This is a genomic window from Microbacterium sp. NPDC090281 (assembly GCF_044769635.1).
GTDB lineage: Bacteria > Actinomycetota > Actinomycetes > Actinomycetales > Microbacteriaceae > Microbacterium.
The window spans coordinates 614093-729435 of record NZ_JBIVYH010000001.1 but is presented as its reverse complement, the minus strand read 5'-3'; the positions used below and the strand labels follow the sequence as shown (position 1 = coordinate 729435).

The 115343-nt window shown below is 68.4% G+C and carries 97 protein-coding genes and 1 tRNA gene (1 of these 98 cut by a window edge); 39 read left to right on the top strand and 59 right to left on the bottom strand.

What is annotated here, in order from left to right:
• Window positions 1–45: 45 nt before the first annotated feature.
• The gene (locus tag ACIQTX_RS03475) at window positions 46–1557 is read right to left on the bottom strand and encodes a family 20 glycosylhydrolase (RefSeq protein ID WP_402968912.1); all 1512 of its coding nucleotides are present in this window, start codon (window positions 1555–1557) and stop codon (window positions 46–48) included.
• Between the two features lie 159 nt (window positions 1558–1716).
• Between ACIQTX_RS03475 and ACIQTX_RS03470 the strand changes: the two genes are divergently transcribed.
• Window positions 1717–2748, top strand: a complete 1032-nt coding sequence (locus ACIQTX_RS03470) for a LacI family DNA-binding transcriptional regulator (protein WP_028500908.1) — start codon at window positions 1717–1719, stop codon at window positions 2746–2748.
• A gap of 53 nt (window positions 2749–2801) precedes the next feature.
• On the opposite strand, the gene ACIQTX_RS03465 is transcribed toward ACIQTX_RS03470, so the two are convergent.
• A complete protein-coding gene (locus ACIQTX_RS03465; RefSeq protein WP_402968909.1) occupies window positions 2802–4112 on the bottom strand; it encodes a glycosyl hydrolase in 1311 nt (436 codons plus the stop codon).
• Window positions 4113–4326: 214 nt separating this feature from the next.
• Between ACIQTX_RS03465 and ACIQTX_RS03460 the strand changes: the two genes are divergently transcribed.
• The 4 genes from ACIQTX_RS03460 to ACIQTX_RS03445 are packed head-to-tail and all read left to right on the top strand — an operon-like array spanning window position 4327 to window position 10768.
• Window positions 4327–5628, top strand: a complete 1302-nt coding sequence (locus ACIQTX_RS03460) for an ABC transporter substrate-binding protein (RefSeq protein ID WP_402968906.1) — start codon at window positions 4327–4329, stop codon at window positions 5626–5628.
• Between the two features lie 3 nt (window positions 5629–5631).
• The gene (locus tag ACIQTX_RS03455; RefSeq protein WP_105528368.1) at window positions 5632–6558 is read left to right on the top strand and encodes a carbohydrate ABC transporter permease; all 927 of its coding nucleotides are present in this window, start codon (window positions 5632–5634) and stop codon (window positions 6556–6558) included.
• Complete coding sequence (locus ACIQTX_RS03450) at window positions 6555–7493, top strand: carbohydrate ABC transporter permease (RefSeq protein WP_105528369.1); 939 nt, start codon at window positions 6555–6557, stop codon at window positions 7491–7493. Before ACIQTX_RS03455 ends, ACIQTX_RS03450 begins: the two co-directional genes overlap by 4 nt.
• A complete protein-coding gene (locus tag ACIQTX_RS03445; protein WP_402968901.1) occupies window positions 7490–10768 on the top strand; it encodes a glycoside hydrolase domain-containing protein in 3279 nt (1092 codons plus the stop codon). The genes ACIQTX_RS03450 and ACIQTX_RS03445 overlap by 4 nt, the downstream gene beginning before the upstream one ends.
• Before the next feature lie 34 nt (window positions 10769–10802).
• Here ACIQTX_RS03445 and ACIQTX_RS03440 read toward each other — a convergent pair whose 3' ends face one another.
• Window positions 10803–11729 carry an endo-beta-N-acetylglucosaminidase H gene (locus ACIQTX_RS03440; protein WP_402968898.1) on the bottom strand — a complete coding sequence of 309 codons (927 nt, stop codon included), beginning with the start codon at window positions 11727–11729 and terminating at the stop codon, window positions 10803–10805.
• Window positions 11730–11953: 224 nt separating this feature from the next.
• Between ACIQTX_RS03440 and ACIQTX_RS03435 the strand changes: the two genes are divergently transcribed.
• Window positions 11954–12232, top strand: a complete 279-nt coding sequence (locus tag ACIQTX_RS03435) for a hypothetical protein (RefSeq protein WP_402968895.1) — start codon at window positions 11954–11956, stop codon at window positions 12230–12232.
• 14 nt (window positions 12233–12246) lie between these two features.
• Here ACIQTX_RS03435 and ACIQTX_RS03430 read toward each other — a convergent pair whose 3' ends face one another.
• Together ACIQTX_RS03430 and ACIQTX_RS03425 are read right to left on the bottom strand one after the other, a co-directional pair.
• The gene (locus ACIQTX_RS03430; RefSeq protein ID WP_402968892.1) at window positions 12247–13881 is read right to left on the bottom strand and encodes a fucose isomerase; all 1635 of its coding nucleotides are present in this window, start codon (window positions 13879–13881) and stop codon (window positions 12247–12249) included.
• Window positions 13878–15458 carry an FGGY-family carbohydrate kinase gene (locus ACIQTX_RS03425; protein ID WP_402968889.1) on the bottom strand — a complete coding sequence of 527 codons (1581 nt, stop codon included), beginning with the start codon at window positions 15456–15458 and terminating at the stop codon, window positions 13878–13880. Before ACIQTX_RS03425 ends, ACIQTX_RS03430 begins: the two co-directional genes overlap by 4 nt.
• A gap of 194 nt (window positions 15459–15652) precedes the next feature.
• On the opposite strand from ACIQTX_RS03425, the gene ACIQTX_RS03420 reads away from it, so the two are divergent.
• Window positions 15653–15943 carry a hypothetical protein gene (locus ACIQTX_RS03420; protein WP_402968886.1) on the top strand — a complete coding sequence of 97 codons (291 nt, stop codon included), beginning with the start codon at window positions 15653–15655 and terminating at the stop codon, window positions 15941–15943.
• 17 nt (window positions 15944–15960) lie between these two features.
• On the opposite strand, the gene ACIQTX_RS03415 is transcribed toward ACIQTX_RS03420, so the two are convergent.
• A complete protein-coding gene (locus tag ACIQTX_RS03415; protein ID WP_402968883.1) occupies window positions 15961–16947 on the bottom strand; it encodes a LacI family DNA-binding transcriptional regulator in 987 nt (328 codons plus the stop codon).
• A gap of 188 nt (window positions 16948–17135) precedes the next feature.
• Between ACIQTX_RS03415 and ACIQTX_RS03410 the strand changes: the two genes are divergently transcribed.
• Window positions 17136–17933, top strand: a complete 798-nt coding sequence (locus ACIQTX_RS03410; protein ID WP_105525934.1) for a DeoR/GlpR family DNA-binding transcription regulator — start codon at window positions 17136–17138, stop codon at window positions 17931–17933.
• Window positions 17934–18007: 74 nt separating this feature from the next.
• Here the strand turns inward: ACIQTX_RS03410 and ACIQTX_RS03405 are convergent, their stop codons facing one another.
• The 16 genes from ACIQTX_RS03405 to dnaK all read right to left on the bottom strand — a co-directional run bounded on the left by ACIQTX_RS03405 (window position 18008) and on the right by dnaK (window position 34272).
• A complete protein-coding gene (locus tag ACIQTX_RS03405; protein ID WP_402968880.1) occupies window positions 18008–18967 on the bottom strand; it encodes a ketose-bisphosphate aldolase in 960 nt (319 codons plus the stop codon).
• A 9-nt stretch (window positions 18968–18976) separates the two neighbouring features.
• Window positions 18977–19633 (bottom strand): class II aldolase/adducin family protein, encoded by a 657-nt coding sequence (locus ACIQTX_RS03400; protein ID WP_105525936.1) that lies wholly within the window; start codon window positions 19631–19633, stop codon window positions 18977–18979.
• A 55-nt stretch (window positions 19634–19688) separates the two neighbouring features.
• Window positions 19689–21161: an L-fuculokinase gene (locus ACIQTX_RS03395; RefSeq protein WP_402968876.1), complete on the bottom strand. Its 1473-nt coding sequence runs from the start codon at window positions 21159–21161 to the stop codon at window positions 19689–19691.
• Window positions 21158–22045, bottom strand: a complete 888-nt coding sequence (locus tag ACIQTX_RS03390; protein WP_402968873.1) for a carbohydrate ABC transporter permease — start codon at window positions 22043–22045, stop codon at window positions 21158–21160. Before ACIQTX_RS03390 ends, ACIQTX_RS03395 begins: the two co-directional genes overlap by 4 nt.
• A complete protein-coding gene (locus ACIQTX_RS03385) occupies window positions 22042–22932 on the bottom strand; it encodes a carbohydrate ABC transporter permease (protein WP_105525939.1) in 891 nt (296 codons plus the stop codon). The genes ACIQTX_RS03390 and ACIQTX_RS03385 overlap by 4 nt, the downstream gene beginning before the upstream one ends.
• Window positions 22933–23039: 107 nt before the next feature.
• Entirely contained in the window at window positions 23040–24356 is a 1317-nt protein-coding gene (locus tag ACIQTX_RS03380; RefSeq protein WP_402968870.1) for an ABC transporter substrate-binding protein, read from the bottom strand.
• Window positions 24357–24634: 278 nt separating this feature from the next.
• Window positions 24635–25075, bottom strand: coding sequence for a DoxX family protein (locus ACIQTX_RS03375; RefSeq protein ID WP_105525941.1), 441 nt, complete (start codon window positions 25073–25075; stop codon window positions 24635–24637).
• A 119-nt stretch (window positions 25076–25194) separates the two neighbouring features.
• On the bottom strand, window positions 25195–26064 hold the full coding sequence (locus ACIQTX_RS03370) for a dihydrodipicolinate synthase family protein (RefSeq protein WP_402968867.1): 870 nt from the start codon (window positions 26062–26064) through the stop codon (window positions 25195–25197).
• Window positions 26061–27716 carry a tripartite tricarboxylate transporter permease gene (locus ACIQTX_RS03365; RefSeq protein WP_402968865.1) on the bottom strand — a complete coding sequence of 552 codons (1656 nt, stop codon included), beginning with the start codon at window positions 27714–27716 and terminating at the stop codon, window positions 26061–26063. Before ACIQTX_RS03365 ends, ACIQTX_RS03370 begins: the two co-directional genes overlap by 4 nt.
• Window positions 27713–28267, bottom strand: a complete 555-nt coding sequence (locus tag ACIQTX_RS03360; RefSeq protein WP_402968863.1) for a tripartite tricarboxylate transporter TctB family protein — start codon at window positions 28265–28267, stop codon at window positions 27713–27715. Before ACIQTX_RS03360 ends, ACIQTX_RS03365 begins: the two co-directional genes overlap by 4 nt.
• 62 nt (window positions 28268–28329) lie before the next feature.
• Window positions 28330–29298, bottom strand: a complete 969-nt coding sequence (locus ACIQTX_RS03355) for a tripartite tricarboxylate transporter substrate binding protein (RefSeq protein WP_105525945.1) — start codon at window positions 29296–29298, stop codon at window positions 28330–28332.
• 323 nt (window positions 29299–29621) lie between these two features.
• On the bottom strand, window positions 29622–30284 hold the full coding sequence (locus ACIQTX_RS03350; protein ID WP_402968859.1) for a GntR family transcriptional regulator: 663 nt from the start codon (window positions 30282–30284) through the stop codon (window positions 29622–29624).
• A gap of 52 nt (window positions 30285–30336) precedes the next feature.
• A complete protein-coding gene (locus ACIQTX_RS03345; RefSeq protein WP_402968856.1) occupies window positions 30337–30750 on the bottom strand; it encodes a heat shock protein transcriptional repressor HspR in 414 nt (137 codons plus the stop codon).
• 39 nt (window positions 30751–30789) lie between these two features.
• Complete coding sequence (locus tag ACIQTX_RS03340) at window positions 30790–31773, bottom strand: DnaJ C-terminal domain-containing protein (RefSeq protein ID WP_402968853.1); 984 nt, start codon at window positions 31771–31773, stop codon at window positions 30790–30792.
• 7 nt (window positions 31774–31780) lie between these two features.
• Window positions 31781–32404: a nucleotide exchange factor GrpE gene (locus tag ACIQTX_RS03335; RefSeq protein WP_402968850.1), complete on the bottom strand. Its 624-nt coding sequence runs from the start codon at window positions 32402–32404 to the stop codon at window positions 31781–31783.
• Window positions 32405–32406: 2 nt separating this feature from the next.
• Window positions 32407–34272 carry a molecular chaperone DnaK gene (gene dnaK / locus ACIQTX_RS03330; protein ID WP_402968847.1) on the bottom strand — a complete coding sequence of 622 codons (1866 nt, stop codon included), beginning with the start codon at window positions 34270–34272 and terminating at the stop codon, window positions 32407–32409.
• Window positions 34273–34469: 197 nt separating this feature from the next.
• Here dnaK and ACIQTX_RS03325 point away from each other — a divergent pair, with 197 nt between their 5' ends.
• A complete protein-coding gene (locus ACIQTX_RS03325; protein ID WP_402968845.1) occupies window positions 34470–35294 on the top strand; it encodes a hypothetical protein in 825 nt (274 codons plus the stop codon).
• 81 nt (window positions 35295–35375) lie between these two features.
• On the opposite strand, the gene ACIQTX_RS03320 is transcribed toward ACIQTX_RS03325, so the two are convergent.
• Both ACIQTX_RS03320 and ACIQTX_RS03315 read right to left on the bottom strand, forming a co-directional pair.
• Window positions 35376–36695 carry a DUF222 domain-containing protein gene (locus tag ACIQTX_RS03320; protein ID WP_402968842.1) on the bottom strand — a complete coding sequence of 440 codons (1320 nt, stop codon included), beginning with the start codon at window positions 36693–36695 and terminating at the stop codon, window positions 35376–35378.
• 125 nt (window positions 36696–36820) lie between these two features.
• Window positions 36821–37570, bottom strand: coding sequence for a phosphotransferase (locus ACIQTX_RS03315; RefSeq protein ID WP_402968839.1), 750 nt, complete (start codon window positions 37568–37570; stop codon window positions 36821–36823).
• 98 nt (window positions 37571–37668) lie between these two features.
• On the opposite strand from ACIQTX_RS03315, the gene ACIQTX_RS03310 reads away from it, so the two are divergent.
• From ACIQTX_RS03310 to ACIQTX_RS03300, 3 genes are all read left to right on the top strand, one after another.
• Window positions 37669–38469, top strand: a complete 801-nt coding sequence (locus ACIQTX_RS03310) for a MerR family transcriptional regulator (RefSeq protein ID WP_028500935.1) — start codon at window positions 37669–37671, stop codon at window positions 38467–38469.
• A gap of 163 nt (window positions 38470–38632) precedes the next feature.
• Complete coding sequence (locus tag ACIQTX_RS03305) at window positions 38633–39583, top strand: NAD(P)/FAD-dependent oxidoreductase (protein ID WP_402968837.1); 951 nt, start codon at window positions 38633–38635, stop codon at window positions 39581–39583.
• 54 nt (window positions 39584–39637) lie between these two features.
• The gene (locus tag ACIQTX_RS03300; protein WP_402968834.1) at window positions 39638–40297 is read left to right on the top strand and encodes a hypothetical protein; all 660 of its coding nucleotides are present in this window, start codon (window positions 39638–39640) and stop codon (window positions 40295–40297) included.
• 51 nt (window positions 40298–40348) lie between these two features.
• Here ACIQTX_RS03300 and ACIQTX_RS03295 read toward each other — a convergent pair whose 3' ends face one another.
• Window positions 40349–40810: a DUF3817 domain-containing protein gene (locus tag ACIQTX_RS03295; RefSeq protein ID WP_402968831.1), complete on the bottom strand. Its 462-nt coding sequence runs from the start codon at window positions 40808–40810 to the stop codon at window positions 40349–40351.
• Window positions 40811–40981: 171 nt separating this feature from the next.
• Here ACIQTX_RS03295 and ACIQTX_RS03290 point away from each other — a divergent pair, with 171 nt between their 5' ends.
• Window positions 40982–41896: a helix-turn-helix domain-containing protein gene (locus ACIQTX_RS03290; protein ID WP_402968828.1), complete on the top strand. Its 915-nt coding sequence runs from the start codon at window positions 40982–40984 to the stop codon at window positions 41894–41896.
• A 51-nt stretch (window positions 41897–41947) separates the two neighbouring features.
• Here the strand turns inward: ACIQTX_RS03290 and ACIQTX_RS03285 are convergent, their stop codons facing one another.
• A complete protein-coding gene (locus tag ACIQTX_RS03285; RefSeq protein ID WP_402968825.1) occupies window positions 41948–43144 on the bottom strand; it encodes an MFS transporter in 1197 nt (398 codons plus the stop codon).
• Between the two features lie 113 nt (window positions 43145–43257).
• On the opposite strand from ACIQTX_RS03285, the gene ACIQTX_RS03280 reads away from it, so the two are divergent.
• The gene (locus ACIQTX_RS03280; protein ID WP_402968822.1) at window positions 43258–44373 is read left to right on the top strand and encodes a hypothetical protein; all 1116 of its coding nucleotides are present in this window, start codon (window positions 43258–43260) and stop codon (window positions 44371–44373) included.
• Between the two features lie 234 nt (window positions 44374–44607).
• Complete coding sequence (locus ACIQTX_RS03275; RefSeq protein ID WP_402968819.1) at window positions 44608–45546, top strand: serine protein kinase RIO; 939 nt, start codon at window positions 44608–44610, stop codon at window positions 45544–45546.
• A gap of 132 nt (window positions 45547–45678) precedes the next feature.
• Here the strand turns inward: ACIQTX_RS03275 and speB are convergent, their stop codons facing one another.
• From speB to ACIQTX_RS03255, 4 genes are all read right to left on the bottom strand, one after another.
• Window positions 45679–46626: an agmatinase gene (gene speB / locus ACIQTX_RS03270; RefSeq protein WP_402968816.1), complete on the bottom strand. Its 948-nt coding sequence runs from the start codon at window positions 46624–46626 to the stop codon at window positions 45679–45681.
• A 74-nt stretch (window positions 46627–46700) separates the two neighbouring features.
• On the bottom strand, window positions 46701–48317 hold the full coding sequence (locus tag ACIQTX_RS03265; protein ID WP_402968813.1) for a thiamine pyrophosphate-binding protein: 1617 nt from the start codon (window positions 48315–48317) through the stop codon (window positions 46701–46703).
• A 10-nt stretch (window positions 48318–48327) separates the two neighbouring features.
• On the bottom strand, window positions 48328–49995 hold the full coding sequence (locus tag ACIQTX_RS03260) for an amidohydrolase (protein WP_402968810.1): 1668 nt from the start codon (window positions 49993–49995) through the stop codon (window positions 48328–48330).
• Entirely contained in the window at window positions 49992–51329 is a 1338-nt protein-coding gene (locus ACIQTX_RS03255; protein ID WP_105525963.1) for an MFS transporter, read from the bottom strand. The genes ACIQTX_RS03260 and ACIQTX_RS03255 overlap by 4 nt, the downstream gene beginning before the upstream one ends.
• Before the next feature lie 221 nt (window positions 51330–51550).
• Here ACIQTX_RS03255 and ACIQTX_RS03250 point away from each other — a divergent pair, with 221 nt between their 5' ends.
• The 3 genes from ACIQTX_RS03250 to ACIQTX_RS03240 all read left to right on the top strand — a co-directional run bounded on the left by ACIQTX_RS03250 (window position 51551) and on the right by ACIQTX_RS03240 (window position 54957).
• Entirely contained in the window at window positions 51551–52447 is an 897-nt protein-coding gene (locus ACIQTX_RS03250) for an Lrp/AsnC family transcriptional regulator (RefSeq protein ID WP_105525964.1), read from the top strand.
• Between the two features lie 150 nt (window positions 52448–52597).
• Window positions 52598–54004, top strand: coding sequence for an MFS transporter (locus ACIQTX_RS03245; RefSeq protein ID WP_105525965.1), 1407 nt, complete (start codon window positions 52598–52600; stop codon window positions 54002–54004).
• A gap of 35 nt (window positions 54005–54039) precedes the next feature.
• Complete coding sequence (locus ACIQTX_RS03240) at window positions 54040–54957, top strand: cation diffusion facilitator family transporter (RefSeq protein WP_402968805.1); 918 nt, start codon at window positions 54040–54042, stop codon at window positions 54955–54957.
• A gap of 19 nt (window positions 54958–54976) precedes the next feature.
• On the opposite strand, the gene ACIQTX_RS03235 is transcribed toward ACIQTX_RS03240, so the two are convergent.
• Window positions 54977–55630, bottom strand: coding sequence for a MarR family winged helix-turn-helix transcriptional regulator (locus ACIQTX_RS03235; RefSeq protein WP_402968802.1), 654 nt, complete (start codon window positions 55628–55630; stop codon window positions 54977–54979).
• Between the two features lie 119 nt (window positions 55631–55749).
• On the opposite strand from ACIQTX_RS03235, the gene ACIQTX_RS03230 reads away from it, so the two are divergent.
• Window positions 55750–56532 carry a hypothetical protein gene (locus ACIQTX_RS03230; protein ID WP_402968799.1) on the top strand — a complete coding sequence of 261 codons (783 nt, stop codon included), beginning with the start codon at window positions 55750–55752 and terminating at the stop codon, window positions 56530–56532.
• Between the two features lie 71 nt (window positions 56533–56603).
• On the opposite strand, the gene ACIQTX_RS03225 is transcribed toward ACIQTX_RS03230, so the two are convergent.
• A complete protein-coding gene (locus ACIQTX_RS03225) occupies window positions 56604–57248 on the bottom strand; it encodes a TetR/AcrR family transcriptional regulator (RefSeq protein ID WP_402968796.1) in 645 nt (214 codons plus the stop codon).
• A gap of 73 nt (window positions 57249–57321) precedes the next feature.
• Between ACIQTX_RS03225 and ACIQTX_RS03220 the strand changes: the two genes are divergently transcribed.
• Window positions 57322–58284, top strand: coding sequence for an alpha/beta fold hydrolase (locus tag ACIQTX_RS03220; RefSeq protein ID WP_402968793.1), 963 nt, complete (start codon window positions 57322–57324; stop codon window positions 58282–58284).
• Window positions 58285–58316: 32 nt separating this feature from the next.
• On the opposite strand, the gene soxR is transcribed toward ACIQTX_RS03220, so the two are convergent.
• Window positions 58317–58757 (bottom strand): redox-sensitive transcriptional activator SoxR, encoded by a 441-nt coding sequence (gene soxR, locus ACIQTX_RS03215; protein ID WP_402968790.1) that lies wholly within the window; start codon window positions 58755–58757, stop codon window positions 58317–58319.
• Window positions 58758–58871: 114 nt separating this feature from the next.
• Between soxR and ACIQTX_RS03210 the strand changes: the two genes are divergently transcribed.
• The 3 genes from ACIQTX_RS03210 to ACIQTX_RS03200 are packed head-to-tail and all read left to right on the top strand — an operon-like array spanning window position 58872 to window position 62720.
• Window positions 58872–60314, top strand: a complete 1443-nt coding sequence (locus ACIQTX_RS03210; RefSeq protein ID WP_402968787.1) for an MFS transporter — start codon at window positions 58872–58874, stop codon at window positions 60312–60314.
• A gap of 18 nt (window positions 60315–60332) precedes the next feature.
• On the top strand, window positions 60333–61643 hold the full coding sequence (locus ACIQTX_RS03205) for an NAD(P)-binding domain-containing protein (RefSeq protein ID WP_402968784.1): 1311 nt from the start codon (window positions 60333–60335) through the stop codon (window positions 61641–61643).
• Between the two features lie 45 nt (window positions 61644–61688).
• Window positions 61689–62720, top strand: a complete 1032-nt coding sequence (locus tag ACIQTX_RS03200; protein WP_402968781.1) for an FUSC family protein — start codon at window positions 61689–61691, stop codon at window positions 62718–62720.
• 15 nt (window positions 62721–62735) lie between these two features.
• Here ACIQTX_RS03200 and ACIQTX_RS03195 read toward each other — a convergent pair whose 3' ends face one another.
• Window positions 62736–63248, bottom strand: a complete 513-nt coding sequence (locus tag ACIQTX_RS03195) for a hypothetical protein (RefSeq protein ID WP_402968778.1) — start codon at window positions 63246–63248, stop codon at window positions 62736–62738.
• Window position 63249: 1 nt separating this feature from the next.
• Window positions 63250–63855 (bottom strand): dCTP deaminase, encoded by a 606-nt coding sequence (gene dcd, locus ACIQTX_RS03190; protein ID WP_028500957.1) that lies wholly within the window; start codon window positions 63853–63855, stop codon window positions 63250–63252.
• Between the two features lie 102 nt (window positions 63856–63957).
• On the opposite strand from dcd, the gene ACIQTX_RS03185 reads away from it, so the two are divergent.
• The 3 genes from ACIQTX_RS03185 to ACIQTX_RS03175 all read left to right on the top strand — a co-directional run bounded on the left by ACIQTX_RS03185 (window position 63958) and on the right by ACIQTX_RS03175 (window position 66986).
• A tRNA-Gly gene (locus ACIQTX_RS03185) sits at window positions 63958–64031 on the top strand.
• Between the two features lie 156 nt (window positions 64032–64187).
• Window positions 64188–66029, top strand: a complete 1842-nt coding sequence (locus ACIQTX_RS03180; RefSeq protein WP_402968775.1) for an AMP-dependent synthetase/ligase — start codon at window positions 64188–64190, stop codon at window positions 66027–66029.
• A gap of 18 nt (window positions 66030–66047) precedes the next feature.
• A complete protein-coding gene (locus tag ACIQTX_RS03175; protein ID WP_402968773.1) occupies window positions 66048–66986 on the top strand; it encodes a DUF1295 domain-containing protein in 939 nt (312 codons plus the stop codon).
• Window positions 66987–67062: 76 nt separating this feature from the next.
• Here the strand turns inward: ACIQTX_RS03175 and ACIQTX_RS03170 are convergent, their stop codons facing one another.
• Window positions 67063–67656 (bottom strand): TetR/AcrR family transcriptional regulator, encoded by a 594-nt coding sequence (locus tag ACIQTX_RS03170; protein WP_402968770.1) that lies wholly within the window; start codon window positions 67654–67656, stop codon window positions 67063–67065.
• Between the two features lie 90 nt (window positions 67657–67746).
• Here ACIQTX_RS03170 and ACIQTX_RS03165 point away from each other — a divergent pair, with 90 nt between their 5' ends.
• A complete protein-coding gene (locus ACIQTX_RS03165) occupies window positions 67747–68817 on the top strand; it encodes a hypothetical protein (RefSeq protein WP_402968767.1) in 1071 nt (356 codons plus the stop codon).
• A 149-nt stretch (window positions 68818–68966) separates the two neighbouring features.
• Window positions 68967–70508: a serine hydrolase gene (locus tag ACIQTX_RS03160; protein WP_402968764.1), complete on the top strand. Its 1542-nt coding sequence runs from the start codon at window positions 68967–68969 to the stop codon at window positions 70506–70508.
• Window positions 70509–70535: 27 nt separating this feature from the next.
• Here the strand turns inward: ACIQTX_RS03160 and ACIQTX_RS03155 are convergent, their stop codons facing one another.
• The 3 genes from ACIQTX_RS03155 to ACIQTX_RS03145 form a co-directional block, all read right to left on the bottom strand.
• Entirely contained in the window at window positions 70536–71945 is a 1410-nt protein-coding gene (locus ACIQTX_RS03155; RefSeq protein ID WP_402968761.1) for a rhamnulokinase family protein, read from the bottom strand.
• Window positions 71942–73978 carry a bifunctional aldolase/short-chain dehydrogenase gene (locus ACIQTX_RS03150; protein ID WP_402968758.1) on the bottom strand — a complete coding sequence of 679 codons (2037 nt, stop codon included), beginning with the start codon at window positions 73976–73978 and terminating at the stop codon, window positions 71942–71944. Before ACIQTX_RS03150 ends, ACIQTX_RS03155 begins: the two co-directional genes overlap by 4 nt.
• Window positions 73979–74082: 104 nt before the next feature.
• On the bottom strand, window positions 74083–74844 hold the full coding sequence (locus ACIQTX_RS03145; protein WP_402968755.1) for a DeoR/GlpR family DNA-binding transcription regulator: 762 nt from the start codon (window positions 74842–74844) through the stop codon (window positions 74083–74085).
• Window positions 74845–74961: 117 nt separating this feature from the next.
• Between ACIQTX_RS03145 and ACIQTX_RS03140 the strand changes: the two genes are divergently transcribed.
• Both ACIQTX_RS03140 and ACIQTX_RS03135 read left to right on the top strand, forming a co-directional pair.
• Window positions 74962–75747 carry an SDR family NAD(P)-dependent oxidoreductase gene (locus tag ACIQTX_RS03140; RefSeq protein ID WP_402968752.1) on the top strand — a complete coding sequence of 262 codons (786 nt, stop codon included), beginning with the start codon at window positions 74962–74964 and terminating at the stop codon, window positions 75745–75747.
• Window positions 75748–75775: 28 nt separating this feature from the next.
• Window positions 75776–77224 carry a rhamnulokinase family protein gene (locus ACIQTX_RS03135; RefSeq protein ID WP_402968749.1) on the top strand — a complete coding sequence of 483 codons (1449 nt, stop codon included), beginning with the start codon at window positions 75776–75778 and terminating at the stop codon, window positions 77222–77224.
• 22 nt (window positions 77225–77246) lie between these two features.
• Here the strand turns inward: ACIQTX_RS03135 and ACIQTX_RS03130 are convergent, their stop codons facing one another.
• Window positions 77247–78179, bottom strand: a complete 933-nt coding sequence (locus ACIQTX_RS03130; protein WP_402968746.1) for a sugar-binding transcriptional regulator — start codon at window positions 78177–78179, stop codon at window positions 77247–77249.
• Between the two features lie 159 nt (window positions 78180–78338).
• Between ACIQTX_RS03130 and ACIQTX_RS03125 the strand changes: the two genes are divergently transcribed.
• The 5 genes from ACIQTX_RS03125 (at window position 78339) to xylB (ending at window position 84620) form a co-directional block, all read left to right on the top strand.
• Window positions 78339–79385: an NAD(P)-dependent alcohol dehydrogenase gene (locus ACIQTX_RS03125; protein ID WP_402968743.1), complete on the top strand. Its 1047-nt coding sequence runs from the start codon at window positions 78339–78341 to the stop codon at window positions 79383–79385.
• A complete protein-coding gene (locus ACIQTX_RS03120; RefSeq protein WP_081662985.1) occupies window positions 79382–80986 on the top strand; it encodes a sugar ABC transporter ATP-binding protein in 1605 nt (534 codons plus the stop codon). Before ACIQTX_RS03125 ends, ACIQTX_RS03120 begins: the two co-directional genes overlap by 4 nt.
• Complete coding sequence (locus ACIQTX_RS03115) at window positions 80983–81990, top strand: ABC transporter permease (protein ID WP_028500967.1); 1008 nt, start codon at window positions 80983–80985, stop codon at window positions 81988–81990. Before ACIQTX_RS03120 ends, ACIQTX_RS03115 begins: the two co-directional genes overlap by 4 nt.
• Window positions 81991–82126: 136 nt before the next feature.
• On the top strand, window positions 82127–83143 hold the full coding sequence (locus ACIQTX_RS03110) for a substrate-binding domain-containing protein (protein WP_402972940.1): 1017 nt from the start codon (window positions 82127–82129) through the stop codon (window positions 83141–83143).
• 73 nt (window positions 83144–83216) lie between these two features.
• Window positions 83217–84620, top strand: a complete 1404-nt coding sequence (xylB, locus tag ACIQTX_RS03105; protein ID WP_402968739.1) for a xylulokinase — start codon at window positions 83217–83219, stop codon at window positions 84618–84620.
• A gap of 36 nt (window positions 84621–84656) precedes the next feature.
• On the opposite strand, the gene rhaI is transcribed toward xylB, so the two are convergent.
• The 6 genes from rhaI to ACIQTX_RS03075 are packed head-to-tail and all read right to left on the bottom strand — an operon-like array spanning window position 84657 to window position 90911.
• The gene (gene rhaI, locus ACIQTX_RS03100; protein WP_402968736.1) at window positions 84657–85823 is read right to left on the bottom strand and encodes an L-rhamnose isomerase; all 1167 of its coding nucleotides are present in this window, start codon (window positions 85821–85823) and stop codon (window positions 84657–84659) included.
• Complete coding sequence (locus ACIQTX_RS03095; protein WP_402968733.1) at window positions 85820–86182, bottom strand: L-rhamnose mutarotase; 363 nt, start codon at window positions 86180–86182, stop codon at window positions 85820–85822. The genes rhaI and ACIQTX_RS03095 overlap by 4 nt, the downstream gene beginning before the upstream one ends.
• A 59-nt stretch (window positions 86183–86241) precedes the next feature.
• Window positions 86242–87273, bottom strand: coding sequence for a rhamnose ABC transporter substrate-binding protein (rhaS, locus tag ACIQTX_RS03090; RefSeq protein WP_028500972.1), 1032 nt, complete (start codon window positions 87271–87273; stop codon window positions 86242–86244).
• A gap of 46 nt (window positions 87274–87319) precedes the next feature.
• Window positions 87320–88372: an ABC transporter permease gene (locus ACIQTX_RS03085; protein WP_402968729.1), complete on the bottom strand. Its 1053-nt coding sequence runs from the start codon at window positions 88370–88372 to the stop codon at window positions 87320–87322.
• Window positions 88369–89361, bottom strand: coding sequence for an ABC transporter permease (locus tag ACIQTX_RS03080; RefSeq protein WP_402972938.1), 993 nt, complete (start codon window positions 89359–89361; stop codon window positions 88369–88371). Before ACIQTX_RS03080 ends, ACIQTX_RS03085 begins: the two co-directional genes overlap by 4 nt.
• Window positions 89362–89384: 23 nt before the next feature.
• The gene (locus tag ACIQTX_RS03075; RefSeq protein WP_028500975.1) at window positions 89385–90911 is read right to left on the bottom strand and encodes a sugar ABC transporter ATP-binding protein; all 1527 of its coding nucleotides are present in this window, start codon (window positions 90909–90911) and stop codon (window positions 89385–89387) included.
• A gap of 160 nt (window positions 90912–91071) precedes the next feature.
• Between ACIQTX_RS03075 and ACIQTX_RS03070 the strand changes: the two genes are divergently transcribed.
• On the top strand, window positions 91072–92076 hold the full coding sequence (locus ACIQTX_RS03070; protein ID WP_402968726.1) for a LacI family DNA-binding transcriptional regulator: 1005 nt from the start codon (window positions 91072–91074) through the stop codon (window positions 92074–92076).
• A gap of 48 nt (window positions 92077–92124) precedes the next feature.
• On the opposite strand, the gene ACIQTX_RS03065 is transcribed toward ACIQTX_RS03070, so the two are convergent.
• The 3 genes from ACIQTX_RS03065 to ACIQTX_RS03055 all read right to left on the bottom strand — a co-directional run bounded on the left by ACIQTX_RS03065 (window position 92125) and on the right by ACIQTX_RS03055 (window position 101457).
• A complete protein-coding gene (locus tag ACIQTX_RS03065; protein ID WP_402968723.1) occupies window positions 92125–99225 on the bottom strand; it encodes a family 78 glycoside hydrolase catalytic domain in 7101 nt (2366 codons plus the stop codon).
• Window positions 99226–99563: 338 nt separating this feature from the next.
• On the bottom strand, window positions 99564–100796 hold the full coding sequence (locus tag ACIQTX_RS03060; RefSeq protein ID WP_402968720.1) for a sensor histidine kinase: 1233 nt from the start codon (window positions 100794–100796) through the stop codon (window positions 99564–99566).
• Window positions 100789–101457, bottom strand: a complete 669-nt coding sequence (locus tag ACIQTX_RS03055) for a response regulator transcription factor (protein ID WP_402968717.1) — start codon at window positions 101455–101457, stop codon at window positions 100789–100791. The genes ACIQTX_RS03060 and ACIQTX_RS03055 overlap by 8 nt, the downstream gene beginning before the upstream one ends.
• Before the next feature lie 240 nt (window positions 101458–101697).
• Here ACIQTX_RS03055 and ACIQTX_RS03050 point away from each other — a divergent pair, with 240 nt between their 5' ends.
• A complete protein-coding gene (locus ACIQTX_RS03050) occupies window positions 101698–101922 on the top strand; it encodes a hypothetical protein (RefSeq protein ID WP_402968714.1) in 225 nt (74 codons plus the stop codon).
• 75 nt (window positions 101923–101997) lie between these two features.
• Here ACIQTX_RS03050 and ACIQTX_RS03045 read toward each other — a convergent pair whose 3' ends face one another.
• Genes ACIQTX_RS03045 through ACIQTX_RS03020 form a run of 6 tightly spaced genes read right to left on the bottom strand, consistent with a single transcriptional unit; the run spans window position 101998 to window position 109383 of the window.
• The gene (locus ACIQTX_RS03045) at window positions 101998–103629 is read right to left on the bottom strand and encodes a glycoside hydrolase family 13 protein (RefSeq protein ID WP_402968711.1); all 1632 of its coding nucleotides are present in this window, start codon (window positions 103627–103629) and stop codon (window positions 101998–102000) included.
• Window positions 103630–103636: 7 nt separating this feature from the next.
• Window positions 103637–104509, bottom strand: a complete 873-nt coding sequence (locus tag ACIQTX_RS03040) for a carbohydrate ABC transporter permease (RefSeq protein WP_402968708.1) — start codon at window positions 104507–104509, stop codon at window positions 103637–103639.
• A complete protein-coding gene (locus ACIQTX_RS03035) occupies window positions 104499–105458 on the bottom strand; it encodes a carbohydrate ABC transporter permease (RefSeq protein ID WP_402968705.1) in 960 nt (319 codons plus the stop codon). The genes ACIQTX_RS03040 and ACIQTX_RS03035 overlap by 11 nt, the downstream gene beginning before the upstream one ends.
• A 1-nt stretch (window position 105459) precedes the next feature.
• On the bottom strand, window positions 105460–106740 hold the full coding sequence (locus tag ACIQTX_RS03030) for an ABC transporter substrate-binding protein (protein ID WP_402968702.1): 1281 nt from the start codon (window positions 106738–106740) through the stop codon (window positions 105460–105462).
• Between the two features lie 13 nt (window positions 106741–106753).
• On the bottom strand, window positions 106754–108346 hold the full coding sequence (locus ACIQTX_RS03025; protein ID WP_402968699.1) for an FAD-dependent oxidoreductase: 1593 nt from the start codon (window positions 108344–108346) through the stop codon (window positions 106754–106756).
• Window positions 108343–109383, bottom strand: a complete 1041-nt coding sequence (locus tag ACIQTX_RS03020) for a LacI family DNA-binding transcriptional regulator (protein WP_402968696.1) — start codon at window positions 109381–109383, stop codon at window positions 108343–108345. Before ACIQTX_RS03020 ends, ACIQTX_RS03025 begins: the two co-directional genes overlap by 4 nt.
• Window positions 109384–109547: 164 nt before the next feature.
• Here ACIQTX_RS03020 and ACIQTX_RS03015 point away from each other — a divergent pair, with 164 nt between their 5' ends.
• Window positions 109548–111863 carry a hypothetical protein gene (locus ACIQTX_RS03015; protein WP_402968693.1) on the top strand — a complete coding sequence of 772 codons (2316 nt, stop codon included), beginning with the start codon at window positions 109548–109550 and terminating at the stop codon, window positions 111861–111863.
• An 8-nt stretch (window positions 111864–111871) separates the two neighbouring features.
• Here the strand turns inward: ACIQTX_RS03015 and ACIQTX_RS03010 are convergent, their stop codons facing one another.
• From ACIQTX_RS03010 to ACIQTX_RS02995, 4 genes are read right to left on the bottom strand one after another with little or no spacing between them, the layout of a single operon-like run.
• Window positions 111872–112357, bottom strand: a complete 486-nt coding sequence (locus ACIQTX_RS03010; protein ID WP_402968690.1) for a hypothetical protein — start codon at window positions 112355–112357, stop codon at window positions 111872–111874.
• A gap of 47 nt (window positions 112358–112404) precedes the next feature.
• A complete protein-coding gene (locus ACIQTX_RS03005; protein WP_402968687.1) occupies window positions 112405–113031 on the bottom strand; it encodes a DUF1684 domain-containing protein in 627 nt (208 codons plus the stop codon).
• A gap of 36 nt (window positions 113032–113067) precedes the next feature.
• Window positions 113068–113892, bottom strand: a complete 825-nt coding sequence (locus ACIQTX_RS03000; protein WP_402968684.1) for an NAD(P)H-binding protein — start codon at window positions 113890–113892, stop codon at window positions 113068–113070.
• A 9-nt stretch (window positions 113893–113901) separates the two neighbouring features.
• Entirely contained in the window at window positions 113902–114363 is a 462-nt protein-coding gene (locus tag ACIQTX_RS02995) for a MarR family winged helix-turn-helix transcriptional regulator (protein WP_402968681.1), read from the bottom strand.
• A 115-nt stretch (window positions 114364–114478) separates the two neighbouring features.
• Here ACIQTX_RS02995 and ACIQTX_RS02990 point away from each other — a divergent pair, with 115 nt between their 5' ends.
• A protein-coding gene (locus ACIQTX_RS02990; RefSeq protein WP_402968678.1) for an MFS transporter crosses the window boundary here: on the top strand, window positions 114479–115343 show its 5' portion. The gene runs 347 nt beyond the window's last position; 865 of the gene's 1212 nt are visible here — the first part of the coding sequence; it begins with the start codon at window positions 114479–114481; its stop codon lies off the right edge, out of view.

The following is a 115343-nucleotide window of genomic DNA, read 5'->3' as shown; positions in this document are numbered from 1 at the left end:
TATGGCGGTCGTGATGATGATGGCTCTGCAGCGACGGGCTCGACGCTACCCGGCCGATCGAGACGCTGCGGTCGCAACACCGATCGCCGCGTCGATCGTGCAGAAGTCGTCGTGCGAGAGCGAACTCCCTCCGTTCCAGGCACGCTCGGCCATGGCGCGAAGCGGTCGGCGAATGCCGTCTGCGACCTCGACCGGTGTCTGCGCTGCGGCATCGTCGGACCAGACCGAGAACGACGCTCCGAGGAGCCGCACCGGATAGGGCGGCACGATTTCCTGCCGTAAACCGCCCGGAAGCGAGGGGAACAGCCCGGGGTGCCAGTCGGCCTCCCAGATGCGCTCACTCGTCGGATACACGTAGCCCGCCTTCTCGCCGAGAACGTAGTAGAACAGCGCATCGTGGAAGTTGACGAGCGGATTCCCCGCTTCGATGGCAGCAGCGAGCGGCCGCATCTGCGCATGCCAGTTCGTCCACCACGTGAGCACGATGTCCTGATCGAGGACGACCGCTTCGCTGCGGAGCATCCCGTCGTTCCAGACCCGAGGGGCGAGCCCCTTCGCGCGGAGGTGCGCTGCGATCTCGTTCACGAAACCCGTCAGCAGGTCGAAGCCCGTGCCGGACGGCCCGTACCGCTCTCGTGCCACCTCTGCGAGCACGGGGTACTCGTCGATGCGGGCGAAGTCGACGAACTCGTCTCCGCCGAGGTGCCAGTTCGTGCTGCGCGGGAACACGGCCGCGACATCGTCGATCAGCGCCAGCGCGAACTCGCAGGCCTCGGCACTGGTGATGTCGAGCGCGTGGTCGGTGGATGGTCCGCCCTCTGCCGGCAGCCGATACGCCGGGTGCGCGGAGAGCGCGTGGCGGAGGTGTCCCGGCATGTCGAGCGAGGGCACGAGGTCGATGTGCAGATCGGCGGCTGCATCCGCCACGGCCACCGCCTCCGCGCGGGTGACGTGCTCGGAGGAGACGATCTCAGGGAAAGCTGTCGACCCGATCCGGAACCCCTCGTCGTCGGAGACGTGCCATTGGAATGTCGTGATCCCGACGTCGGCGAGCGCGTGCAGCAGTTCGAGGATCCACGAGGCAGGAAAGTAGCGGCGGGCGGCGTCGAGGTGGAAGCCCCGTTCCGCCACCGTGGGGCCCGATGACACCCGGCCCTTCGGCACGCGGCCCTGCGCGCGCAGGTTGTGCAGCAGCTGTCGCGTCGCCCGGAACACTCCGGCGGCACTGCCCGCCCGCACATCGATGTCGGTGTCGACGTCGATCTCGAATGACTCCCTGTCGTCGTCACGGTCGCGGTCGCTGTCGCCGCGCCGCAGCCGAACGACTGCGGCCCCGCCGCTCGAGATGCCGAGGGCTGCGAGCTCACCCGACAGCCGTTCCGCCTCGCGCGCGTATTCGGGCTCCTCGGCGATGACCTGCACAGATGACGGGCGCCAGACGCCGGCCCCGAGCGCGAGGGTCGTCGGCAGCGGGATCGCCAGCCATCGGGCGATCTCCTCGCCGCTGACCGGATGCAGGCGAGTGCCCACCTCGGTGAGCGACGTGTCGTCATGCATGGGTGGGTCTCCGGCTCGACAGTGAGTGCTGGTTCAGGGTCTGCAGGTGGTGCGCTGCGACGATGCTATCTGTTGTACTAAAGCGATCTAGTGGAAGAGTCTAGAGCACGCTTGCACATCTTTTCCCGAGGCTAAACCGATCAAGTAGGGTGAGTGACTATGAGCCCGGCGAAACGTGTCACGATCGCCGATATCGCACGCATGGCGGGGGTCTCCCCCGGCGCGGTCTCCTTCGCGTTGAACGGCCGCCCCGGCGTGAGCGACGAGACGAGACAGCGCATCCTCGCGATCGTCGACGAGAACGGCTGGCAGCCGAGTTCGGCAGCGCGTGCGCTGGTGGGCGCGCGCGCCAACACGGTCGGTTTCGCACTCGCCCGACCCGCCCGGTCCCTCGGCTCCGAGGCCTTCTTCACCGACCTCATCGCCGGGATCGAATCCCGCCTGTCGGAGAGCAAGGTGAGCCTGCAGCTGCGTCTGGTCGCCGACATCGCGGAGGAGATGGAGGTGCACCGGCAATGGCGCTCCTCCAACCAGGTCGACGGCTTCATCTTCATCGACCCCCGCGACGACGACCCCCGCGTCGGGCGCATCGAAGCTCTCGACGCACGGGCGGTCATGATCGGCTCCGAACCATCCCCGGAAGGATCGGTGCCCAGCGTCTGGATCGGCGACGACACGGTCGCCGACACCCTGTTCTCCTACCTCACAGCCCTCGGCCACGCCCGCATCGCTTACGTCGCCGGCCCCGCCGAACTCGAGCACACGCGGCTGCGCGCCGAGGTGCTCGAGCGGATGACCGCCGACGGGCTCGAGGGCGAGGTCATCACGACCGACTTCTCGCCGGCGCGCGCCTCCGCCGTCACCCGGGCGCTGCTGTCGGGCAGGCAACATCCGACGGCGATCGTCTACGACAACGATGTGATGGCGGTCGCAGGGCTCCGCGTCGCCCAGGAGATGGGACGCGCCGTGCCTCGCGACGTCTCGCTCGCGTCGTTCGACGACTCCGTCATCGCAGGTCTCATCAACCCGTCGATCACGGCGATGACGCGCGACACCTTCGAGCTCGGCGAACGGGCCGCCACTCTCCTCCTGCAGCAGATCGAGGCGGGAGCGAACCTGCCGAGCGTCGAGGGGCCGACCCCCGTGCTCACCGCTCGCGAGAGCACTGCACCGCCCGCGCGCACGGTCTGATCGGTTCTCGCCACCCGGCTGCGTGTGCGTCGGCGCGATCGGCGAGTCGCCCGTCAGCCCTGGACGACGGTGTTGACCGAGCCGTAGGGGTCGACGACATCGGCCGACACGTCAGGACGGATGAGACGACGGATGCCGCGCGCGTCGAGCGCGACAGGGTCGAGCGCGTCGCGCGACGTGACGAGGGTGGGATCGAGGCCGGCGGCGCAGGCGTCGACCCAGGCCTGGAACACCGCACCGCCCGGGCTCAGCGCGGCCCGGCTCACCGGCACCTCGCGCTCGTCGACATCCACCACGATCGCCGTGTCCCTCGCCGGAGGCGCCGTGCGCTGTCGCAGTTCGGGGATGAGCTCGGCCAGACGCCGACCTATGGGCTTGGCCGCGCCGTCCTGACCGATCAACCCGAGGGTGTACTCCAGTTCGGGGAAGTCGCCGAGGTCGCGGCTCACATCGTGCGAGCACCACCAGGTGATGCCCCAGAGGTTCTCGGTGCGCACAGCCGAGCGCACGGTCGCCTCGAGGAAGCCCGGCATCTCGTCGTCGGTGAGGCAGTTCGACGGGGCGCCGACCTCCTGCAGCCACACCACGCGGTCGGGGTCGGTCGCGAAGGCGCGGGAGAGCTCGATCAGGTACTCGGCGTGACGATCGGAGGCCACGGAGCGGCCGCCGTAGCGCTGGGCGGTGCCGTTGAAGATCCAGGAGTGGATCGTGGTCATGGCGCCGAGTCGCGATGCGTGGGCCGGCGTGAAGCCGTGGCCGTCCATGTACCAGACCGCGTCGTACTCACTGTGGACGTGCGGGAGCCCGGGGGCCGCCGCCTCCGCCGCCGCCAGCAGGGCCGAGATCCAGCCGCCGGCCTCGTCCTGCGTGACCGGCCACGGCGAGGGATGCGTGTGCGCGGAAAACTGGTTCGTCTCGTTGCCGAGCGTGAGGCCGAGGAAGTTCGGCGCCTCCCCCAGAACCCGCCCGAGCCGGTCGACGAGTGCGACCTGCCCCTCGAGCGCCCGGGGGTCGGTGAACATGTTCTTGTCGTGCCAGGTGTAGAGCCACGAGGGAACGAAGTCGAAGCTCGACAGGTGCCCCTGGACCACGTCGATGCTGGCGTCCATGCCGAACTCGCCGGCGATGTCGACGACGGCGCGGACGTCTTCGATCGCCTTCTCGCGGATGAGCGTGCGGTTCGGCTGCAGCACGGTCCACAGCGGGAACACTCTGACGTGGTCGAGGCCGAGTTCCGCGAGAGCCGCGAAGTCGCGGCGCACGTCGTCGGGGGTGAAGTCGAGCCAGGAGTGCATCCAGTTCTTCGACGGCGTGTAGTTCGCCCCGAACCTCAGAGGAGCATCGAGGGCGCCGCGCTGCGTCATGTGTCAGACCTTTCGGACGTGCCCTCCGGCGAGGGCGGATCTGCACCACTATAACGCTTGAGCAACAGACGACGCACTCCTGCGTGCATGAAGGCAGTATGCCAGCGGCCGGGCGTCTTGACAGGGACGGAATCGAATGGTTTCATCTGCTAAAGCGTTGTAGTCCTCTGATCCGGACATCACGCGGATTCGCCCGCCTCGAGGAAGAAGCACGATGAAAGTTCCCACACGCATTGTCGCTCTGGCAGCATTCAGCATCGGCGTTCTGGCGCTGACGAGTTGCACGGGAGGCGGGGGATCCTCCGGCGCTTCCGGCCCCATCGACACGTCGGGCGAACTCAGCGGCACGATCCAGTTCCAGACGTGGTCGCTCAAGAACGAGAAGTTCACCCCGTACTTCGAAGACCTCATCGACGCGTTCGAGAAGGAGCACCCCGACGTCAAGGTCGAGTGGCTCGACCAGCCCGGAGACGGCTACCAGGAGAAGATCCTGAGCCAGGCGAACGCCGACACCCTCCCGGACGTGCTGAACCTGCCGCCCGACATCGCCTACCCGCTGGTCGCCGCAGGCAAGCTGGTCGACCTGGACACGGCCGACCCCGAGCTGAAGTCCGCCTACAACACGGGCGCTTGGGAGGCCTACAGCGAGTACCCGGGCCTGGAGGGCACCTACGGCCTGCCGTGGTACCTCTCCAGCGACGCATCGTGGTGGAACCTCGCCCAGCTCGCCCCCTTCGGCGTCACCGAGGCGAACCTCCCGACCACGGTCGACGAGCTGCTCACCCTCGCCGAGGACGTGGCCACGGAGTCCGGCGGCAAGGTGCAGCTCCTCTCCTCGATCCCGGCCCTCGACACGTTCACGGCCGCCGGCATGGAGGTCATCAACGACAAGGGCGAATTCGACTTCAACACCGACGAAGCCGCCGCGATCATCGACAAGTACGCCGACGCGTACGCGGCGGGTGCGATGCCCGCCGAGGCCCTGACCGGCGACTACGGCGGAAACGCGGAAGCGTACATCCAGGAGAAGGTCGCCTTCACGACCGGTGGCACCGGCTTCACGACCGACCTGCAGAAGGATGCCCCCGCACTCCTGGAGAACACGGTCGCGACGTCGCGGCTCGGTATCGCGCCTCTCTACGTGCAGGGACTCAACGTCTCGGCCGACTCCGACAACAAGGAGGCCGCGCTGGCGTTCGCGGAGTTCGCGACGAACCAGGAGAACCAGGTGGCCTTCTCGTCCCTCGCCGTCGGCACCGCGCCCGGCACGATCGACGGCGGCGACGAGGTCGTCGACAGCATCGCCTCCACGGTCACCGACCAGAAGCAGCTCTCCGCGATCGACACGGTCTTCGGCGCGATGAAGGACGCCAAGGCGCTGCCCTTCCAGTGGACCTCCGACATGGCCACCTACATGACCCAGCAGATCGCTCTCGCGGTCAACGGCGAAGCGGATTCGAAGGCCCAGCTCGACAAGATCGTCGAGTACGCCAACGCCAACCGCGTGGACAAGTAAGCCATGCGCGCGAACACCGGCATCCGGGCCGGCCGGAAGACGATGAGATCCCACAGGTGGTTCACCCCCTGGCTGCTCCTCGGGCCCGCCGTCGCCTGGGTGCTGGTGTTCGCGCTCTGGCCGTTCCTGAACACGGTCTTCCTCAGCTTCACCGACGCCAAGCCGCTGCGGACGCCTGAGTTCGTGGGTGGGGCGAACTACGAGCGCATGTTCGGCGACGAGATGTTCTGGAACGCCCTGACGACCTGCCTCATCTACGTGGTCGTGTGCGTGCCGTTGCTCACGATCCTCCCGCTGCTGCTGGCACTGCTCGTTCAGAAGAAGCTGCCGGGCATCTCGTTCTTCCGCACCACGTTCTACTTCCCCGTGATCGCCTCGGTGGTCGTTGTCGCCCTCATCTGGACGTGGCTGTTCGACAGCCGAGGCATCATCAATCAGACGCTCGAGTTCCTCGGGCTGATCGACAAGCCGATGGCGTTCCTCGTCGACCGCTGGCTGCTGCTCGGCTGTGCCATCCTGCTCACGGTCTGGAAGGGGCTCGGCTACTACATGGTCGTGTATCTCGCGGCGCTCGGGAACGTCGGCAAGGAGCTGCACGAGGCCGCGATGCTCGACGGCGCCGGCTCGTTCCGCCGCTTCCTCTCCGTGACGATCCCCTCGGTGCGCGGCGCGATGCTCCTCATCTCGGTGCTCATAGCCGTGTCCGCCATGAGGGTGTTCGCCGAGCTCGACGTGCTCTCCAAGAGCACGGGCGGACCGGGCGGATACGACATGTCGCTCGTGATGCTGATCCGCCAGGTGGGGTCCGGCCTCAACGGGAACATCGGATACGCGTCCGCCATCAGCGTGGCGCTGTTCCTGCTCACCCTCATCCCGCTCGTCGCGATCGCCGTCATGAATCGCGAGAAGAAGGCGAAGGTCACCGCATGAGCGTTCTCACGCCACCCCGCACCGAGGACGAAGGTCGCGCCGCCGATGCCGCCCCCGCGCGCCCGGCGCGCGAACGCATCTTCCGCCACCGCGGTTCCGGTGATTTCAGCAAGCCGACCCTGGGCGGGCTGATCGGTCGATACGCCCTCCTCCTCTTCGTCCTCGTCATCGTCATCGGCCCGTTCATCTGGCAGCTGTCGACGTCGTTCAAGGGAGCCCAGGAGAACATCTACTCCTTCCCGCCCGAGCTCATCCCGAGGGAGCCGACGCTGCAGAACTACAGCAGGGTCGCCGACGTCGTGCCGGTGTACCTCTACGCCTGGCACTCGTTGCTCGTATCCGTCGGCACGGTCATCAGCAACGTCGTGCTGGCCACCTTCGCCGGCTACGCACTGGGCTGCATGAGGTTCCGCGGCAAGTGGATCGTGATGGCGATCCTCCTCTCGACGCTGCTCTTCCCCGGGGAGGTCACGGTGACGAGCAACTTCCTCACGATCCGCGCTCTGGGGCTGGCCGACACTCTCTGGGGCGTCTTCCTCCCCGGCGCGATCAGTGCGATGAACGTGCTGCTGATCGCCACCGCGTGCCGCATGATCCCGAAGGACGTACTGGATGCCGCGACCGTCGACGGTGCGACGACCTGGCAGCGCATCCGCCACATCGTCTGGCCGAACATCCGCGGCATGGTCTCGGTGGTCGCGATCTTCGCGTTCATCGGCGCCTGGGACGACTACCTGTGGCCGCTCATCGTGTTGTCCGACCCGTCGAAGTACACGCTCACGGTGGGAATGGCCTACCTCAACAGCAGCTTCTCCGTCGACCCTCGTCTGATCGCGGCGGGCACCATGATCGCCCTCGTGCCGATCGTCATCATGTTCTCCTTCACGCAGCGGTTCTTCTTCAAGGGCGTGCAGGAGGGCGCGATCAAGGGGTGAGCGCCGTACATCTCACGCCGGCGGACGGGCCGGCCGATCCTCCGTCGTCCCGTCCCCGAGCGGGCGTGCTGCCCGGCGCGGTGTACGCCTTCGCGTTCGACCCCTCCGCCGGCGAGCAGCGGATCGACGTGCCGGGGCTCGCCGATCTCGAGATCTCCCCCGACACCGTGCTGCACTGGGCGTTCTATGCCGACGGACCGGCCGCGACCCTGGCACCGCATGCGGCCCTCGCCGTGACGGTCGACGTGCGCTTCGCGGATGGCTCGCGGTTGAGCGATGTCTCCGCCGTGCGCGACCGCTGCGACTTCCCGGTCACGGCGCAGGCGCAGTTCGACGCCCGCTGGAGCATGCCCGAGCAGTGGAACGCCGACACCGTCTCGCTCGCGCCCTTCGCGCACCGCAGCGGCACGGTCGAGATCGTGCTCGGCACCGCATCGCTCCTCGGCACCGCATCGCTCTCCGCCGCTGCGGACCTTCCTCCGCGGTGCACCGGCTTCGTGCAGCTCGTGGTCGAGGAGCGGTGCACCGCCCTCGACCTCCCGCCCGTCGAACGTGTCGACACCCGCCGCGGCTCGCACTCAGGGCCACGGTTCTCTCGCGGCAACACCATCCCGGCCGTCGCCGTGCCGCACGGATTCACGTTCGTGACACCCGCGACCGATGCGGAAGACTCGCGCTGGCCCTACCGCCCCTTCGTGCACGACGATCCGCAGGGGCGACGGCTCGAAGCCCTCCAGTTCTCCCACCAGCCCAGCCCCTGGATCGGCGATCGCTCGGTGCTGCAGCTGATGCCGTTCCTGAGCACACCCACTTCGCGGCGCGCAGGTCGCCGGCGCTGGATCACTCCCGGCTCCGAACGGGCGCGTCCGCACGAGTATGCAGCCGAGCTCGGCGACGGCCTGGAGGTCGAGATGACGGCGACTGCGCATGGTGCCGCGTTCCGCGTGCGCAGCGCGGATCCCGACGCTTCGGTCGGCTTCGTCATCGACCAGCTCACCGATGAGGGGAGTCTCGTCTGGACCGAGGCCGGAGGCTTCGAGGGATGGATCCCGGAGGGCCCCGAGGATTGGGGCAACGCTCCTCGCTGCTTCTTCGCGGGCACCATTCTGCCTGCCGGGGACGACGTGCCGGGAGTCGAACAGACTCTCGCGCACGGCTCGCTCGATGACGACGGACGCGGCGAGGTCGCGGGCTACGTCGCCGGACGCGGATCGCTCGAGGTGCGGATCGGCATCTCCTTCCTGTCGGTGGAGCAGGCAAGGCACGCCCTGGAGACCGAGGCACCCCCGTCGATCTCCTACGAAGAGCTGCGCGACGACGCCGCCGCATCCTGGAATCGGCTGCTGGGACGGGTGTCGATCCCCGCCCTGCCCGCGGCGGAGGTCCCCTATCGCGCACTCGCCGATGAGGAGCATCGATCCCGGATCACGGCCGCGCTGCACCGCATGCACCTCTACCCCAACAGCGCCGCCGAGAACGTCGGGACGGCAGCGGCGCCCCTCTGGCGATTCGCCGACGTGTTCGCCGCGCGACGTCCCCCCGGTGAGGGCACACCAGCTGCCGATGGCGAACTCGTCGTGAACAACGGCTACTGGGACACGTATCGCACCGAGTGGCCGGCGCTCGCGCTGCTCGACCCCGCCCTCGCCGGGCGGCTCCTCGACGGGCAGCTCGAGCAGTATCGCCGCGGGGGCTGGATGGCGAGGTGGAGCGCCCCGGGGTACGTCGACAGCATGGTCGGCACCTCGAGCGACCAGATCTTCGCCGATGCTGCGCGTTGGGGCGTGGGATTCGACCACGTCACCGCGTTCGAGAGCGGATGGCGGAACGCCTGCGAGCCAGGGCCCGATGCGCGCCGCGGCCGCAAGGGCCTCGCGAGGGGCCGATTCACCGGGTACATCTCCTCAGACGTGCCGGAGGGCATGAGCTGGAGCATCGAGAACGCGGTGAGCGATGCCGCACTCGGTCGCTTCGCCGCGCAGCTCGCGGCCGAATCCGCATCGACGCCCGCAGCCGAATCCGATCCCGCACGCTATCGATCCTTCGCCAGGTACTTCGCGAATCGAGCACGGTCGTATCGCACGCTGTTCGACGACGACACGGGGTTCTTCCGGGGCCGGGACGATCTCGGCACCTTCGCAACCGGATTCGATCCGCGGTCGTGGGGCGGAGACAACGTCGAGACGAACGCCTGGGGCATGTCGGTCGGCGCGGTGCACGACGGTACGGGGCTCGCCGACCTCTTCGGGGGCCCCGTCGGCCTCGGACGACACCTCGACGCCCTGTTCGCGGAGCCGGAGACCGCCGACGAGCGGTTCGGCGGCGCGTACGGCACCGTCATCCATGAGCAGCGCGAGGCGAGGGCGCTCCGTTCCGGGATGTGCGCGATCTCGAACCAGCCCGCGCACCACATCCCCTTCATGTACGCGTTCACCGATCGCCCGTGGCAGACGGCGGGGATCGTGCACGACCTCGCCGGGCGGCTGTTCGCCGGAGCCCACATCGGCCAGGGATTCCCCGGCGACGAGGACAACGGCGAGATGAGCGCGTGGTGGCTGTGGGCCGCGCTCGGACTGTACCCGCTGGAGCTCGCCTCGGGTCGACTGCGGATCGGTTCGCCGCTCTTCGACGACATCCGCGTGGATCGCGGCGACGGCTCGACGCTGCGCATCCGATCCCGGCGAACAGTGCCATCGGCTCATGTGCTGCAGGAGGCACGACTCGACGGGGCGCTTCTGCCCTCGGCTGACCTGCCGATCGATGCGCTGGTCGGCGACGCCGTGCTCGATCTGGTGTTCGGTGTCGATCCGGCTTCCTCGCTCGAGACGGGTGCGCCCCTCACGAGCGAGGCCCACGACACCTCAGCGCGCGGTGCGATCGAGCCCTGGCACGCAGACCTGACCTCGACCGGGGGTGACCTCATCTTCTCCGCTGCGGTCGCCCACCCCGACCGGGTTTTCGACGACGGAGCGGCGGGGCATGCCGGCACCGTCCTGCACCAGGGGGAATGGGTCGGGTGGCGGTTCCCCGAAGCTCGCGGCATCAGCGATCTGAGCGTGACCATGACGGGTTCGTCGCTCTCGACAGCCCTGCGCTGGGAGGTTCTGGGAACGGACGCGAACTGGACTCCGGTGACGACGACGCATCAGGAAGAGCTGCTTCCCGACCGCACGACGCCGTTCACCCTGACCACGCGGATCGTGACCTCGGCGATCCGCGTGCGTGCGGAGGCCGAGGTCACGATCCGTCAGGTCGAAGTGTTCGACCTGGACTGATCAACCCACTGGGCTGATCAGGGGTTTCGCCCGGTCACGGTGCTGCCTGGTACTCCGTCGCCTCCCCCTTGAGCTCCTGAGTGATTCCGGAGAGGAGCTGCGACTGATCCGTGCCGGTGAGGTTGTACGCCACGTACACGCCGTAGCCGTCAGCCACTGTGCGCTGGGCGAAGTCCGTGGCCGTCGACGCGCTCACGTTCGCGAGGTCGACCGCCGCTGCTCCGAGTCGGCTCTTGTCGCCGAAGCCCGGAATCGTCGGCGCGTTGTACGTCGGGTAGTACGGGTTCCAGGCGTAGTCGATCACCCCGGCGACGTCGAACTGGCTGAAGTCGGTCACGGTGTACGTCTCGCCGATCGCGTACAGGCTGATGATCTTGTCAGGGCCGAGGCGGTCGCGGAGCGCCGTGGCCAACCACCCGAACGACTCCGCATTGGGCTGCGGAGTGCCGTTGGCGCCGTACTGCACGTACTCGTCATCGAAGTCGATGCCGTCGAGCCCGTAGGTCGTCACCGCGTCGGCGAGCTGCGCGGCGAACGCATCGGCGTCTTCGTACGAGGAGAAGTTCGCGAACCCCGCCCCCTGGTGGTTGCCGAGCACCGAGAGAAGCACCTTGGTGCCGCGTTCCTGCACGGGGCGGATCTGGTTCTCTGCGTCGTCGAGCGTCGCGGTGACGCGGTCGTTGAAATGCAGATAGGCCTTCTCGCCGTCGTAGTTGATGTTGGCGGCGAAGATGATCGCCATGTCGACGGCCGGTTTCCCCGAATCAGCCAGAGTGTAGTCGGCGACGTTGGCTAAATCGTTCGAGTTCACCTCGACGTATGCCACCACCTGCGGGTCGACTGCCGAACTCTCGGCGACGGCAGGCGAGGCCGCGGCGGCACCGACCACTGCGACCGCCAAGCCCGCGAGTGCCGCGAGACCCTTTCGGAACCGGTGAATCCTGATGTGCGACTGAGTCATGGCTGATCGTCTCCTTCATCATCGATATCGAGATCAGGCCGCTTCGATGCGACCTGCGGCCGACTATATCGCTTAAGTGGACGGAGGTGAAGAAGTCGATGAAGCAGGTGATTCTCCTCCTGCACCGAGGCCTCGGATGGCGCCCTACCCACAACTACTGGGCTGTTGGCTCAGGGCCACCGGAATACCGTGACAACCTGGCCGCTCCGACTCACACTGGAGGCATGCGATTGAACGACCCGCAGGTATGGACGCTGATCGGCGTGTTCGCCGCAGTGATGCTCGGCGGCATGACGCTCATGACGACGCAGCTGAGCCGCATCATCCGCGTCGAGGTCGATCGCGTCGAGGGCTCGCTATCCGCTCGCATCGATCGCGTCGAAGGCATCCTCTCGGCTCGCATCGACGGCATCGACGGCCGACTCGGGCGCATCGAATCGAAGGTCGACGACCTCGACACGGAGCTGACGAATCTCGCGACGCGTTTCTGGCGATCGCAGTAGCTCTCACGAGCCGATCAGACCGTCACCTCTCCCACCAGGTTGACCTTGATGCCCATTCCGGCGAACATCGCGGCCTTCGCGATCAGGGCCTTGTCGGCCGTCTCGGCATCCGGGGCGTAGACCAGCTGTGCATGGTTGGCCTTGTGGCGGGCCATGAACTGATCGCGCGAGACTCCGTGCAGCACCACATGGGCGATCGGCCACTCCGGGTTGGTGGCGTCCTTGCGGCGCTGGGTCTCCTCCGCCGGCAGCTCGACGACCGAGGCACGGAAGATGTCGGCCTGCAGGATGCCCTCCGCGATGAAGACGCGCGAGAGCACGATCTCTCCGGGCTTCGAGACGCCGTTGATCGTCGCGCCGCCCGCGGGGAAGAACACGTGGCCCTGCCGCCATCCCTCGGCGTGCTGCCACCCGCCCAGATGCGAGGCCGGCACGGAGCCCGAGATCTCATAGACCCAGACGAACTCTCCGTCGAAGTCTTGGCCCCAGCGCACGTCGTGCAGGGTGTTGTCGGGCACGAGGCCCATCGCACGCCACACCCGATCGGTCACGAGCGCGTCGACGGCGACACCCTCATCCGCCTCGTTGAAGTGCGGGAACGCCCGGCCCTCGTGCAGGACGCGAGAGCCGTCGCGCGAGGTGACCGGCGGGCGCTCGGTGGAGTTCAGGATCCCCTCGGCCAGGTCGGATGCCGGCACCAGGTCCTTCAGCCCCTGCTGGTACTGGATTCCGACGGCGTCGAGCCCGAAGTCGTCGGCGATGCGGAGCGCGGCGATGTACATCTTCAACTGCCACTGCACCTGCTCACGCGTGAGCTCGGTGACGGCATCCTCGCCGTACCGGAAGGTCATGCCCGCGTCGATCAGCCAGTCGTAGGCGGCATCCGCTTCGCCCTCGGTGACTTCGAGCATCTCGGCGTACAGGGCCGACTGCGACAGGCGCTCCTTGTAGATGCCCGTCTGGTTGAGCAGCTCGTCGTCGAAGATCGCGTTGTACATGCCCATGCAGCCCTCGTCGAAGACGCCGATGATGGCCTTCTCTGCGAGCAGTTCTGCGGCGAGCGCCTCGCCCAGCTGCTTCTCGGGGCTGTCCGGCAGCGCAGGCAGCGCCCGCACGTGCGAGGCGTCGTGGGTGATGGCGCCGGTCTCGGTCCACTCCTTGATGCCGTCGGTGAACCACTCGTCGGTGAAGTCGACCGACCAGGTGGTGGCGTAGGGCTTGTCCATCTTGGTCAGCCCCGCGTTCAGGCCGAGGAGCCCGACGAGCCCGGGCCAGTCCCCCGCGAAGTTCGCGACGGTGAGGATCGGCCCCTCGTGCGAACGGAGGCCGGCGAGCACGTGGTGGGAGTACTGCCAGTTGGCGATCGCGACGACCAGCGGCGCATCGACGGGGATGCTCTTGAACACCTCGAGGCCCATGCGCTGACTGGAGATGAAGCCGTGCCCGGTCTCGGGGTCGACGCCGAACGGACGGATGACCTCCCACCCGAGCGCGTTCAGCACTCCCGTGACGCCGTGCTCCAGCTCGACCTGCGTCGGCCAGCCTGCGACGTTCGCCGACTCGCGCAGGTCGCCGGACGTGATGATGTACGCCGTCTTCGGGGCGGTCGTCGGGCGGGATGCCGTCGTCGGCAGGGTGTAGGTGGTCATGATGCCTCCGAGGCGGTGGGGGTCGGGTTCGTGGGGGTCGGGTTCGTGGGGGTCGGGTTCGTGGGGGTCGAGTTCATGGTGTTCATCGGGGTACCGCGCTGCGCGGCGGCGAGCTCGTGGACGACGGATCTCGTCCCCTCGTACAGCCGCACGTAGCGGTCGAAGAGTGCGTCGTAGAGCGGTCGAACCCCCTCGTCGGGCTGGATGCGCTCCGAGATGGGATTCCAATCGGTGATCGTGGGCACCTCGTCAGGGGCGGCGATCGCGGTCGCCGCGAGGAAGGCCGCGCCGTAGCTCGCGCCGATCGTGGTCGCCGGCACCTCCTGCACGAGGCCGGTGACGTCGGAGACGATCTGCAACCACAGCCGCCCCTGGGTCCCGCCGCCGACCGCGACGATGCGGCTGATGTCGGCACCCGCTGCACGCATGGTCTCGACGTTGTGTCGCACGCCGAGCGCGGTCGCCTCGAGCGCCGCCCGGTAGAGGTCACCGCGGGTGTGCTCGAGGGTGAGTCCTGCGATCACACCGCGGGCGTCCGGGTCCTGGATCGGTGTGCGCTCGCCCGCGAAGTAGGGCAGCACGAGGAGGCCGTGGGCTCCGGCACCCGACGCTGCGGCATCGGCGAGCAGTTCGGGGTAGTCGGCACCGGTGAGTCCCTTGAGCCACGCGGTTAGCGCACCGGAGGTCGAGAGGCCGCCCGCGAGGTTGCGGGTGCCCGCGAAGGCGCCGGCCGTGGTCCACATCGACGGCGTCCGCAGCGCCTCAGCGCCGTTCGTGAAGACCATGAACATCGTGGTCCCGTACATCAGCATCAGGTCGCCGACCTCGTGGGCGCCGACGCTGACGGCTTCGGTCCACGCGTCGATCGTGCCGGTGACCACGGGGGTACCGGCGGGGATGCCGGTGAGCGCCGACGCCTCGGTCGTGATCTCGCCGGCGATCTCGCCCGCCCATCGCAGTGGAGGTTGCTCGATCGCCCCGGCATACTGCGCCCACCACGGTTCGTGCCAGCGCTCGCCCTCGATGTCGTAGAGCGGGGAGACCTGGCTGGCGGACTGGTGGTCGAGCACGTACGCGCCGGTGAGCTTGCGCACGAGCCACGACGCCGGCATGTACAGCCGTCGTGCCCGCTCTCGCGCCTCGGGTTCCTCGTCGGCGATCCAGACGATCTTCGGCCCGCCGGCCTGCGAGGTCAGGGTCGATCCTCCGACGCGCGTGATCTCGTCGACACCGAGTTCGCGGGTGAGGCGCTCGATCTGCGCGGTCGAGCGGGTGTCGACGCCGTACAGGATCGCGGGGCGTACCGGTTCGTCGCGTTCGTCCGCGAGAAGAATGCAGGGCCCCATGCCGCTGACGCCGACGCCGACGATCTCGGCGTCGGGGACTCCGGCGAGCAGCTCGCGCGCGATCGCCACGAACTCGTCCCACCAGATCGCAGCGTCCATCTCGACCCAGCCCGTGTGGGGACGATCGACGTCGTGCGCCCTGGTCGCCGACGCCAGGATGCCGCCGTCGGCATCGACCAGCACGCCCTTGCTGCTGGACGTGCCGATGTCCACCCCGAGGGTGCAGCGCATGGAGTCCTCCTCGTGCCGGGACGACGGAGTCCGCGGCCTGAACGACACTGTACGCGAAATCGATTTCATGGCGCAAGACGCGAGTCTTCCTGCACCACTTTCACCCGAGAGGATCTGCCCACGAAGCGCGCCTCACCGGGCGAACAGCACCGGAATACCGTGACATTCTGGGCACCCCGAATCAGACTGGAGGCATGCGCTTGGACGACCCGCAGGTATGGACGCTGATCGGTGTCTTCACGACCATGATGCTCGGCGGCATGACCCTCATGACGATGCAGTTCAGCCGAGTGATCCGCGCCGAGATCGGTGGACTGCGGGGCGAGCTGCACGGCGAGATCGGTGGCCTGCGCGGCGATCTGAGCGGGCGGCTGGAGAGTCTCGAGGGCCGACTCACCGGCCGGATCGATGCCCTCGAGCACAAGGTAGACAGCCTCGACAAAGAGGTGGCGAATCTCGCGACGCGGTTCTGGCGCTCACAGTAGACCGCCCGCCCGCCTGATCAGCCCCGCGTCGCGCTCGCGGGCTGGACTTCGTTGCGCAGCACGACCGTGCGCGCCGGCTGCGTGTCGCCCTTGATCCGCTCGAGCAGCATCCGCGCCGCGGTCACACCCATGTGTCGCGCCGGCAACCGCACGACGGTCACGGCGGTCGGCGAGAGCGTCGTGAACGGCAGCGAGCCGATCACGGCGACACCGACATCCGGCGGGGTGAGGCCGTGCTCCGTCAGCACCTGGATGGCGCCGACCCCGATCAGGTTGTTGCCGGCCACCACGGCGTCAGGTGGTTCGGCGAGAGCGAGCAGCTCTTCCATCGCGGCCCGCCCGCCGTCGACGCGGAATGTCGCGAAACGCTCGAGCCCGTCGAGTGCGAGGTCGGGGTGGGCCGCAGCGAGCGCGGAACGCCAACCCGCTGCGCGTTCGGCGGCGGTGTCGATGTGCTCGGGGCCGCCGATGTAGGCGATGCGACGATGGCCGGCATCGAGCAGACTCCGCGTCGCCGAGGTGCCTGCCGCACGGTTGGCCATCACGACGCCGTCGATGTCGTAGGTCGTGCTGCGGTCGACGGCCACGACAGGACGGCCGGTGGCGAGGAGGCCGTCGAGGTCGGAGTGCTCGCCGGCGGTCGCGATGATCACACCCGACATGTTCTCGGCGATCGCGATACGGAGGTAGGTCGCCTCCTTCTCCACCTGCGCATCGGAGTTGCAGAGCACGACGGAGTATCCGGCTTCGGAGGCGACGTCTTCGACCCCACGCGCCATCTCGGTGAAGTACGGGTTCTCGATGTCGGGGATCACGAGTGCGATGACTTCGGAACTCTGTCGACGCAGTGAGCGGGCGGCGCGGTTCGGGGTGAAGTCCAGCGTCGCCGCGGCCGCCCGGACTGCCGCCACCTTCTCGTCCGACACGCTCGTGCCGTTGAAGACGCGCGAGACCGTCGCGGGCGAGACCCCCGCGAGCTCGGCGACATCGTAGATCGTTGCCATGCGCTCCCCCACTCCCGCCGACCCCTGCTCACCGGCGACCACTGCTCCCCGACAACCGCCGCCGGGGTGGTGCAACAGTATCGCGCAGGGAGCGAGGATCCGGCCCTCGGTGAAATCGATGCCAGCCTCCGGGCTGCGGCGAGGGAGCGCCCTCCGGCTGCTCCACGGCCCCCGAGTACGCTGAGGGGATGCCAGAGTGGTCGCAGACGGTCCCCGCAACGGTGCGGCGCGAGCAGATCGTGTCGATCATCGAACGCCAGGGCTTCGCCCGTGTGCAGGAGTTGAGCCGCACGCTCAGCGTGTCCGAGGTGACTGTGCGCAGCGATCTCGACCTCCTCGCCGAGGAGAACGTGATCCAGCGGGTGCACGGCGGGGCGATCTCGGGCATCAAGTCCACCGCCCACTCCCCCGACTATGAGCGTGCGCTCACCCGCGCCGTGACCGAGAAGCGACGCATCGGGAATGCCGCGGCAGCGCTGGTCGAGAGCGAGATGGCGATCCTGCTCGACGCCGGGACGACGACTCTCGCGATCGCGCGCGCCCTGCGAGCCCGCGAAGACCTGCGCGGCGTCGTGGTGTTCACGAACTCCCTCACGATCGCGCTCGAACTCGGGGTCGCAGAGCCGCACCACATCACGGTCGTCGTCACCGGCGGCACCGTGAACTACAAGCAGCGCTCGCTCATCGACCCGATGGGCGACATGTTCATCGGTTCCGTGCACAGTGACATCTGCTTCATCGGCTGCAACGGGGTGTCGGAGCGCGGGTTCACGAACTCCAGCCTCCCCGAGGTGACCATGAAACGGCGCTACCTCGACTCGGCGGCACGGGCCATCGTGGTCGCCGACAGCTCGAAGATCGGCAAGAGCCAGGTGATCCAGGTGGCTCCGCTCGCACGCGTCGACATGCTGATCACCGGCATCGAAGCGCCCCCGGCCGAGCTGGAGGCGCTTCGAGAGGCCGGGCTGACGATCGAGCTCGCCTGACCGGCAGCGCTGGATCGGCGGCGTTGGATCGGCGGGGCGTGACCTGCGGGGCGTGATCTACGAGGCCGGAAACCTCAGGCGCGACCCGAGGACCCGAACTCGCGCATGCGCTGCGTGACCATCGCACGGAATCCGCCCATCGCAGGGCGCAGCTGCTCGCTGGGCTCGACCACCGCGGGGTTGTCCTGCAGGAACGTGCGCAACGCGGCGCTCCAGGCGAGGTGGGAGTCGGTCCCCTGATTGATCTTGCGGATGCCGGCGGCGATGCCCTCCGACTTCTGCGCGGGCGAGATCCCGTAGGAGGGACGCACGTCCCCGCCGTGCGCGTTGATCGCCGCGACCGCCTCGGCCGGCACCGATGAGGAGCCGTGCAGCACGAGGAAGGTGTCCGGCAGCCGCCCCTTGATCTCGGAGATGAGACCGAGCCGCAGCCGCTGCCCGCCGGCAGCATCTGTGAACTTCACCGAACCGTGGCTCGTGCCCACCGCCACCGCGAGCGCATCCACTCCGGTCTGCTCCACGAAATCGACGGCCTGATCGGGGTCGGCGAACACGATCTCCTCGAGCACCCCGGCGATCCCGGCCTCCGCCCCGCCGATCGTGCCGAGCTCGCCCTCGACGCTCACCCCTGTTGGCGCGGCGGCCTCGACGACCCGACGTGTGAGAGCCACGTTGTCGGCGAAGGATGCCGGCTCATCCGTACCGCTCGCCCTGCTCGCGTCGATCATCACGCTGGTGAAGCCGTGCTCGATCGCCCGCACGCAGTCGTCATAGGTGCGCCCGTGATCCAGATGCAGCACAGCGGGGACGCCCTCGTACTCGGCGACCAGGCCGCGCAGACGGTGCCACCAGCGCGATTCGTCGTCGTAGGCCGACATCCCGGCTATCGCCTGCACGATCACGGGCGAACGCTCTGCCTCGGCGGCATCGAGCACGGCGATCGCCTGGTCGATGCTCGACACGTTGAAGGCGCCGACGGCGTAACCACCCTCTTCGGCGGCGGCGAGCGCGGTGCGCAGCGTCTGCAGTGTCATCCCCGATCCTCAGAGCGACTCGGTGATGCCGAGAGTGTCGTAGTCGAGCACGATCGGGGTGTCGGTGAGCGCGCCGGCATAAGCCTGCACCTTGGCCGCGGATTCCACCGCCACACTCGTCTTGAACGCGTCGCGCAGGTTGGGTCCGACCGTGAGCAGGCCGTGGTTCGCCCACACGACCGCGTTGAGGTCTCCCATCGCATCGCACATGTGCTCGCCGAACTCGGTGTTGTTGCTGAGCTCGAACGGCATGATCGGCACGTCGCCCTTGGTGTAGATCACCATGTTCACCAGCGTCCCCAGGATCGGGGAGCCCACCACACCCCAGACGTTCGAGAACACCGGCTCGGAGTGCACGATCGCGTTCACGTCGGGACGACGCCGGTACACGGCCATGTGCACGGTGACCTCGCTCGACGGCCCGAGACGTCCGTCGATCACCTCACTGTCGCCGTTGACGAGCACGATGTCATCGGCGCTCATCTTGTCGTACTCGAGGTCGGTGGGCGTGATGAGGAAGCGGTCCTCGACGCCGGGAACGCGGATGCTGATGTTGCCCTGCGTGTTGAAGTTGAGCCCGTACTGCATCGAGCGCAGGCAGTAGTCGAGGATCTCCTCGCGCGCGGCATCGATGTCGAAGTCGAGCTGGAGCGTCGTCTCGGTCATTTCGTTTTCTCCTTCTGATGTAGCTGGTTCTGGGGCGACGGGTTCTGATGTGGGGTCAGGTGCGGGGCAGGGTCAGGTGTGGGGCGATGCCGCGCGTCACGTCGTAGAGCGACACGTAGGCCGCGCGCTGGGCGGCGTACCATTCGGCCGACGACGCACCGGGATCGGCCGCGGCCGCGGGGTCGGGAGTGACGAGGAGATCCCGGGCATCGCCGCCGAGACCGCGGAGCGCGAGCATCGCCGCCCCGCGGGCGGAAGCATCACGCGCGACAGGCGTCATCCGCACTCCGGCGGCCGCCGCACGGGCGGCGAGCGCCGCGGCGTTCTCAGCCCCTGCCCCGGTGACCTGGATGTCGTCGACGCGCACGCCGTGGGCTTCCAGTGCCGCGATGATCTTGTGGAACTCGAATCCCGCAGCCTCGACCACGGCTCGCGCCAGCTCCGGCGCGGTGGTGTCGAGCGTGAGGCCGTGGATCGTGCCGCGCGCGGACGAGTCGTTGTCGAGGGTGCCGGAGCCGGCGAGGTAGGGCAGCACGATGAGGGCGGGCGGATCTTCGGCGAGCGTGCCGAACACGTCGCCGACGTCGCGGCCGAGGAGCGCGGCCAGCCATTCGAGCGCCCATCCGCCGGCGGCGGTTCCTGCGAGCGTGATCCACGTCTCGTCGTCGAGTCGGTAACTGGCGAAACCGGTCGCTTCGAGTCCACGCGGGCGTTCGCGCGTGGCGACCGTGAGGCAGTCGCTCGAGCCGAGTGCGATCACGGAGCGCACCCCCGATTCGCCGCCGGCGCCGAGGAAGGCGGCCGCCTGGTCGTGTGTCCCGGCGATCAAGGGCGTACCGGGCGCGAGGCCGAGCACGGCCGCCGCATGTTCGTGGATGCCGCCGATCACCGAGCCGGAAGCCACCGGGACCGGAAGCCTTTCGATACGCAGCCATGGTGCGGAGGCTGCTGCCGCTTCGAGGATCTCTTCGCTCCACTCGCCGCGATCGACATCGAGGATGCCCGTGCGCGCGGCCTGACCGAGATCGATCGCCGCGACGCCGCTCCACCGTTCGACGACCAGGTCTCCGATGCAGCGGTATCCCGCGGCGGCCGCCCAGGCCTCATCGCCGGCCATGATCTTGAACACCGAGAACATCCCGTGCAGCGGCTGCCCGGTGATCGCCGTGAAGCGGCCGTCTCCGAGTCGCGCTCCCAGTACGGCGGCGTGTTCGATGCCCCGCGTGTCCATGCTCACCGCCACCGGGGCGAGCGGAGCCCCGGACTCGTCGACGGGCACGACGGCCTCGCCGAGCACACTGAAGCCGATCGCCTGCACCGCGTCGCCGAGCCGCGCGGCCTCGGTGGCTGCTGCGCGCACCACGCTCTCGGCGGCGGCGATGATCTCCTCGGCGTCGAGTTCTGCGCGGCCGCGTCCGTCCCGCCGCAGGGTGAGGGGTGCCGACGCTCCGCCGACCATCCGTCCGTCCGCGGCGAAGGCGACAGCCCGCACGCCGCTGGTCCCGAGGTCGAGGCCGATGACGCTCATTTGATCGCCCCCGACAGGCCGTTCACCAGGTACTTCTGGATGAAGATGAACAGCAGCACGACCGGGATGGAGATCAGTACCAGGATCGCGAACAGCGCACCCGGCTGCGACAGGTACATCCCGCGATAGGCGAGAGGTACGAGCGTGAGCGGCTTGAGTGCATTGTCGCCGAGCGTGACAAGCGGGAGCAGGAAGTCGTTCCAGCTCATCATCGTCTGCCACACCGCGACGACGGCGAGAGCGGGCTTTCCCAACGGCAGGTAGATGCGCCAGAAGATCTGCCAGCTGTTCGCCCCGTCCAGACGCGCCGCCTCATAGGTCTCGAGGGGGATCGCCAGGTACGAGGTGCGGATGATGATGACCGCGAACGGCAGCCCGAGGGCGCTGTACACGAGCACGAGCCCGAGGAGGTTGTTGTACAGCTGCATCGACTGCAGGATGCGGAACGTCGCGACCACGATGCTCGACATCGGCAGGATCAGCGCGAGGATCAGCACCCCGAAGATCAGGGCCTTGAGCGGCACGCGCAGTCGGGCGAGGGCGAAGGCGGTCATCGATCCGAGCAGACAGACCAGCAGCACCGATGGCACCGTGATGAGGAGGCTGTTGAGCAGATGCAGCAGGATCGGGTTCTGGTCCCAGATCGTGAGGTAGTTCTTGACGCTGAACTCCGCGGGGAACAACCCGAAGAACTGCGTGCTGGGGTTGTTCGGCGGCATCATCGAGAGCCCGACGACCATGATGATCGGCACGAGCCAGAGCACGGCGAGCGGCACGAGCACGAAGTGCAGCCAGCCGACGCGACGACCCGGAGCGCCATGGCGATGGCGGCCGGACGTGTCCTTCGGGACGATCAGGGTACGGGTCTCGCTCGTCGCGGTCATTTCTCGTCTCCTGTGATGAATCCGGCGCCGAACACCCGCACCATCGAGAGCGAGCTCACGACGGCGACCACGAGCAGGACGACGCTGATGGCCGAGGCGTACCCGACGTTCTGCAGCTGGAACGCCTCCAGGAACGCGAAGGTGGGCAGCATCTCCGACGCGTGGTTGGGACCGCCCTGGGTGAGCACGTAGACGAGCTCGAAGGTCTTGAGCGAGCCGATGATGCCCAGGAGCACGAGGGACAGGGTCGTCGTCTTCAGCAGCGGGAACGTGATGCGCACCATGGTCTGGAAACCGCTGGCGCCGTCGATGCGCGCCGCCTCCACGAGGCTGGGGTCGATCAGCTGGAGCCCTGCGAGGTAGAAGAGCATCGAGAACCCGGTCCACATCCACACGTTCACGAAGATCACCGCGAAGATCGCCGTCTGCGGATCGGCCAGGTAGTTGCCGCCGAGGAAGCTGAGCCCGGTGGCCTTGCCGATGGCGGTGAGCACGCCGTTGAACGGGTCGAGGATCCGCTGCCAGACGATCCCGACCACGACCGGGGAGAGGATCGCGGGGATGAAGAAGATCGCCCGGTAGATCGTGCTGCCGCGCAGCCCCTGGTTCAGGGCGACGGCGAGGAGGAAGCCGATCACACCCTGCGGGACGATCGTCAGCACGATCCAGAAGGCCGAGTTGCGCAAGGTGATGAGGAACGTCGGGTCCTGGAACAGCTCCAGATAGTTGCCGACCCCGACCGCTGTGCCGACGTTGACGCCATCCCAGTCGAGCGTGCTCGCCTGCACGTTGTAGACGATCGGGTAGACGACGAACACGGCGAAGAGGATGAGGGTCGGCGCCAGGAATGCCAGGCCGACCAGCCGCTCTCTCGTCAGGATCTTCATGCGCGCTCCTCTCGGGGGCAGGGTCCGGGGAAGAGGTCCCGGACCCTGCACGAATTCAGCTGCCACAGGTTCCGCTGCTACAGGTTCCGCTGCTACAGGTTCCGTAGCTACAGAGTGTCCTGGACAGCCTGTACGGATTCCGCTGCTTCCTGCGGAGTGGCATCACCGGTCGCGATGGCGGCGAGCGCATCGGCCACGGCCTGGTCGAGCTTGGGCGACTCGAAGTAGCGCGAGTACTTCACCTGCGGGAGCCACTCGTCCACGAACAGGTTCCAGATCTGCTCCTGCTTCTCGCTCGTGAACTTCTCCGGAGCGAGGCCGGTGACGGCGGGCACGTCGTTCATCGTGTTGACCAGCTTCTGCGCCGCGGAGCCGGCGATGAAGTCGGTGAGCACCTTGCAGGCGAGATCGGGGTTGGCCGTGTTCTTCGAGATGCCGAGGGCCACGTCGATGCCGCCGACGAACTGCGACTGCGCAGCTCCTCCGGGAATGGTCGGGAACAGGAACGGCTCGTAGCCGGACATGCCCTCCGAGAGCGGCGGGATGTCGGACTTGGTCGGGTCGGACTGCTGGATCCACCAGGCGCCGAGCGGGATCATGGCGGCGTTACCCGCCTCGAACTGGTTCACCGCCGACGGGTAGGCGTCGAGGCCGATCGCACCGTCCTGGGCGATGCCGTCGGAGAACAGCTTGCTCCAGTACTCGAAGGCCTTCACGATCGCCGGGTCGGTCCACTGCACGGTGCCGGCTTCGGCCTCGTAGACGGTCCCGGGCGAGACGTTGTTGGCGATCTGCAGGAACACGACGTTGCGCAGCCAGGAGTCCTTGGCCGGCAGCAGGAACGGGGCGGCATCACCTCCGCTGAGGTCCTTCGTGGTCTGCACGAGCTCGTCCCAGGTCTTCGGCACGCTCAGGCCCGCGTCATCGAAGATCTCGGAGTTGGCCCACAGGTTGACGGTCTGGGTGAGGATCGGGAGCGAGTAGAAGTTGTCGTCGCCCTCGGGGTTGCCCATCCGCGCCTGCTCGATGCCGATCGGATAGAACTTGCTCTGCCAGTCGTCGCCCCAGGTCTCGGCGGCGCAATCCTGCAGCGGCATCAGGTTCTCGCGGTACTGCTGCGTGAGCGCTCCGGGCTGCAGGCCGAGCACGTCGGGCATCGTGTTCGAGCTGGCGCGGCTCTGCAGGTCGACGAGGTACTCCGGGTAGTTGAAGATCGTCGCATCGATCTTCGATCCCTCGTTCTCGGCCTGGAACGCGTCGATCATCTGACGGGTCGTCTGCTCGATCGGGCTCCACGAGCGGAACGTGATGGTGTCGCTGGAGGCGTTCCCCGACGCGTCCGGCGCTGCGCCCCCGGCGCAGGCGGTGACTCCGAGTGCGGTGATGACCGTGGCCACTCCCGCCAGGCTCCTCTTGAGCTTCATCTGCAATCCCCTTACTTCGCTGTAAAAGTCCTCGGCAAGATGCCGGATGCGCTCAGTTTAGGTTTATTTGCGTATTAGCCACCAGGAATACAGGGAACCTCGGGGAAAGTCTTTCCTTTTTTGTGTTTTCACATATCTTGGTCGTCGAAAACGAAAGCGATGGTGTGCGTAGAGGCCGCAACGACGCGGACTGCGGGTTTCCCTTCCGCAACACCCCGCACAGACGACGGATGCCGCGACCCATCGGGCCGCGGCATCCGTCGTGCTGCTGAGGTTCTTCAGCTCAGCCAGGCCGGTGCGCGTCCTCGCAGGAACGCCCCGTCGAGGGAGAACCGTCCCGCACCTGTGAGGGCGAGGGCGAGGGCTGCCGCACCGAGGACGGCGACGAACTCGTAGCCGCCCTCCCCCACCCAGAGACCGGCGGGAAGGTGCACGGCGATGAGCGCGACGATCATGTCGATCGCGAGCAGGATGCCGACCGGACGCGTGAAGAGGCCGAGCATCAACAGGATGCCGCCGATGAGTTCGATGAAGGCGACCACGGGGCCGGCGATCTCCGGGAGCGGAACCCCCATGCCCGCGAAGCTGCCGATCGTACCGGGGAGCGTGAACTCGAAGATCTTCTGCGCACCGTGTGCGGCGAAGATCGCACCGACGACCACGCGCAGGACCAGGAGTCCCAGCGAGGGTGCGGCGGAAGGGGCTTTGGTGTTCGTCATGAGGAGTTCTTCCTTCGTGGCAGGACACCCGCGCGCCAGGCGCGGAGCAGGGTCGTTCCCTGCTTCCACGCTAGAAAGACGACATTTCCATCTCCTGTGACCGTGTCACCGGTGACGTGTCACCGGTGCGCGGCCACCACCTGGGCGACGGCGGTGCGCTCAGCGGCGCTCGGCTCGGCGATCGCCATGCGGCAGTGCGTGTCGACCACGTCGAGCACGCGGTACGCCTCCTTCATGCGCGCCATGTCACCACCGATGAGCGCGACCACGTCGTCGACCGCGGTCTGCGCGGCGACGATGGCTGCGGCATCCCCCGCCCGCCCGGCGTCGGCCAGAGCGCGGAACGGCTTCGGCGTGACGGACGACACCCCGGAGACGACTCCCTGCGCTCCCACCTCGACGGCGGCGATCAGGTCGCGGTCGGCGCCGGTGTAGAGGTCGAAGTCGGCGGGCACGACGGCACGGTAGGCGGCGATGTCGTCGAGCGAGAGCTCGCTGATCTTCGCACCCACGACGTTGGGCAGCTCGGCGAGTCGCACGAGGAGCTCCGGCGACACCGCATTGCCGCTGCGGGCCGGGTAGATGTAGACGTAGAGCCGCCCGTCGCCGACCGCGTCCGACACCGCGCGGTAGTACTCGAAGATCGAGTCGTCCGTGGCACGCAGGTAGTACGGCGTCAGCGCTGCGAACTCCACGGCGCCCAGCTCGCGGGCTATGCGGGTCAGCCGCACGGCCTCGAAGGTGCTGGGGCGCCCGACGTGCACGACCACGCGCATGCGGTGCTGCAGCTCGGCCAGCGCCGCTTCGACGATGGCCGCGAACTCGTCGGCGTCGACCGCGGGGAACTCCCCCGTCGTGCCGAGCACGAACGCCCCCTCGTTGCCCGAATCGGCGACGAATCGGAAGATCGCACGCGAACCCTCGATGTCGAGGGCGCCGTCGCGGTGGAACGCGGTGGGCACGGCGGTCAGGATGTCGTAGCGGGTCACTTCTCGGTCTCCTCGGAGTTCTTGCGGGGCTTACGGGCACGACGCCTCGGGGCGTCGACGTTGCGGACGGTGGAGGTGAGCAGATCCGGCTGGGCGGCGAGTTCGTCGTGCGCCTTCTCGATCTGCTGGATGCTTTCGTCGTGCAGGATCGAGTCCGCGAGCGAGGCGCGCTCGGCACGCGGCTTGCGGGCGGCGCGGATCGCCGGCATCACGATCGACAGCACGGCGAGCGCGAGCAGCACGAGCGCGATGGGGCTGACGACCTCGAAGAACGGGCGCGTGGGCAGGATCGCCAGCGTGCGGGCGAGGTTCTCCTCGGCGAGCGGACCGAGCAGCAGTCCGAGCACCACAGGGCCCGCCGGCACCTGCATGCGCTTGAGCAGCACACCCACGACACCGAACACGAGCATCGTCACGACCGTCGAGAGGCTGTTCGAGGTGGCGTACGTGCCGATGATGCAGAAGATCAGGATGCCGCTCCACAGGTACGGCTGCGGCACGTCGAGCAGCTTCACCATGCCCTTCATGCGCACGAGACTCAGACCGAGGGACAGGATCGTCGCGATCAGCATGATGCCCACGATCGAGACGACCAGGTCGGGGCGGTTGGTGAAGAGCGTCGGACCGGGGGTGATGCCCCAGATGATCATCGAGCCGATCATCACGGCCATGACCGAGTCGCCGGGGATGCCGAGGGCCATCGTCGTGGTGAGCGATCCACCGAGGGTGGCGCTGGAGGCGGTGTCGGAGGCGGCGACGCCCTCGATCGATCCCTTGCCGAACATCTCGGGGTGCTTCGACGCCTTGCGCGCCCGCTCCCATCCGATGAGTCCGGCGATGTCGCCACCGGCCGCGGGGATGAGCCCGACGCCGAGTCCGACGGCGCCGCCGACCGCGGTCGCACGGCCGCTCTGCTTCAGCTCGGCACGGTTCGGCCACCAGCGTCCGAGGCTCGAGATCGGACGCACGGCCGACTTCCGGTACGTCAGCAGCTGATCGAACAGCTCGGCGATGCCGAAGAGTCCGATGATCACGGCGATGAAGTTCACACCCTCGACGAGTTCGAGCACGCCGAAGGTGAAGCGCTGATCGGCGGTGGCCGCGTACGTGCCGACGCTGCCGAGCATGAGGCCGAAGAGCCCTGCGAGGATGCCCTTGAGCATCGACTTCGACGAGATGCCGATCATGATCGCGATGCCGAAGACCACCAGGGCGAACAGCTCCGGCGACTTGAAGTAGTCGCGGGCGAAGCTGGCGATCGGCACGGCGGCGACCGCGAACAGCACGAGCGAGGCCAGGATGCCGACGGCCGAGACGATCGCGGAGATGGTGAGTGCGAGTCCTGCCCTGCCCTGTTTGGCCATCGGATACCCGTCGAGGGTGGTCGCGATCGACGCGGGTGTCCCCGGGGTGTTGATGAGGATGGACGGCACCCGGTCGCCGAAGTTCGCCGCGACGTAGATCGTCAGCAGCACGGCGAGGCCCTGCACGGGCTCGAGGGTCATCGTGAAGCCGGCGGCGAGCGCGACGGCCATGGTCGCGGTGATGCCGGGGAAGGCTCCGACCATGAAGCCGAGCACGAGGCCGACGAGCATGTAGAGCAGGATCGAGATGTCGAGGAGCGAGTTCAGCCCCTCCATGAGCGCGTTCACAGGGGGATCCTCAGGAGCATCCCGAACACGACGTAGACGAACGCCGTGACGGAGGCGGAGTAGATGATGAGGCTCAGCCAGCGGCGGTGGCCGTAGAGGAGCATGAGGGCGGCCATCAGCAGGGCGGCGGCGATCGGGAAGACCTCGATGCGGTAGCCGAAGAGGATGACGGAGCCCAGCGACCACAGCGCGATGAAGGCGCCGGTGATCGCGAGCGTGGCGATGACGCGGAGGTAGCCGCCGGGCTGGATGCGCTCGAGGTCTTCGCGGGTGGGAGCAGGACGGGTGATCGCGACGGCGAGCAGCGCGATGGCGATGACGACTCCGGTGACCCCGATGACGAGGGGCCAGAAGCGGGCATCGATCTGCCCGGGGGCGGCCTCTCGGCGCAGCGGGATCTGCGTGGAGAGGAAGAGGTAGCCGGCGGTGAACGCCAGGGCGACGACCGCGAAGACGATCTCGAGCGGGCGCGATGCGGGCGCGCCCTGGTACTCGCCGGCAGGATCGTCGTGGCCCGCCGGTTCCGCAGCGGTGTCGGGGGTGGACATCATGCTCCTTCTTTCATCGAAGGGGAACGGCTGCGGGGCCGATCTGCACCGGCCCCGCAGTGTTCTCAACCCAGGAGATCCTTGAACAGGTCGAACTGCTCGTCGACGAACGTGGTCCACTCGGCGGAGTCGCGGTAGACGACCAGGTTCCCGGCATCGGCCTGGAACTTCTGGTAGCTGTCGGAGTCGACGGCCTTCTTGACCGCGGCCTCGAGAGTCGACTTCACGTCGTCGGGCAGACCCTTGGGCGCGTAGATCCCGCCCCAGCCTCCGAAGATCACGTCTTCGCCGATGGCCTCTTCGACCGTCTCGACGTCTTCCGCGTCGGGGTGGCGCACGTCGTTCATGACGGCGAGGATGCGCACGGCCTCGCCCTGCGCCAGCGCCTCGCCGAGACCGGAGACGGCCGCGACGGTCTCACCGGATGCTGCTGCCGCGACCGCTGTCGCACCGCCGTCGTAGGGCACCGGGGTGAAGTCGGCGTCGGTCGCGTCGCCGAGTCCGATGGTCGCCGCTTCCCAGATGGAGCCGGCACCGGAGTTGGCGACCGTGACGGCACCCGACTTCGCCTGTGCCACGAGGTCTTCCAGAGTCTCGATACCGCTGTTCGCGCCGACCGTGACCACGCCGGGGGCCAGCATGATCTGGCCGAGCAGGTCGAAGTCATCCGGAAGCACGTTCGCACTCTGCGTGGTGTTGAGCATCGCGATCTCGACGGGCGCGAATCCGATGACGTAGCCGTCGGGGTCCTGCGCACCCACGTACTCCATGGCGAGTGCTCCTGCAGCGCCCGGCATGTTCTCCGGGATCACGCTGATGCCGAGGATCTTCTCGAGTTCCGTGGCGAGCGCGCGCGACGAGAGGTCGGATCCTCCGCCGGGGTTGGCCTGGATGATGAGTCGGATGTCGTTCTCGGGGAACGCCGATCCGGCTTCCTCGCCCTCTTCGACCTTGGTGCAGGCCGAGACGATGAGAGCGGTGGCTGCGAGGGCGGCGATCGCGGCAGCCGCCCGGGTGATGCGCTTGCGGGGCATCTTTGCTCCTCTACGTGGGTCGACCTTGTTGTCGACCCCCCGACCGTACCAGTGTTGACTGTTAACAGTCAACACTTCGGAAGTGCCGCCCCTTCCCTTCCGGTCGCAGTTTCCGTCGGCTCAAGAGCGCGCAGACGGCAGGAAGTGCGACCGGAACGATCAGAGACGTGCGACCGGAACGATCAGAGACGTGCGACCGGAACGATCAGAGACGTGCGACCGGAACGGATCAGGACGTGCGACCGGAACGATCGGGACGTACGACCGGAACGGATCAGGACGTGCGACCGGAGGAACGGATCAAGACAGACGGATGCTCCCGCTCAGGCGCGAGCGGCGATCTCGCTCAGCATGCGCTCGCGGGCGCCATCCAGGTGCTCCGTCAGCACCTTGGCCGCCTGCGTGGGTGTGCCGCTGCGCATCACGTCCATGAGCTTGACGTGGTCGCCGGATGACTCGTGCAGGTCTTCGTCGTGGTTGATCGTGACCTCGAGCAGTGCAGTGAACGTCGGGAGGTACTGGTTCCACGCACCCTCCAGACGCGGGTGATCGGCGAGCGCGTAGATCTGCGTGTGGAACTCGAGGTCGGCCGCCACGAAGGCCGCGTGGTCACCGGCATCCGCCGCCTCGCCCATGCGTCCGACGGCTGCCGCCATCGCGGTCCAGCGCGCGTCGTCGTCGACCCGCATCGCACGCGAGAGTGCGAGCTGTTCCAGGGCTCCACGCAGGCTGTAGAGCTGATCGACGTCGTCACGTGTGAGGCCGACGATGTAGACCCCCCGCGGTCGCTGCACCTCGACGAGCTTCTCGAAGCTCAGCTGCGTCAGCGCGTCGCGCACCGGCCCTCGGCTGACCGAGAACTCCTCGGCGAGCGCTTCTTCGGTGATACGCGCACCGGGCGCGAGCTCGCCGCTCACGATGCGGTGTCGCAGCACTTGCGCCACCTGCGCGCCGAGAGACTCTCCACGCTTCACGGACTGCGTCATGGCGACCTCCTGTTAACTGTTGACAGGATACACACCACGGCAGGTGCAGGATCTAGGCGCTCCCGCGCGGGTCCCAGAGCACGACCTCGGTCGAACGGCGCAGGCGTCGCCCGGTGGGCATGGGCACGACACCGGCGGAGCCCGCCGCGAACACGCGTACGCCGGGTCGACTCTCACGCTCGGTGCGCAGGGCGCTCTCGAGCACGGCGATACGGCCTCGCAGCATCCGGTTGTCGTCTTCGAGATCGAGCAGACGCGCGATCGCGGGAAGACTCACGCCTTCGGAGGATAGCTGGGCGACTTCGCGCAGCTGCTCGATGTTGCGGGGGGAGTAACGGCGGGAACCGCCCGAGGTTCGGCCGGGAACCACGAGACCGATGCGGTCGTACTGCCGCAGTGTTTGCGGGTGGAGACCCGAGAGCTCGGCCGCTGCCGCGATCGCGAACACCGGGGTGTCAGCGTTCATCATGAACGCCTCCGCCCCGGTGCCCGCTTCGACGGCTGGTCATCGCCGTGCCTTCGCCATCAGCTCGGCCCGCGGGTTCTCCGTCGGCTCGAGCTCCTGGAACTTCTCCAGTGCCGCGCGTGCGGCCTCGTCGAGGTGCGTGGGCACCGCGACCTGAAGCTCGGCGAGCAGATCGCCCGTGCCCTTCGAGCTCGCGACTCCTCTTCCCTTGACACGCAGCACGCGCCCGGAGGGAGTGCCGGGTGCGACGCGGAGCTTGACCACGTCGCCACCGAGAGTCGGGACCTCGATCGTCGCGCCGAGCGTCGCCTCGGTGAATGTCACCGGGACGACGACGCGCAGGTTGAGACCGTCACGCGTGAACACCGGATGCGGACGCACGGCGATCTGCACCACGATGTCTCCGCTCTCCCCGCCATCAGGCGAGGGGCGACCGCGTCCGCGCAGACGGATCTTCTGCCCGTCAGCGACACCGGCGGGGATCTTCACCTTGAACGGCTTGCCGTCTTCGCCCTGCAGAGAGATGGTCTCGCCCTGCACGGCCGTGGTGAAGTCGATCGTGGTGCGCGCCGTGACGTCCGATCCGCGCTGCGGGCCGCCGAAGCCGCGATAGCCGCCGCTCGTCTGCCCGAAGCGACCGTTGCCGAAGCTCGCGCCCTGACCCTGGTTGAACATCGCGAAGATGTCCTCGAAGTCCGCGGCCTGCCCTCGGCCCTGCTGGCCGTAGCGGCTGAACACATCTTCGAAGCCACCGGCGCCGGCGCCACCCGCCGTGAAGCGAGCGCCCGACCCCATCGCGCGGATCTCGTCGTACTCCTTGCGCTGCTCGGCGTCGGAGAGCACCGAGTAGGCCTCGCTGATCTCCTTGAACTTCGCCTCGGCCTTGGCATCGCCCTGATTGGAGTCAGGGTGATACTTGCGCGCGAGCTTGCGATACGTCTTCTTCAGATCCGCATCGCCGACGTCTTTGGAGACCCCGAGGGTCTTGTAGAAGTCCTTGTCGAACCAATCCTGGCTGGCCATCGATCACCTACCCTTCAGGGACAGCGACGACGACCTTCGCGGGACGCAGCTCGACGTCACCGAGGCGGTAACCCACCTCGACGACCTCGAGGATCGTGGTCTTCTCGGCGCCGGGCGTCGGCTGCTGGAAGATGGCCTCGTGGCGTTGCGGGTCGAAGTCTTCGCCCTTCTCGCCGTACGCGACCACTCCGAGACGCTCCACAGCGACCCGCACCTTGTCGGCGATCACGGCGAAGGGCGTGCCCTCCACGAGATCGCCGTGCTGAGCTGCACGGTCGAGGTCGTCGAGCACCGGGATGAGGCCCTTTGCGGCCTCGCCCCTCGCCCGCTCGATCTCGACCTGACGCTGCTCTTCGGTGCGGCGTCGGTAGTTGGCGTACTCGGCCTGGAGGCGCTTGAGGTCGTTCAGCAGCGTGGACTCGAGGTCGGCGAGCACGGCGTCTTCGGCCGCGGCCTCACCGGTCTGCGTCGCTCCGAGGATGTCGTCGACCGTGAGGTCGTCGTCCGAACCCTCGGATGCTGCAGCCTCAGTGGAATCCGGGTTGCCGAAATCCGGCTGGGGGCCGGACGCGTTCGCGTCCGACCCCTCTTCCGGAACTCCGGCGTTGTCGTCGAAGTTCTTGTCCGTCATGATTACTTCTTCTCGTCCTCGTCGTCGATGACCTCGGCGTCGATGACATCTTCCTCAGAGGAGGGAGTGTCACCGGCCGGGGCCTCGCCGTCAGCCGGAGCGCCGGACGCGGCATCTGCCTGCGAGGAGGCGTAGATGGCCTCGCCGAGCTTCGACTGCGACTGGTTGAGCTTGTCGAACGCGTTCTTCACGGCCTCGTCGTCTTCGCCGGCCAGAGCCGTCTTGAGCGCGTCGACGTCGGCCTTGACCTCGGTCTTCACGTCTTCAGGCAGCTTGTCGTCGTTCTCGGAGATCAGCTTGTCGATCGAGTACGCGAGCGTCTCGGCCTGGTTGCGGACCTCGGCGGCCTCACGACGCGCCTTGTCCTCAGCCGCGTGCTCCTCGGCCTCGCGCACCATGCGCTCGATGTCTTCCTTCGACAGCGAAGAGCCGCCGGAGATGACGATCGACTTCTCGGTGCCGGTGCCCTTGTCCTTGGCGGACACGTGCACGATGCCGTTGGCGTCGATGTCGAAAGTGACCTCGATCTGCGGGATGCCACGGGGAGCCGGAGCGATACCCGTCAGCTCGAACGTGCCGAGCGGCTTGTTGTCGCGCGTGAAGTCACGCTCGCCCTGGAAGACCTGGATCGCGACGGACGGCTGGTTGTCGTCTGCCGTGGTGAAGGTCTCGCTGCGCTTGGTCGGGATGGCCGTGTTGCGCTCGATGAGCTTGGTCATCATGCCGCCCTTGGTCTCGATACCGAGGCTCAGGGGGGTGACGTCGATGAGCAGAACGTCCTTGCGCTCGCCCTTGAGGACACCGGCCTGGAGAGCGGCACCGACGGCGACGACCTCATCCGGGTTGACGCCCTTGTTCGCTTCCTTGCCGGTCTCGCGCTTGACGAGCTCGGCGACGGCGGGCATACGCGTCGATCCACCGACGAGCACGATGTGGTCGATCTCGGACACCTTGATGCCGGCTTCGCGGATGACGTCCTCGAAGGGCTTCTTGGTGCGGTCGAGGAGGTCCTTCGTGAGGTCCTCGAACTTCGCGCGGGTGATGGTCTCGGAAAGCGACACCGGGCCGGACTCGGTCAGCGACAGGTACGGCAGGTTGATGCTGGTCGAGGTGGAGCTGGAGAGCTCCTTCTTCGCCTGCTCGGCAGCTTCCTTGAGACGCTGCAGAGCGATCTTGTCACCCGAGACGTCGACGCCCGTGGTCTCCTTGAACTGCTTGATCAGGTAGTCGACGAGGCGCTGGTCCCAGTCGTCGCCACCGAGGCGGTTGTCACCGGCGGTCGAGCGCACCTGGATGGTCGAGAAGTCGTCGTCCTTGCCCACTTCGAGCAGCGAGACGTCGAACGTTCCGCCACCGAGGTCGAAGACGAGGATGAGCTCGTCTTCCTTGCCGCGGTCGAGACCGTAGGCGAGGGCCGCAGCGGTCGGCTCGTTGATGATGCGCAGGACGTTGAGGCCCGCGATCTCACCGGCCTCCTTGGTGGCCTGACGCTCGGCGTCGTTGAAGTACGCGGGGACGGTGATGACCGCGTCGGTCACCGTGTCACCCAGGTACGCCTCGGCGTCGCGCTTGAGCTTCATGAGGATGCGCGCGGAGATCTCCTGCGGCGTCCACTTCTTGCCGTCGACGTCGAAGCTCCAGTCGGTGCCCATGTGGCGCTTGACGGAAGCGATCGTCCGGTCGACGTTGGTGACGGCCTGGCGCTTCGCGGTCTCACCGACGAGCACCTCCCCGTCCTTGGTGAAGGCCACGACCGAGGGGGTCGTGCGGAAGCCCTCGGCGTTGGCGATGACCTTGGGCTCGCCGCCTTCGAGGACGCTGACGACGGAGTTGGTGGTTCCGAGGTCGATACCGACAGCACGTGCCATGTGTTCTCTCCTTTGTTGGAAGTTCGTTTGGTTCGGAAATCTGCGGCGATCAGGGAAACCTGAGTCGCGATGACTCAAGTGTAACCGGGGGTGGATGAGGTGTCAAATGAACTTGATATGAACTGGCTCAACTTTGTGATTCGGGGTTATCCACAGGGCGTCCGGCGGGCCGCATCGCCTGCCTAGGCTCGCCGACCATGACCCTTCGACGCACCGATCCCACCCCATCCCCGTCTCGCATCGCCTCGTCTCGCTTCTCCCTATCTCGCATCGCCCCGTCTCGCATCGCCCCGTCGCGCATCGCCCCGTCTCGCATCGCCTCGTCGCGCATCGCCCCGTCGCGCATCGCCTCGTCGCGCATCGCCCCGTCGCGCATCGCCCCGTCTCGCATCGTCTTGTCTCGCATCGTCTTGTCTCGCATCGCCGCCGTCGTCGCCCTCGGCGCGGTTCTCGCGGTGACGAACGGATGCTCCGCCCCGCCTGCACCCCGCGAGGCGAAGACCCCATCACTCGAGGCGACCTCCCCTTCGGAATCCGCACCTGGCGTCTTGACCTTCGCGGACGGGGCCGGGCTGACGGCGGATTCCGACATCAACTGGGGCGACGGACTGTACGCCGACAAGGGCTGGACAGCTGTGCCCTCCGATCATCCCGGGCGCTGGTCGTACGTCAACGCGAGCGGAACGTGCACTGCGGCCTTCCGGGGCGGTGTGCTCGGCGAGGCCGGAGGAATGGACGATCGCGAGGCGACGGATGCCGTGCTCGAGCATCAGGCGGGTGCGGACTGGCCGGGCCCGGAGCTGCTCTCGGACGGCATCTTCCTGCCCCACGAGCAGTCGGACCCCGCCGTGGCGCAGCGGCAGTTCAGCTACACCGTGAACGAGTACGGGTACTTCATGGCTGCGCGCGCCTTCGTGCAGGCCGATTACTCGGTCTGGGTGATCGTCACCTGCGAGGGGGAACCGGTCGGGCCGGTCGCGCAGGAGGTGCTCTCGAAGAACGTCATCGCAGTCGACGAGTGACGAGCGGCGGCGGCACTCGCAACCGCGTCGCTGCGACTCAGAACGGCGTCGCCACTGCGACCCGCAGGGCATCACTGCGGCTCAGAACGGTGGGGCCGCGTGGTCTTCGGTGAAGGTGACGGTGTTCTGGGGCGGCGGCCGGTCGATGTAGATCTTGCCGGTCGGGCTCGTCCAGGCGTAGACGCCACCACCCAGAGATTCGACCGCCCACGGCGAGTGATGCTTGAGCATGTGATGGCGTCGACACAGGTGCCCGAGGTTCGATTCGCTGGTGGCTCCCCCGAGAGCGGCATCGTGATGATGATCGACGTCGCAGCCGATGGACGCATACCCGCAGGTGGGGAATCGGCAGCGCTGATCTCTGGCGCTCAGGTGCCGCTTCAGATCCGAACCAGGACGATAACGGTCGACCGCGAGAAGTGCACCGGTGATGGGGTGAGTGAGGATCCGGTCCCATCCGGACGCCGCACCGGCGAACCTGCGGGCGGTCGCGGGGTCGATCGGGATGCGGCCATTCAGTTCGGCCGGCGTCGTGTCGTCTCCCATGAGCGTCGTGACGGGAACGGTGATCGACACTGATCCGCGAATCGCTGCGAGGAGCCCCTCTGATGTGTCGTGTCCAGCCGGAGCACCGGTGAGGAGCAGATCGAGAGCGAGGTCTGTGCGCAGCTGCGCGATCGTGCGCTGATCGGGGGCATCGGCATGCCCACCAGCACCAGACTGCTCCTGCACGGATTCTCGGCCCGGCAGGAATTCGGGCACCTGCGCCGCCTTGGCGATCTGTGTCAGCCGCTCGAAGGCACCGTGGACGAGCGCCGACGGACCGAGCAGTCCGAGCTGCGTCATGCCGTCGCCGACGTCTTTCACCCACACGGCTCTCTTCTCCCGAGCGTCGAGGTGCCGCGCATGGATCGACCGCGCCTGGAACCGCTCGGCCACGCGCCGAGCCATCCGGCCGACGCGGGCCGGAGACTCGGTCTCGGCGAAAGCGATCATCTGCGTCGCGTAGGCATCGCGGCTCGCCGCATCTTCGAGGTGTTCACCTGCCTCGCAGACGACTCGGGCGCGAGCGGCGCTGATACGACCGGCGCCCTGCGCTTCCCAGACCAGCGGGAAGCGCTCCACGACCCACGCCGCATCCGCCATCCGGCGCTGCACCGTCCGGTCGCTCACGCGCAGCGCGGCGGCGAACTCCGCGGCCACGGTGCGCGCCGACATCTCGCCGTGATCAGGATGCTCTGCCTGCTCGGCCACCTCGAGTGCGAGCCGCGACCCCACAGCCAGGATGCCGTCGCGCGCGGCCTGGAGGCTGCTGATCGAGCGTTCGACCCCGACGAGCATCTCGGTGAGCGCGCCGAGCGCCCCTACCTGCTCGAGAGTCGCATCTGCCAGTGCCGTCATACCTTCAGTGAACCAGGGGCCACCGACATTCAAAGGCCCAGATCAGAGGCCGAAAACGAAATACCGGGATACGGCACGGATCATCAACGACATGCCACACGCAACACCCCGCGGACGAGCTGAATTCAGGTCCCACCGAGCGTCCGACCCCAGACCGCACGGTGCTCTCTCACGTATCGCAGCGCCTTCGCCCAGTGGTCGCCATGGCCGGTCGCGTGCATCGACGCCCACGGCTCCTCGCCGGTCGCGCGCGCCCCCTCGAGCAGCGCGAGCATCGCCGCCGTCCGCTCTTCCATGGCTCGAGGCAGGTCGCGGCGCATGACGCCGTCCGCCCCGTATCCGTCGGCGAGCGCCGCGAGATCGTCCGCCGCGCGCTCCGGATCGCGTCCATCGTCCGACAGGGTGAACGCCTGTGCCGCGTAGGCGAGATCCCAGAGACGGGTGCTCGGGGCGGCGGCGTCCCAGTCGATGAAGACCCAACGGTCGCCGATGACGAGGTTCCAGGGCGCGAGGTCGTTGTGGCAAACGAGTTCGGCGCCGGGCGCCGGCATCGCGGTGCGCCATACGGCACCGGCCTCCGGCACATACCGAGCACTCGCGTCGTGGATCCCGCGGATCATCGATCCGACCCGTCGCAGATCGGCCGCCGTCAGCGGAGGCTCCGCGATCGCCAGGGACCCCGGCACGAACTCGAGGACCTGCCGCCCCTCGTCGTCCCGCCCCCGCAGCTCCGGCGCATCCACCCCCTCGGCGCGCAGAGCACACACGAAACGGCTGACACTCGGGGTGGCGTCTGACCATGGCTTGCGCACCGTGTCGCCGATGCGCACCACGGTTCCGCTCGCGTTCCCGCCGGCCAGCACCTCTTCGTCCATCCATCGACGTTAGCTCGCCGACGTCAGCACGCCGAGAATCCGGCCCGCCCCACCGCGATACTTGACTCTGACACAGTGGCAGACGGGAGAACTGAGACATGTTGTCCATCGGAGCGTTCGCGCAGATCGGCCAGGTGACTCACCGAATGCTTCGGCATTGGGACACCGCGGGCCTGCTCGTACCCGCCCACGTGGACGAGTTCAGCGGCTACCGCTCCTACGACCCCTCGCAGCTGGAACGACTGCATCGGATCGTCGCCCTGCGCCAGCTCGGGTTCGGGCTCGACGACATCTCGGCGATCCTCGACCGCGGAGTCGATGCCGAGCGCATCGCCTCGCTGCTGCGGATCCGCCGCGCAGAGGTCGAGCAGGAGCACCGGATCGCCGCAGCGAGACTCGTCGACGTGGAGAGGCGGCTCCACCTCATCGAGAAAGAGAAGCACATGTCCCAGATCGAGATCATCGAGAAGCCCCTCCCCGCCGTCCGCCTCGCCGCCATCCGCCTGGTCGTGGCCGACCAGCCGGCGGTCGCTGGCGTCGTCGGCCCCGCATTCGACGCCGTGGCGGAGATCATCGGCGACACGCACTCACTGACCACCCCGATCGCCGAGTACGAGACGCTCGACGACGGCCTGCAGATCATCGTCGGCTACGCATACGCCGGGCCGGCGCGTGACGGGTTCGAGATCATCGAGCTCCCCGCCGTCGAGGACGCCGTGTGCGGCATCCATCTGGGTTCGATGGCACACATCTCCGAGAGCTGGCAGGCGATCCACGCCGAGGTCTTCGCCCGCGGCCTGGTGCACGACGGCCCTTGCCGAGAGCTCTACGTGCGCGCGGTCTCCGAAGACCAGTCCGACTGGGTCACCGAACTGCAGCAGCCCGTGACACGCGTGTGAGGGGATCGGACCCGCGTCGTGGCCGTCATCGACCACGACGCGGGTCGCGATCCGTCGAACAGTGGCAGGATGAGAGTAAGGCGAGCCTTACCGGCCGCCCGGCGGTGTCGCCTCGGCAGACGCCGCGGCATGGATCCGCCCCTTTCTCGGAAGGACCATGCGGATGACATCGCCGGCGACAGGCCTGAGTGAGCGTGCGGACTACGACGTGCTCATCGTGGGCGGAGGCCCTGCAGGCCTCTCGGCAGCCCTCAACCTCGGCCGTGCACTCGCACGTGTGCTCGTGATCGATGCCGATCGTCCGCGCAACGCGGCCACACTGCGGTCGCACGGGTTCCTGACCCGCGACGGCATCCCGCCTCAGGAGCTGCGCCGCCTCGCCAGGGAAGAGCTGGCGGCCTACCCGAACGTCGAGGTGCGCTCACGCACCCGGGTCCTCGCAGTCCGCGCGAGCGGCGACGGGTTCGCAGCGGACATCGGGCGACGGGAGGCGGAGACGACAGTGACCGCACGGGCGGTGCTGCTGGCGACCGGGCTGCGCGAGACACTCCCCGATGTCCCGAACCTGCGCGGCTACTACGGCATGAGCGTGTTCAGCTGCGCCGTCTGCGACGCCTGGGAGCTGCAGGGCCGCAACCTCGCGCTCATCGGAGAGACCACGGACCTCGCCGATCGCGCACGGCTCATCGGACGCTGGACTGAGAGCCTCACGGTGTTCACGCACGGTGCCGAGGTCGTGACCGCCACCGAGGAGGCGGAGCTCGCCGCCGCCGGGATCGCAGTCCGCCGGCATCCGATCGTCGACCTCGTGGGCGACCGCGGCCGCATCGATGCCATCCGTCTCGCCGACGGCACGACGGTCACCGTCGACGGCGGTTTCGTGCGCCCGGAATGGGAGAGCACGCTGTCATTCCTCGACGGAATCGCCCCTACCCTGGACGATGCCGGGCACCTGCGCACCGACCGCTCAGGCCGCACCGATGTCCCCGGGCTCTATGCCGCTGGCGACGCGGCGGCCCCCGGTCCGCAGCAGCTCATCGTCGCTGCGGGAGCCGGTGCCCGCGTCGCGGCGGTCATCGTGCACGACTCGATCGGCATCGCCACCGCGCACTGAGCCGTAGGCAAAGAGGGATCGAAGCGACGACGGGCCGGGGCTAGGCTGACCGGCATGACGCGCACCTCCTCGGTTCCCCTACGCCTGGCCAGTGCCGCGATCGCCGCCCTGGCCGTGTTGTCGCTGAGCGGATGCCTGTATGCGCAGATCCCCGCGGGTTCGCCCTCCGGCACCCCCTCGACGAACGCGGAGACCGACACGCCGATCGACGAGTCGCCGGGTTCGACCCTGACCTTCGCAGAAGGGCTCGATCTCGCGAGCGACACCTACATCGAATGGGGCGACGGGCTCGTGGTCGACGAAGGATGGAAGATGGTCTCGCCGGACGACGGCAACGGCGGATGGACGTACGGCACGGTCGACGACACCTGCACTGCGCGGTTCTGGCAGGGGCACACGACCGACGTGCCCGTGGTCGCAGGAGACGACAGCGCATCATCCGACGCGATCCTTGGCGTGCTGCTGCAGATCCCGACCGAAGAGGTCACACCTCTCGCGACCACGGGCGAGTTCAGTTACCTCGCAGGCGGCAACGGCGGCGTCGAGACGCGGCAGGTCGTCGGCGTGGACGGCAGCCGCACGTGGCTGATGGCAGCGCGCGCATTCACGCAGACCGGGGTCGGCCTGTATGTGGTCGTGGACTGCACCGCCGCTGACGCGGAGGCGACGATGGCCGCGATCAACGAGGAGAACGCAGTCGTCGTCACACCCTGACGTCAAACCCTGACGTCACGCGCTGACGTCACGCGCTGATGTCGCGCAGGATCACTTGCCGCCGGGAGGACCCACCAGCAGCAGGATGACGTACAGCGCGACGATGCCGACCGCCAGCAGTGCGGCGAGAACCCACGGGCGGCGCAGGAACCACCGCATCAGTCGGTCGTACCAGCGGCGATCGCGCGGGTCGTCTGTGGCGTCGAGGCGCCAGTCTCCCTCGAGCCGACCGGTGCGATGCAGCCAGATCTCGGTGGGGATCGTCGCGTAGGGGATGACGGCGCTGGCGACGGCGAGAACACCGACACCGGGGTGCCAGCGCTGATTCAGCGCGACCAGGATCGCGGTCGCCGCATAGGACAGGAAGACGAACCCATGGATGCCGCCGCCCACGGTCACCACGACCCCCGGGGCGCCGACGGCGCGGGCGATGATCGCGGCGATCAGGATCGTCCAGGTGATCGCCTCCGCGATCGCGAGAACTCGGAACAGACGGTCGGGGGTGCGGAACACGGTACTCCTCGGGTGGGGTCCTTCCACCGTATCCGGCGGTCACCCCCGTCGAATCAACCTAATGATTGAGTCCGCAAGGACGATACGAACCCTTTCATGGGTCGAAGAGTCCGACTGCGGAATAGCAGACCGCGCAGCGACGTTGCCGAAGGCATGGTGACAGTGGATGCGGTGACAGTGGATGCGGACGCGCTCTCGAACGTGCTCGGCGCCGTCGACCTCCGCGTCGGCATCGGTCGGCGCACCTCTCTCGCGGCCGGTGCGATGCTTCCGGTTCCCGCCGGCGCGATCACCCTCGTCTACGTCGTCGAGGGTGGCGTGCAGGGGCACCCGCCGCTCGGTGAGGGCTGCCGCCTCGACGCCGAGACGGGCTCGCGGAGTGTCGCCCTCGCCCCCAAGGCCCGCCGCGACCTGCTCGTCGCGGGCGACGCGTTCCTGACGCTCGGCCGTTCGCCGTTCATCCTCGAGGCTAAGGACGACACGAGCCTCATGGTCGCCGACATCGAGCTCGCCGATGCGACGTCACCGCTGCCCGCACTGCTGCCGCCCTTCCTCACCGTCACCGGATTCGACGCCGTGGAGCCGGCCGCGGCGGCACTCGCGCTGAACATGGGTGCGATCGATCACACGGTGATGCCCGCACGCCAAGGCGACCCGATCATCTGCCGCATGATGGCGACGACCGTGCTGCTCTCGGTCATCCGCGCCTGGGCGGCGAACGGCTGCGCACCGACGGGCTGGCCTTCGCTGTCGAACGACCCGTTCCTCGACCGCGTCGTCGACGCCATCCACGAGGAACCGGGCCGGGACTGGACGGTCGAGCGCCTCGCAGCCATCGGCGCCATGTCACGGTCGACCTTCGCCGAGAGGTTCCGCAGCGTCGTCGGCCGCTCCCCCGCCGACTACGTCACCGAGGTGCGCGTGGATGCAGCGAAGCGGATGCTCGACGCCGGAAGTAGCGTGTCGGCGGTCTCCCGCGAGCTGGGCTACGCCTCGGACGAGGGATTCAGCCGTGCCTTCCGTCGTCGCACGGGCTTGACCCCCAGCTCCTGGCGCATGGCCAACCGCATCCCGATCCCGGCCTGACAAGCCCCGGCCCGACAGCCCCGGCTTCGGCGCGGCTGGGCCGGACCCGCGTCAGACTCGGCCGCTGACGCGGTTCGATGCGCCGAAGAGCACCGCGCCGGCGATGAGTGATATCGCGCCGATCACGTAGACGAGCTCGACGTTCAGGGTGTCGACGAGCAGGCCGCCGATGCCGGCCGCGAGCGTGATGGCGCCCTGGAACCCGACGACAACGAGGCTGCCGCCGGCTTCGAGTCGATCGGGCATGCGGTGTCCGACCCAGGTGTTCGCGACGATCAGCCAGGACGAGAAGAAGAAGCCCCACACCAGCACGACGATGCCCACGCCCACGATCGATCCGGAGAACAGGATCATCGAGATCACGGACACGGCGATCACGAGCGGTGCGAACACCGCGAAGAACGCGAACGTGCGGTCGATGACGAGCCCGATCGTGATGTTGCCGAGCAGGCCGCCGACCCCGAACAGCGCGAGCAGCACGATGATGGTCGAAGCGTCGACCTCGGGGATCCGCTCCAGCGCGAGACGCACGTACGTGTAGGCGAGGAAGTGCCCGAGCACGACGAGCACATGCCCGACCATGCCCAGCCCGATGCCGGGGCGACGCAGTGTGTCAACGAGCAGTCGCAGGCTCGACGCCCGCTCGGCCGGTACCGAAGGCAGCGCGAAACGCAGGACCACGGCCAACACGACCATGAGCCCGCCAGCGAGAGCGAAGACCATCCGCCAGTCGACGAGCTCGCTGAGCATGACGCCCAACGGCACGCCGGCCACGGTCGCCAGAGAGACGCCGGCGGAGGTGAACATCACGCCGCGGCCGAGGTTCTCGGCGCCCGCGAGCCGCGCGGCGACCGTGATAGACATCGCCCAGAACGCGCTGATCGCGGCCCCGAGCAGGAAGCGCGCCAGCAGCACGATGATCAGGTTCGGAGCGATCGCGACGATGAGGTTCGACACCGCAGCGGCGAGCGCCATCCACACCAGCAGCGACCGCCTGTCGAGGCGAGGGAAGATGAGCCCGACCGTCGGCGCGACGACGAGCCCGACCAGCGCGGTCACGGTCACGGTCTGCCCGGCCTGACCAGGGGTGACACCGAGCCCGTCCGCCATCTCGGTGAGCACGCCGTTGGGGAGGAACTCGGCCGTGACCAGCAGGAAGCCCATCAGCATCAGCACGATCAACCCGCCGTAGCGGATGCGGGAGGCAGCCGAGGACGGCAGGGTGGGAACGGGGGCGGTCGTGGTCATGGTTCCACATTCGCAGCATCCGGATGCCGTCGCCCGACCGGTCGTCCGCGGCACCCGACCATTCGTCCGAGGCGATTCATGGATCTCCCAGTCGGCTCGACCAGGCTGAGGCCATGCGTCTCACCCGCCGAGCCGGAGCCTCCCTCCTCACTCTGGCGGCTGCGACCGCGCTCCTCGCCGGGTGCACGCCGCCGCCCGTGCCGCCGGGCCCGGACGACTGGATGCTCGAACCCATTGCGATCGACACGCACGTGATCAGTCAGCCGGGGGAAGCGCCGCTCGGCGGAACCGCACAGAACACCGACGTGGGGGCGGGAGCCGACGCCCTCGCCGACGTCTCCTTCAGCATGACGCTGCTCGCGTCCGACAGCGCCGGCGGCTTCTGGGCGGAGTCCGCCGGGTCCTTCCTGCATGTGGGGAAAGACGGCGAGACACTCGCCCGCTTCACCGGAGAGCACGACGACCGCCTCTCGCAGGTCACCGCGATGGCATCGTCGTCGACCGAAGAGCTGGTCGTCGCCCGCGCGGGGACCGCACCGGCGATCGCCGTTCTCGACACCACGACGATGACCATGCACGACGTGCCGAACACCGCAGCCGGGGGCGGCGATTCCCCGCTCTTCCAATACGTCGACGTCGCCACCCGCGACGGCGACGCGATCGTCGCCCACGTTCGACCCGAGCGCCTCGGCTATCTGATGCTCGAGATCCTCCTCATCGATCTGGAGGACGGCGCCCGGACGTTACTGCACGCAGAGCCCATCGAGCTGAGCGAAGCCCCCCAGGCCTTTCCCGATGTGCCCCCGGTTCGCCTCGACATCGATGCGGAAGGCGCCATCCACCTCGCCGTCCCATCGGCGCGCGTCGTGCTGAACGCCGACGGGACCGAGCGCACACGTACTGCGCAGTCCGCGAACTTCCCGCAGGTGGCCGTCCGCCCGGACGGGTCGGCGCTGTGGTGGGGAGGAGAGTCTGCGCGGGCGAGAGCCACGTCCGAGATCGTGGGCGGATCTCCCGAGGCTCGAGAGGCGATCGAGAAGCGGTCGACATGCGACGAGTTCTTCCGAACGGACGCGCTGCGCCTGAGCATCGACGGCGCCGAGCATCCGCTGCCCTTCCTGTGCGGAGTGAACGACGCGGTCTGGACCGGCTCGGCGTGGGTCGTCTCCGCGGGCGGCGAAGCTGACGGCGTGCTCGTGCGGGTCACGCCGCCGAAGTCGCTCGGTTGAACTCTCGAGCGGGCGAGCGGACGCGGGTCTGCGAGCGGGCGAGCGGGCGCGAGTCTGGACAAGCGCCGGGCACACGCCCTAGGCTCGACGACGCACCGGGACGAGCCCGGGAAGCCCGAGCGGAAGGAGCCGAGGACATGAACACCGTCTTTGTCGCGCTCACCGCCGACCACCTTCCCTTCGAGGCCACCCGCTCCTGATCCTGGTGTGGCCTCCTGCTCCCGGAGCCACATCTTGTCTGATCTCTTCGCTTCCTCGGAAGCTGCGTCCTTCGACGCATCCTCGTCTTTCCCCACCTCGTCCGTCGACGCCTCGCCCTTCGACACGTCCTCGTTCGACGCTTCCTCCTTCGACGCGCTCGAAACCGAACTCTCTTTCGCCGACGTCGACCCCGGTGACGGCCAGCGCTGGTCCACGTGGCCCGCGATCACCCCGTCCGAGCGCGGCCCCGAGCCGTGGCCGGCGTGGGTGGTGACCTCCGCCGGTGCGCTCGACACCGAACGCGGCATCCTCAAGACCGGAAAGGAGGCCGACGTCTTCCTGCTCGAACGCGCGGTGCCCGGCGACCCCGCCCAGCACACGCTGCTCGCTGCGAAGCGCTACCGCAGCGCCGAGCACCGCAGCTTCCATCGGTCGTCGACCTACACGGAGGGACGCAGCACCCGGAACACCCGCGATACGCGCGCCCTGGCCAAGAAGTCGAGCCACGGCCGCGAGGTGGCCGCCGCACAGTGGTCGTTCGCCGAGTTCGAGGCGCTGTGTCGGATGTGGGAGCTCGGGGCGCCGGTGCCCTACCCCGTGCAGGTGAACGGCACCGAGGTGCTGATGGAGTTCCTCGGCGATGCCGACGGCACGGCTGCACCCCGACTCGCCCAGGCGCGCGGCGACCGCGACGAACTGCAGGGTTACTACACGCAGGTGGTCGACCTGATGCGGATCTTCGCGGCAGCCGGCTTCGCCCACGGCGACCTCTCCGCCTACAACCTGCTCGTGCACGAGGGGCGGGTGCGAGTGATCGACCTGCCGCAGATCGTCGACATCATCGCGAACCCGCAGGGGCTCGATCTGCTGCACCGCGACTGCGTGAACATCTGCGACTGGTTCAGCCGTCGCCGTGTCGAGTGCGACGCCGAGGAGCTGTTCGCCGAGCTGCTCGCCGCGTCATTCGCATGACCCGGGCCGCCCGCGTGAGTTCGGGTCGCAGTTGCCGCCACGCTCCTGCCCGCTCCGGTCGCAGTTGCTGCCGCCGGATCGGCCGTCGGACGGCACGAACTGCGACCGGAGCAGACGGGTCGGTCGCGTGAGCTAGGCGGAGACGCGCGCCGCCAGCAGGCACACGAGCTCGTAGACCACGTGGCTCGCGGCGATGCCCGTGATCTGCGCGTGGTCGTAGGCGGGCGACACCTCGACCACATCCGCCCCGACGATGTTCTGCGACTTCAGGGCGCGCAGGATCCGCAGCAGCTCGCGGCTCGTCAGCCCGCCCGCCTCGGGAGTGCCAGTGCCGGGCGCGTGGGCGGGGTCGAGCACGTCGATGTCGATCGAGACGTACAGCGGCTTGTCGCCGATGCGCTGCAGGATGCGGGCGATGCCGGCCTCGACGCCGTGCTCCTCGATGTACTCGCTCGACACGATCGAGAAGCCCAGGCGCTCGTCGTCTTCGAGGTCCTGCTTCGAGTACAGGGGTCCGCGGGTGCCGACGTGGCAGCTCGCCGTGAGGTCGATCAGCCCTTCCTCGCTCGCCCGGCGGAAGGGGGTGCCGTGCGTGATGGGGGCCCCGAAGTAGGTGTCCCAGGTGTCGAGGTGAGCGTCGAAGTGCAGCACAGCGACCGGACCGTGCTTCGCGGCGACCGCACGCAGCAGCGGAAGCGCGACCGTGTGGTCGCCGCCGATCGTGACGATGCGCTGCACCAGCTCGCCGAGCGCCAGTGCCGCCCGCTCGACTTCGGACACGGCCTCGGTGAGATCGAACGGGTTGACCGGGATGTCACCGGCATCCACCACCTGCGCGATCGCGAACGGCGACACATCCTGCGCGGGGTTGTAGGGCCGCAGCAGCCGCGACGACTCGCGCACGTGCGACGGACCGAACCGCGTGCCCGGCCGGTAACTCACGCCCGAGTCGAAGGGGATGCCGACGACGGCGATGTCGGCGCGCGGCACGTCTTCGATCCGCGGCAGCCGCGCGAAGGTCGCGATGCCGGAGTAGCGGGGGTTCACGGACGCATCGATGGGGCCCACGTTCTCGGTCATTGCTCGTTCCTGTTCGTCGGGGAGGGGAGGTCTCAGCGGGTGGCGGTCAGCGGGTGGAGGTCAGTGGGTGGAGGTCAGAGGGCGTGCTGCGGGATGTGCACCAGCTGCACTCCCCCGTCTGTGATCGCGGCGCGGATGCTCGACACGATGTCGTCGCGGCTTTCCACCCGCCGACCGGTCGCCCCGAAAGCCGTGGCGAGGGCGGCCCAGTCGGGCTGCACCAGGTCGACGCCGATCGGGACCATGCCGCGGTCGACCTCGTTCTGGCGGATCTCGGCGTAGCCGCCGTTGTCGACGCACACGATCGTGACGTCGAGACGCTGCTCGACCGCGGTCACCAGCTCGTTCACGCAGAACATCAGCGCACCGTCGCCGATCACGGTCACGACCGGGTGCTCGGTCTGCGCGACCGCGGCACCGATCGCGGCGGGAAGGCCGTAGCCGAGGGTCGCGTAGGTCGGGGTGTAGAGCAGGGAGTGCGGATGCGCCGACTGCAGCACGCTGCCGAGGGCCATGTAGACGATCTGAGACGAATCCCCGGCGACGATCGCATCCTCGGGCAGGGCGTCGGCGATGATCTCGGCCAGAGCGACAGTCTCGGGTGCGGTCTCCCGCATCTCGGCAGCGATCGCGGTGCGTGCGTCGGTCAGGTCGCGCGCCGGGCGGGCGTCGGCGGGGAGGGCGGTCAGCAGCGCGTCCAGAACGGCCGCCGCGTCACCCGTGATCCCGACGGTCGCCGCGAGGTTCTTATCGCGCTGCGCGGGCGAGATGTCGACCCGGATCACGGAGCCCCGGGCTTCCAGTCGCGGCGCCCAGAGCTCGGCCTCGCCGAGCTTCGAGCCGACCACGAGCAGCACATCGGCGTCTTCCGCGGCCGCGCGGGCCGCGGCCAGACGCAGGTTCGAACCGAGCGAGAGCGGATGCCGTTCGTCGACGATGCCCTTTCCGTTGAGAGTCGTCAGCACCGCGGCACCGAGACGCTCGGCGAGGGTCGTGACCTCGTGCGCGGCATCCACCGCTCCGCCGCCGGCGACGATCACCGGGTTCTTCGCGGCAGCGAGCAGGCGTGCCGCCTCGGCGAGCGCGGCCTGATCACCGGCGACCCGCGCGGAGACCGGACGCGGCTTCCGCGCCTCGGCGGAGACGTCGGCCGGCGCCTCCAGCACGTCGAGGGGGATCTCGATGTGGACGGGACGCGGGCGCCCGGTGCGGAAGAGGTCGAACGCATCGTGCACGGCCTCGACCGCTTCGGCAGCACTGGTCACCCGGCGCGACCACTCGGCGATCGCGGCGACCATGGCCGACGCATCCTTCGTCTCATGCAGCGTTCCCACGTCGGCGAACTCCGCCCCGAGCGGCACCCCGGGCGAGAGGACGATGAGCGGCCGCGACTCGCAGAACGCCGTGCCGATCGCGCTCATGGCGTTCTGCAGGCCAGGGCCCGAGGTGGTGATCACGACACCGGGGAGGCCGGTCTGCTGCGCCCAGCCGTCGGCGCCGTACCCGGATCCCTGCTCGTGACGGTTCGTCACGGCGCGGATGCCGAGGTCGGCGAGCGGTCGGTAGAGCTCGAGGTTGTGGGTGCCGGGGATGCCGAAGATCGCGGTCACACCATAGGCACGGATCGTCTCCAGTACGGCCCGCCCTGCGGTGTCGGCATACTGCTCGGCCGGCGTGGTGTCGTTGCTCATCGTGTCATCCTCACACCTGGTGGCGGCGCGTGCCGTCGACCCAGGTCTCGCGCACAGTGATCGCCGAGATCTCCTCGGCGGGAGCAGCCAGCGGGTCGCCGGAGAGCACCGCGAAGTCGGCGTACTTGCCGACTTCGAGCGAACCCAGGTCGTCTTCGCGTCCGATCGACACGGCACCCTCGATCGTGTGGGCACGGAGGGCTGCGAGCGCCGAGACCCGCAGGTCGTCGGGCCCGAGTTTGTGACCACGGCGGGTGACGCGGGTGACCGCGGTCTGGATGGCTTCGAGCGGGATCGGCTCGGCGACCGGCGCATCTGACGAGATCGTGAACGGCACACCAGCCCGCTCGAACTCGCCCAGCGGGTTGAAGCGCTCACCCGGGGTGCCGATGGCCTCCTCCACGCCCTCGCCCCAGTTGAAGTAGTGCTGCGTCTGGTTGACCGGACGGATGCCGGAAGCGGCCATCCGCTCGATCTGCTCGGGCGTCGGCAGGCCGCAGTGCTCGATGCGGTGGCGGGCGTCGGCATCCGGATGCTCGGCCAGCGCGGCCTCGATCGCCGACACAACCATCTCGATCGCGGTGGGCGACTGGGCGTGCGTGGCGGTCTGGAGCCCCGCGGCATGAGCCTTGCTGATCAGCCCCGCGTACTCCGCAGGCTCGTGGTAGAGCTGGCCGGTGCGGCAGGGGTCGCCCACGTAACCGTCCGGGAAGTACGCGGTCCAGCCCCCGAGCGTGCCGTCGGCATAGAACTTGATGCCGGCGAAGCTGAGGTGCGCGTTGCCGAACTGGCCGACCAGGCCCATCTCGAGCGCCTCGTCGAGCAGGTGCGAGAGCAGGTACATCGACACGCGCAGCTCGAGGCGTCCGGCCTCGGCGAGGCGCAGGTACATGTCGAACTCTCGACGCGTGACCTGGGCATCGCCGATCGAGGTGACGCCCCCGGCGAGGAACCGCTGGGTCGCGGCGTCCAGCTGGCGCAGGTGCTCCTCGGGCTCGTCGGCGAGGTGGAAGTTCGGGCCGTGGTGACCGATCTTCACACCGTGCACGCCGGTGAGGATGTTGCACGCGGCATCCGACAGCTCGCCGGTCAGCTCGCCGTTCTCGTCGCGGAAGAACTCGCCACCCTCGGGGTTCGGAGTGTCCCGGTCGACGCCGCCGGCCGCGAGGGTGTGCGAGTTCACGACGCCGCCGTGGCCCGACGCGTTCATGAGGTACACCTCGCGGTCGGCCGACACCTCGTCGAGCTCGAAGCGGGTGGGGTGCCGCTTCTCGGCGAGGTTGCGCTGCTCGTAGCCATAGCCGCGCACCGGACGCCCCTCTGGCAAGTCGGCGGCCGCCGCCTTCAGCAGCGCCACGATCTCGGGGATGCTGCCGGCCTTCTCGGGCCCGCAGTCGACCCAGCTCATCATCTGCCCGAACATGAGCGGATGCGCGTGGGCGTCGACGAAACCGGGGACGACGACCGCGTCACCGAGGTCGATCCGCTCCGGAATCAGACCTGCCCGCTCGGCCGCCGCCTCGCACTCGGCTGCGGTGCCGATCGCGAGGATCCGCCCGCGGTCGGTCAGCATCGCCGTGGCCGTGCTGGCCGCGGCATCCGCCGTGTGGATCGCGTGCGCGCTCAGGAGGACGGGTGTCGTCTGGGCCGAGCGGTCGAAGGGGGTGAGCTTTCTCATGGCAGCCTGTTCGCGGTCGTGTCGGTGCGGGCGGTGAACGAGGCGGTGACGGGGGCCTCGTCGGAGTGCTGGGGCGCGAGGCGGGTGCAGATGCCGGCGATCACAGCCATCCCGACGAACATCGCGATCACCGACCAGATACTGCCGGTCCAGGCGATGAGCTGCGTCGCGAACCAGGGCGAGAACCCGGCCCAGATCGCCGCGCCCACGCCGTAGGACAGCGCGATCGAGGTGTAGCGGGCCTGCGGACGGAACATCTGCGAGAGCAGGGCGGCGATCGGGGCATACGTCGCACTCATCGCGATGCGCACCAGCGAGGCGAACAGGAAGATGAGCGGTTCGATGCGGCCGGGCAGGATCAACAGGAACGGCACGAACGTGAGCACCGAGGTGACCAAGCCGATGTACATGACGTTCTTGCGCCCCCACTTGTCGCCCAGCCAGGCGACGGGGAGGGTCACGACGAACTCCACGAACGAGGCGATCGTCATGGCGTCGAGGATGACCTGCTCGCTGATCGCGACCGTGTCGCCGGTGGCATACGCCGTGGCGAAGGTGGTGGCCAGGTAGTAGCCGCCGGTCGAGATGGGAAGGATGCCGATGCCGAGCAGGATCGGACGCCAGTTGGTACGCAGCGCGAAGGCCAACGGCATCGACTGCTTGCGACCCTCGATCTTCGCCTCGAAGACCGGCGACTCCTCGACGCGGTAACGCACCCAGAAGCCGACGCCGACCAGCACGATCGACAGCAGGAACGGGATGCGCCATCCGCCGTTCATGATGAAGTCGTCGCCCATGCGGGTCATGATCGCGAAGATGCCGGAGGCCAGCAGCGCACCGGCCGGGTTGCCGAGCTGCGTGAAGCCGCCGTAGAAGGTCTTGGACTTCTCAGGGGCGTGCTCGACGCTCATGAGCACCGCGCCGCCCCACTCGCCGCCGACCGCGAGTCCCTGCACCGCACGGAGCAGGATCAGGAGGATCGGGGCGAGGATGCCGATGTTCTCGTAGGTCGGCAGGCAGCCGACGAGCACCGTGGCCGCGCCCATCATCAGCAGTGTGATGACGAGCGACACCCGGCGTCCGAGCTTGTCGCCGATGTGGCCGAAGATGATGCCGCCGAGTGGGCGGACGAGGAAGGCGACCGCGAAAGTCGCGAAGGCCGCTGCCGTCTCGGCGAGCCGGTCGCCGCTCGGGAAGAACAGCGGACCGAAGACGAGCGCCGCGGCGGTCGCATAGACGTAGAAGTCGTACCACTCGATGGTGGTACCGACGAAGGCGGCGATGCCGGCGCGTCGCGCCCGGCTGTGGACGCCACTGGTGGGGGTAGAGGTCATGGGGTGCCCGCTCCTTTGCGGAAGATGTCGGATAGCGAAGGATGCTACGGAGGTACAGCCCTGCCAGCAAGGGCAGAACTCCAGCGATAACGGGGATTCACTGGAGATCTGATCACAGATCCACGCAATGCACGCCTTCCCGACGGCAGCGCGCCCTCCTACACTGAACATGCGCACGGCGAACCGTGCGATCGCGGGAAACTGACGAATCGAGCGGAAACATGGATTTCGACGCCGAACTCATCCGCGCGCTGCAAGAAGACGGTCGCGCCAGCATCCTCTCGCTCGCCGAGCGGCTCGGGCAGTCCAGGGCGGCCGTCGCGGCCCGGTTGCGCACCATGCTCGCCGACCGCACCGTGCGGGTCGTGGCCGCCGTCGATCCGGTCTTCCTCGGACAGCTCGTGCTCGCGCACGTCTCGATCCGCACCGACGGCACGGTCGAGCACGTCGCAGAGCACCTGCGCGACATGAGCGAGACCGTTCTGGTGTCGGCGGTCGGCGGGGCGCACGACGTGGTCACCGAGGTCCGCGTGGGCTCGATGTCGGAGCTGCACGATCTGCTCGCCCTGATCCGCGCGATCGACGGCGTGCTCGACATCAGCACGATCATCTACTCGACCGTGATCAAGGGGTTCTTCGTCTCGGAGTATCACGGCGGCATCACCCTCGACACGATCGACGAGGCCTTGATCGAGCGCCTCCAGGCCGACGGCCGCGAGAGCTTCCGCGCACTGGGCGACGCGGTGCGACTCTCACCCTCGGCCGTCGCGACCAGGGTGCAGCGACTGATCGACGCCGGAGTGATCAAGATCAGCGCGGTCGAAGCTCGCGGGCTCGCGCACCGGCAGCTGTCGATGGGAGTGGGCATGACGCTCGGCGACGACGACGAGGCCGTGATCGACGAGCTGCGACGCGGGCGCGGGGTGGACTTCGCCGCGCGGACGCTCGGCCGGTTCGACGCGGTGGCCACGTTGGTCGAGCCCTCCGCGGGCGCGCTGTATGCGAGCCTCGAGCGCCTGCGGGCGCTGCCGGGTGTCACGCGCATCGAGGCCTGGCTGCACCTCGCAGTGCTGAAGGAGGACTACGCCCGCACCCTCCGCCCGCTGCGGACGGACTGAGCTCGGCCTCTCGCGGGCGCTTCCGGTCGCGGTTCGTGCCGCCTTCCGGACGCTCAGGCGTCACCAAGTGCGACCGGAAGCGGGAGAGGCCGGTATATCCGTGCGGCGCGCCGTCACCGGGCGTTCACCGGGCACCGCCAGACTTCCAGCATGAGCGAACCCGAACCTCGCCAGGGCGTTCCCGAGCCCGTGGCGACCGCGAACAGCGGCGCCGTGGCCGTCGTCGGCCTGGATCTGCGCGGCGAGACGCCCGCACCGAAGAAGCAGGTCTACTCCTGGGCACTGTGGGACTGGGCGACGCAGCCCTTCAACACCGTCATCCTGACGTTCATCTTCACGGCGCTGTACCTGACGACCGACGCGTTCCTCCCCGCAGAACTCGCCGCCCTCGACCCGAAGAGCCAGGCGCATGAGGCCGCGATCGCCGATCTCACCTCGGGCCTCGGCCTCGGCTCCACCATCGCCGCCTTCGCCATCCTGCTCCTGGCCCCTGTCCTCGGTCAGCGTGCCGACGCCGCCGGTCGGCAGAAGCTCTGGCTCGGCATCGGCACGGGCGCGCTCATCCTGTGCATGTTCGGTCTCTGGTTCGTCGAGCCCACGCCCACGCTCTTCTGGCTCGGCGTCGCGCTGATCTCCGCCGGCTCCGTGTTCGGCGAGATCGCGGCGGTGAACTCGAACGCCATGCTCATCGGCATCGCGAACCCGAAGACGGTGGGCCGCATCTCCGGCCTCGGCTGGGGCTTCGGCTACCTCGGCGGCATCATCGCGCTCGTCATCGTGATCGTCTTCTACATGATGGACTGGTTCGGCCTCCCCTCCGACGGCGGCCTGCCGTTCCGCATCATCGCGGTCGGCTGCGCGATCTGGGCGATCGTGTTCAGCATCCCGATCTTCCTCAACGTGCCGGAACCGTCGCTCGGCCGCCCGGAGCGCAAGGTCGGCTTCTTCGCCTCTTACGGCCTGCTGGTGAAGGACGTCATCGGCCTCTACCGCTCCCCCGAGACGCGGCCGACGTTCTGGTTCCTGCTCGCGAGCGCCGTGTTCCGCGACGGCCTCGGCGGCGTCTTCGCGTTCGGCGCCGTGATCGGATCGACGGTCTTCCACTTCCAGTTCCTCGACATCGTGATCTTCGGCATCGCAGCCAACCTCATCGCGGGCGTCTCCACGATCATCGCCGGGCGGTTCGACGACCGGTTCGGCCCCAAGCGCATCATCCTGCTTTCGCTCGGCTCGATGGTCGTCGCGGGTCTCGGCGTCTTCTTCCTGCGCGACGGCGGCACCGTGGTCTTCTGGATCGGCGGCCTCATCCTCTGCGCCTTCGTCGGGCCCGCACAGGCCTCTGCCCGTTCCTTCCTCGCCAGGGTCACGCCGGCGGGACGCGAGGGCGAGATCTTCGGCCTGTACGCCACGACGGGTCGTGCTGCGAGCTGGATGGCCTCGGGCGCCTGGACGCTCCTGATCGTGCTGACGGCTCAGACGGCGTTCGGCATCCTGGGCATCGTGATCGTCCTGATCGCAGGCTTCCTGCTGCTGCTTCCGGTGAAGGCGCCGCGCTGACGCGGACACCCGCGCGGGCGGAGTAGCCTGACCGCGTGACCGTGATCCTCGCCTTCCTCGCCAACATCCTCGTCGCGGTGGCGAAGACCGCCGCCGCGATCATCACCTCCTCGGCGTCGATGGTCGCCGAGGCGGCGCACTCGTGGGCGGATGCCGGCAACGAGGTGTTCCTTCTCATCGCCGACCGACGCGGGGCGAAGACGAAGGATGCCCGGCATCCCCTCGGCTACGGACGCAATGCGTTCGTGTGGTCGCTGATCGCCGCGTTCGGGATCTTCACGGCCGGCTCGATCGTGTCGATCATGCACGGCATCCAGCAGCTTTCCGACACCGGCCCCGTCGAGAGTCCGATGGTGGCCTACGTCGTGCTGGGCGTCTCGTTCGTGCTCGAGGGCCTGTCGTTCACGCAGGCGATGGTGAAGTCCCGCCGCCTCGCGAAGGAGCGCGGGTCGTCGACCTGGGACTTCGTGCTGGAGACGAGCGACACCACGCTGCGTGCCGTGTTCGTCGAGGACTCCGCCGCGCTCATCGGCCTGGTGCTGGCGGGCAGTGCGATCTTCCTGCACCAGATCACCGGAGTCGCCGCCTGGGATGCCATCGGATCGATCCTCGTCGGTGTGCTGCTCGGCGTGGTCGCGGTCATCCTGATCCGACGGAACATCGCGTTCCTGGTGGGAGCATCCGCTGCCCCGGAGCTGCGGGCGCGGGTCGGCACCGCGCTGCTCGGCCTCGACCAGATCGAGCGCGTCACGTACCTGCACATCGAGTACGTGGGTCCGAACCGGCTGTTCATCGTGGCCGAGATCGACCTCTCCGGCGACGCGCGCGAGCACGACGTGGCCCGCCGGCTGCGGGAGCTCGAGCAGCGGATCGAAGAGCACGAAGCGGTCGAGACCGTGGTTCTGTCACTGTCGGTCGACGACGAGCCGTCGGTGAGGTTCGCCTCGACCTGACCGGTGATGCCTGACGGCCTCAGCGCTGCCAGTTGTCGGCGAGCTTGTTCAGCAGGCGGGCGAGCTCCACGCGCTCGTCGTCAGTGAAGGATGCGAGAGCGGTCGAGAGCATCTCACGCCGCTCCCCGCGCATGCCGCGGGCGAGCTTGCGCCCGTCGTCGGTGAGCGCGATGCGGGTGCGACGAGCGTCATCGGGGTCGGCCTCTCGGCGCACATAGCCGCGCTCGACCCCCTGCTGCACGAGCCGCGAAGCACGGGGCTGGTCGACGCCGATCGCCGCACCGAGATCGCTCACGCTGAGAGGTGCAGATGCCGCGGCCAGCGCCTCCAGCATCCGCATGCGGGCCGGCCCACCCATGCGGCCGGAGGGGTCGGCCATCCACGGGGGCATCCCCGGGTGACCGCGGTGGTGGTCGAAGTGGTCGTGCACATCGTCGCCGTCCGAACCTCCGTGCGGGCCACCGTGCGGGCCACCGTGTGGACCGCCGTGCCAGCCGTGCGGACCACCGTGGCCGCGCCCGCGTTCGCCGGCACCTCTACCGCCGGGTCCGCGCTCTCCCGGACGGCGGCCTCGGAGTCGGGACAGCGCCTGGGCGATGGCTTCGGCGGGATCCGGCCCTGCAGCATCCGGCTGGGCCGAATCCGGGGCGGCGTCGTTCGGTTCGGTGGTCACGGATCGATTTTACATGCGACTTGACATGCATTGCGACTTCATGTCACACTACATGTACATGCACTGTGACATACACATGCAACCTGACAACTACGTCACCCCCGACAAAAGGACTTCCCATGAACACCTCTGAATCACAGAACCCCGAGAACACCTCCCGCCCCTTCGGCTACTGGCTGAAGGCCGCCGACCGCCTCATGGCGGCCGAGTTCGCCACCGCCTTCGAGGGCGAGCACGCGAACCGTCGCGACTGGCGGATCCTCAACATCGTCGACGGCACCGCGCCGTCGCCCCGTCCGCTGAACGGCCACAAGCTGCACCGACTCGTCGAGCGCGGCTGGGTCGCCCCCGAGGGCGACGGCTGGGCGCTCACCGATGACGGCCGCGCCGCGAAGGATCGACTCGGCACCATCGTCGAGGAGATCCGCGCGAAGGTCGCCGACGCCGTGTCCCCCGAAGACATGGCAACGACGCTCGCCTCGCTCGAGAAGATCGCCCGCGCGTTCGGCTGGGACGAGGAGACCCCTCTTCCCCGCGGACGCCGGCACGGCTTCGGCGGCCCCCGCCACGGTCGCGGCTTCGGCCACGGCTTCGGGCGCCCCTTCGGACGCGGCTTCGGTCGCGGCTTCGACGGCGGACCCGAGCAGGGCTTCGATCACGGCCGGGAACACGGTTTCGACCGCGGACACGGCTTCGGCCCTGACGCAGACGCCGAGCACGGATGCCGCCACGGCGAGCCCGGCGCAGGTCACCGCGGTCACGGTCGCGGACACGGACACGGACACCCCGGACACGGCGACCACGGCCACCGCGGTCATGGTCCGCAGCGTGCGGAGCGGATCGCTCAGCACTCGTTCGAGCGCGGCTTCGATGCGGGCTTCGCTCGCGGTCGCGACGCCTGACCCCCGCAACACCCGCGAGACGCCTCACCCGATACTCGGGTGGGGCGTTTCGTGTTCTCCAGGCTCGAGAGTCAGAGATCCAGCAGCGCCACGGCCGACTCGCCCGCGCCGGCAGCACGCAGCCGGGCTCGCATCGCGGTGGCGGCGAGCGCGTAGGGCCGCGCGTCGTCCAGCAGCAGCGAGCGCGAGTTGGCCTCTTCATTCAGGGCAACCAGCTCGAACGCGAGCACCTCGGGATCGGCCTCGATCTCGCCGGCATCGACCGCGTGACGCAGCTGGGCTTCGACGTAGCCGTACCAGTCGACCAGCGCGGCCCGCACCGCATCGCTCACCGGACCTGACTTCGAGTCGACGTCGGCCGCGGTCGCGGCGAAGAAGCAGCCACCGGTGAAGACCCGGTCCTTCGAGTAGGTCAGCGAGTTGCGCAGGAGCGCGGCCAGGCGGCGCACCCCTCGCGGCTGCGCCCTGGCAGGTTCGACGATCCGCGCCGTGAAGATCTCGCGGGCTGCGGCGACCGTCGCCAGCTGCAGCCCCTCTTTGCTCTGGAAGAGCGTGGCGATGCTGCTCTTGCTTGATCCCGAGGCCTCGGCGAGCCGACCGATGGTCAGTCCGTCGAGCCCCTCGACCGACGCGAGGTCGGTCGCGCTCTGCAGCACGATGCGGCGCGAGGCATCGCCGCGGGCCCTTCGCCCGTCGAGAACTACGCTCTCCATCATTTCCCTAGTATACGAACGATCGTTCGCCTAGTATACGTATGATCGTTCGCATTGTTTCGGAGAAGGAGCTCACATGCCGTCCGTTCCCGTTCTGCTCGCCCGCAGCGCCCGCACCGTCGCCGCGGTCTCGCCGACACTTGCCGGCGACATCGCCTACCGACTCTTCTTCACCACGTCACCGCGGATGCCCGTGCGCGAAGCGGATGCCGCGACCCACGCCGACGCGCGCTGCGGACGGATCACCGTGCGCGGCCTTGAGGTCGCCACCTACGAATGGGGCAACGGACCGCGCACCGTGCTGCTCCTGCACGGCTGGCGCGGGCGCGCCTCGCAGTTCGCCACCCTCGTGCGCGAACTGCGCGCCGAGGGGGTCCGCGTGATCGCGTTCGACGCTCCCGCGCACGGCTCGTCGTCCGGGCGGAGCACCGACATCCGCGACTGGGTCGACGCCGCCGAGCAGCTGCAGGCGGAGCACGGGCCGTTCGAGGCCATCATCGGACACTCGTTCGGCGCATTGGCCGCGCTGAACGTGGCTCGTTCGACCGTTCCGACCACGGCGGTCGCCGCCATCGCCGGAGCCGCGGGCCCCGATGCCTTCCTCGCGCAGTTCGCCGAGGACCTCGGCCTCGACGCCGCGACGACCGCGCGTCTGTCCGAGCGGTTCCGCCGGCGACTGGGGGTGGACCGGGCCGCGGTGTCCGCCCGATACGACGCGGCACAGCATCCCCTCCCCGCCGACACCGCACTGCTCGTCGTGCATGACCGCGGTGACCGGCGGATGCCCGACCACGATTCGCTGCGTCTGCACGAAGCCCATGGCGCCCGCTCCCGTCTCGTGCGCACCGAGGGGCTGGGACACACGCGGGTGCTGTCGGCGGATGCGACACTCGACGCGGTCGTGGCGCTGACGACCGGCGGGCTCGAGGCGGTCGATGCGCTCGTGCGTCCGGCGCGCGTCGACGAAGCGACCGAGGTGATGTCGTCGACACCGGGCAGTGCAGACCTTCTCCCGGCCGCACCGCTGCCCGAGCGCTGAGCGCTGAGCGCACCGCGCTGATCCGCGCGACGTCAGATGCGGCGCGGCCCTGGTCCGTCTATGCCGAGCGCGTCCTCGGGGTTGAGCAGACGACACGCCTTGAGCGACAGGCAGCCGCACCCGATGCATCCGGTCAGCTCGCGTCGCAGGTGCTCGAGCTGCGTGCGGCGGAGGTCGAGTTGCGCGCGCCACAGCTTCGCCACTCGCTGCCAGTCCCGTTGCGAAGGCGGTTCGTCCACCGGGAGGCTCTGGAACACCTCGTGCACGTCGGTGAGGGGGATGCCGAGACGCTTCGCGACGACGATCAGCGAGATGCGCCGCAGCATGTGCCGGCGGTAGCGACGCTGATTGCCCGCGGTCCGGGTCGACACGATGAGACCGAGCTGCTCGTAGAAATGCAGCGCGGTCGCGGGCACGCCGGAGCGCTGGACGACCTCGCCGATCGCCAGCAGGTCGTCGGGTTCCAAAGACATCATCGCCTCCTCTTGACCTCGAGTTTACTCGAGGTATTAGCGTGACGATCGGTCGCCGACGGACGGCGCCGCCGGGTGGATCACCGCCCGCGCCGACGCCACGAAGGGCACCCGATGACCCAGACACCGCCCCGCATCCACCCCGCAGGGAGCTGGCGCGAACTGCTCGGCAGTCGCTACGCCCCGATCGCCTCGGTGCTGGCCGGCGGCGTGCTCCTCGAGGCGAGCAACGTGTACCTCACCACCAGCCTGCTCCCCACGATCGTCGACGACATCGGTGGAGCGGAGTTCTACGCCTGGACGATGATGGTCTTCCTCCTCGCCTCCGTCGTCAGCTCGATGATGGTGAGCCGGATCCTGACGCAGCGGGGAGCCGTGCAGGCCTACCTGCTGGCGCTCGGCCTATTCGCGCTCGGCTCCCTGCTGTGCGCCGCGAGCCCGTGGATGTGGGCGCTGCTCGCCGGACGCGCCGTGCAGGGCCTCGGGGGCGGACTGCTCGCCGGACTCGGCTACGCCCTGATCCAGCGCGCCCTTCCCGAGCGCCTCTGGGCGCGCGGAGCCGCACTGGTCTCGGCGATGTGGGGTGTCGGCAACATCGTGGGTCCGGTGGTGGGCGGCATCTTCGCGCAGCTGGACGCCTGGCGGGTGACCTTCGTCGGGCTGGCCGTGGTCTCCGCCCTGATCGGCATCGTCGTCGTGCGCTCCCTGCCGCGCACCGCTCGAAGCCGATCCAGCGAGTCCGTTCCGTGGGGATCCCTTGTCCTCCTCTCCGGCGGAGTCGCCGCGGTCGGCCTCGCCGGCGTCGTCCCCAGTGGCCTCGGCACCGGAATCGCCATCGTGGTCGGCGTCGTGCTGGGCGGGTGGTTCCTGCGTCATGAGCGTCGGGGCCGTACGGGGGTCCTCCCGCGGATCACCTTCGCCGCCGGATCATCCCTCGGCTGGGTGTACCTCACGGTCGCCGTCCGGGCGTTCGCGATCGGCACCGAGGCGTTCATCCCCCTCTTCGGGCAGGAGATCGGCGGATTGATGCCGTTCGTCGCCGGGCTGCTCGGCGCGGCCCTGTCACTCGGGTGGTCGATCACGCAGGTGTTCACGGCCAACGCCACCGGCATCCGGTCGCGCCGCGTGCTCATCACGATCGGCCCTCTCGTCATCGCCTCCGGGCTGGCCGCCTACGGCCTGCTGCAGCACGAGGCACCCTCGACCCTCGTGATCGCACTCTGGTTCGCCACGCTGTTCCTCGCCGGCGCCGGCATCGGCCTGGGGTTCCCGCACCTGACCGTCGCCGCGCTCGGCAGCACTCCCGGCGAGGAGGAAGGCGCCAAGGCGGCAGCGGCCGTCAACACCGTCTTCATCATCGCGAGCGCCTTCAGCTCGGCCATGGCCGGGGTGCTCGTAAACCTCGCCCTGCCCGACGTCGTCGACGCCGCCCGGCTGCTCATGCTCGTGTTCGCGGGCGTCACGGTTCTCGGCACCTTCATCGCCCGCGGGGCGAGCTGGGGCATCGGACGCGCGGACGCCGACACCGACACCGACACCGACACCGACACCAACTGATCGAAAGGCGCCACGAACATGGACACGAACATCAGCACGAACACTCCCGTCACCGTCATCGGCCTCGGGGAGATGGGAACGGCGATAGCCGCGGCGCTCATCGAGCGCGGCCACCGCACGACGGTGTGGAACCGCACCGCGAGCAGAGCCGCACCACTGGTCGCGGTCGGTGCCGAGGTCGCTCCTACCGCGACGGCCGCAGTGTCCGCAAGCCCCCTCATCGTCGTGTGCCTGCTCGACGGTGCCGCCGTGGATGCCGTGCTCGGAACGATCGACGCGGACGTGCGCGGCAAGGTCGTGGTGAACGTCACCAGCGGCTCGCCTGCCGCAGCCCGACGCACCGCGGCGTGGGCGACGGCGCACGGCGCGAAGTACGTCGACGGAGGGATCATGGGAGACGTGTCACGCGTCGGCACGCCCGATGTCCTGTTCTCCTTCAGCGGCGACCGCGACGGCTATGAGGCGCACCGCGCCGTGCTGGAAGGACTCGGCACCATCGCGTACTACGGAGAAGACCCCGGATTCGCCGCCGTCGAGTTCCTCTCCCAGGTCGCGGTCGGGTATGAATTCCTCCTCGGTCTGCTGCACACGTTCGCGCTGGTGAAGGCCGAAGGCGCCGACGTCGCCGCCTTCGCCGACCGCGTGGCGGGTTCGATCGGAGGCTATGTGCCGCTGGTGAGGAGCTTCGGTGCCGCCGTGTCGACCGGAGAGTACGGACCGGACCTGGGACCGCTGAGCGTGCAGGCGGCGCTGATGGACGACCTGATCAGCCATCGCGAATCGCTCGACATCGACACCCTGCGCATGCGGGAGGTCAAGCGGCTGATGGATCGGCGGATCTCCGACGGCCACGGCGACCAGGGATTCTCCAGCCTGTTCGAGCTGCTGGGCGAATCACGACCAGACCGACGAGCTGGAGACAGCGCGATCCCCTTCGGCCCTCAGCTCATCGGTCAGACGGAGAAGGCACTGAACGCGCTTCTTCAGACCGTCCTCTCCGGCCGTGACCTCACGGAACGCGAGTGGGTGTCGCTGCGACTCGCCACGCAGCTCGACGAAGGCGGCGACCTCGACACCTTCGTCGCCGGCCGCCTCCACGATCCGGATGTCGGGCTGCTCCTCGCGTCGCTGCGGGATCGCGGACTCATCGCCGGCTCCGGTCTCACCGCCGAGGGCACGACCCTGGTCGCGGAGATCGGACAGGAGATCGCCGATCTCACCGGCGCGATCTGGAAGGGCCTCGACGAGCAAGAGACCGAAGCCGCGACACGAGTCCTGAACCGGGTCCTGGACGAAGCCCGGCTGCTCCTGCGCCGATCGACCGCCTGACCCCGGCCGCAGCGGAGGATTCGCCGTCGGACGTAGGCTGGATCGGTGGCGGATTCCCGGGGAAGAGTGTGGACCGGCGTCCTGCGCGTCGAGCCGCACCGCGGCGATCACAGGGTGGCGCTGCGAGCAGCGATCAGCGTGGCGGTGCCGCTCCTCGTGCTGTGGATGCTGGGGCGCCTCGACCTGAGCATCTATGCGAGTTTCGGCGCCTTCGCCGCGCTCTACGGGCGTCACGACGTGTTCCGCGATCGCATCCGGATGCAGGCGAGCGCCGGAGGGGTCATCCTCGCCTCGATGCTCGTCGGCACGGCCCTCTCGGTCGTCTCCGCTCCCGCCGCGATCAGCATCATCGTCGTCGCGGTCATCGCCTCCGCGGTCACCCTGCTCGCCTACACGATGCGCTGGCATCCACCGGGCCCACTGTTCCCGGTCTTCGCTGTCGGTGCGTGCGCGACCATCCCGGCGACCGCCGCCTCGTTCGGCGACGTGCTCCTGGTCGGCGGTCCGAGCGTGATCTTCGGGCTGGCCATCACCGCGCTCATCGGGATCTTCACGCGCAGCACCGACGACGTGCCGCCGAGGAGCCTGCAGCCCGTGGGGCCGATCGCGTGGGAGATGGCGGTCTCGGTGGGCATCGCGATCGTGGGCGCCGGCTTCGCGGGCCTGCTGATCATGGATTCGCACTGGTACTGGGCGGCCGTCGGTGCGGTCGCCGCCGTCAGCGGGCCGCAGCTCAACGCCCGCGTGATCCGCGGCATCCAGCGACTGGTCGGAACTCTGCTCGGCGTGCTCGTCGCCGCAGGCATCCTCGCGATCGATCTGCCACCACTCGCCGTCATCGCCCTGGTGGTTTTGCTGCAGGCCGCCGCCGAGCTGTTCGTCGGCCGCAACTACGGCATCGCGATGGTGTTCATCACCCCGCTCGCCCTGCTCATGGTGCACCTCGCCGCACCCACGCCCGTCGACATGCTCCTACAGGACCGTGCGATCGAGACCGTGATCGGCGTGGCCATCGGCACTCTCGTCGCCGTCGCATCGGCCGCACTCCGGCGTCGACAGGTCACGAAAGGCGCCTGACCTCAGGCGGCGCAGTCAGAGCGTCGGCGCGAAAGCGATCACTGCCGCGGCGGATTCAGCGCCGGCGAACGGGAAGGTCGTGGTGTTCAGCAGGTACACGCCGACGACGATCGCCGCGACGAGAAGCAGGAACAGGAACGCGAAGATCACGATGGTGAGCACGCGGTAGCCCCCGGACGTCGGCACCTCGGGCGCGACCGACGGCAGCGCCCAGTCGTCTGCCACGGCTGCGGGCGGCTCGCCCTCGAGGATGGCAGGGGTCGGGCGCACCCGGTCGGAACCGCGGCGCGTCGAGGGAGGAGGCGGCGGGATCACCGCGTCGGCGGGCGGGATCTCCGACGGCGGCGGAGTCAGCAGACCTTCCGGAATCGGGATCTCGGGCGGAGGAGGCGGGATCACGACGTCGGCGGGCGGAATCACCGGCGCATCCGGGATCACGGTCTCGTCGGGGATCACGGTCTCGTCGGGGACCACGGTCTCCTCGGGGACGACCGGCTCCTGCGGGGACGTGCCGCTGACATCGCTCACCTCAGCCTCCGACTGCTCCGACATCGGTGGTGCCGACGTCTGTTCGATGGAAGTTCTGGAACGACCGGGAGGCCGTCGGTCCGCGCTGCCCCTGGTACCGGTTCCCGTAAGGGCCGGAGCCATAGGGGTTCTCCGCCGGCGAGCTGAGGCGGAAGAAGCAGAGCTGTCCGATCTTCATCCCCGGCCACAGCTTGATGGGCAGGGTCGCGACGTTCGCCAGCTCGAGCGTCACGTGCCCGGTGAAGCCCGGGTCGATGAACCCCGCCGTCGAGTGGGTGATGAGCCCGAGGCGTCCGAGCGACGACTTGCCCTCGAGGCGCGCGGCGACATCGTCGGGGAGTGTGACCTGCTCGAACGTCGCCCCCAAGGCGAACTCGCCGGGGTGCAGGATGAACGGCTCGTCGGGGTCGACCTCGATCAGGCGGGTGAGCTCGGGCTGGTCGACCGACGGATCGATGAAGGGGTACTTGTGGTTGTCGAAGAGACGGAAGTACCGATCCAGGCGCACGTCGATGCTCGACGGCTGGATCATCCCCTCTTCGCGCGGTTCGAGGCCGATGCGGCCGGATGCGAGTTCTGCCTTGATGTCGCGGTCGCTGAGAAGCACGGGTTCAGCCTAGTTGCCGTGCCGGCTCTTAGCCGCTCCTGCTTTGGCCATCGGGGGTGAGGCAGGTAGGCTGGCGTTCGCCTGCTCCTCGGATGCAGGTACGGGGCTGTAGTTCAATGGCAGAACTTCTGCTTCCCAAGCAGATAGCGCGGGTTCGATTCCCGTCAGCCCCTCCACGAAACCCCCGGACTCCCCGGGGGTTTTCTCGTCGGCGGGTCCGCTTCGTCGCACAACTTCCCCTCCCATCCGAATCGCCATCGGTTCCGAACAAGCGCTGATGGGCGGTTTTCGTGCGCCCTCCGCACCGCCCGCGCGACTGAGAGAAGCCTCCGATGATCGAATCGTCGACCCCACCGCTCGCCGCCCTCGACGACTACGGCAACGTCACCGACCTGCTCGTTGCGCGCGCCGCCGCGGCCCCGGATCACGTCGCCTTCGAGGTCGAGACCACGCAGGCCGGCGCGTGGAGGCCGATCACGACGCGTGCTTTCGAAGCCGAAGTGCGCGCCCTGGCGAAGGGGTTCATCGCCCGGGGGATCCAGGCCGGTGACCCGATCGCGATCATGGCGCCCACGCGCTACGAATGGGCTGTGGCCGACCTCGCTGCCTGGTTCGCCGGGGCTGTCGTCGTGCCGATCTACGACACTTCTTCCCCCTCGCAGGTGAAGGCCATCGTCGCGGATGCCGGTGTGCGGCTGGCCATCGGCGGCAGCGCGGAGCACGCACAGCTCCTGCAGGACGCACTCACGCAGTCGAACGGCTCCACGCTCGGGGCCTGGACGATGGATGCCGGAACGCCCGCTACTGCGCCGTCCGGCACCCTCGTCGATCTGGTCGCGGGCGGCATCGACGTCACCGACGAAGAGCTCGAGGCCCGCAGGACGACCGCCACTCAGGACGACCCTGCGACCATCGTCTACACCTCGGGCACCACCGGTGAGCCGAAGGGGGTCGTCCTCACCCATCGGAACTTCCTCGGTCAGGTGTTGAACATCGCCGCGGCGTACCACGAGATCGTGAACGAAGACGGCAACACTGTCATCTTCCTCCCCCTCGCCCACGTGCTGGCACGCGGCCTTCAGCTGATCTGCCTCGCCAGCGGCATGCGCATCGCGCACCTGTCCGACTCCTCGACGGTCGTCGCCACCCTCGACACGCTGCGCCCTACGTTCCTGGTCGTCGTGCCACGGGTGCTGCAGAAGATCCAGGCGGCCGCCGCGACCAAAGCCTCAGACAAGGGCCTCGCAGCGGTCTGGGCGAAGGCCCATTCGACGGCCATCGCGTGGGGCCGCCGTGCCGAGCGGATCGACGCCGGCAGACGCATCGCGAGCACCCACGGCCTCCGCCTGCGCCACCGCCTCTTCGACGCCCTCTTCTACCGGCGCCTGCGTACCGTGATGGGCGGGCGGGTCGGATACATCCTGTCGGGCGGAGCAGCCCTCGACACCGACCTCTCGCTCTTCTTCCGCGGCATCGGGGTTCCCGTCATCGAAGGCTACGGACTGACCGAGACGACGGCGCCGCTCACCGGCAACCTCCCTGGCCGCATCGCCTCGGGTAGCGTCGGCGCACCCCTGCCAGGGCTCACGGTCCGCATCAGCGACGAGGGCGAAGTGCTCGCCCGCGGCATCGGGGTCTTCGGCGGCTATCGCAATCCGATGCATGACGAGGGCGCCTTCGTCGACGGCTTCTTCCGCACCGGCGATCTCGGGCGGCTCGACGAGCAGGGCAGGCTGATCCTCGAAGGCCGAATCAAAGACGTGATCGTGACCTCGAACGGCAAGACGATCGTGCCGACCCGCTGGGAGAGCGCCGTCGAAGCGAATCCGCTCGTCTCGCATGCGGTGATGGTCGGCGAGGGAAAGCCGTACCTCTCGGCGCTGCTCGTCCTCGACCCGGAACAGGCCCGGGTGTGGGCAGACGCCGAAGGCATCAGCATCCCTTCTCCTGCACAGTCCGACATCCGTGCGGTGAACGACCCGACGCTGCGCACTCACCTGCAGCGCGCCGTCGACGCCGCCAACGCGCTCGTGGCACGCAGCGAGCAGGTCCGCCGGTTCAGCGTGGTCTTCGCCGACCTCGACGATCGCGGTCTCGTCACCCCGACCATGAAGCTCAAGCGGAGCGTCGTGCTAGACCGCGCAGCCGTCACCGTCGAAGACCTCTACCTCTGAGAAAGCAGAAAGCGCACCATGTCCTCCCCCACGCCCACCCGCCCCAATTCCTCGCGCCACAAGTCCTCGCGCTCCTCGCTCATCGCGATCCTCGCCGCGCTCGTCGTCGGCGCGCTCGTCGCGGTCGCCGGCAGCCAGAACAGCGCGACGCTCGGCGGCATCCCCCTGTTCGCCCTGGCCGTCGCCGCGGCCTTCGCGATCCAGGTGATCGCGTTCATTCCGGCGATGCTCTTGAAGACAGAGCGGTTCTTCGATCTCACCGGCAGCCTCACCTTCTTCGTGATCTCTGCGGCACTCGTCCTGCTGGCGCCCATGCCCGATGCCCGAAGCTGGATCCTCGCGGCGATGGTGATGCTGTGGGCCGCCCGCCTCGGATCGTTTCTGGCCGTACGCGTGCACAAGGCGGGCTCGGACGGCCGGTTCGACGCCATCAAGGGCTCCCCTCTGCGCTTCCTGCAGGTGTGGGTGATCCAGGGCGCATGGGTGTCACTGACGGCGGCCGCGGCATGGATCGCGATCAGCACGGATGCCGCAGCCCGAGCTCCCATCGGATGGCTGACCATCGTCGGAATCATCGTGTGGAGCCTCGGCATGATGATCGAGATCGTCGCCGACGCGCAGAAGTCGGCGTTCCGCGCAGATCCGCGAAACCGGGACGAGTTCATCCGCACCGGGCTGTGGTCGCGGTCACGCCACCCGAACTACTTCGGCGAGATCGTGATCTGGGTGGGCGTGTTCCTCACCGCCGCTCCGGTGCTCGTCGGATGGCAGTGGGTCGCGCTGCTCTCCCCGGCGTTCGTGATCCTGCTGCTGACGCGGGTCAGCGGCATCCCGCTGCTGGAAGCGCGCGCCGAGACGAAGTGGGGCGATCGGGCCGACTACGTCACGTACCGCGAAAGCACGCCGACGCTGATCCCGAAGCTCACCCGGTCCACGGCTCGTGTGGCCGCCGGGTAGACGGCGCTCTCAGCTCGGGAGTGCTGGCCGCCTGGAAAGCGTGGCGTCAGCGACGGCTACGCGGTGTCAGCGACGGCTACGCGTCGTCCAGGGCCTGGATCCCTTGCAGGAAGACATGCGGGTCGACGTCGGCTCCGGTGAGCGCGCGGGTGACGATGTACGCCTGACCGATACTCGCCATGACCGTCGCCTTGCGCCCGGCCAGCTCGACTGCTTCTTCCTCTGTGTCCGTCGCGGCTCGCGCCCACGGCAGCACCGCGGCGGTGAACCCACCGCGGAGTCTTTCCAGGGTCTCGCGCACGACCGTACCGAGCTCGGGATCAACCGTCGCCTCGCCCCACAGCTGCACGATGACGCTCGTCGGCGTGTCATCCTCGCTGATCCCCGAGAGCACGAAGGCCAGGGTCTCCGAAGGGGCGATCTCACCGCGTCGAGCCGCGAGGTCCCCGAGCGCGATGATCTTCGCCCCCACGACTTCGCCGGCGACGTAGCGGGCGATGTCGGCCTTGCCTGCGAAATTCGAGTAGATCGATCCTGCCGATGCGCCGGACTCCGCGATGATGTCGGCCATCGTCGTGCGGGCGACGCCGTGCCGCTGCAGACACGACATCGCAGCGCGAGCGATCTCCCCACGCTTCGCTGAGCGATACTCCTCGGTCACTTTCGGCACGCCTCCATCCTGTCACGCCTGCGGGTAAAACAGAATGATTGTTCTGTATGATGGCGATGCTTCACCACGCTCATCACCTCAGGAGAACCCGTGACCGTTCCATCCGCAGCATCTGCTCCGATTCGACGCACCAAGTGGGCGCTGGCCGTCGCACTCGGCGCGATCGGCGCCGTCATCGTCACCCTCGTCGTCCTCGCGTTCGTCTGGCCGGTGGCGACCTCTGACCCACGCGACCTTCCGATCGCGGTGAGCGGCCCCTCGCCTCAGATCGATGCACTGGAGTCCACGCTCGACGACAAGACAGACGGCCTGTTCACCTTCACCGAGGTCGACGGACGCGACGAGGCTGTCGATGCGATCGAGGCCCGCGACGTCTACGGCGCGATCCTGCTCTCCGACGCCCCCGAGGTCCTCACCGCGACCGCCGCCAACGCTTCGGTGGCCTCTCAGATGACCGCGCTCGCTGCCGCGCTCCAGGCGCAGCTCGGGGCGCAGGTCACTGCAGCGGGCGGCGACGGCTCGCAAGTCGTCGTGACCGTGACAGACGTCGTGCCACTGGCCGATGATGACCCGAGTGGGGCGGGCCTCTCGGTCGCGGCCTTCCCGCTCGTGCTCGGAGGCATCCTGGGCGGAGTCCTCGTGTCATTGCTCGTGGTCGGCAGCTGGCGACGGATCACAGCCCTCGTGGTCTATGCCGTCGCTGCCGGATTCGCGGTCACCTGGGCGCTCCAGGGCCTCTTCGGCATCCTTCAAGGGCCGTTCCTGCTGAACGTGGGCGCCGTCGCCCTCGCCATGTTCGCGACCGCATCGCTCATCGTCGGCCTGCACGCTCTGATCAGCACCCCGGGTATCGGCATCGGCGCTGTGCTGACGATGCTCATCGGCAACCCGGTCTCGGCAGCGACCCTCCCCCACCAGTTCCTCGCCGGGCCATGGGGCGACATCGGCCAGGCATTCGTGCCCGGCGCTTCGGCGACGCTGATCCGCGACCTCAGCTACTTCCCGAAGGCGGATGCCACGTCGCTGTGGTTGACGCTCGGCGCCTGGGCCGTCGCCGGGCTCCTCTTCACGCTGCTCGGGCACTTCCGCAATCGCCAGCCGATGCGACTCCCCGAGGCCGAACTCGAACCGCTGCGGTCGCAGGCCCTTCCGAGTCGCTGAACAGAATCCGGTTCTTCGTCTCCCCGCACACATCCGGCACCGACACTCGGTGCCCACCGACATGACTTCGCACGCGGAGCACGAGAGCCTGGAGGCGAAGCGGCGTTCCTGTCGCCAGAACACGCCAGCCACCAGAAAAGGGAGTCTTCATGTCGAGCGAAACCCTGGCCGTCCCTCTCGTCGACCTGCTCGACGCCTTCTTCGGTCAGTACACGGCGGCAGGCCAGTCCCGCGGGCTCGTGTACGGACTCGTCGGGCCCGACGGCCTCGAGCACAGCCGCGGGTTCGGCATCGCCGATGATGATGGCGGCGCGCCAGATGCCGACACGGTGTTCCCCATCGCCTCGATGACGAAGAGCTTCGTCGCGCTCGGCGCGCTGCTCGCGCGCGACCGGGGGCTCCTCGACATCGAGGCGCCGATCACCGACTTCTACCCGGAATGGCACGGCACCGTGGGCGATGAGCCCGCGGTCACGCCGACCATTCGCCAGCTGCTGAGCATGGGCGGCGGCCTCACCGAGGACAACTCCTGGGTCGACCCGTTCCTCGGCCTGTCCGAGTCGGAGCTCGTCGAACGGATCAGACCCGGCTTCAACTACAGCAACCACCCCGGGACCGTCTTCGAGTACTCGAACATCGGCTTCACGATGGCCGGTCTCGCAGTGGGCAAGGCGGTCGGTCGGCGTGTGGAGGACTGGGTCACCGACGAGATCCTGCGACCCCTCGGCATGAACAGCACCTGGTTCGACAACCGTGCTCCGGCCGGCGGGTTCCACCGAGCCGTCGGCTACTCGCTGAACACCGATGGCGAATGGGTGGGGTTCCCGCCCGAGGTCTCCGACGCGATGGCAGCCGCCGGCGGCATGCAGTCGACGATCAACGACCTGAGCATCTGGGTCAGGTTCCTCGCAGCCTCGACACTGCCCGGCAGCGACGACACCGTCGTCAGCCGGGCCTCGCGGCGTGAGCTGCAGCGCATCCATCAGGTCGACATCCCCTCGCTGCAGGCACGCCCCGATGGCACCTGGAAGTTCGTCACCGGCGGCTACGCACTCGGCCTCTTCGTGCGCGAAGACCTCCACCGCGGGCGGATCGTCACGCACAGCGGCGGCCTGCCCGGATTCATCCTCAACATGGTGTGGCATGCCGGATCAGGGAAAGGAGTGCTCGTATTCACCAACAGCCACCGCGGCAACCCGGTCGGCTTGTCGGAAGATGCCCTGTTCCGCGCGCTCTCCTACGACGACACCCCGGCGCGCGTGGTGCGGCTGTGGCCGGAGACACGCGAGCTGATGTCTGCCGCAGACCAGCTGATCCGCTCCTGGGACGAAGACGCCGCTGCCGCCGTCTTCGCCGACAACATCGACTTCGACCGTCCTCTGGCCTGGCGTCGAGCCGCGATCGACGATCTCATCACCCAGGTAGGTCCGCTGCTGCCCCGTTCCGGCGCACCGGAGATCGCGTCATCGGCGACGGCCGCCGACGTCACCTGGTCGATCCCCGCCGAACGCGGCGAGCTGATCTGCATGATCCACCTCACCCCGGTGCGACCGGCTCAGGTGCAGGAGTTCGAAGTGCTCGCCGTCGACCACAGCGTGCCGCGCGGGGCCCGCCCGACCGACATCTCCGCCCGACGCCGCGCGTATGTCAGACCGACGGTGAGCTCGCTGCCGAACACACACGTGGTGTGAGCTCGAGCCCGTTCTCGTCGCCGCGCGTCAGCGCGTCGGATCGAACCGGCGGGCCGCGTGGGTCGCTGCGACGAGCGCGCGCAGCCCCTCCAGGTCGTCAGCAGCCGCGCCCAGGGCACGCGCCTGCACGAGCACATTGCCGAGAGCGGTCGCCTCGACGGGTCCGGCCAGCACGGGGAGTCCTGAACGATCGGCGGTGGCCTGGCAGAGCAGTGCGTTGAGTGATCCTCCCCCGACGAGGTGGATCACATCGACCTCACGCCCCGCCAGGGCGGAAGCCGTACGGACGGTCTCGGCGAAGGCCGCGGCGATGCTTTCCACGATGCTCCGCGCGAACGCCGCGCGGCTCGTCGAAGCGGCCACTCCAGACGCCTCGATCAACGCGGCGATGCGGGTGGGCATATCGCCGGGCGCACCCAGCGAAGGGTCGTTGGCATCGAACAGCGGCACCTCCTCCGAGACGGCGGATGCCTCGGCGAGCAGCGTCGGCAGGTCGATGCGCGTACCGTCCTCCGCCTCCCACGCCCGCACGCTCTCGCTCAGCAGCCACAAGCCGGTGACGTTGTGCAGGAAGCGGTAGCGACCGTCAACCCCGAGTTCGTGCGTGAAGTTCGCCTCGCGCGCAGCATCCGTCAGCACCGGCCTGCTCAGCTCCAGTCCGACGAGGCCCCATGTGCCGCACGAGATGTATGCGGCGGAGGGCGCCGTCATGGGCACGGCGACCACCGCGGAGGCGGTATCGTGCGAACCGACCGCGATCACGGGGAGATCCTTGCCTATCCGCTCCGCCAGCTCGGGGCGGAGCGACCCGATCACGGCGCCGGGGTCGATCAACGGCGGCAGGATGCGCGGCGGGATGCCGATCCGCGTCGCCAGATCCGTGTCCCACTCACCGTCTTCCACTCCGAGCAACCCGGTCGTCGAGGCGTTCGTGCGCTCGGCGACGCGGACCCCGGTGAGCAGGAACGCGATCAGGTCGGGAATGAGGAGCGCGGTGTCGGCATCCGCGATGCGCCCGTCGATCCGGTACTGGTACAGCGTGTTGAAGGGCAGGAACTGCAGCCCGTTGCAGGCGTAGAGCTCCGAGAACGGAACGAGGTCGTGCACCTCGGCGACGCCCCGCGCCGTGCGGGAGTCGCGGTAGTGGAACGGTTCGGCGAGCAGAACGCCGTCTGCGAGCAGGCCGTAGTCGACGGCCCAGGAGTCAATCCCGATGCTCTCGATCGCCGGCTCTCGCCGCACCGCCTCCGCCAATCCGTCGACGACGTGCTCGTACAGCGCAGAGAAGTCCCAGTGCAGTCCGTCCTGACGCTCGACGGGGCCGTTCGGGAAGCGCGACACGAGTTCGAGCTCGAGCCGCCCCTCCCCGATCCGCCCGATCATCACGCGGCCGCTGGTCGCCCCGAGATCGACGGCCGCGACCGCGCGCACGCTCATCGCAGGAACGCCGCGGCGACGCCGGAGTCGACCGGGATGTGCAGGCCGGTGGTACGGCTGAGCTCAGGACCGGTCAGCACGTAGACGGCGTCCGCGACGTTCTCGGGGACGACCTCGCGCTTGAGGATCGTGCGGTTCGCGTAGTACTGGCCGAGGTCTTCTTCGGCGACGCCGTAAGTCGCCGCACGGTTCGCGCCCCAGCCCGAGGCGAAGATGCCGGAGCCGCGGACCACGCCGTCGGGGTTGATGCCGTTCACACGGATACCGTACTCGCCGAGCTCGACCGCGAGCAGTCGCACCTGGTGGGCCTGGTCTGCCTTGGTGGCGGAGTAGGCGATGTTGTTGGGGCCTGCGAAGACCGAATTCTTCGACGAGATGTAGATGATGTCGCCGCCGAGCTTCTGGTCGATGAGCACGCGGGCCGCGGCCTTGGAGACGAGGAACGATCCCTTGGCCATCACATCGTGCTGCAGATCCCAGTCCTTCTCCGTGGTCTCCAGCAGGGGCTTCGACAGCGAGAGCCCGGCGTTATTGACGACGAGGTCGACGCCGCCGAACGCGAGCACCGCTTCGTTCAGGGCGGACTGGACGGCGTCGGCATCGGCCACGTTGGCGGCGATCCCGATCGCGACATCGGTGTTGCCGAGCTCAGCGGCTGCGGCCTGGGCCTTCTGGAGGTCGAGGTCGGCGACCACCACGCAGGCACCCTCGGCGGCGAGACGGGTGGCGATGGCCTTGCCGATGCCGGATGCGGCGCCGGTGACGAAGGCGATGCGGCCCTGGTGCGACTTCGGCTTGGGCATCCGCTGCAGCTTGGCCTCCTCCAGCGCCCAGTACTCGATGTTGAACTTCTCGGCATCCGAGATCGGCGAATAGGTCGACAGGGCCTCGGCGCCGCGCATCACGTTGATCGCGTTCACGTAGAACTCGCCGGCGACGCGGGCGGTCTGCTTGTTCGCGCCGTAGGAGAACATGCCGACTCCGGGGATCAGCACGATGAGCGGGTCGGCGCCGCGGATCGCGGGCGACTCGGCCGTCGCGTGCACGTCGTAGTAGGCCTGATAGTCGGCGCGGTACTGCTCGTGAAGCTCGTGCAGACGCGCGATCTGCTCCTCGGCGGATGCCGAGGCCGGCAGGTCGAGGATGAGCGGCTTGACCTTGGTGCGCAGGAAGTGGTCGGGGCAGCTGGTGCCGAGGGCGGCGAGCGCCGGCGCCTGTTCCGAGGCAAGGAAGTCGAGGACCACGTCGGCGTCGGTGAAGTGTCCGACCATCGGCTTGTCGGTCGAGGCGATGCCGCGGATGGTGCCGGCGAGGGCCGCCGCGCGCTCACGGCGCTCGGTCGGGGTGAGCGCCTCGAAGCCCGGGCGGGTGCCGCCGAACGGCTGAGCCTTGCCGTGCTCGGCGATGTATGCAGCTGCGGTGTCGATGATCCAGAGGGAGTTCGCCTCGACCTCCTCAGAAGAGTCGGCCCACGCGGTGATGCCGTGTCCGCCGAGGATGCAGCCGATCGCCTGCGGGTGCTGCTTCTTGATCTCGGCGATGTCGAGTCCGAGCTGGAAGCCCGGGCGACGCCACGGTACCCAGACGACCTTCTCGCCGAAGATCTTCGCGGTCAGCGCTTCGCCGTCGGCCGCGGTGGCGATCGCGATGCCGGAGTCGGGGTGCAGGTGGTCGACGTGCGCGGCGTCGACCAGGCCGTGCATCGCGGTGTCGATCGACGGGGCGGCGCCGCCCTTGCCGTGCAGGCAGTAGTCGAACGCGGCGACCATCTCGTCTTCGCGGTCGAGGCCGGGGTAGACGTCGACGAGTGCGCGCATGCGGTCGAGGCGCAGCACGGCGAGGCCGCGCTCCTCGAGGGTGCCGAGGTCGCCGCCCGAGCCCTTGACCCACATCAGCTCGACGGGCTGGCCGGTCACGGGGTCGGTCTCGGCGCCTTTGGCGGAGGTGTTCCCCCCGGCGTAGTTGGTGTTCTTCGGGTCGGCGCCGAGGCGGTTCGACCGGGCGATGAGGGCGGCGGCGGTGGCGTTGGTCATGACTCTCCAAGACTGGGGCGGCGCACGCGACCAGGTGCATCGGTGCTGTTACTTCATGTGAAAGATAACACGAACCAACGTCAAGGAGGAAGGAGTAAAAGGCGTCAGAGGATGTCGGCGGTCTCCCGGAAGGAATCCAGCCGCTCGTCGCCGGGATCGAGCTCGGTGATCAGCACCGAGATCTCCTCGCGTTCGAGCGCTCGGGCCACGGATCGGCGCCCGAGCTTGCTGGAGTCGACGCACACCACCGTGGTGCCGGCATTCGCGGCCATGGCCTGCTTCAGCTCGGCCTCCTCCACCGAGACCTCGGAGGTGCCGTCGGTGCCGTCGAGGGCATCAGCCGAGGAGAAGAAGATGTCGAAGTACACCGATCGCATGCTCCGGCGGGCGATCGGGCCGACGAGGCTGCCCGTCGTCGGTTCGGCGGTGCCACCGGAGATCACGGCCGTCACCCCATCGAGCGGATGCAGCACCTGGAACGACTCGAACGAGTTCGTGTATGCCGTGAGCCCGCGGCGCGGCCCGATCGTCGAGGCGAGCATGTTGACCGTCGATGAGGCATCGAGCGCGATGCTGCCCTGATCGGGAACGAGCCGCAGCGCCTTCTCGGCGATCGTCCGCTTCGCGCTCGCCCTGATCGCCCGACGCGCATCGAACGGACGTGCACGCGGCGCTGCCGTCGCTCCCCCGCGCACCCGTCGCACTCGCCCCTCGGCCTCCAGCTCGAGCAGGTCGCGACGGATCGTCATCGACGAGACGGCGAAGAGCTCGGCCGCAGCCTCGATCATGACGCCCTGGGGTCCGTTCGCGAGATCGACGAGTTCGTCTCGACGTCGTTGCGCCTCGAGATTGCCGGAAAGAGCCATGGGAGGAATCTATCCGGTGCGCACGGCGGGACGAGTCGTGCGGCCGGCGCTGCAATCAGAAGGCGCTCATATGAGCGGACAGTGTCGCGCAGTGAGCGCCGCGGCTAGGCTCTGCTCATGCTCGGAAACACCACTGAACCTCTTCTCGGCCGCGTCGCCGTCGTCACGGGCGGCGCGCGTGGCCTCGGCTATGCCATGGCCGAGGCCCTGGCCGCTGCCGGCGCCGATGTCGCTCTCCTCGACCGCCTCGACACCGTCGCCGATGCTGCCGACACCCTGCAGTCCGCAACAGGGCGTCGTTGCGCCGGTGTCAGCGTCGACGTCGCCTCTGAAGCATCCGTCGCCGCGGCCTTCGACACTGTCGCCGAGCGCCTGGGCGTCGCAGACGTGCTCGTCAACAGCGCGGGCATCACGCTGGGCACGCCCCTTCTCGATACCACGCCGGCGGACTGGCGCCGGGTGCTCGACGTCAACGTCACCGGCACCTTCGTCACGAGCCTGGAGTTCGCGAGGCGACACATCGACGCGGCGCGGGGAAACCCCGCCAGCGTCGTCAACGTGTCGTCGATGTCGGCCTTCGCGGTGAACATCCCGCAGACGCAGGCCGCATACAACACATCGAAGGCCGCGGTTTCGATGCTCACCAAGAGCGCGGCGATCGAGTGGTGGCCGCACGGCATCCGGGTCAACGCGATCGCCCCGGGATACTTCGCCAGTGACATGACGAGGGACTTCGTGGCCGAGAACCCCGAGATGGCGGACGAGTGGGTGCGGCGCATCCCCGCAGGGCGGATGGGCGAGCCCGAAGAACTCGGCGACCTTCTGGTGTATCTCGCGAGCGAGCGGTCGAGCTACGTCGTCGGACAGAGCATCCTCATAGACGGCGGTTACACCAGCGTGTGAGGCCCCGCCGGACCATAGGCTGAGAGGCATGCCCGAACTGCCCCTCGGCTCGGCGACCTTCCGAGCTGCCGCCGTCGACCTCGGCGGGTCCAGCGGTCGTGTGGTGAGCGCGACGGTCGATGGGGAGAGACTGCGGATCGACGGGGTGCACCGGTTCCGCAACCGTGCGTTCACGGATGAACTCGGACTGCGGTGGGACGCCCAGCGGCTGTATCGCGATGCGGTCGCCGGACTGCGATCACTGCGCGCCGACGGCCCCGCCTTCGCCAGTGTCGGAGTGGACGCCTGGTCGGGCGACTACGGGCTGCTCGCCTACGACGGTCTGCTGGATGCCCCCTTCCACCAACGCGATTCGCGCACCGATCGCAGCTTCCCCCTCGTCGACGCGATCCTGCCCGCTGCCGAGGCCTTCCGGGAGACCGGGGTCACCGCGCTCCCGATCATGACGATCTACCAGCTGATGGCAGATCAGGAGGCAGGGCGGCTCGACACCGTGCGCCGGATGCTGCTGATGCCCGATCTGCTGGCCCACTGGCTCGGCGCAGAAGAGGTCGCCGAGGCGACGAACGTCTCCAGCACCGGACTCGCGCTGCCCTACGGTCGCGGCTGGGACGCGCGTCGGATCGATGCGCTGAAACTTCCGTCGCGGATCTTCCCCGAGACGGTGGCGCCCGGCACGGTGACGGGTCGTGTGCGCGAGGGGATTCTCGCTCAGGGTGACGCCACCGACGTCACTACTGTCGCCTCCCACGACACCGCCAGCGCTGTGATCGCCGTGCCCGCTCGTGACGAGAACTTCGCCTTCGTCTCGTGCGGAACGTGGATCCTCACCGGGGTCGAGGTCGACCACATCGTCACGAGCGATCGCGCCCGTGAAGCCGGGTTCACGAATGAGCTCGGTCTCGACGGCACCGTGCGCTTCCTCCGGATCGCCGCAGGACTCTGGATCGTGAACGAATGCATCAGGGAATGGGGGCTCGACGGCTGGGGAGCGCGCAGCACCACGGCGCGTCAGGAGCTGCTGGCGCGTGCCGAAGCGGCCCCGACTCCGGGCGTGCTGGTCGACACCGGAGACCCGCGCCTGCTGCGTCCGGGGCAGATGAGCGCGCGCATCGCCGAGCTCGTCGCCGAATCCGGTGGGCGGATGCCCGAAGACCGTGCGGCGATCGTCCGACTCATCCTCGAGAGCCTCGGCGCCTTCGTCGCGCGTCAGGTCGAAGAGGCGGCGGCGCTCTCCGGGGTCGACGTGCAGGTGATCCATCTCGTCGGCGGTGGCTCCGAGTCGCCGATCCTCGCTCAGGCCGTCGCCGACTGCTCGGGTCGCTCGGTCATGGCCGGGCCGTCTGAGGCCACGTCGATGGGCAACATCCTGGTGCAGGCCCGCGCTCACGGGACGGCAGGCAGCGCTCTCGGCGACCTGCGCCGCATCGTTCGCGCCTCCACCCAGGTGCGACGCTACGAACCCGCAGTCCGCTGACCGGTCGGGCGGCGCCGACGGCTCAGAGCGACGTCTCGAGCAGGCGCCGGGCGAGGGCCGCGTCGGTGACCAGGGAGTCGACGATCCCCGAGCGCAGGGCAGCGGCGACTGCGCCCGTCTTCGATGGACCACCCGCGACCGCGATGACCTCCGGGATGTGCCGCAGCTGTTCGGTGGACACCGCGAGTGACCGCTCGGCCACCGACCCCACGACCGCACCGTTCTCGTCGATGAGCGTCGCACAGATCTCGGCCTTCACGCCGGCGGCCAGCAGCTCATCGAGCGCGCCCGCGCGCCCGGCGTTGTCGTAGAGCTGGGAGTCGGGCGGGCTCCAGGAGCCGATCGCGACGACGGCCTTGGTCACTGAATCGAAGCGGCGGAAGGTCTCCATGATGCCGGGTTCGCGCCGCAGCGCCGAGGCGGTCGCTGCGGTCTCGACGAGCAGCGGCGCGAAGATCGCGCGGGAGCGGCCGCCCGAGATGCGGCTCACCTGGCGAATCACCTCGACACCGTTTTCCGGAGTGGGGGCGGCGACGCCGGCGAGCTGCACCACCTCGCACGTCGCGAGGGTGCGCAGATGCCCGGCCATCGCGGTCAGGGTGCGGCCGGCCGTGAGCCCCAAGACGTCTCCCTCGGTGACGATCTCGCTGAGAAGGTCTGCGGCCGCGCGCCCCAGTCGGTCCTGGATGAGGTCGGGGGTCGTCCCAGGGGTGATCACCGCGAGGGCCCGGGTCAGGCCGAAGCGGGCCCGCAGCTGCATCGACAGATCGAGGTCGAGGGAGTCCGGGGCCTCGATCGTGATCTTCACCAGTCCCTGCTCGAGGGCGTCCTCCAGCATCCGGGCGATCTTGAAGCGGGAGACGCCGAGTTCATCGGCGATCTCGATCTTCGTCAACCCGTCCAGATAATGCCGTCGTGCGACGTGCGAGATCCGCACCAGCTCATCGGGTCCCATATCGCCTCTTCGTCTCGTATCTGTCGGGTCGGCTCAGCATATCCCGGTTTCGCCGTTCGCGCTCATCTGAGCGGTCGGTTGTCTCATCCGTCGAGCATGGCTAATGTCGGTCGAGCAATCACGACTGCACGACTGCACCGCCGCACCACGAGGAGCCCGATGAAGCGCACTGAACTGCCGACGACCATGCGTGCGAGCGTATTGGTGCGAGCCGGCGAGCTCACGGTCGAGACCCGCCCCGTGCCGACCCCTTCCGCCGATCAGGTGATCGTCCGGGTCAATGCGGTCGGCATCTGCGGCTCCGACGTCCACTACTTCCACGAAGGGCGCATCGGCGACTTCGTCGTGGCGGAGCCCCTCGTGCTCGGCCACGAGGCCGGCGGTGTGATCGTCGCTGTCGGAGCCGACGTCGACGACTCCCGCCTGGGCGAGCGCGTCTCGATCGAGCCGCAGCGCCCCTGCCGCGTGTGCGAGTTCTGCCGAAGCGGCCGGTACAACCTCTGCCCGCGCATCGAGTTCTACGCCACCCCGCCGATCGACGGCGCGTTCGCGGAGTACGTCGCGATCCAGGACGACTTCGCCTATGCGGTCCCCGACTCCGTCAGCGACGACGCCGCAGCGCTCATGGAGCCGCTGTCCGTCGCCATCGCCGCGGTGCAGAAGGCCGGCGTGCGCCCGGGCAGCCGGGTGCTCATCACGGGCGCCGGTCCCATCGGAATCGTCACCGCACAGACCGCGCGGGCATTCGGCGCCACCGAGATCGTGATCAGCGACCCGATGGCCGAGCGCCGCGAGGTCGCCCTCCGGTTCGGTGCGACCGAAGCCGTCGACCCGGCTGCGGGTCCGCTCGGGTCGGGCTATGACGCCTTCGTGGATGCCTCGGGCTCGCCCGTCGCCGTGAAGCAGGGCATCTCGGCTCTGAAGTCCGGCGGCGTCGCCGTCCTGGTCGGCATGGGCGCCGACGAGATCGCGCTCCCGGTCTCCACGATCCAGAACCGCGAGCTGATCGTCACCGGCATCTTCCGCTACGCGAACACGTGGCCGACCGCGATCGACCTCGTCGCCTCCGGAGCCGTCGACCTGGATGCACTGGTCACCGGCGCCTTCGGGCTGGCCGAGGTGCGCGAGGCGCTCGACTCCGCCTCGCGTCCGTCGACCCTGAAGAGCATCGTGCACCCCGACCGCGAGCACGCGAGGGAATCATGACCGGCCTCGAGCAGACGGGGAACATCGCGCTCCACGAGCAGCCGGACATGCTGGCCTGTGTCGACATCCGCAAGGCGTTCGGCGGGGTGCCCGTGCTCAAAGGCGTGGGACTGCACCTCGTGCCGGGAACGGTGACGGCGCTCGCCGGAGAGAACGGTGCCGGAAAGTCGACCCTCATGAAGATCGCCTCCGGTCAGATGAAGGCGGATGGTGGAAGCGTGCTCGTCCGAGGCGAGGAGCTGGCCGCGGGGTCCGCGCGCGACGCCCACCAGCGCGGGATCGCCATCGTGCCGCAGGAACTCGCGTCGATCCTCGACACCACGGTGTACGAGAACATCTTCGTCGGTCGGGAACTCCGTAACCGGTTCGGCTTCGTCGACCGGCGCCGCATGGCGAGGGAGGCCAGGGAGATGCTCGCCGAGTTCGGCGTCGACATCGACCCCAAGGCGCGCATGGGATCGCTGCCGGTGGGACTGCGCCAGATCGTCGAGATCGTCAAGGCCACCAGCACCGGTGCCCGGGTGCTGCTGCTGGACGAGCCCACCAGCGCGATCGCCGAACGGGAAGTCGCCCGTCTGATCGAGAACATGCGGATGCTCCGCGACCGAGGGGTGGCGATCCTCTTCACCACGCACAAGATGGAGGAGATCCGCGCGATCGCCGACCGGGTCGTGGTGCTCCGCGACGGCGGCCTGGTCGCCGATGAGCCGCTCTCGGAGCTCAGCGACGACGACATCGTCACCGCGATGATCGGGCGTGAGCTCGAGGACCTGTTCCCCGATCTCCCGCCGGCCTCCGACGACATCGCCCTCTCGGTGCGCGGGCTCGAGTACACCCCGGCTCCGCAGCCGTTCGACCTGCAGGTGCGTCGCGGTGAGATCGTCGGACTCGCCGGTCTCGTCGGCGCCGGCCGCACCGAGCTCATCGAGGCGCTGTTCGGCGTTCGGCCCTCGACGGCGGGCGAGATCACGGTCGGCGGCAGCCGCGTGCGCCGCGGTCGCCCCGCCGACGCGATCACCGCGGGCATGGCCCTGGTCCCCGAAGACCGCAAGGGCGCGGGTGCCGTGCTCAGCATGGACATCCTCGCAAATGCGACGCTGCCGCGCATGAGCCAGTTCTCCGTCGCCGGCTGGCTCAAGGGGCGCAGTCGCGTCGATGCCGTCTCCCAGGTCATGAGCTCCGTGCGCCTGCGCAGTCGCGGCCTCGGGCAGCTGATGGAGACGCTGTCGGGTGGCAACCAGCAGAAGGTCGTGCTCGCGCGCTGGCTCACCGGCGAGGTCAAGGTGCTGCTTCTCGATGAGCCGACCCGCGGCGTCGACATCGGTGCCCGCAGCGAGATCTACCGGATCATCACCGACCTCGCAGCTTCCGGCATGGCCGTCGTGATGGCCTCGAGCGATATGCCCGAGATCCTCGCGCTGTCGCACCGCGCCCTCGTGCTCAAGGGCGGCGGCGTGGTGGCAGAGCTCGATCGCACCGCCCTCCAGCAACCCGACGTGCAGGACCGCATCTTCCGACTCGCGAGCGGACTCGACATCTCCGACGCGCCTTCGAGCGCCACGCCTTCCGGTACAGCCCCTTCCGCAAAGGACGACCAATGACCGACACCCGAACCGCCTCGCAGACCTTCGTCCCCGAGTCGGGCGTGAAGCGCTTCAGCCCGACCTGGTTCGGCGACCTCGCGATCCGCTACGCGATGGTGATCGTGATGGTGCTCATCATCGCGTTCTTCCTCTACCGCAGCGCGCGCTTCGGCACGGTCGACAACCTGCAGACGATCCTCGTCGCTGCAGCCCCGTTCGCGCTCATCGCGCTCGGGCAGACGCTCGTGATCCTCACCGGGGGGATCGACCTGTCCGTCGGCAGCGTGATCGCCGCGGCCGCCGTGTTCGGCAGTCTCACGGCGAAAGCCTTCCCCGATCAGATCTGGCTCGCGATCGTCGCCGGTGTCGTCGTCGGCTTCATCGCCGGTGCGATAAACGGCTTCGTGGTGTCGGTGATCAAGGTGCCGCCCTTCATCGCGACGCTCGGGATGCTGACGCTCGCGTCCGGCATCGCGTATGTCGCGGGCAACGGCGCCCCCATCACGGGGCTGCCGGCCGACTTCTCCCGCATCGCCAACGCCCAGTTCGGCGGCCTCACGCTGCCGGTCATCCTGATGATCGTCGGAATCCTGGGGCTTGCCATCGTGATGCGCCGCACCACCTGGGGCATGCGTGTCTACGCGATCGGCGGCAACCCCGTCGCCGCCGGTATCGCCGGCATCAACGTCGGTCGCACCATCTTCAGCGTGTATGCCATCTCCGGCATGCTGGCCGGAATCTCCGGTGTCATGCTCGCCAGCCGCGTCACGCTCGGAGCGCCCAACCTCGGAGTCGGCTACGAGCTCGACGCGATCGCGGCCGTCGTCATCGGTGGAGCGAGCCTGCTCGGTGGACGCGGCTCCATCTGGGGCACGGCCCTGGGCCTGCTCCTCATCCAGACCCTGAACAACGGCCTCGACATCCTGACCGTCCCCGCTTACTGGCAGAAGGTCATCAAGGGCGTGCTCATCGTGGCGGCGGTCGCCGTCGACGTGTGGGCGACCCGACGACGAAGCCGCTGACCCTCACCTCTGATCCCCGAAGAAGACCCTGCTTCGAAGACCCTGCTTCATCGCACCACCCAACGAGAGGAATCCCATGTTCACCAAGAAGAGCCGCATCGCCGCGGCTTTCGCCGTCACCTCCGTCGCAGCGCTGATGCTCGCCGGGTGCGGCGCCGGCGACCCGAACGCGAACGCCGGCGGCGGCGACGACAGCGGTCAGGAGCGCATCACCATCGGCGTCAGCGTCTACGACATGTCGTCGTTCGTCACCGAGGGCAAAGAAGGCATCGAGCGCTACGCCGATGAGAACAACATCGAGATCCTGTGGAACTCCGCAGGCCTCGACGTCAACACCCAGGCGAGCCAGATCGACCAGTACGTCACAGCAGGCGTCGACGCCATCGTGGTCATCCCGGTGCAGGCCGACTCGCTGCAGCCGCAGATCGCCGCAGCGAAGGCCGCCGACATCCCCTTCTTCGACGTCAACGCGTCGCTGAACAGCGAAGACCTCACCGGCTCGGTGCAGCCGGACGACGTCGCCGCCGGCGAGCAGGAAGCGCAGATGATGATGGATGCCATCGGCGGCACGGGCAACGTCATCATCCTGCAGGGGCCGCTCGGCGGTTCGGGCGAGATCAACCGCGGCAAGGGCATCGACAACGTCCTCGCCGAGAACCCCGACGTGAAGGTCCTCGCCAAGGACACCGCGAACTGGAAGCGCGATGAGGCCGTCAACAAGGTCAGCAACTGGATCTCGGCCTTCGGCGACGACATCGACGGCGTGATCGCCCAGAACGACGACATGGGCCTCGGCGCCCTGCAGGCCCTCAAGGAAGCGGGCATGACCGACGTGCCGATCGTCGGCATCGACGGCATCGCCGATGGCCTCGAAGCCGTCAAGAACGGCGACTTCATCGGCACCTCGCTGCAGAACGGCACGGTCGAGCTCTCGGCCGGCGTCGCGTATGCGGCAGCCATCGTGCGCGGGGAGGACGTCAAGGAGAACCCGATCTACCTGATGCCCGCGATCACGAAGGACAACGTCGACGAAGCGATCGGCCACGTCGTCACCGAGCGCGACGCGTTCCTGAAGGGCCTCAGCGACATGACCAACAAGAACCTCAAGAGCGGCAACATCGCCTACGAGGGCCTCACCGGCCAGACTGAGTGACGGCCGAACCCGAGCCGCGTGGATGCTTCGGCGTCTTCGCGGCTCGGGTCGTTCACGGATGAGGGAGAAGCGGATGCCGTCGACATACGTCGCCGGCGTGGATTCGTCCACGCAGAGCTGCAAGGTGACCGTGCACGATCTCGCGACCGGGAAGGTCGTACGTTCGGGACGGGCGTCGCATCCGTCCGGCACCGAGGTCGATCCCGAGGCCTGGTGGTCGGCCCTGCAGCAGGCGATCGTCGACGCCGGCGGGCTGGACGACGTCGCCGCGATCTCGATCGCCGCGCAGCAACACGGACTCGTGGCACTCGACGCCCGGGGGCAGGTCGTCCGCGACGCGCTCCTGTGGAACGACGTGCGCAGTGCGGATGCCGCGGCGGCGCTCGTCGCCGAGGTCGGCGCCCAGGAGTACGCGCGTCGGGTCGGGGTCGTCCCCGTGGCGTCGTTCACCGGCGCCAAGCTGCGGTGGTTGCGTGATCAGGAGCCGACGAACGCGGCCAGGGTCGCCGCCGTCGCCCTCCCCCACGACTGGCTCTCCTGGCGACTTCGTGGGTACGGTCCCGTCGGTGGCGCCGCCGACTTCGGTCCCGACCTCGACGCCCTCGCCACCGACCGCTCCGACGCGAGCGGCACCGCCTACTGGAGCGCGTCCACCGGCTCCTACGACCGGGATCTGCTCGAGCGTGCGTTCGGTCGCGTCCCGATCCTCCCTCGCGTGCTCGGGCCTGCCGAGCGGATGGGGGTCACACCCGGTGGCGCCGTGGTCGGTGCCGGGTTGGGCGACAACGCCGGCGGTGCTCTCGGACTCGGCGCCCGACCCGGCGACGCGGTGATCTCGATCGGCACGAGCGGCACGGTCTTCGCCGTGTCCGAACGCCCCATCGCCGACCCCAGCGGGGTGGTCGCGGGCTTCGCCGACGGCAGCGGCCACCACCTGCCCCTCGTCGCCACGCTCAATGCCGCGCGCGTGCTCGACGCCGTCGCAGGGCTGCTCGGCGTCGATCACGGCGAACTCGCCCGCCTGGCGCTGGAGGCTGGGCCCGGAGCGGACGGCCTGGTGCTGCAGCCCTACTTCGAGGGAGAGCGCACCCCGAACCGCCCGGATGCCACAGCGACCCTGTTCGGCATGTCGCTCGCCTCGACGCGGCGCGAGACGCTGGCCCGTGCCGCAGTGGAGGGTCTGCTGTGCGGTCTCGCCGACGGTCTCGACGCGATCCGGCGGTGCGGGGTGCCGGCCGCACGCATCCTGCTCATCGGCGGGGCCGCGCGCAATCCGGCGGTCGCGCAGATCGCCGCGCAGGTGTTCGACGTGCCGATCGTGGTGCCGGGCATCGACGAGGCCGTCGCCCGGGGTGCCGCAGCGCAGGCAGCCTGGGCTCTCACCGGGGAGCGCCCATCGTGGGACGACGGCGACGCGCGGTCCTTCGCGGTCGACCACCACCCGATCATCCGGCAGCAGTACGCCGCCCGCACCTGAGCACGGGCGGCGTACCGATCGCCGACGGCGTCGAGATCAGGCCCCCCAGCCGGCCTGCACACCGCCCACACGCTCGGCGGCGATCTTCTCCTGGTAACCGGAGGCGAGGTAGGCGGCCATCGGGTCGGAGGGAAGACCGCGCGACTCGCGCCACTCGGCGAGCGCCGGACGCACATCCGTGTAGAAGGCATCCATGAAGACGGCGTTGGCTGCGAGCACGTCGCCCGACTTCTGCGCGGCGGTGAGCGCGTCGCGGTCGACGAGCAGCGCGCGAGCGGTCATCTCCTGCACGTTCAGCACCGAGCGGATCTGGCCGGGGATCTTGTCCTCGACGTTGTGGCACTGGTCGAGCATGAACGCCACGTCAGGGTTGTTCAGACCCCCGCCGCGGATGACCTCGAACAGGATGCGGAACAGCTGGAACGGATCGGCCGCCCCCACGATCAGGTCGTCATCGGCGTAGAAGCGCGAGTTGAAGTCGAACGACCCGAGCCTGCCGAGGCGCAGCAGCTGCATCACGATGAACTCGATGTTCGTGCCGGGCGCGTGATGGCCCGTGTCCAGGCACACCATCGCCTTGCCCCCGAGAGCGCTGACCTGCGCGTAGGAGGTGCCCCAGTCGGGAACATCGGTGTGATAGAACGCCGGCTCGAAGAACTTGTACTCGAGCACCAGGCGCTGATCGTCGCCGAGGCGGTCGTAGATCTGCTGCAGGGAGTCCTGCAGTCGGTCCTGACGTCCGCGCATGTCGGCTTGACCGGGGTAGTTCGACCCCTCGGCCAGCCAGATCTTTAGGTCGCGGCTGCCGGTCGCGTCCATCACGTCGATGCAGGTCAGGTGGTGGTCGATCGCCTTCTGGCGGATGGCCTCATCCTCGTGCGTGAGGGCGCCGAACTTGTAGTCGTCGTCCTGGAACGTGTTGGAGTTGACCGTGCCGAGCGTCACCCCGTGGTCCTCGGCGTGCGTGCGCAGGTCGGAGTACGAGTCCACCACGTCCCACGGGATGTGCAGCGCCACTGCGGGGGCGAGTGCCGTGTAGCGGTTGACCTGGGCGGCGTCGGCGATCTTCTCCCACGGATCCCGCGGGGTGCCCGGGGTTCCGAACACCTTGAAACGCGTGCCGGAGTTGCCGAAGGCCCAGCTGGGGAGTTCGATGCTCTGCTGCTCGAGGATGGCGAGGTTCAGAGGGGTGAGGATGCTCACGATGCACTGCTTTCGTTCTGGAGACCGGAGGAGGAGAGCTGGTCTTCGAGGTGGAACACCTCGGGAAGGGTGGGGGCGGCCTGGTCCGGTCGGCCGTCGAGACCGACGAAGAAGCGGCCCATCTCGGCCTCCCAGCGGGCGGCGACGGGCGACGCCGCGAGATACGCCTGGGCCGCCGCGTCATCATCGGTCTCGTAGTAGCCGATGAGCTCACCGTCAGGGGCGAGGAAGAGCGAGTAGTTGCGGCGTCCGGCCGCCGCGATCTCGGCGAGCATCTCGGGCCACACGGGCGCGTGACGCTTGCGGTACTCGTCCAGAAGCTCCGGTCGCACCTGGAGCTTCACGCATACGCGGGTCATGAGGGCCTTTCTGCGAGCGCCCGGCCGACCCACTGTGCCGGCCGGACGCTCGGTGTTCATCAGAAGTCGAACTCGCCGATGTTGTCGGCGTTGAACACGAACGGGTCACCGAGCAGCACGACACCGTCGTCGCCGACCGTGTACTCGCCGAGGTCGCCGGCGGTGAAGGTGTCGCCCTTCTTGCCGGTGATGTCGCCCTCGATGAGCGCCTGCGCCGCGAAGGCCGCGAGGTAGCCGAGGTCTTCCGGGTTCCACAGTGCGAACGACGTGACGGTGCCGTCCTCGACGTACTCGCGCATCTGGTTCGGGGTGCCGAGACCGGAGAGGGCGACCTTGCCCTTGTAGTCCGAGGTGGACAGGTAGCGGGCGGCTGCGGCGATGCCGACCGTCGAGGGCGAGATGATGCCCTTCAGGTTCGGGTGGGTCTGCAGCAGGGCAGCGGTCTTGTCGAAGGAGGTCTGGTCGTCGTCGTCGCCGTAGACGGTCTCGACGAGCGTGATGTCGGGGTAGTCGCTGGCGAGGTACTCCTTCATCAGGTCGATCCAGGCGTTCTGGTTGGTCGCGTTGGCCGAGGCCGAGAGGATCGCGATCTCTCCGGCGCCGCCGATCTGCTCCGCGATCTGGTCGACCTGCACCTTCGCGATGCCCTCGGAGTCCGCCTGGTTGATGAAGACGTCGCGGCATTCCGGGTTCGTGTCGGAGTCGAAGGTGACGACCTTCACGCCGCCGTCGCGCGCTTCGTTCAGCGCGTCGCAGATCGCCTTCGGGTCGTTCGCCGAGACGACGAGCGCTCCGACGCCCTGCTGCGTGGCCGTGTTGATGTAGCTGACCTGTGCGTCGGGGGTGGCCTCGGCCGGTCCGACCTCGGCGAAGGTGCCGCCGAACTCCTCCACGGCCGCCTTGCCGCCCTTGCTCGAGGTGTCGAAGTAGGGGTTTCCGAGGTTCTTGGGCAGGAAGGTGATGGCGAGGTTGCCGTCTCCGCCGTCGCCGGCGCCGTCGTCGCCGCCGGTGCTCGCGCATCCGGACAGGGCGACCGCTGCGGCCACAGCGAGGGCGGCGAACGCGGTCACACGCTTGCGTGCAAACATCATTGTTCTGTTCCTTTCGTGAGGGGGTGCCGCAACTGCGGCGTCGGCGTCATGAAGCTGTGGGTGTGGCGCCGGTGGATGGACGTCCCGGCCGGCGACGGGCTTTCTGCAGCCAGGCCAGGAAACTTGCGGCCACCACCGAGGCGACCAGAAGCGCGCCGGTGATGATGTTGATCACGTCGGATGTCACGTTCACCAGGCGCAATGAGCTGGCGAGCGAGCCGATGAGCAGCGCGGCGGCGACGACCCCGTAGATCTTTCCCCGTCCGCCGAACACCGAGACTCCGCCGAGGACGACCGCCGCGATCACCTGCAGCTCGAGTCCGGTGGCGTTGTCTCCTCGCGCGCTGCCGTAGCGGAGCGTGTAGAACACCCCGGCGAACGCGGCGACCACTCCGGAGAGCACGAAGAGGATGAACTTCGTCCGCTCCACGTGCACCCCCGAGAACCTGGCGGCGTCCTTCGAGAGACCGATCGCGTACACGCCGCGACCGAACGGCGTGTAGTGCAGCAGGAGGATGAAGCCCACCAGCAAAAACAGGAAGGGGATCATGACCACCGGGATCGTGGTGCCTGCGAGCTTCGCCTTGGCGAGGTCGGTCCAGAACTCGGGGAACTCCGTGACCGCCGCCGTGCCGAGCAGGCCGACGGCGAGCCCGCGGAACAGCGCGAGCGTTCCGATCGTGACGGCGAGCGATGGCAGGCCGACGACCGTGACGAGGAACCCGTTGAACGCCCCGCCGACCAGACCGACGAGCAGGGCCGCGAGGGCGGCGACCTCGAAGGGGATCCCGCCCTGCACCAGCGCTCCGGTGACGACGCTGGAAAGCCCCACCATGCTGCCGACCGATAGATCGATCTCGCCGGTGATCATCACGAGCGTCATCGGCAGCGCGATCAGGAGGATCGGGGCGATGTCGAGGAGCAGGTAGGTCAGCGTGATCGGCTGGCCGAAGCCGCGGACGGTACTCGCGGAGACGATGACGACCAGGACGAGCAGGGCGACGATCGCCATCTCCCTGGTGAGGAGCACCCGGCGCCAGAGCGGCTTGTCGAAGTCACGGATGACCCGGGTGGTCGCGGTCGTGGTCGCGGTGGTCATGACTTGTCCCTCGCTTCGATGAGCCGTCGTTTCTGGCGGACGGCGAGGACGCGGTCGAGCACGATCGCGCCGATGATCAGGAGGCCGACGACGGCGCGCTGCCAGAAGTCGGGGATACCGAGGATCGGAAGGGCCCGGTTGATCGTGAGCAACAGCACCGCGCCGATCGCCGCACCCCACACCGAGCCGATGCCGCCGGTGATCGCGACGCCGCCGATCACGGCCGCGCCCACCGCATCGAGCTCCCATCCGGCTCCGGCCTGCGAGTTGATGGTGCCGTAGCGGGCGGCGTAGAACACTCCGGCGAGACCGGCGAGAGCGCCCGAGACGACGAAGGCGGTCAGCACACGGCGCGTGACACGGAGGCCGTACAGCTCGGCCGCCGCGGGGTCGGAGCCGATCGCGTAGTACTCGCGTCCGGCGCGGGTGTTCTTCATGTACCAGGCGGCACCGGCGAGCACGATGAGGGCCACGATCGTGAGGATCGGGATGCCGACCAGCTGCCCGGTGCCGAGAGCCAGGAAGTCCTTCGGCATGTCGGAGGCGTTCACCCGGTCGCTGCCGGTCCACAGCACGTTGATGCCGCGATAGGCGTAGAGCGTACCGAGGGTGATCACCATGGCGGGAACCTTGGCGAAGGCCACCAGGGCGCCGTTGATGAGTCCGAGGAGGGCTCCGAACACGACGGCCGCCACGACGACGATCACGATCGGGATGCCGGGCACGTCGATGAACAGGCGGCCGGTGAGGTAGGCGGTGAGCCCCATGACCGAGCCGACCGAGAGGTCGACGTTGCGGGTGATGAGGACGACGGCCTGCCCGACGGCGACGAGCACGAGGATCGACGGCGTGAGGAGCAGGTCGCGCCAGCCGTCGGGGCTGAACAGGAAGTTGGAGTTGTTCGTCGTGGCGGCGATGATCACGAGCGCCAGGGCGAGGAGGATGCCGAACTCCCGCGCCCTGCCGAGGGCTGCGAGCCTCTTCGTCATCGAGGAGACGGGGATGGCGGTGGTCACGAGGAGAGCTCCGATGCGTGCGTCGCGGCGTACATGACATTCTCGGAAGTGGCCTCCGAGCGGGCGATCTCTGCGGTGATCCGCCCCTCGCGCATGACGAGGACGCGGTCGGCCATGCCGAGCACCTCCGGCAGTTCCGACGAGATCATGAGGATTCCCATGCCCTGCCCGGCGAGCTCGGAGAGCAGCCGGTGCACCTCGGACTTGGTGCCGACGTCGATTCCGCGGGTCGGCTCGTCGATGATGAGGACCTTCGGCTTAGTCGCGAGCCACTTGGCGAGGACGACCTTCTGCTGGTTGCCTCCGGAGAGCGTGGCGGCGACCGTGTCGAGGGCGTGTGTCTTGACCTCGAGCCTGGTGGCCCATTCCCGGGCGGCGCGGTTCTCGATCCCCGTGGTGATGAAGCCCAGCTTCGCGAGCTGGCGGCGGATCGAGAGGGTGATGTTGCCGCCGACGCCGGATTCGATCACGAGTCCCTGCTTGCGGCGGTCTTCGGGGACGAGCGCGAGGCCGGCGCGCATGGCGTCGGTGGGACGACCGCGGGGGATGCGGGATCCCTGCATCGTGACGGTCCCCGCGCGGTAGGGGTCGACGCCGAAAACGGCACGAGCCACTTCGCTGCGGCCGGCGCCGACGAGACCGGCCAGGCCCACGATCTCGCCCGATCGCACGGTGAAGGAGATGTCGTGGAAGACGCCGGGGCTGGTGAGGTTCTCGACCTCGAGCAGAGGACCGCCGACCGTGGTCTCCTGCTTGGGGAACAGCTCGGTCACTTCGCGGCCGACCATCTGGTGCACGATCTCCTCGACCGAGGTGTCGGCGATCGCACTGGTGGCGATGTAGGCGCCGTCGCGCATGACCGTGACCGTGTCGCAGAGGGCGAACACCTCGTCGAAGCGGTGCGAGATGAAGATGAGCGCGCGGCCCTCGTCGCGGAGGCTGCGTGCGATCGTGAAGAGACGCTCGACCTCGACGCCGGACAGCGCGGCGGTGGGTTCGTCCATGACGAGCAGGCTCGCGTCGAGGGAGACGGCCTTCGCGATCTCGATGACCTGCTGGTCGGCGATCGACAGTCCCTCCGCCGGACGGTCGGGATCGATGGTCACGCCCAGTCGGGTGAAGAGACGCTCGACCTCGTGCCGCATCGCCTTGCGGTCGATCCGTCCGAAGCGACCGGTCGGCTGGCGCCCCATGAAGATGTTCTCGGTGACGGACAGATCGGGGAAGAGCGTCGGTTCCTGGTAGATCACGGCGACGCCCGCGCTCTTCGACTGCGCGGTCGAGGAGAAGTCCACGTCTTCACCGTGGAACCGGAACACCCCGTCATCGCGCTGGTAGAGACCGGCGACGATCTTCACGAGGGTGGACTTGCCCGCGCCGTTCTCGCCGACCAGGGCGTGGATGGAACCGCCGTCGACCGACAGCGTTCCGGAACGGAGAGCGACCACCGCGCCGAACGACTTGCGGATGTCGCGGAGTTCGAGCGCCGGCGGAGCGGCGGGAACCCCAGAGGGAATCGTCATTGATCGGACCTAAACTGCAGGATCATCCCTGCGGATTGAATCGTTTTAAAGAGTGGAGCATCTGTAAATTACGACGCCCTTCGCCGCTTGTCAAGTCACGGATCGAGCAGTGGTACGTTTCAGGGAGAGGTTTCGCGGATGCCGCGGAAAGGAAAACGCCTTGGTCGTCAGTGTTCGAGATGTCGCTCTCGCCGCATCCGTCTCCGTCGGGACCGTCTCCAACGTCTTGAATCATCCGGACAAGGTCACCCCCGCCACCGTTGAACGTGTCACCGCGGCCATCGAGAAGCTCGGCTTCGTGCGCAACGACGCGGCCCGACAGCTCAGAGCCGGCCACAGCCGCTCGATCGGCCTCGTCGTGCTCGACGTGCGCAACCCCTTCTTCACCGACATCGCCCGCGGCGCAGAAGAACGAGCGGCCGAGGCCAAGATGACGGTCACGCTCGGCAACAGCGACGAGAAGATCGAACGCGAGCGCGCCTACATCGACCTGTTCGAAGAGCAGCGCATCGCCGGCCTCCTCATCTCCCCCCTCGCCGACGATCTGCCGCGTCTGCGCCGACTGCGCGACAGGGGCACGACCGTGGTGCTCGTCGACCGCGAAGTCGCCGACGAGAGCTTCTCCTCGGTCTCGGTCGACGACGTGGGTGGCGGCTACCTCGCCGTGCAGCACCTCGCGAGCCTGGGCCGACGGCGCATCGCGTTCGTCGGCGGCCCGATGGGTATCCGCCAGGTGGTCGACCGGCTCGAGGGCGCCAGCAGGGCGGCGAACGAGGCCGGGGTCTCGCTCGAGGTCATCCTGACCGACTCGCTGACCGTGCTCGCGGGTCGCGCCGCCGGCGAGACCCTCAGCGCGCGTGCACCCGAAGACCGTCCCGACGCCGTCTTCGCCGCGAACGACCTGCTCGCGATGGGAGTGCTGCAGGCGCTCATGATGCGGGGCAGCATCCGGGTCCCGGACGAGATCGCGCTCATCGGATACGACGACATCGACTTCGCGGCCGCGGCGGTCGTCCCCCTCTCCTCCATCCGCCAGCCCGCCGAGCTCATCGGATACACGGCCGTCGATCTGATGCTGCGAGAGGCGGGCGGACAGGCCGAGCGGGAGCGCGTGGTGTTCCAGCCGGAACTCGTCGTGCGGGATTCGACCTCTCGACCGCTCTGATCCACCTGGCCGGTGGTGCCCCGAGCACACCCGGGGCACCACCACCGCCTACCGCTTCACCTGCACGACTCGTCGCCGCCGCGTGAGCACGAGGAGCGCGGCTCCGAGGATCAGCAGCGCGCCGGCGCCGAGGGGCACCCAGATTTCTGCGGCGAAACCGGTCGCGGCGATCTGCGTGGGAAGCGTGACCGCTGCTCCGCCCTGCTCGACGAGCACGAGCGAGTGCGCACCACTCGGGAAGTCGGCAGGCACCGAGGCCAGCGCGGAGATCACGCCCACCCCGTTCGCGGTCGCCGTCGCCAGAAGCAACGGATCGGAGTGCAATTCCACCCGCACCTTCGCTCCCTTCGTGAAGCCGCTGCCCTCGACCAGGATCGACGAGCCGGGTTCGATCGAGAGTGCCGGCGGCCGCGCGGTGCGCACGACCTCCTGCACCGTGCTCGCGTTGCCTGCCCGGTCGATTGCGCGCACCGAGAGACTCTCGGGCTTCGGGGTGGCCGTGACCACGGAGGACAGGTCACCCCAGGTGCTCCCGTCGAGCGAGTACTCCAGGCGCTGCATGCCCGACGCGGAGTCGGTTCCCACCGCGCTGACACGACCCGCCGAAGAGAGCCACGCCCACACACCGGGGCGCGTGCCATCGACCTTGATCCGCTCGGACAGGATGCCGCTCACATTGCCGGCCACATCGGTCGCCCGGTACTCGAAGAGCGTTTCCCCCTCGGGGAGGACGACGGGATCACCGTAGAGCTGCCATCCGCCACCGGCGAGCCGGTACTCGACCGAGGCCACACCACTCTCCGAGTCGGTCGCGCTCACGGTCACGGCGGCACCACCGAGGTACCACCCGTTCGTGCCGGGGTTCGACACGGTGTGCGTCACCGTCGGTGGGATGCGGTCGGGGATGACGATCTCACCGGTCACGGACTTCACGGTCTCGGCATTGCCGGCGACATCGAGCGAGAAGAACTCCACAGTGTGCACTCCCCTGGTCGCGAGTTCGACGGTCGTGCCGTCGGTCCAGGCCCCGCCGTCCACCCGGTACCTGGTGGCACCGACGCCCGAGGTCGCATCGGTCGGCGTGAGCTCGATCACCCCGCGATCCTTCGCGACGTGGTCGTCGTCGAAGTCGTCGCTGAACTCGGCCGCCGTCGTCGGCGCCTTCGTGTCGATGCGCACCGCCACCTCGAGCGGTTGCGAGTGGTTGCCCGCCCCGTCTGTCGCGGTGGCGACCACGATGTGCTCGCCCTCACCATCCAGGGTGAGCGGAGCGTCGTACTCCGCGGAAGCGCCGCCATCGATGCGGTAGTCGATGCGGACGGTGCCGGGACGATCATCCTGCGCCTTCAGCTCCACGCCGACAGGAGCGCGGGTGAACCATCCGGTTCTCGGATCGGGCGATGCCGGCGTCGTGCGCGACACGATCTGCGGCGCCACCGTGTCTCTCGGCACCGGAGCCGTCCACACATCCGCGATCGACGGATCGTAGAAGCTGTGGTCGGTCTGCGTCTCGAACCTCACCCGCACCGAGGCGTCGGTCGCCCGCTCGGCCGGGACCACGAACTCGTACGTCTCGGTGCCCACGCCGCCCGTGTGCGCGAACTGACGCGTGTGCACTTCGACGCCGTCGACATAGACCTTGTACTTCTTGGTCTGGGCTCGGTCGTAGGTCTCGACGGATCGGATCACGAAGGGCTCACCGGGGACGACGGCCATGTCGAACTCGAACTTCGAGAAGTCGACGAGGTGTCCGGCGTAGCGCCGGGTGAGACCGGCCTCGGTGTTCGTCCCGGAAGACGGCGACGCGGTCAGGCCGTGTGCGGTCTCCGACGTGGCGTCTCCGAGATCGATGTGATCGTAACCGGGCGCCGGCGCATCGATCGGTGCGAGCTGCACCGTGAGGGATGCATCCCGCGCGGCGAAGCGCACGCCGTCTCTCTCGAACGCGGCGGTCAGGGTCGCGATGGTCGACCCGGCCTTCGCGTCCAGCGGCGCCACGACCGGAACCGACAGCGACACGGTCTGCCCCGCGGGGATCACCACGTCGCCCGTGGCGAGGGGCGTCTGCCATCCCGCGGGCACGACGACTCCGAGGTGTCCGCTCGTCGGCTGGGCACCGACGTTGGCCACCTGCGCGACCAGCGTGGTGACGCCTCCGGGGCGGACGGTCGCAGGGTCCAGGGTGACCGAGGTGATCTGCAGCGGAGTGTCGACCACGATCTGCGCGTCGGCAGCGAGCCGCACGGTCGCGCCGCCGAATCCGTACTCGATCACGCCCCCGACCGCGACGGGCCCCGGGGGCGCGCCGAGCGGCGCGGTGAACGCGAGATCGACCGCGGCATCGGTGCCGCTCTTGATCTCGTCGGCGACCGGTGTCGGCTCAGGAGCCGTCGCCCACTCCGCGGAGAGACCGGTGAGAGCCGCCCGCACGCGCGAGATGTCGCGGTCACCGCCGTTGTCTACGAGAACCCGCACCGCTGCACTCTCCCCGGGCTTCGTTCCCGGCGGCGGGGTGAGTGCAGCCTCGATGTCGAGGAGGCCGGAGATGGTCAGGCCCAGCGCGGTGCGCACCGCATCTGCCTTCGTCGCCAGCGCGGCGCGGGTCGCCTCATCGGTTGCGACGGCGGCCACCGCACGGTCGAGCTCGTCCAGGGCGAGGATCGCCCCGGCGAGCCGCTCGGCCGCACGGGAGGGTTCGCCGATCACAGCCAGCGCAGCCTTCACCTCGTCGCGCACGCGGTCGCTGCCGGCGAGGAGCGTCGCCTTGGCGGCGTCGTCGAGCGCGCCACCGGAGTGACGAGCGGTCACCTCGGCGTCGAACTCGGCCAGGCGGTCGAGGATGTCGCCGACAGCTCCGGCATCCGCATCGACCGTGAAGGAGTAGTCGCCCGAGGCCACGGTCACCACCACGTCGTCGCCGTCGATCGCGACGCCGAGCACGCCCTTCGCCGTGTCCAGCGACGACCCGCTCTCGCTGACCGCCCATGCGTTCGGGGCGGGCAGGCGAACGGTCGCGGTGGATCCGACGGGCACGTGGGTGTCGAGTCGGAGTGCGCCGCCCTCACGCTTCCAGTCGACGTTCACGGGGCCGAACGGCGTCTGCGTCTCGGCCTTCGCCCAGTCCATCTGCGCTGTGACGGCCGGAGCGATCTCGATCTTCCGGTAGCCCTCGGACTCGGATGCCGCGATGCCCGCGACGCCCTTGTAGAACCAGTCGTCGACGGTCCCGAGGAAGTAGTGACCCAGCGAGCGGGCCTCGAGCGACCAGTGCTCCCACATCGTGGTGCCGCCGTTGGCGACCATGAACCCCCAGCTGGGGTACGAGGTCGAGGTGGCGAGCTGGAAGGCGACGTCTTCGTAGCCGTACTTCGTGAGCACGGGCAGCAGGTACTTCGTCCCGAGCACGCCGGTGTTCAGGGCGCCCTTGGCCGCGACGTCGTCGGCGATGCTGGCCGCCACACGCTGCTCCATCGCCGCGTCCGGCGCGAGGCCGAACGCGAGCGCGAGCACGTTGTGCGTCTGGCGATATCCGCGGTCGGAGCCGTTGCCACGGTAGAGACCGCGGTCCCTGTCGAGGAAGGTGGCGTTGAAGGTGTCCTTCACGACCGCGGCGCGTTCGGCGAACATCGCCGCGTCGGCGGTTTTGCCCAGAAGCGCAGCCGACTTCTGCATGGAGGTGAGCATCGCGTAGAGGTACGCCGTAGCCGACACCCTCGTGTCCTCCGGAGCGTTGCTGCCGGCCGGGCTCGCCTCGGGGCTGACCCAGTCGCCCAGGCGCGGGTTCGCGACGAGACCGTTCGTCGAGCGGCCGTACTCCAGGTCGAGGTAACCCTTCATGCCGTCGTACTGCTCGGCGAGCACACGGTCGTCGTTGCCGTACTGGTAGAGCCACCACGGGATCATGACGTAGGCGGAGTGCCAGGGCGGATTGATCCCCCAGTTGCCGGTGTCGCCCCAGTTGTTCGAGGAGGGGGCGATGACCTCGGGAGCGCCATCGGCCCCACGGGTCTCGTGCACATCCCGCATCCACTTCGCGAACAGTTCGTGCGTGTCGAGGTTCGTCATGAACATCTCGGCGCCGACCGCGGCATCACCGGTCCAGCCGTTCTTCTCGAACATCGGGGTGTCGGTCGGGATGCCGTGGATGTTGTTCTTCAGGGTGTCGACGACGGCTCGATGCACCTGGTTCATGATGGGCTCGGAGCTCTCGAACGAACCCCACTCGCGCGCATCGGTGTGCACCACCTTGGCGGTGAAGTCCTCGAGTCGCGGCGGCTGGTCGCCCGGCCACCCGGTGACCTGGATGTATTGGAAGCCCTTGTAGGAGAACTGCGGCTCCCACGTCTCCGGGGCACCGGTGCCCGCCAGGACGAACCTGTCGGTCTGGAAACCGGAGGCGAAGCCGCCGTTGTTGGAGAAGTTCGGCAGGCCGCTCGGCAGCAGCTTCTCTCCGGCCTGGGAGCGGATGGTCGTGCCCGCCGGCCCCTGAGCCGTGTACTGCACCCATCCGGCGATGACCCGGGGGAACTTGACCACATAGGTGTCGGCCACCGGCTCGGTGATCTCGACCGCCGGAAGCTCCTCGGTGACGCGGATGGGCTGCTGACGCTGGTTCACCAGGACACCCTTCGGGCCCTTCGCCTCGAACGCGGGCTCCCAGCCCGAGTCGTCGAACCCGACCGTGTCGAAGCCGGTCTGCACCTTGCTCGCATCGAACAGCTCGCCGCCGTAGAGGTCGTCGAACCGCGTCGGGCCGTCGTGGATGGTCCAGCTGTCATCCGTCACCACGGTCTTCACGGTGCCGTCTGCGAGCTCGAGGCGCAGCAGCAGGCGCGCGACCGGCTCGTCGTGCCACGGCGGTCGCTGCCAGTTCCAGACGTTTCCGCCGGTCATGCCGAAGAAGCCGCGGCCGAGTTCCAGGCCGATCGCGTTGGAGCCCGACTTCACGAGCTCGGTGACGTCGTTGGCGACGTACTGCACGGTGTCGTCGTAGTCGGTGAACCCGGGCGACAGCACGTCGTCACTGATCGGCTTGCCGTTCAGCGACACGTTCGCGTATCCACCGGCCGCCACGAACAGCGTCGCCGCGCGCACGTCGCCGTCGACCGCGAACTCCTTGCGCAGGAGAGGCGCGGGGTTCGGCGTCGCGGCCGGTTCACGGACGCCGCCGCCCCAGGGGCCGCTGCCGAATGCCGCCTGGGCGGCAGCCCGACCCCACCCGGAGTCGTCGAAGCCCGGGGCCTCGAAGCCGGCATCGACGGTCTTGCTGGCCTTCCATTCGGTGTCCGTGCGCACGATCTCGGTCGAGCCGTCGGAGTAGGTGACCCTGATCGCGGCGACCAGGCCGGCGGGAGATCCCGCGCCGTTGGTGGTCTGCACCGCGATGGTGTTCCGGCGGGCGTCGAGGTCGGCGAAGAACCGATGCGACTGCTGCCACTCGTTCGACGCCCCCTCGGTGGCTCCGAGCAGAGCGCCGTTCACCGAGAGACGGAAGGAGTCATCGGCGGTGATCACGATCTCCGCGCGAGTCGCGGTCTTGCCGTCCGGCGACTCGAGCGTGCGACGGAAGGCGCGCGGCTCGCCGGGCGCGACGGGTGCCGCGGCCTCCGGCGTCCAGATCCACGTCGAGCCGGACAGCGTGAGCTTCTCGGTTCCGAGGTTCAACTCGGGAATCGTGACCTGGCCGCCGTAGACCCAACCGCGGTAGAGCGCCTGCTCACGAGCGGCCTGCCATCCGGAGTCGTCGAACTCCGCGGTCTTCCAGCCACTCGGGGCCGTGTTCTCGGAGGAGACCAGCGCCTTCGTGCGCCCGTCGCTCACCACGTCGGTCGAGGTGCCGTCGGTGTAGCCGATGCGCACGCGGGCGATCACTCCCCCGTACTGGGCGTTTCCGGGGGTGTCGAGGGCGAGTGCTAGCACGTTCGATCCGGCGGCCGCGGTGAGGGCGACGGCACGCGCCTGCTGCCACTCGTTGTCAGCGCCGGTGTTGAACGCGACCTTTTCGCCGTTCCAGTAGGCGGTGAAGATCTGGTCGCCCGTCACGGCGAGCTGCGCCCACGCGACGGTCTTCGAGGCGGGGACCTCGATCGTCCGACGGAACAGCGTGTCCGGGATCGGGTTGCCGGGGGACGGCTCGCCGATCGCGGGAAGGATCCAGGACGCGGTGTCGAAGGTCATCCGCGTGTCGGGGGTGGTCGTGGTGGGGATCGTGACCGGGCCCCAGGGCGATCCGCCGTAGAGGGTGCGTGCCGCGGCGGTCTCCCAGCCGTCGGCGACGAAGTCGTTGCGGTGCCAGCCGCTCGGCGCCGTGCGGGTGGCCAGCCAGCTGTCATCGGTCACGATGTCCTGCTTCGTCCCGTCGGAGTACAGCACCGTGAGCTTGCCGACGAACGCGCCGTAGGCCTTCGCGGTGTTGTCGAGGCGCACGGCCAGGACGTTCTCGCCCGCCTGCGGCGACACGGTCACGCGGGATGCGGTCTTCCAGGCGTCGTCGACCGAGCGACCGGACGCCACCTGCACCTCGTTCAACAGCACCGAGTACCCGCGGTCGCCGGTCATCACCAGCTGTGCGCCGGCGATCGTCTTGGCGGGATCGACCGTGAAAGTCTTGCGGAAGTATCCCGACGGCGTGTCACCGCCCGCGTACTGCGGGTGGATCCAGCTCGCCCCCGTCAGGGTCATCTCGATGGGACCCGACTCCTGCGGTCGGTCGTTCCCGATCCAGGAGCTGCCCTGCCAGTCGGCCTCGCTGTACAGGCCGGTGTGGAACGAGGAGGCGGCCTGCGCCGATCCCGCGGAGGTGACGACGTCGACTCTCCAGAAGTACTCGGTGGCCGAGGCGAGCGCCGGGCCGGTGTACTCGACGCTCGACGAGGCATCGGAGGAGACGACGCCGCTGTCCCACGTGAGGTCTCCCCCGGCGAGCGCCCCCGCTGAGGTCGCGATCCGCAGCCGGTAGGACTCCTGGACGACCGCGCGCTCCGCGGTCTCGATGACCCAGGAGAAGCGCGGACGGTCGACATCGATGCCGACCGGCTCGGTCTTCTTCTCCACCTGCAGAGTCGTGAGCGTGACGGCCGGTGCCGCACCGGCGGCGGGAACGGACGCACCGCTCACGACGGCGGCGGTGAGGGCGAGAGACACGGTCACCACCCCCACGATCAGGCTTCGAACCGAACGGGACAAGCGCCGAGGGCGCGCTGACAGAGCAGTCGGGTATGACACGGAACGTTCCGATCGTCGTTGATGGAACCCAATTCATCGGGCATTGCGAGGTGTGCACATCGATTTGAATGAATCGATTCAACTCCTCGTCGGCGAGAGTAGCATCCCGGTCGAGCTCGGTGCAATGTCGACGACCCGCGAACGAGACTCTTCGCCGCTGCGGAGGATCCTCGTTCCACGAGCGGCACGGTTTGCGCCGACGGTCGGGTGACGGCCCCGGTACGGACGTCTCCGAGACCCGCTGACATCCGCTCGCCAAGCCGTCAGGTCGTCGACTCGTAGTCGACCTCTGCAGGCAGGCGGACAGCAGCGAGAAGGCCGCCCGGTTGCAGCGCGGTGAGGGTGAGGTCACCGTCATGCGCCTCCACGATGCCCTGCACCAGCGAGAGCCCCAATCCGTGAGTCTTTCCCTGCTCCCGGCGGGGTGTCGAGGTGGCGGCATCATGGCGACCCGCCGCGCGATAGAACGGTTCGGTGAGTGTGGCCAGCGTCGCCGGACTCAACGGCGCACCGGTGTTCGAGATGCGAAGTTCGACGACGGCATGACCTTGCGATTCCCCCACCCTCGTCAACACCCTGACCGACCCGCCGACCACGTTGTGGCGGACCGCATTGCGGAGGAGGTTGCTGACCAGTTGCCGGATGAGCGTGGGATCTCCGACCGTGGTCGTGTCCGCGAGGTCGACCGCGATGGCGATCTGTCTGCCCCCAGCCTCGGGTCGGATGGTCTCCACCTCCTCGGCCACGAGGGCGGCGAGGTCGATGGGACTCTTGTCGAGGCGCTGATGGTCGAGGTCGGAGAGATCGAGCAGAGCGTTCACGATGCGGATGGAGCGCGCCGTCGAGTCGGAGAGCTGTCCCAGGAGCTCGGGGAGATCGACTTGAAGGGGGTCGTCCTGGCTCAGATCGAGCAGCAGCTTGGTCGTCGACAGCGGTGTCTGCAGCTCGTGGGAGGCGTTCGCCGCGAACCTGCGCTGGGCGACCGCACTGCGCTCGAGCCGGTCGAGCATGTTGTTGAACGCCTCCGCGAGCTCACGGAACTCGTCGTCGGGGCCTGACTCGGCGACGCGATGCCCGAGAGATCCATCCGCGATCTGCTCCGACGCGACCGTCAGAGCCCGAAGCGGTCGGAGCAGCCGGCCCGTCAGGATCCAGGTCGCCAGGGCACCCAGCGCGCAGGCGAGGACGAGGGCTCCTCCGCTGACGATGACCAAGGTGTCGAGCACATCGGCCTCGGTCGCGATCACGAACGACTCCTGGGCACCTCCGCTGTCCGGCGGCTCCGTCGAGGTTTCGGGCACAGCCGTTTGGACTTCGTCCGAAGGGGGCACTGCGCCCAGGTCGTAGTCCGGGAGATATCGCATGGCGACATAGGTCGCCACGAACATCGCCACTCCGACGAGAACCAGAACCAGCGTGTTCGCGAGGGTGAATCTCGCACGAGCCGACTTCGATCTGCGGCCGTGCGGATCCGGCTCTCGGAGACCGTCATCCATTCTCGGGGCCGATCCGGTATCCGACGCCCTTGACCGTGTGGATCACCCAGGGGGTGCCGAGCTTCTTGCGGAGGATGGAGATCGTGACCCGCACGGAGTTGGTGAAGGGATTCGCGTTCACATCCCAGGCCTTCTCGAGGATCTCCTCTGCGCTGATGACCCCGCCCTCGGCTTGCATGAGCAGGTGCAGGACCGAGAACTCCTTCCGGGTGAGCGGGATGGGCGCTCCCGAGCGGCTGACCTCTCTGCGGAAGGGATTGAGCTCGATCCCCTCCCGCTTCAGCACCGGGGGGTGCGCGAGGGCTGGTCGACGTTCGAGGGCGCGCAGTCGCGCGATCAACTCTGGTACCTCGAACGGCTTGGAGAGATAGTCGTCGGCACCGATCTCGAACCCCTCCACCTTGTCGTCGAGGCCTCGCGCCGCCGTCAGCATGAGCACCCGCACGGGCATCTCGGATGCCGCGATCTGCTTCGCGACATCGTCGCCGTGGATTCCGGGGAGATCGCGGTCGAGGAGGACGGCGTCGTAGTCGTTGACGGCGAGGGTCTCGAGTGCCGATTCCCCATCGTGCACGACGTCCGCGGCGATCGCCGCGCGTTCGAGGGCGATGCGGACCGCTTCCGCCATGACGACCTCGTCCTCGACAACCAACACTCGCATCTGTGCTCCCCACTCCTTCTCACACGCCGACCCCATCTAACACGGCGGAACATAACGGGAACGTTAGGAGAGCGGGCCGCTCTTCGACTGCGGCACCGGTGCCCACTCGCGTGAGAGCTTCTGGGCGAAGTCGTCCCCCAGGCTTACGTTCCGACAACACGGGGGTGGGTGAACTGATCTCACGGCAGCACAAGCGGCCGTCCGACCGAACCCGGCAGCGCCGGAAGAAGGAGTATGACAATGTCCATCAGCATCTCGACCAAGAAGTGGATCACCGGAGGCGCGCTCGCCGCCGCCCTCCTCACCGGAGGCACCGGTGCAGCGTTCGCCGCGACGACGCCGGGCGACCAGGATGCGCCGACCGACACGGCCGTGACCGAGTTCCAGGACGCTGTGCAGTCGCCCGTCGACGAACCCGAGTACGACGGCCCCGTCTTCGACGCGACTCTGGATCCCGCTCAGTGACCCCCCTCCCGCTGGGCGACGCGTGCGTCGCCCAGCGGGACCGAGCCCACGACGGGGCGGACTGGAGCGCCGGGTCTACGCCGAGTACCAGGCCGTCGTATCGGGCTGGATCCCACGCCCCGCCGCGGTGTCGCTCTTCAGAAAGACATTCAGTCCCGCCGGAGGATCGATAGCGGAAGGGCCGAAGTTCGTGATCGAGATCACTCGGCCGCGACGGAACGCGATGACCTCCTCTCCCAGGTCGATCCACTCGAAGTCGCCGGTACGGAAGCCGGGTATCTGCCTCCGCGCCGTCAGCGCCGCGCGATACAGGGAGAGGGTCGAGTGGATGTCCTGCTCCTGCCGCTCTACCGCGTAGGCGTACCAGTCCTCGGGCTGCGTGAGCCAGGTCGAAGTCCCCTGTTGCGCAGAGAACCCGAACGGACGATGCATGCCCGCCCAGGGCAGTGGCACCCGGCAGCCGTCGCGTCCGGGGCTCACTCCCTCCGTGCGGAAGTACATCGGGTCCTGCAGCTCCTCCGTGCGGAGGTCCTCGACCTCCGGAAGCCCCAACTCGTCGCCCTGATACACGTAGAGCGATCCCGGCAGTGCCGCCACGAGCAGGGCGGCGGCATGCGCCCGGCGACGTCCGAGCTCGAGATCGGTGTCGACGCCCCACTGCTTGGTCTCGAACGAGAACGCCGTATCCGTGCGGCCGAACCTCGTGGCCGGCCTCGTGACGTCGTGGTTCGACAGCACCCAGGTGCACGGGGCGCCGATCTCACGGTGCAGATCCATCATCTGGGTGATCGACTCGCGATACTCGCCTGCCTGCCAGGCCCGCGTCATCAGGTCGAAGTTGAAGGCGGTGTGCATCTCATCGGCCGCGAGATACCGCGCGAAGCGTTCGTTGTCGGGGATCCACACCTCTCCGATGAGCACGCGCTCCTCCGCATAGCTCTCCGCCGCATAGCTCTCCGCGATCTCTCGCCAGCGACGGTAAATCGGATGCACCTCATCCCGGTCGAGGTTCGGATGCTGCCCCGGGGCGTGGGAACCGTCGTCCTCCGGCAGCTCGGGATCCTTCATGATGTGAGCCGCGGAGTCGATACGGATGCCGGCGACGCCACGGTCGAACCAGAATCGCAGCAGTTCCTCATGCTCCCGGATCACGTCCGGATGCTCCCAGTTCAGATCGGGCTGCTCGGAGGAGAACAGATGGAGGTACCACTCACCAGGTCGCCCATCTGCATCGGTCGTCCGCGTCCACGTGCCACCGCCGAAGTTGTTCTTCCAGGACGTCGGCGGCTCCACTCCCCCTTCACCCCGCCCCGGATGGAACCAGAACCGCTTCCGCGCGTCCGAACCAGGAGCAGCGGCAAGCGCTTCGATGAACCACGGATGCCGCTCGGAGACGTGGTTGGGCACCAGGTCGATGATCGTGCGGATCCCGACATCCCGCGCATCGCGGATCAACGCTTCGGCCTCCTCCAGTGTCCCGAATGTCGGATCGATCTGCCGATAGTCCTCGACGTCGTAGCCTCCATCGGCGAGCGGCGACCGGTACCAGGGAGTGAACCACAGCGCATCGATCCCGAGCGACACGAAGTAGGGCAGGGCAGCCCGCACTCCGGCGAGGTCGCCGACCCCGTCTCCGTCTCCGTCGCGGAAGCTGCGCGGATACACCTCGTAGACGACGGCATCTCGCCACCACTGCTGTTCACTCATGCGACCATCAACCCTTCAGCCCCGAGTGTGCGAGCCCTTCGACGAACTGCTTCTGCGCGATGACGAAGACGATCAGCATCGGCACGACCGTCATCGTGGCGGCGGCGAGCTGCGTGTTCCACATCTCACCCCCGTAAGCGTCGGCGTAGCGGGTGAGTGCTTGCGGCAGGGTGAACAGCTCAGGCGAGGTCAGGTAGACGGTCGGTTCGAGGTACAGGTTCCATGAGGCGAGGAAGGTGAGGATCGCGACGGCGGAGAGGGCGGGCTTCGCCAGTGGCATGCTGATCCGCCACCAGATCCCGACTCTGCCCAGCCCATCCAGACGCGCGGCCTCCTCGAGCTCGCCGGGAAGGGCGATGAAGAACTGCCGCATGATGAACGTCGCCAGCACGCAGGGCGCGGCAAGGGCAGTAACGAGGATGAGCGGCCAGTGAGTGTTGACCAGACCTGCCTGCGTGAACATCTGGAACAGCGGCACGATGGTCACCTCGCTCGGCACGAGGAGCCCGACCAGAACGAGGAAGAAGAGCATGTTGCGGCCGCGGAAGCGGATGCGCGCGAACGCGTATCCGGCGAGACTCGACACGAGCATCGCCACCAGCGTGACGACGACCGCGATGTACACGCTGTTGAAGTACTGCCGGGCGAAGGGCTGGAACGTGAAGGCCTCCGCGTATGCGGCGAGTGTCGGCGAATCGGTGAAGATCGTGGGCGGCGACTGGAAGATCTCGTTCAGCGGCTTGAGCGACGAAGCGATCATCCACACCGTCGGGACGACGAACGGGATCGCCAGCACCGACAACGCGACGATCAGGATGACGCGTCGCAGGATGCCACGTCCGCGGCGCTGCTCTCGGGACATGAGGGACTCAGTCTTCATAGAACACCCACTTCTTCCGGAGCTGCCACTGGAGGAGGGTCAGCAGCATCACGAACGTCAGGAGCATGAGCGCGAGCGTCGAGCCGTAGCCGATGTTGTTGAACTCGAATGCCTGCTGGAACACGTAATAGACCAGGACGGTCGTCGACAGACCCGGGCCGCCGCCTGTGAGTACCGCGATCTGCGCGAAGGCCTGCAGCGCTCCGACGATCGTGATGATGGCGGTGAGCAGGACGGTCGGCGAGATGAGGGGGAGAGTGATGCGGAAGAAGACGGCACCGCTGCCCGCGCCATCGATGCGGGCGGCCTCGTGCAGCTCGCGCGGCACTCCCTGGAGCGCGGAGAGGAACAAGACCATGTTGATCCCGACGCTGCGGACGACTTGCGAGACGATCACCGCGACCATGGCGGTATCGCCACTCTGAAGCCAGTTGGGCCCGTCGATGCCGATGACGGAGAGGGCGCCGTTGATGCCGCCGTTGTCCTGCAGCAGGAAGCCCCATACGAGGGTCCAGGCGACCACGGACACGACGACGGGCGAGAAGAACAGGGTCCGGAAGAAGGTGACGCCACGGAAGCGACGGTTGAGCATCACCGCGAGTCCGAGACCCAGCGCGATGTTCAGCACCACGATGCCGCCGGAGAACACCAGCGTCGCGAGGAGCACGGCGGGGAGCTGGGGATCGGTGAGCAGTTCGGCGTAGTTGTCGCCGCCGACGAACTCGAGGCGTCCGCTGAAGATGTTCCAGTCGTTGAGGCTGTACCAGACGGCCAGTCCCACGGGAACAAGGACGAACAGCACGACCCCGATGATCTGCGGCGCGACGAACAGGTAGCCGGCCAGAGCGTCACGGCGCGCGGTCGTCCAGAACCGGCGGCCGGCCGATGGGGGAGCGGGCCGGGAGGCGCCGGGAGGCGCCTCCCGGGTTTCGATGGTCGTGATCGTCATCTCAGTTCGCGAGCACGGGTTGGATGGCCTCGCACACCTGTCCGAGCACGGCCTCGACGTCGGCATCCGCGACCCACATCGCATCGAAGGCCGCTTTGCCCTTCTGCGCGATCTCCGCCGGGTTGGTGTGGTTGGGCAGCGTGACGGCGTTCGGCACCTGGTCGACCACGATGCTCTGGAGCTGGTCCGCCGTGAGCTTGGTGTTGTTCTCCGCGAGCTTCTCCCCCGTGAGCAGAGAGGCGCGGGGCGGCGGGAAGTACTGCGCGAGCAGCGCCGCGTTCTGCGGGTCGGTCAGGTATGCCAGGAAGTCTGTGGCCTCTTGGGTGTGCGTGCTCGAGGAGAGCACACCCACACCGGCCTGGCCGATCACCGAGTACTCGCCGGCGGGGCCGGCGGGCAGCGGGATGACGTCGTAGGCGAACGAGTCGTCCAGCAGTGACGCGCGCGAGACCTGCGCGACGGTGAAGGCGGCATCGCCGGCGAAGAAGTCGGCTGCCGTCCCCGGACCGGGCATCGACTTGTCCACGAACGCGGCGTCGTGGAGGAACTGGAAGGCGTCGACCATCTCCGGGCTGTCGAAGGTGCACTTCGTGCCGTCGTCGGACCATGCCGATGCTCCCCAACCGGTCCAGACCGTGGCGAGGTTGTTCCACGACGAGTAGTCGAAGTCACGGATGACGAATCCTGCCTTGCCGGTCGAGGCATTCACCGCTGCGCCGATCGCCGAGATGTCTTCCCAGGTCGGCTCTCCCGCGGGGAGCGTCTGGCCGGCCTGCGCCAGCAGATCGGTGTTGACGTAGAGGGCGAACGGCGAGTTCGAGAACGGGTAGGCGTACAGCTCGCCGTCCACAGAGAACTCGGCCGTGACGCTCTCGAGCAGGTCGTCGTAGTCCCACCCTTCGGTCGCCTCGAGCTTGTCGGTGAGCGGGACGAGTGCGTCCGCCGCGATGAGGTCTTTCGACAGATCCCCCATCCAGACGAGGTCGGGCGCGTTGCCCCCGGCGATCTGCGTGGTGAGAGTGGTGTTGTAGTCGGCGAAGGGAAGGCTCTCGAAGGTGATCGAGCCGATCTCCGGATGCTCCTCCTTGAAGGAGTCCGCGATCGAGTCGAAGAGGGCGAGCTGGTCTTCGTTCGATGTCCAGACGCTCATCCGCAGGTCGACGCTGCCGGGTGCGGCTTCGGTTTCGACGGGCGCCGGCGGCGAGGCGGCGCAGCCCGCTGCCGCGAGGCCGATCGATGCCGTCAACGCTGCGGCGCTGAACAGCTTCTTTGCTGTGTTCATGTCGTTTCCTTCTCTAATAGCCGATGATCTCGGGCCAATGGATCTCCACGCCGGCCTGGGTGAGCCGGGCCTGGAGCAACGCGGTGAGCGCGGTCTGCGTCGCGACGTCAAGGGGTCGGTGCCCCTCGTCGAGGCAGAACGCGGCGAGCTCGCCCGCCGATTCGCCGATGTTCCACTCGACGGGATGCAGGCGGTAGGCGCCGTTGGTGATGTGGGTGGTGCCGATGTTCTTCGCCGCGGGAAGCAGATTGCGGGTGCGCACGGGGATGAGCGCCCCGAGCGGAATCTCGAACGGTGCACACTCGACATCGATGTAGTTGTCACCGCCCGTCGACGGGTGCAGGTCGATGCGGTACATGCCCACCCCGACCGAGTCGTCGAACACCGCCGGTCCTCCGGAACCACGGACAGCGACGGAGATGTCCTGTTCGACCACGGTGCGCAGCGCGCGGATGCGGCGGGACTCGCGGATGTACGGCGCCTGCGCGAAGCCATCATCGGTGCCGATGACATCGCCGCGCAGCCGGAGTCCCGGCCAACCGAACCCGCCGTCAGGGCGCGGCGCCTCGGTCTGCAGCCAGTAGAAATACGCCAGGGACTGACTCTTGGCCGCTGCCAGGTGCTCCATGCGGTCCGCGGCGTCGATGATCGATCCGCCCACATAGTCGAGCTGGGGCCAGTTGGCCAGCACGATGTCACTGGGAGCGAAGCCGTCGCGGAAGGTCTGGCGGGCGGCGATGCGACGGAACATCCACAGATCGCGGTCGCCCGGGTCGACGCGCGGGTCGCCGGAGCGGTCGATCTCCGGGTTCACCTCGAGCGTGCGCTCCTCCGGTTCGAGGGTGCGGGGGTTCGGGGCGGTGAACGACAGCATCGGGGCGCCCCAGAACGGCAGTTCGAACCGCTTCCACTCGTCGTAGTCGGCCGGGCGGTCGATCGTGTGATCGCCCTCGACGTGATCGAAGATGAAGCACCATGCGATCGACTGCACGTTGCGGGGATCGGCTGTCTCGGCAGCACTCGGCTCGCCCGTCTCGGAGCGCGCCTCCGCACCGACGACATACTCCGTGCCGGTCAGGGGAAGCAGATCCCCCGTCTCGGTCGCGTCCAGCACGAACGCGGCCTCGATGACGGTGCGGACGCCGGAGCGCAGGTTCTCGACGGTGACGCTTCGCACCACGTCGTCGCTGACCGCAGCCTCGACGGGGACCGCCGGCTGGAGCACGACCAGCTGCCCGTTCGAGCGGTAGGGAGCCAGCATCTGGTCGATGACCGACACGGCGACGCGGGGCTCGTGGCACAGCCGACTCACGCGTCCGCGTCCCGGGTTCAGCGTCCGGTCGGCGCGCGCCTCTTCGGAGAGCGGATAGTGGTCGCGGTAGTAGCGCCGGATGCCCTCGCGCAGGGAGCGGTAGCGTGCGGTCACCCCGAACTGCTCCACCCAGATGTGCTCGTCCGGCGGCACGGCCTGCGAGGTGAGCTGCCCCCCGAGCCAGGCGTACTCCTCGGTGAGCACCACTCGATGACCGCGTTCGAGCACAGCGAGGGCCGCGGCGACTCCGCCCAGTCCCCCGCCGATGATGGCGACGTCGGTCGTCAGAGTCACTGCGAGTGCCGTTCGACGAGGGTGGCACCGAATTCGACATCGGCGCTCAGGAGACGCTGAGTGTCAAGGCGCGGCCAGTCCTCCTCGGCGGAGCTCGAGACGAGCTCCTGCAGAAGAGCGAGCGCCTCGACGGCGACCTGCTCGCGGGGGACGTGGAAGCCGGTGAGGGCGTGTTCGCCGACCCGGTGTCCGCGCACTTCGGCAAGGGACGCGACCGAGATGTCGTCCGGCACTCGAAGCCCCGCCTTCGACAGAGCGTGAATCACATCGTCGGCGAGGAAGGAGTCCTCCGCGAACACGACGGTCGCTGAACCGAGGGCGTCGAGGATGGAGGGGAGGTCCGCCTCACGGACGAACTGGAACGGCAGCAGACCATCTGCATCAGCCGCACGGACCGCGCGCATGCGGTCGTCGGCGGCGGGACTCGTGAGGTCGTGGTGCACGTAGACAGCGCGTTCGTGACCGAGGTGTACCGCCCGCTCGATGAGCATGGTGGTCGAGGTGACGTAGTCGAGCCCGACATATGGAACCTTGGCGTCGGTCTCGTTCCGGCGACCGACCGCGACGAAGGGGAACTGCTCGTCGACGAGCCGGGCCAGGTCGTCGCCATCCATCCGCTGGCCCAGCAGGATGCAGCCGTCGGCCAGGCGCAGACGAGTCTTCTTGTGGAACAGACGCCTCGACCCGTCTTCCACTGGGGAGCTGGTGAAGAACAGAAGATCGCAGCCGGCGCGCTCGGCCGCGCGTTCTATGCCGTTCAGGAGGGGACCATAGAAGTCCATGCTCTCCGGGGAGAGTGCCGCTTCGTAGGTGAAGATGCCGATGATCTGGTTGTCGAGCCCGGCGAGCCGGCGGGCAGCGGGATCGGCGACGTACGTGGACTGCTCGATCGCCTGCTTGACGCGCTCACGCGTCGCCTCCGGAATACGCACGCTCGCCCCGTCGCGCTCGTTGAGCACCATCGAAACGGTGCTCTGACTCACCCCGGCGATCTCTGCGATCTCGCGTTGCGTCACCTTGCGTGGCTTCGATGCCATCCTGACTCCTGACCCAGTGATAATTCGTATTTGCAGGACGCTAATACGTATCTGCAATTTATGCAAATTCTCTTGACAGGCGACGTAGCCACTCCTCAGGATGGGAAAACCCGAATCTGCTCATACGCATCAGCAGATTCTTCTCCCCGACAGCAGGAGTGACGATGAAGTCATCAGCAGCGCCCCGAACGCCCGGACTCAGCCGCCGCGGATTCCTCAAGGCCACGATCGTGGCCGGGGTCGTCCTCGTCGCCGAAGCGAGTCCCGTGACAGCCCACGCTGCCGCCGGCGACGTCACCCTCTCCGCGACGGGCATCAGCGTGCTGGCGAGTGTCGGCGGCCGCATCGCGATCCGCGACGCAGCCGGCACGATCCGCTCGCAGGGCTCACGGTTCCAAGTGAAGGATCGCGTCACCGGCATCCACGTCTCAACCGGGGGCACACCGAGCCTGGTCACCGCCCCCGACGGCTCCCCGGCGATCCGCATGGACTACACGTTCGACACCGCAGCGGGCCCCACGGTCGTCGTCGGGATGGTCACCCTCTCGACCAACCATGCCCACCTCGAATGGGAGGTGCAGGGCGCTTCGACGCTCGTGCCGGACGGATTCCTCTTCAGCCGTGCGATCCTCTCCGCCACTGCTCCCGACGACTACGTCGCCGTCACCGAGTGGGTACGGGACGACCGCGGCGGCATCCCCTTCGAAGAGGCAGCAGGCATCGCCCACGTGTCGACGTGGGGCACGCTGCACGGCATGTTCCTCCTCGAGCGCTCCCGCCAGGCATGGACCAACACCACCTGGATCCACTCCCCCGGAACCGCGTTGGCGGCAGGCGGCTACCTCAGCGAAGCCGACTTCTTCTTCAGCGAGACCCGCCCGTCCGCGACGGCGACGATCGGCCGCGGCGACGAACTCGGCATCGAACTGCGCACCGATCAGGCGTTCAACATCTGGCAAGGCGGTCAGACCGCGACCGTGACGGCGCTCGTCGCCAACGGCGCGGGCACGCCGAAGAACGTCGAGCTCTCCTGGTGGGTGCGAGACTTCAACGGCGCGCAGCTCGCCGCCAGCACCGTGACCGTGCCGGTCGCCGCCACGGCGACGGCCGAGCACACGTTCACACTCACCATCCCCGCTCAGGGAATCTCGCTGGCCGAGGTGACCGCGAGCGTCGGCGCCGACGCCGCGTTCGCCCGCACAACCCTCGCCGCGCTGCCTCCGCGCACGCTGGATCCAAGCGCGGCGAGCATGTTCGGCATGGCGAACTACCCCTGGCTGCAGCGCCCCTCCGCATCAGCCGTCCTCGATCTCTGGCAGCGCGTCGGCGTGAGCCGAGTACGAATCTCGTACGCGGGAGGCCCGGGCGTCCCGCCGTCCGACTTCGATGCACGGGGCATGCTCCATAACATCGAGCTGCAGCCGGACATGAACGCCACCGACATCGAAGCCGCTGACTGGGCTGCCGCCAACGTCACGACCGCGATCACCGCAGGAGCGGAGTACTTCGAGGTCGGCAACGAGCTGAACCGCCCCTTCAACACCGGTGATGCCGCCCAGGCATACATCGATGTGGCGCTCCGACCCGTCGTCGACCGTGTCACCGCAGTGGGGTCGACCATCAAGATCATGAACAACGGCCTCGCCGGCATGGACAAGCCCTGGGTGGAGAAGTTCATCGCCGGCGGGGGCTGGGACCTCATCGACGCGTTCGCCTATCACCCTGGCCGCGGCAACTTCACCCCCGACTACGTCCCGGACGGAGACGACTGGGAGGAGGGCAGCACCGGGAACTACTGGAACTTCTACGGCGGTCTCACCCAGTTGAAAGCCCTGATGGAGGTGCATGGCGAGAAGGAGATCTGGCTCACCGAAGCGTATGCGTGCACACGTCCGAACGGATGGTGGAACGACACCTACCGGCATGCGGCCGAGAACGTGTTCCTCACACTCGCGCTCGCGAAGGCCGAGGGTATCCGAAACGTCTGCTGGTACCAGTTCCACGACAGTGTGCTCGGAAATCCGCAGGTCGCCGACCCGCAGAACGTCGAGTACCACTTCGGGCTCATGAACAGAGACCTCAGCGCGAAACCCTCCCTCCTCGCATACGCCCATGCGGCGAAGACCCTCGATGCCGCCTCGTTCCTCGGCTGGGTCGACTTCGGTGACACGACCTCGAGGGGACTGCTGTTCGACACCCCCTCAGGACAGGCCGCCGTGTTGTGGAGCCGCGCCGACGGCTACCTCCTCAACACCGATCACGACCCCGCAGACTGGCACTTCGCCGCCCCGGAGGTGTGGGTCGACCCCTGGCCGACGAAGACGCATCACCCGCTGCCGGCCTCCGGCACCACGGCATTCCAGCTCGACACCATCGGCCAGCACACCGAACTCCCGGTCGTCGCCGGAATCGTCGACGTCATGATCGACGGGGCGCCGCGCGTCTTCTACGGGCTGGATCTCACCATCGCGGAGAAATGACCGAGGATCTACTCCGCAGAGCCCTCGCTCTCCAGCATCCGCGCCGTCATCTTCATCCGCACCACCGTGTACAGCAACGACAGCAGACCGGCGGCGATCGCCAGGGCCACGAACGCCGCGAAGCCCCACCCGAGGAGCTCCGTCAGCTCCCACGTCTCCTTCAACGCGAACATCGAGGCGCCGGTGCCGACGATGAACCAGCCGGTCGCCTTGTTCATGAAGCCGATCACCTCGACGCGCTGATCCGACGTCAGCGCCGCCATGACCCGGGACTGGTAGTCGCCATCTCTTCGCCGATGCATGATGTACGCGACCGGCGGCAGCAACCACCACCACGGGCTCACGGGGCTCGGCCGGGGAACCGCTCTCGCCGTCGTCTCGAACCCGGCGCGCACGAACCGTCGTTCGCCGAGCTCCAGTGCTGCCTGATAGATCGGTCCCGCGAAGAGCAACCAGGCGCCGAGGCTCCCGAGTGCCACCATGAAGATCTCCATGCTCGGATTCTTCCAGCAGCGCCGCTCAAGGCCGAGGGATGCTCGGATCAGACCCCGTACATCTCCCCCACCGGAACCACGACCGGAAGCACGTTCCCGGGCTGCGCGAGCGGACACGCCCACGCCGGATCGTAGGCGCACGAGGGGTTGTAGGCGAAGTTGAAGTCGAGCACGATCGTGCCGCGCTCGGAGTCGGAGCCGAGGTCGGCGCCCTTGACCGTGTCGATCAGGTAGCGACCGCCGCCGTAGGTGCCACCGGGGCGACCGGCCAGCGCATCGCGGACCGGGATGAAGAGTCCTCCGCCATAGGACTTCAGGCGCCAGACGTCGAGCGAACCGGCATCCGGGATCTCGACCTTGCCGATCCGCTCGAAGGGCACGATGCCGTCGGTTCCGGTGGCGAACTCGAATCCACCGGGCTCGGCCGGCAGGATCGGCAGCTCGAACCGCCAGGCAGGATCGTATGACGCGATCGGCAGACCCTCGAACAGCGCCCGGTCCTCCGGCAGCAAAGGGGTGGCCGGATGCCGGAGCATCAGGTCATCGCGCTCGATCCGCCAGAGCTCGTGGGCCTCCTCAGGGGAGTCGGCGATCCGCACGGCGTCATACAGGGCGAAGACGCGACGCCGCCAGTCGACGACTTCGACGGCCGTGCGTGCAGGTGTGATCGACATGGCCCCAGGCTACGCGGCAGCGCAGACCTCGGCCTCTCAGCCCGCGGCGCTGCCCGCGATCATGTCCGCGTACCCCTCGCGGTACGTCGGATAGTCGAGGCTCCCGAGCACGGACCGCAGCAACGCCCCGTCGTACACGAACCCGCCGGGGTTTCCGGATGCGGAATCCGGAGGCACCTCCGCGCCGAGTTCGCCGGCGATGAACCGGACGACCTCTCCCAGCGGCGCAGGGCCCGCGTCGACGGCGTGCAGCAGCCGCGGTGGAGAGACATCCCGCAGCATCAGATCGAGCGTGCGCACCAGGTCGGTCTCGTGGATCCGGTTCGTGCGTCGTGCGTGTTCGACGGCAGCTCCCTCGCGCACCTTCCGCAGCAGGAACTCGCGGCCGGGTCCGTAGATGCCCGCCGGTCGCACGATCACCGCGTCGAAGAGCTCGATCGCCGCCCGCTCGCCGTCTCGAAGCCCCAGCGAGCGCTCGGTCGTCGGCACCGGTTCTTCGCGCTCGGTGATCGGATGCGGGGAGCCCGGCCCGTCGAAGACACCGGTCGACGACACGAACACGGTGCGGGCGGGGATCGCCGGAAGGGCAGCGGCGAGGTGCGTCAGAGCCGTGCGGTACGCCGACGGGGAGTCACCGGGCGGGAGCGTGACGAGCATCGCATCGACCTCGGGAAGCAGTGTCGTCAACGGCGCCGAGAGATCCCCGCGAACAGCAGTGATGCCCACGGGCAGGAAGCTGTCGCTGCGCCTCAACGCGACGACATCGCCGCCGCGTTCGACGAGCTGCGGCGCGAGGCGAGCAGCGAGCTTGCCGTAGCCGACGAGGAGTGTGCGTCGCGATGTCGACGAGGAAGCGGACATCCGTCAGGATCAGCCTGCGGCGAGCGCCGGCAGCGCCACGCCATGCAGCGCGTCGACCACGGGGGCAAGCTCCGGCTGCGCCGCGGCGTCTTCGAGAACCTGCTCGAGGGCGGCATCGTGGATCGGCCGCGCACGTTCGTAGAGCTCTCGGCCCGCGGGGGTGAGCTCGGTGTAGATGCCGCGGCGATCGTCGGCGCACAGGATGCGGGTGAGGAGTCCGCGGTCTTCCAGACGGTTGACCAGGCGGGTCGTGGCGCTGGGGCTGAGAGCTGCGGCACGGGCGAGCTGCTGCATGCGCATGTGCCAGCCGTCCTGCCGGTCGAGCGCATCGAGCACGGTGTACTCGACCACGGAGAGCGAGGCCGCTTCGGCCAGGCTGCGCTCGAGAGCGGTCTCGATCAGGCCGTGCAGCGCGGCGAGCGTTCGCCACCCCTGCGCGCGCACCTCGACCGCGTCGTCACCGATACCCATGGCCATCCTCCGAAATAGTTGCTTGCGCTGAATACTTGCGTGTGCAATCATTATGCTTCGACGCGCAATATGCGGCGTCTGCAAGTATCCCCACCAATGTACCAGGAGAATCGTCATGCCTCTAGGACTGATCGCCCTCGCCATCGGGGCGTTCGGCATCGGACTCACCGAGTTCGTCATCATGGGCCTGCTGCCCGAGGTCGCCCACGACTTCGGCGTCACCGAGTCGGCCGCGGGCTGGCTCATCTCCGGCTATGCGCTGGCCGTCGTCGTCGGCGCGCTCGTGCTCACCGCCGCGGCCACCCGGCTGCCCAAGAAGCCCGTGCTGCTGGGCCTCATCGTGCTGTTCATCATCGGCAACGTGCTCACCGCCCTCGCCGACGACTACGGCACAGCGATGCTCGGCCGCATCATCGCCGCGCTCTGCCACGGCGCGTTCTTCGGCATCGGCTCGGTCGTCGCTGCGGGCCTCGTCGCCCCGGAGAAGAAGGCCGGCGCGATCGCGATCATGTTCACCGGCCTCACCGCCGCGAACGTCTTCGGAGTGCCGTTCGGCACCTTCCTCGGTCAGGAGCTGGGCTGGCGATCGACGTTCTGGGCCATCTCCGGCATCGGCGTGCTGGCCTTCATCGGCATCGCCGCACTCGTCCCACGCCTCCCCCGCCCCACCGCACAGGTCAGCCTCCGCACCGAACTCGCCGCGTTCCGCTCCGGCCAGGTGTGGTTCTCGCTCGTCGTCACGATCCTCGCGTTCGGTGGCATGTTCGGCGCCTTCACCTACATCGCATACACGCTCACCGAGGTGAGCGGCTTCGCGACCTCCGCCGTGCCGTGGCTGCTCGTGCTGTTCGGGGCCGGCCTCGTGCTCGGCAACTGGCTCGGCGGACGCCTCGCCGACCGCGCGATCGACCGCACCCTGGTCATCTTCATCGCCGCTCTCGTGGTCGTGCTCGCTCTGTTCGCCGTGTCAGCGCAGTCGG

Excerpts from the sequence above, each read along its gene's own strand:
- ACIQTX_RS03245 (WP_105525965.1), top strand. The coding sequence starts at position 52,598 with ATGAGCGAACCCGAACCTCGCCAGGGCGTTCCCGAGCCCGTGGCGACC.
- ACIQTX_RS03010 (WP_402968690.1), bottom strand. The coding sequence starts at position 112,357 with ATGGAGATCTTCATGGTGGCACTCGGGAGCCTCGGCGCCTGGTTGCTC.
- ACIQTX_RS03130 (WP_402968746.1), bottom strand. The coding sequence starts at position 78,179 with ATGGGACCCGATGAGCTGGTGCGGATCTCGCACGTCGCACGACGGCAT.
- ACIQTX_RS03000 (WP_402968684.1), bottom strand. The coding sequence starts at position 113,892 with ATGTCCGCTTCCTCGTCGACATCGCGACGCACACTCCTCGTCGGCTAC.
- ACIQTX_RS03095 (WP_402968733.1), bottom strand. The coding sequence starts at position 86,182 with ATGACCCGCGTATGCGTGAAGCTCCAGGTGCGACCGGAGCTTCTGGAC.
- ACIQTX_RS03395 (WP_402968876.1), bottom strand. The coding sequence starts at position 21,161 with ATGAGCGTCATCGGCCTCGACCTCGGGACCAGCGGCGTGCGGGCTGTC.
- ACIQTX_RS03145 (WP_402968755.1), bottom strand. The coding sequence starts at position 74,844 with ATGGCTCTTTCCGGCAATCTCGAGGCGCAACGACGTCGAGACGAACTC.
- ACIQTX_RS03055 (WP_402968717.1), bottom strand. The coding sequence starts at position 101,457 with ATGCGAGTGTTGGTTGTCGAGGACGAGGTCGTCATGGCGGAAGCGGTC.
- ACIQTX_RS03020 (WP_402968696.1), bottom strand. The coding sequence starts at position 109,383 with ATGGCATCGAAGCCACGCAAGGTGACGCAACGCGAGATCGCAGAGATC.
- ACIQTX_RS03465 (WP_402968909.1), bottom strand. The coding sequence starts at position 4,112 with ATGACGCAGCGCGGCGCCCTCGATGCTCCTCTGAGGTTCGGGGCGAAC.
- ACIQTX_RS03120 (WP_081662985.1), top strand. The coding sequence starts at position 79,382 with ATGACCGGCCTCGAGCAGACGGGGAACATCGCGCTCCACGAGCAGCCG.
- soxR (WP_402968790.1), bottom strand. The coding sequence starts at position 58,757 with ATGTCTTTGGAACCCGACGACCTGCTGGCGATCGGCGAGGTCGTCCAG.
- ACIQTX_RS03300 (WP_402968834.1), top strand. The coding sequence starts at position 39,638 with ATGACGCGCACCTCCTCGGTTCCCCTACGCCTGGCCAGTGCCGCGATC.
- ACIQTX_RS03385 (WP_105525939.1), bottom strand. The coding sequence starts at position 22,932 with ATGAAGATCCTGACGAGAGAGCGGCTGGTCGGCCTGGCATTCCTGGCG.
- ACIQTX_RS03015 (WP_402968693.1), top strand. The coding sequence starts at position 109,548 with ATGAAGTCATCAGCAGCGCCCCGAACGCCCGGACTCAGCCGCCGCGGA.
- ACIQTX_RS03115 (WP_028500967.1), top strand. The coding sequence starts at position 80,983 with ATGACCGACACCCGAACCGCCTCGCAGACCTTCGTCCCCGAGTCGGGC.
- speB (WP_402968816.1), bottom strand. The coding sequence starts at position 46,626 with ATGACCGAGAACGTGGGCCCCATCGATGCGTCCGTGAACCCCCGCTAC.
- ACIQTX_RS02995 (WP_402968681.1), bottom strand. The coding sequence starts at position 114,363 with ATGGGTATCGGTGACGACGCGGTCGAGGTGCGCGCGCAGGGGTGGCGA.
- ACIQTX_RS03155 (WP_402968761.1), bottom strand. The coding sequence starts at position 71,945 with ATGAGCGTGCGCGCGGTCGCGGCCGTCGATCTCGGGGCGACCAGCGGC.
- ACIQTX_RS03450 (WP_105528369.1), top strand. The coding sequence starts at position 6,555 with ATGAGCGTTCTCACGCCACCCCGCACCGAGGACGAAGGTCGCGCCGCC.
- ACIQTX_RS03135 (WP_402968749.1), top strand. The coding sequence starts at position 75,776 with ATGCCCGAACTGCCCCTCGGCTCGGCGACCTTCCGAGCTGCCGCCGTC.
- xylB (WP_402968739.1), top strand. The coding sequence starts at position 83,217 with ATGCCGTCGACATACGTCGCCGGCGTGGATTCGTCCACGCAGAGCTGC.
- ACIQTX_RS03390 (WP_402968873.1), bottom strand. The coding sequence starts at position 22,045 with ATGACCGCGACGAGCGAGACCCGTACCCTGATCGTCCCGAAGGACACG.
- ACIQTX_RS03305 (WP_402968837.1), top strand. The coding sequence starts at position 38,633 with ATGACATCGCCGGCGACAGGCCTGAGTGAGCGTGCGGACTACGACGTG.
- ACIQTX_RS03320 (WP_402968842.1), bottom strand. The coding sequence starts at position 36,695 with ATGACGGCACTGGCAGATGCGACTCTCGAGCAGGTAGGGGCGCTCGGC.
- ACIQTX_RS03460 (WP_402968906.1), top strand. The coding sequence starts at position 4,327 with ATGAAAGTTCCCACACGCATTGTCGCTCTGGCAGCATTCAGCATCGGC.
- ACIQTX_RS03430 (WP_402968892.1), bottom strand. The coding sequence starts at position 13,881 with ATGACCACCTACACCCTGCCGACGACGGCATCCCGCCCGACGACCGCC.
- ACIQTX_RS03420 (WP_402968886.1), top strand. The coding sequence starts at position 15,653 with ATGCGCTTGGACGACCCGCAGGTATGGACGCTGATCGGTGTCTTCACG.
- ACIQTX_RS03440 (WP_402968898.1), bottom strand. The coding sequence starts at position 11,729 with ATGACTCAGTCGCACATCAGGATTCACCGGTTCCGAAAGGGTCTCGCG.
- ACIQTX_RS03045 (WP_402968711.1), bottom strand. The coding sequence starts at position 103,629 with ATGAGTGAACAGCAGTGGTGGCGAGATGCCGTCGTCTACGAGGTGTAT.
- ACIQTX_RS03075 (WP_028500975.1), bottom strand. The coding sequence starts at position 90,911 with ATGACGATTCCCTCTGGGGTTCCCGCCGCTCCGCCGGCGCTCGAACTC.
- ACIQTX_RS03210 (WP_402968787.1), top strand. The coding sequence starts at position 58,872 with ATGACCCAGACACCGCCCCGCATCCACCCCGCAGGGAGCTGGCGCGAA.
- ACIQTX_RS03280 (WP_402968822.1), top strand. The coding sequence starts at position 43,258 with ATGCGTCTCACCCGCCGAGCCGGAGCCTCCCTCCTCACTCTGGCGGCT.
- ACIQTX_RS03110 (WP_402972940.1), top strand. The coding sequence starts at position 82,127 with ATGCTCGCCGGGTGCGGCGCCGGCGACCCGAACGCGAACGCCGGCGGC.
- ACIQTX_RS03005 (WP_402968687.1), bottom strand. The coding sequence starts at position 113,031 with ATGTCGATCACACCTGCACGCACGGCCGTCGAAGTCGTCGACTGGCGG.
- ACIQTX_RS03285 (WP_402968825.1), bottom strand. The coding sequence starts at position 43,144 with ATGACCACGACCGCCCCCGTTCCCACCCTGCCGTCCTCGGCTGCCTCC.
- ACIQTX_RS03230 (WP_402968799.1), top strand. The coding sequence starts at position 55,750 with ATGAACACCTCTGAATCACAGAACCCCGAGAACACCTCCCGCCCCTTC.
- ACIQTX_RS03030 (WP_402968702.1), bottom strand. The coding sequence starts at position 106,740 with ATGAACACAGCAAAGAAGCTGTTCAGCGCCGCAGCGTTGACGGCATCG.
- ACIQTX_RS03425 (WP_402968889.1), bottom strand. The coding sequence starts at position 15,458 with ATGCGCTGCACCCTCGGGGTGGACATCGGCACGTCCAGCAGCAAGGGC.
- ACIQTX_RS03355 (WP_105525945.1), bottom strand. The coding sequence starts at position 29,298 with ATGCCCCGCAAGCGCATCACCCGGGCGGCTGCCGCGATCGCCGCCCTC.
- ACIQTX_RS03220 (WP_402968793.1), top strand. The coding sequence starts at position 57,322 with ATGCCGTCCGTTCCCGTTCTGCTCGCCCGCAGCGCCCGCACCGTCGCC.
- ACIQTX_RS03050 (WP_402968714.1), top strand. The coding sequence starts at position 101,698 with ATGTCCATCAGCATCTCGACCAAGAAGTGGATCACCGGAGGCGCGCTC.
- ACIQTX_RS03360 (WP_402968863.1), bottom strand. The coding sequence starts at position 28,267 with ATGATGTCCACCCCCGACACCGCTGCGGAACCGGCGGGCCACGACGAT.
- ACIQTX_RS03335 (WP_402968850.1), bottom strand. The coding sequence starts at position 32,404 with ATGACGGACAAGAACTTCGACGACAACGCCGGAGTTCCGGAAGAGGGG.
- ACIQTX_RS03350 (WP_402968859.1), bottom strand. The coding sequence starts at position 30,284 with ATGACGCAGTCCGTGAAGCGTGGAGAGTCTCTCGGCGCGCAGGTGGCG.
- dnaK (WP_402968847.1), bottom strand. The coding sequence starts at position 34,272 with ATGGCACGTGCTGTCGGTATCGACCTCGGAACCACCAACTCCGTCGTC.
- ACIQTX_RS03225 (WP_402968796.1), bottom strand. The coding sequence starts at position 57,248 with ATGATGGAGAGCGTAGTTCTCGACGGGCGAAGGGCCCGCGGCGATGCC.
- ACIQTX_RS03340 (WP_402968853.1), bottom strand. The coding sequence starts at position 31,773 with ATGGCCAGCCAGGATTGGTTCGACAAGGACTTCTACAAGACCCTCGGG.
- ACIQTX_RS03415 (WP_402968883.1), bottom strand. The coding sequence starts at position 16,947 with ATGGCAACGATCTACGATGTCGCCGAGCTCGCGGGGGTCTCGCCCGCG.
- ACIQTX_RS03040 (WP_402968708.1), bottom strand. The coding sequence starts at position 104,509 with ATGAAGACTGAGTCCCTCATGTCCCGAGAGCAGCGCCGCGGACGTGGC.
- ACIQTX_RS03140 (WP_402968752.1), top strand. The coding sequence starts at position 74,962 with ATGCTCGGAAACACCACTGAACCTCTTCTCGGCCGCGTCGCCGTCGTC.
- ACIQTX_RS03180 (WP_402968775.1), top strand. The coding sequence starts at position 64,188 with ATGATCGAATCGTCGACCCCACCGCTCGCCGCCCTCGACGACTACGGC.
- ACIQTX_RS03400 (WP_105525936.1), bottom strand. The coding sequence starts at position 19,633 with ATGACCGAGACGACGCTCCAGCTCGACTTCGACATCGATGCCGCGCGC.
- ACIQTX_RS03345 (WP_402968856.1), bottom strand. The coding sequence starts at position 30,750 with ATGAACGCTGACACCCCGGTGTTCGCGATCGCGGCAGCGGCCGAGCTC.
- ACIQTX_RS03085 (WP_402968729.1), bottom strand. The coding sequence starts at position 88,372 with ATGACCACCGCGACCACGACCGCGACCACCCGGGTCATCCGTGACTTC.
- ACIQTX_RS03035 (WP_402968705.1), bottom strand. The coding sequence starts at position 105,458 with ATGACGATCACGACCATCGAAACCCGGGAGGCGCCTCCCGGCGCCTCC.
- ACIQTX_RS03435 (WP_402968895.1), top strand. The coding sequence starts at position 11,954 with ATGCGATTGAACGACCCGCAGGTATGGACGCTGATCGGCGTGTTCGCC.
- ACIQTX_RS03310 (WP_028500935.1), top strand. The coding sequence starts at position 37,669 with ATGTTGTCCATCGGAGCGTTCGCGCAGATCGGCCAGGTGACTCACCGA.
- ACIQTX_RS03315 (WP_402968839.1), bottom strand. The coding sequence starts at position 37,570 with ATGGACGAAGAGGTGCTGGCCGGCGGGAACGCGAGCGGAACCGTGGTG.
- ACIQTX_RS03265 (WP_402968813.1), bottom strand. The coding sequence starts at position 48,317 with ATGAGCAACGACACCACGCCGGCCGAGCAGTATGCCGACACCGCAGGG.
- ACIQTX_RS03150 (WP_402968758.1), bottom strand. The coding sequence starts at position 73,978 with ATGACCAACGCCACCGCCGCCGCCCTCATCGCCCGGTCGAACCGCCTC.
- ACIQTX_RS03375 (WP_105525941.1), bottom strand. The coding sequence starts at position 25,075 with ATGACGAACACCAAAGCCCCTTCCGCCGCACCCTCGCTGGGACTCCTG.
- rhaS (WP_028500972.1), bottom strand. The coding sequence starts at position 87,273 with ATGATGTTTGCACGCAAGCGTGTGACCGCGTTCGCCGCCCTCGCTGTG.
- ACIQTX_RS03205 (WP_402968784.1), top strand. The coding sequence starts at position 60,333 with ATGGACACGAACATCAGCACGAACACTCCCGTCACCGTCATCGGCCTC.
- ACIQTX_RS03380 (WP_402968870.1), bottom strand. The coding sequence starts at position 24,356 with ATGAAGCTCAAGAGGAGCCTGGCGGGAGTGGCCACGGTCATCACCGCA.
- ACIQTX_RS03325 (WP_402968845.1), top strand. The coding sequence starts at position 34,470 with ATGACCCTTCGACGCACCGATCCCACCCCATCCCCGTCTCGCATCGCC.
- ACIQTX_RS03470 (WP_028500908.1), top strand. The coding sequence starts at position 1,717 with ATGAGCCCGGCGAAACGTGTCACGATCGCCGATATCGCACGCATGGCG.
- ACIQTX_RS03475 (WP_402968912.1), bottom strand. The coding sequence starts at position 1,557 with ATGCATGACGACACGTCGCTCACCGAGGTGGGCACTCGCCTGCATCCG.
- ACIQTX_RS03255 (WP_105525963.1), bottom strand. The coding sequence starts at position 51,329 with ATGACCTCTACCCCCACCAGTGGCGTCCACAGCCGGGCGCGACGCGCC.
- ACIQTX_RS03250 (WP_105525964.1), top strand. The coding sequence starts at position 51,551 with ATGGATTTCGACGCCGAACTCATCCGCGCGCTGCAAGAAGACGGTCGC.
- ACIQTX_RS03260 (WP_402968810.1), bottom strand. The coding sequence starts at position 49,995 with ATGAGAAAGCTCACCCCCTTCGACCGCTCGGCCCAGACGACACCCGTC.
- ACIQTX_RS03160 (WP_402968764.1), top strand. The coding sequence starts at position 68,967 with ATGTCGAGCGAAACCCTGGCCGTCCCTCTCGTCGACCTGCTCGACGCC.
- ACIQTX_RS03125 (WP_402968743.1), top strand. The coding sequence starts at position 78,339 with ATGAAGCGCACTGAACTGCCGACGACCATGCGTGCGAGCGTATTGGTG.
- ACIQTX_RS03410 (WP_105525934.1), top strand. The coding sequence starts at position 17,136 with ATGCCAGAGTGGTCGCAGACGGTCCCCGCAACGGTGCGGCGCGAGCAG.
- ACIQTX_RS03080 (WP_402972938.1), bottom strand. The coding sequence starts at position 89,361 with ATGACGAAGAGGCTCGCAGCCCTCGGCAGGGCGCGGGAGTTCGGCATC.
- ACIQTX_RS03175 (WP_402968773.1), top strand. The coding sequence starts at position 66,048 with ATGTCCTCCCCCACGCCCACCCGCCCCAATTCCTCGCGCCACAAGTCC.
- ACIQTX_RS03060 (WP_402968720.1), bottom strand. The coding sequence starts at position 100,796 with ATGGATGACGGTCTCCGAGAGCCGGATCCGCACGGCCGCAGATCGAAG.
- ACIQTX_RS03405 (WP_402968880.1), bottom strand. The coding sequence starts at position 18,967 with ATGACACTGCAGACGCTGCGCACCGCGCTCGCCGCCGCCGAAGAGGGT.
- ACIQTX_RS03455 (WP_105528368.1), top strand. The coding sequence starts at position 5,632 with ATGCGCGCGAACACCGGCATCCGGGCCGGCCGGAAGACGATGAGATCC.